General features: G+C 37.9%; 97 protein-coding genes, 1 other RNA gene and 1 pseudogene (1 of these 99 only partly in view). 49 read left to right on the forward strand and 50 right to left on the reverse strand.

Features of this window, described 5'->3' with window-relative positions:
• The 16 genes from O9A_RS08100 to O9A_RS02265 form a co-directional block, all read left to right on the forward strand.
• The coding region (locus tag O9A_RS08100) for a YadA-like family protein (protein ID WP_195890913.1) at positions 1 to 281 on the forward strand (281 nt) is incomplete at its 5' end.
• Between the two features lie 16 nt (positions 282 to 297).
• Complete coding sequence (locus O9A_RS02185; RefSeq protein WP_034458342.1) at positions 298 to 873, forward strand: invasion associated locus B family protein; 576 nt, start codon at positions 298 to 300, stop codon at positions 871 to 873.
• 862 nt (positions 874 to 1,735) lie between these two features.
• A complete protein-coding gene (locus tag O9A_RS02195) occupies positions 1,736 to 3,046 on the forward strand; it encodes a Ppx/GppA phosphatase family protein (protein ID WP_051665534.1) in 1,311 nt (436 codons plus the stop codon).
• Positions 3,047 to 3,079: 33 nt separating this feature from the next.
• Positions 3,080 to 3,805 (forward strand): RlmE family RNA methyltransferase, encoded by a 726-nt coding sequence (locus O9A_RS02200; RefSeq protein WP_034458346.1) that lies wholly within the window; start codon positions 3,080 to 3,082, stop codon positions 3,803 to 3,805.
• Positions 3,806 to 4,612: 807 nt separating this feature from the next.
• Positions 4,613 to 5,626, forward strand: coding sequence for a GTPase ObgE (gene obgE, locus O9A_RS02210; RefSeq protein WP_034458348.1), 1,014 nt, complete (start codon positions 4,613 to 4,615; stop codon positions 5,624 to 5,626).
• A 14-nt stretch (positions 5,627 to 5,640) separates the two neighbouring features.
• Positions 5,641 to 6,780, forward strand: coding sequence for a glutamate 5-kinase (gene proB / locus O9A_RS02215; RefSeq protein WP_034458350.1), 1,140 nt, complete (start codon positions 5,641 to 5,643; stop codon positions 6,778 to 6,780).
• Positions 6,781 to 6,827: 47 nt separating this feature from the next.
• Complete coding sequence (locus O9A_RS02220) at positions 6,828 to 8,084, forward strand: glutamate-5-semialdehyde dehydrogenase (protein WP_034458352.1); 1,257 nt, start codon at positions 6,828 to 6,830, stop codon at positions 8,082 to 8,084.
• A 29-nt stretch (positions 8,085 to 8,113) separates the two neighbouring features.
• Positions 8,114 to 8,707: a nicotinate-nucleotide adenylyltransferase gene (locus tag O9A_RS02225; protein WP_034458354.1), complete on the forward strand. Its 594-nt coding sequence runs from the start codon at positions 8,114 to 8,116 to the stop codon at positions 8,705 to 8,707.
• A gap of 331 nt (positions 8,708 to 9,038) precedes the next feature.
• Positions 9,039 to 9,482, forward strand: coding sequence for a ribosome silencing factor (gene rsfS, locus O9A_RS02230; RefSeq protein ID WP_034458356.1), 444 nt, complete (start codon positions 9,039 to 9,041; stop codon positions 9,480 to 9,482).
• Position 9,483: 1 nt separating this feature from the next.
• The gene (rlmH, locus tag O9A_RS02235; protein WP_034458359.1) at positions 9,484 to 9,966 is read left to right on the forward strand and encodes a 23S rRNA (pseudouridine(1915)-N(3))-methyltransferase RlmH; all 483 of its coding nucleotides are present in this window, start codon (positions 9,484 to 9,486) and stop codon (positions 9,964 to 9,966) included.
• Between the two features lie 96 nt (positions 9,967 to 10,062).
• Complete coding sequence (locus O9A_RS02240; protein WP_034458361.1) at positions 10,063 to 11,343, forward strand: murein hydrolase activator EnvC family protein; 1,281 nt, start codon at positions 10,063 to 10,065, stop codon at positions 11,341 to 11,343.
• A complete protein-coding gene (locus tag O9A_RS02245) occupies positions 11,333 to 12,643 on the forward strand; it encodes a S41 family peptidase (protein ID WP_034458363.1) in 1,311 nt (436 codons plus the stop codon). Before O9A_RS02240 ends, O9A_RS02245 begins: the two co-directional genes overlap by 11 nt.
• Before the next feature lie 42 nt (positions 12,644 to 12,685).
• Positions 12,686 to 13,207: an RNA pyrophosphohydrolase gene (locus tag O9A_RS02250; protein WP_034458365.1), complete on the forward strand. Its 522-nt coding sequence runs from the start codon at positions 12,686 to 12,688 to the stop codon at positions 13,205 to 13,207.
• Positions 13,208 to 13,317: 110 nt separating this feature from the next.
• The gene (locus O9A_RS02255; protein ID WP_034458367.1) at positions 13,318 to 13,878 is read left to right on the forward strand and encodes an invasion associated locus B family protein; all 561 of its coding nucleotides are present in this window, start codon (positions 13,318 to 13,320) and stop codon (positions 13,876 to 13,878) included.
• Between the two features lie 334 nt (positions 13,879 to 14,212).
• Complete coding sequence (locus tag O9A_RS02260; RefSeq protein ID WP_034458369.1) at positions 14,213 to 14,500, forward strand: YggT family protein; 288 nt, start codon at positions 14,213 to 14,215, stop codon at positions 14,498 to 14,500.
• A gap of 27 nt (positions 14,501 to 14,527) precedes the next feature.
• Positions 14,528 to 14,863 (forward strand): DUF167 domain-containing protein, encoded by a 336-nt coding sequence (locus tag O9A_RS02265; protein ID WP_034458371.1) that lies wholly within the window; start codon positions 14,528 to 14,530, stop codon positions 14,861 to 14,863.
• Between the two features lie 447 nt (positions 14,864 to 15,310).
• Here the strand turns inward: O9A_RS02265 and ppa are convergent, their stop codons facing one another.
• The 3 genes from ppa to mgtE all read right to left on the reverse strand — a co-directional run bounded on the left by ppa (position 15,311) and on the right by mgtE (position 20,666).
• Positions 15,311 to 15,841, reverse strand: coding sequence for an inorganic diphosphatase (gene ppa / locus O9A_RS02270; protein WP_034458373.1), 531 nt, complete (start codon positions 15,839 to 15,841; stop codon positions 15,311 to 15,313).
• A gap of 66 nt (positions 15,842 to 15,907) precedes the next feature.
• The gene (gene typA / locus O9A_RS02275; protein WP_034458375.1) at positions 15,908 to 17,734 is read right to left on the reverse strand and encodes a translational GTPase TypA; all 1,827 of its coding nucleotides are present in this window, start codon (positions 17,732 to 17,734) and stop codon (positions 15,908 to 15,910) included.
• Positions 17,735 to 19,289: 1,555 nt separating this feature from the next.
• The gene (gene mgtE / locus O9A_RS02280; RefSeq protein ID WP_034458377.1) at positions 19,290 to 20,666 is read right to left on the reverse strand and encodes a magnesium transporter; all 1,377 of its coding nucleotides are present in this window, start codon (positions 20,664 to 20,666) and stop codon (positions 19,290 to 19,292) included.
• Positions 20,667 to 21,016: 350 nt separating this feature from the next.
• Between mgtE and O9A_RS02285 the strand changes: the two genes are divergently transcribed.
• A complete protein-coding gene (locus O9A_RS02285; RefSeq protein WP_034458379.1) occupies positions 21,017 to 23,041 on the forward strand; it encodes a M3 family metallopeptidase in 2,025 nt (674 codons plus the stop codon).
• 157 nt (positions 23,042 to 23,198) lie between these two features.
• Here O9A_RS02285 and O9A_RS02290 read toward each other — a convergent pair whose 3' ends face one another.
• Positions 23,199 to 24,236, reverse strand: coding sequence for an SGNH/GDSL hydrolase family protein (locus O9A_RS02290; protein WP_034458381.1), 1,038 nt, complete (start codon positions 24,234 to 24,236; stop codon positions 23,199 to 23,201).
• Between the two features lie 15 nt (positions 24,237 to 24,251).
• The gene (locus O9A_RS02295; protein ID WP_034458384.1) at positions 24,252 to 25,508 is read right to left on the reverse strand and encodes a lytic murein transglycosylase; all 1,257 of its coding nucleotides are present in this window, start codon (positions 25,506 to 25,508) and stop codon (positions 24,252 to 24,254) included.
• Between the two features lie 269 nt (positions 25,509 to 25,777).
• Here O9A_RS02295 and galU point away from each other — a divergent pair, with 269 nt between their 5' ends.
• Both galU and O9A_RS02305 read left to right on the forward strand, forming a co-directional pair.
• Entirely contained in the window at positions 25,778 to 26,668 is an 891-nt protein-coding gene (galU, locus tag O9A_RS02300; RefSeq protein ID WP_034458386.1) for a UTP--glucose-1-phosphate uridylyltransferase GalU, read from the forward strand.
• A 38-nt stretch (positions 26,669 to 26,706) separates the two neighbouring features.
• Positions 26,707 to 27,702 (forward strand): KpsF/GutQ family sugar-phosphate isomerase, encoded by a 996-nt coding sequence (locus O9A_RS02305; RefSeq protein ID WP_034458388.1) that lies wholly within the window; start codon positions 26,707 to 26,709, stop codon positions 27,700 to 27,702.
• Between the two features lie 218 nt (positions 27,703 to 27,920).
• On the opposite strand, the gene omp10 is transcribed toward O9A_RS02305, so the two are convergent.
• Positions 27,921 to 28,280 carry an outer membrane lipoprotein Omp10 gene (omp10, locus tag O9A_RS02315; protein ID WP_034458392.1) on the reverse strand — a complete coding sequence of 120 codons (360 nt, stop codon included), beginning with the start codon at positions 28,278 to 28,280 and terminating at the stop codon, positions 27,921 to 27,923.
• A gap of 254 nt (positions 28,281 to 28,534) precedes the next feature.
• Here omp10 and O9A_RS02320 point away from each other — a divergent pair, with 254 nt between their 5' ends.
• From O9A_RS02320 to O9A_RS02345, 6 genes are all read left to right on the forward strand, one after another.
• Complete coding sequence (locus O9A_RS02320; RefSeq protein WP_034458394.1) at positions 28,535 to 29,917, forward strand: sigma-54-dependent transcriptional regulator; 1,383 nt, start codon at positions 28,535 to 28,537, stop codon at positions 29,915 to 29,917.
• A 428-nt stretch (positions 29,918 to 30,345) separates the two neighbouring features.
• Positions 30,346 to 31,917 carry a phospholipase D family protein gene (locus O9A_RS02325; protein ID WP_034458396.1) on the forward strand — a complete coding sequence of 524 codons (1,572 nt, stop codon included), beginning with the start codon at positions 30,346 to 30,348 and terminating at the stop codon, positions 31,915 to 31,917.
• A 141-nt stretch (positions 31,918 to 32,058) separates the two neighbouring features.
• A complete protein-coding gene (gene guaB / locus O9A_RS02330; protein WP_034458398.1) occupies positions 32,059 to 33,558 on the forward strand; it encodes an IMP dehydrogenase in 1,500 nt (499 codons plus the stop codon).
• A gap of 852 nt (positions 33,559 to 34,410) precedes the next feature.
• Positions 34,411 to 35,697 carry an RsmB/NOP family class I SAM-dependent RNA methyltransferase gene (locus tag O9A_RS02335; RefSeq protein WP_034458400.1) on the forward strand — a complete coding sequence of 429 codons (1,287 nt, stop codon included), beginning with the start codon at positions 34,411 to 34,413 and terminating at the stop codon, positions 35,695 to 35,697.
• 131 nt (positions 35,698 to 35,828) lie between these two features.
• On the forward strand, positions 35,829 to 37,385 hold the full coding sequence (gene guaA / locus O9A_RS02340) for a glutamine-hydrolyzing GMP synthase (protein ID WP_034460168.1): 1,557 nt from the start codon (positions 35,829 to 35,831) through the stop codon (positions 37,383 to 37,385).
• Between the two features lie 182 nt (positions 37,386 to 37,567).
• Positions 37,568 to 38,290, forward strand: a complete 723-nt coding sequence (locus O9A_RS02345; protein WP_034458402.1) for a glycerophosphodiester phosphodiesterase — start codon at positions 37,568 to 37,570, stop codon at positions 38,288 to 38,290.
• Positions 38,291 to 38,400: 110 nt separating this feature from the next.
• Here O9A_RS02345 and O9A_RS02350 read toward each other — a convergent pair whose 3' ends face one another.
• From O9A_RS02350 to O9A_RS02380, 7 genes and pseudogenes are all read right to left on the reverse strand, one after another.
• Positions 38,401 to 39,447, reverse strand: coding sequence for a sn-glycerol-3-phosphate import ATP-binding protein UgpC (locus O9A_RS02350; protein WP_034458404.1), 1,047 nt, complete (start codon positions 39,445 to 39,447; stop codon positions 38,401 to 38,403).
• Positions 39,448 to 39,449: 2 nt separating this feature from the next.
• Positions 39,450 to 40,301, reverse strand: a complete 852-nt coding sequence (gene ugpE, locus O9A_RS02355; protein WP_034458406.1) for a sn-glycerol-3-phosphate ABC transporter permease UgpE — start codon at positions 40,299 to 40,301, stop codon at positions 39,450 to 39,452.
• A gap of 10 nt (positions 40,302 to 40,311) precedes the next feature.
• Positions 40,312 to 41,196, reverse strand: coding sequence for a sn-glycerol-3-phosphate ABC transporter permease UgpA (gene ugpA / locus O9A_RS02360; RefSeq protein ID WP_034458409.1), 885 nt, complete (start codon positions 41,194 to 41,196; stop codon positions 40,312 to 40,314).
• 107 nt (positions 41,197 to 41,303) lie between these two features.
• Positions 41,304 to 42,629, reverse strand: coding sequence for a sn-glycerol-3-phosphate ABC transporter substrate-binding protein UgpB (gene ugpB, locus O9A_RS02365; protein ID WP_034458414.1), 1,326 nt, complete (start codon positions 42,627 to 42,629; stop codon positions 41,304 to 41,306).
• A 1,174-nt stretch (positions 42,630 to 43,803) separates the two neighbouring features.
• Positions 43,804 to 44,724, reverse strand: coding sequence for a metal ABC transporter substrate-binding protein (locus tag O9A_RS02370; RefSeq protein ID WP_034458423.1), 921 nt, complete (start codon positions 44,722 to 44,724; stop codon positions 43,804 to 43,806).
• A gap of 1 nt (position 44,725) precedes the next feature.
• Entirely contained in the window at positions 44,726 to 45,607 is an 882-nt protein-coding gene (locus tag O9A_RS02375; RefSeq protein ID WP_034458425.1) for a metal ABC transporter permease, read from the reverse strand.
• Between the two features lie 5 nt (positions 45,608 to 45,612).
• Positions 45,613 to 46,363, reverse strand: a pseudogene (locus O9A_RS02380) (ABC transporter ATP-binding protein); the annotation flags it as partial.
• 712 nt (positions 46,364 to 47,075) lie between these two features.
• On the opposite strand from O9A_RS02380, the gene nrdH reads away from it, so the two are divergent.
• From nrdH to nrdF, 4 genes are read left to right on the forward strand one after another with little or no spacing between them, the layout of a single operon-like run.
• Positions 47,076 to 47,300 (forward strand): glutaredoxin-like protein NrdH, encoded by a 225-nt coding sequence (nrdH, locus tag O9A_RS02385; RefSeq protein WP_011180143.1) that lies wholly within the window; start codon positions 47,076 to 47,078, stop codon positions 47,298 to 47,300.
• On the forward strand, positions 47,300 to 47,698 hold the full coding sequence (gene nrdI / locus O9A_RS02390; protein ID WP_034458429.1) for a class Ib ribonucleoside-diphosphate reductase assembly flavoprotein NrdI: 399 nt from the start codon (positions 47,300 to 47,302) through the stop codon (positions 47,696 to 47,698). Before nrdH ends, nrdI begins: the two co-directional genes overlap by 1 nt.
• Complete coding sequence (gene nrdE / locus O9A_RS02395; RefSeq protein WP_034458432.1) at positions 47,680 to 49,830, forward strand: class 1b ribonucleoside-diphosphate reductase subunit alpha; 2,151 nt, start codon at positions 47,680 to 47,682, stop codon at positions 49,828 to 49,830. Before nrdI ends, nrdE begins: the two co-directional genes overlap by 19 nt.
• Before the next feature lie 11 nt (positions 49,831 to 49,841).
• A complete protein-coding gene (gene nrdF / locus O9A_RS02400; protein WP_034458434.1) occupies positions 49,842 to 50,816 on the forward strand; it encodes a class 1b ribonucleoside-diphosphate reductase subunit beta in 975 nt (324 codons plus the stop codon).
• On the opposite strand, the gene prmC is transcribed toward nrdF, so the two are convergent.
• The 4 genes from prmC to secA all read right to left on the reverse strand — a co-directional run bounded on the left by prmC (position 50,813) and on the right by secA (position 56,100).
• Positions 50,813 to 51,679: a peptide chain release factor N(5)-glutamine methyltransferase gene (gene prmC / locus O9A_RS02405; protein WP_034458436.1), complete on the reverse strand. Its 867-nt coding sequence runs from the start codon at positions 51,677 to 51,679 to the stop codon at positions 50,813 to 50,815. The two genes, nrdF and prmC, sit on opposite strands and share 4 nt — an antisense overlap.
• Positions 51,676 to 52,755: a peptide chain release factor 1 gene (gene prfA, locus O9A_RS02410; RefSeq protein WP_034458438.1), complete on the reverse strand. Its 1,080-nt coding sequence runs from the start codon at positions 52,753 to 52,755 to the stop codon at positions 51,676 to 51,678. Before prfA ends, prmC begins: the two co-directional genes overlap by 4 nt.
• A gap of 193 nt (positions 52,756 to 52,948) precedes the next feature.
• Complete coding sequence (locus tag O9A_RS02415; RefSeq protein ID WP_034458440.1) at positions 52,949 to 53,365, reverse strand: Fur family transcriptional regulator; 417 nt, start codon at positions 53,363 to 53,365, stop codon at positions 52,949 to 52,951.
• Between the two features lie 17 nt (positions 53,366 to 53,382).
• Entirely contained in the window at positions 53,383 to 56,100 is a 2,718-nt protein-coding gene (gene secA, locus O9A_RS02420; RefSeq protein ID WP_034458442.1) for a preprotein translocase subunit SecA, read from the reverse strand.
• Between the two features lie 411 nt (positions 56,101 to 56,511).
• Between secA and O9A_RS02425 the strand changes: the two genes are divergently transcribed.
• From O9A_RS02425 to mutT, 3 genes are all read left to right on the forward strand, one after another.
• Positions 56,512 to 57,465, forward strand: coding sequence for a peptidylprolyl isomerase (locus O9A_RS02425; RefSeq protein ID WP_034458443.1), 954 nt, complete (start codon positions 56,512 to 56,514; stop codon positions 57,463 to 57,465).
• 113 nt (positions 57,466 to 57,578) lie between these two features.
• Complete coding sequence (gene argJ, locus O9A_RS02430) at positions 57,579 to 58,817, forward strand: bifunctional glutamate N-acetyltransferase/amino-acid acetyltransferase ArgJ (RefSeq protein ID WP_034458445.1); 1,239 nt, start codon at positions 57,579 to 57,581, stop codon at positions 58,815 to 58,817.
• A 135-nt stretch (positions 58,818 to 58,952) separates the two neighbouring features.
• Complete coding sequence (gene mutT, locus O9A_RS02435) at positions 58,953 to 59,366, forward strand: 8-oxo-dGTP diphosphatase MutT (protein WP_034458446.1); 414 nt, start codon at positions 58,953 to 58,955, stop codon at positions 59,364 to 59,366.
• Between the two features lie 1,194 nt (positions 59,367 to 60,560).
• Here the strand turns inward: mutT and O9A_RS02440 are convergent.
• The 4 genes from O9A_RS02440 to O9A_RS02455 form a co-directional block, all read right to left on the reverse strand.
• Positions 60,561 to 61,424: a C40 family peptidase gene (locus O9A_RS02440; protein ID WP_034458448.1), complete on the reverse strand. Its 864-nt coding sequence runs from the start codon at positions 61,422 to 61,424 to the stop codon at positions 60,561 to 60,563.
• 143 nt (positions 61,425 to 61,567) lie between these two features.
• A complete protein-coding gene (locus O9A_RS02445; RefSeq protein WP_034458450.1) occupies positions 61,568 to 62,935 on the reverse strand; it encodes a leucyl aminopeptidase family protein in 1,368 nt (455 codons plus the stop codon).
• 12 nt (positions 62,936 to 62,947) lie between these two features.
• The gene (coaA, locus tag O9A_RS02450) at positions 62,948 to 63,892 is read right to left on the reverse strand and encodes a type I pantothenate kinase (protein WP_245262489.1); all 945 of its coding nucleotides are present in this window, start codon (positions 63,890 to 63,892) and stop codon (positions 62,948 to 62,950) included.
• Between the two features lie 168 nt (positions 63,893 to 64,060).
• On the reverse strand, positions 64,061 to 65,050 hold the full coding sequence (locus O9A_RS02455) for an asparaginase (RefSeq protein ID WP_034458454.1): 990 nt from the start codon (positions 65,048 to 65,050) through the stop codon (positions 64,061 to 64,063).
• Between the two features lie 203 nt (positions 65,051 to 65,253).
• Here O9A_RS02455 and hslV point away from each other — a divergent pair, with 203 nt between their 5' ends.
• Positions 65,254 to 65,835, forward strand: a complete 582-nt coding sequence (gene hslV / locus O9A_RS02460) for an ATP-dependent protease subunit HslV (protein WP_034458456.1) — start codon at positions 65,254 to 65,256, stop codon at positions 65,833 to 65,835.
• Complete coding sequence (gene hslU / locus O9A_RS02465; protein WP_034458458.1) at positions 65,836 to 67,146, forward strand: ATP-dependent protease ATPase subunit HslU; 1,311 nt, start codon at positions 65,836 to 65,838, stop codon at positions 67,144 to 67,146.
• A 19-nt stretch (positions 67,147 to 67,165) separates the two neighbouring features.
• On the opposite strand, the gene O9A_RS02470 is transcribed toward hslU, so the two are convergent.
• From O9A_RS02470 to rpsO, 3 genes are all read right to left on the reverse strand, one after another.
• A complete protein-coding gene (locus O9A_RS02470; RefSeq protein WP_034458461.1) occupies positions 67,166 to 68,164 on the reverse strand; it encodes a class I SAM-dependent methyltransferase in 999 nt (332 codons plus the stop codon).
• Positions 68,165 to 68,236: 72 nt separating this feature from the next.
• Positions 68,237 to 70,438 carry a polyribonucleotide nucleotidyltransferase gene (gene pnp, locus O9A_RS02475; RefSeq protein WP_034458463.1) on the reverse strand — a complete coding sequence of 734 codons (2,202 nt, stop codon included), beginning with the start codon at positions 70,436 to 70,438 and terminating at the stop codon, positions 68,237 to 68,239.
• Positions 70,439 to 70,700: 262 nt separating this feature from the next.
• On the reverse strand, positions 70,701 to 70,970 hold the full coding sequence (rpsO, locus tag O9A_RS02480) for a 30S ribosomal protein S15 (protein ID WP_034458465.1): 270 nt from the start codon (positions 70,968 to 70,970) through the stop codon (positions 70,701 to 70,703).
• A 319-nt stretch (positions 70,971 to 71,289) separates the two neighbouring features.
• On the opposite strand from rpsO, the gene O9A_RS02485 reads away from it, so the two are divergent.
• Positions 71,290 to 72,918, forward strand: a complete 1,629-nt coding sequence (locus O9A_RS02485; RefSeq protein ID WP_034458467.1) for an MFS transporter — start codon at positions 71,290 to 71,292, stop codon at positions 72,916 to 72,918.
• Positions 72,919 to 73,374: 456 nt separating this feature from the next.
• Here O9A_RS02485 and truB read toward each other — a convergent pair whose 3' ends face one another.
• The 24 genes from truB to O9A_RS02610 form a co-directional block, all read right to left on the reverse strand.
• Complete coding sequence (truB, locus tag O9A_RS02490) at positions 73,375 to 74,334, reverse strand: tRNA pseudouridine(55) synthase TruB (protein WP_034458469.1); 960 nt, start codon at positions 74,332 to 74,334, stop codon at positions 73,375 to 73,377.
• A 4-nt stretch (positions 74,335 to 74,338) separates the two neighbouring features.
• A complete protein-coding gene (gene rbfA / locus O9A_RS02495; protein ID WP_034458470.1) occupies positions 74,339 to 74,746 on the reverse strand; it encodes a 30S ribosome-binding factor RbfA in 408 nt (135 codons plus the stop codon).
• Positions 74,747 to 74,872: 126 nt separating this feature from the next.
• The gene (gene infB / locus O9A_RS02500) at positions 74,873 to 77,410 is read right to left on the reverse strand and encodes a translation initiation factor IF-2 (protein WP_034458472.1); all 2,538 of its coding nucleotides are present in this window, start codon (positions 77,408 to 77,410) and stop codon (positions 74,873 to 74,875) included.
• Positions 77,407 to 78,042 carry an RNA-binding protein gene (locus O9A_RS02505; RefSeq protein ID WP_034458475.1) on the reverse strand — a complete coding sequence of 212 codons (636 nt, stop codon included), beginning with the start codon at positions 78,040 to 78,042 and terminating at the stop codon, positions 77,407 to 77,409. The genes infB and O9A_RS02505 overlap by 4 nt, the downstream gene beginning before the upstream one ends.
• A gap of 22 nt (positions 78,043 to 78,064) precedes the next feature.
• Positions 78,065 to 79,654, reverse strand: coding sequence for a transcription termination factor NusA (nusA, locus tag O9A_RS02510; protein WP_051665538.1), 1,590 nt, complete (start codon positions 79,652 to 79,654; stop codon positions 78,065 to 78,067).
• A 49-nt stretch (positions 79,655 to 79,703) separates the two neighbouring features.
• Complete coding sequence (rimP, locus tag O9A_RS02515; RefSeq protein ID WP_034460169.1) at positions 79,704 to 80,354, reverse strand: ribosome maturation factor RimP; 651 nt, start codon at positions 80,352 to 80,354, stop codon at positions 79,704 to 79,706.
• A 118-nt stretch (positions 80,355 to 80,472) separates the two neighbouring features.
• Positions 80,473 to 81,174, reverse strand: a complete 702-nt coding sequence (locus O9A_RS02520) for a tRNA (guanine(46)-N(7))-methyltransferase TrmB (protein WP_034458477.1) — start codon at positions 81,172 to 81,174, stop codon at positions 80,473 to 80,475.
• Positions 81,171 to 82,439 (reverse strand): methionine adenosyltransferase, encoded by a 1,269-nt coding sequence (metK, locus tag O9A_RS02525; RefSeq protein ID WP_034458479.1) that lies wholly within the window; start codon positions 82,437 to 82,439, stop codon positions 81,171 to 81,173. The genes O9A_RS02520 and metK overlap by 4 nt, the downstream gene beginning before the upstream one ends.
• 119 nt (positions 82,440 to 82,558) lie before the next feature.
• Positions 82,559 to 82,975: a helix-turn-helix domain-containing protein gene (locus O9A_RS02530; protein ID WP_034458481.1), complete on the reverse strand. Its 417-nt coding sequence runs from the start codon at positions 82,973 to 82,975 to the stop codon at positions 82,559 to 82,561.
• A gap of 148 nt (positions 82,976 to 83,123) precedes the next feature.
• The gene (lnt, locus tag O9A_RS02535; protein WP_034458484.1) at positions 83,124 to 84,758 is read right to left on the reverse strand and encodes an apolipoprotein N-acyltransferase; all 1,635 of its coding nucleotides are present in this window, start codon (positions 84,756 to 84,758) and stop codon (positions 83,124 to 83,126) included.
• The gene (locus tag O9A_RS02540; RefSeq protein ID WP_034458486.1) at positions 84,721 to 85,740 is read right to left on the reverse strand and encodes a hemolysin family protein; all 1,020 of its coding nucleotides are present in this window, start codon (positions 85,738 to 85,740) and stop codon (positions 84,721 to 84,723) included. Before O9A_RS02540 ends, lnt begins: the two co-directional genes overlap by 38 nt.
• 102 nt (positions 85,741 to 85,842) lie before the next feature.
• Positions 85,843 to 86,319 (reverse strand): rRNA maturation RNase YbeY, encoded by a 477-nt coding sequence (ybeY, locus tag O9A_RS02545; RefSeq protein ID WP_034458488.1) that lies wholly within the window; start codon positions 86,317 to 86,319, stop codon positions 85,843 to 85,845.
• A gap of 54 nt (positions 86,320 to 86,373) precedes the next feature.
• Complete coding sequence (locus tag O9A_RS02550) at positions 86,374 to 87,441, reverse strand: PhoH family protein (protein WP_034458490.1); 1,068 nt, start codon at positions 87,439 to 87,441, stop codon at positions 86,374 to 86,376.
• Between the two features lie 160 nt (positions 87,442 to 87,601).
• On the reverse strand, positions 87,602 to 88,978 hold the full coding sequence (gene miaB, locus O9A_RS02555) for a tRNA (N6-isopentenyl adenosine(37)-C2)-methylthiotransferase MiaB (protein ID WP_034458492.1): 1,377 nt from the start codon (positions 88,976 to 88,978) through the stop codon (positions 87,602 to 87,604).
• A 44-nt stretch (positions 88,979 to 89,022) separates the two neighbouring features.
• On the reverse strand, positions 89,023 to 89,502 hold the full coding sequence (rimI, locus tag O9A_RS02560) for a ribosomal protein S18-alanine N-acetyltransferase (protein ID WP_034458494.1): 480 nt from the start codon (positions 89,500 to 89,502) through the stop codon (positions 89,023 to 89,025).
• Positions 89,502 to 90,185 carry a tRNA (adenosine(37)-N6)-threonylcarbamoyltransferase complex dimerization subunit type 1 TsaB gene (gene tsaB, locus O9A_RS02565; RefSeq protein ID WP_034458496.1) on the reverse strand — a complete coding sequence of 228 codons (684 nt, stop codon included), beginning with the start codon at positions 90,183 to 90,185 and terminating at the stop codon, positions 89,502 to 89,504. The genes rimI and tsaB overlap by 1 nt, the downstream gene beginning before the upstream one ends.
• 579 nt (positions 90,186 to 90,764) lie before the next feature.
• A complete protein-coding gene (locus O9A_RS02570; RefSeq protein WP_034458498.1) occupies positions 90,765 to 91,793 on the reverse strand; it encodes a YeiH family protein in 1,029 nt (342 codons plus the stop codon).
• 73 nt (positions 91,794 to 91,866) lie between these two features.
• Positions 91,867 to 92,472: a recombination mediator RecR gene (recR, locus tag O9A_RS02575; protein ID WP_034458500.1), complete on the reverse strand. Its 606-nt coding sequence runs from the start codon at positions 92,470 to 92,472 to the stop codon at positions 91,867 to 91,869.
• A 33-nt stretch (positions 92,473 to 92,505) separates the two neighbouring features.
• On the reverse strand, positions 92,506 to 92,832 hold the full coding sequence (locus O9A_RS02580) for a YbaB/EbfC family nucleoid-associated protein (RefSeq protein WP_034458502.1): 327 nt from the start codon (positions 92,830 to 92,832) through the stop codon (positions 92,506 to 92,508).
• Between the two features lie 14 nt (positions 92,833 to 92,846).
• A complete protein-coding gene (locus tag O9A_RS02585; protein ID WP_034458505.1) occupies positions 92,847 to 94,787 on the reverse strand; it encodes a DNA polymerase III subunit gamma/tau in 1,941 nt (646 codons plus the stop codon).
• 225 nt (positions 94,788 to 95,012) lie between these two features.
• An RNA gene (gene ffs, locus O9A_RS07640) (signal recognition particle sRNA small type) lies at positions 95,013 to 95,110 on the reverse strand.
• A 979-nt stretch (positions 95,111 to 96,089) separates the two neighbouring features.
• Complete coding sequence (locus O9A_RS02595; RefSeq protein WP_034458509.1) at positions 96,090 to 96,497, reverse strand: hypothetical protein; 408 nt, start codon at positions 96,495 to 96,497, stop codon at positions 96,090 to 96,092.
• A gap of 472 nt (positions 96,498 to 96,969) precedes the next feature.
• Complete coding sequence (locus tag O9A_RS02605; protein WP_034458513.1) at positions 96,970 to 97,833, reverse strand: prephenate dehydratase; 864 nt, start codon at positions 97,831 to 97,833, stop codon at positions 96,970 to 96,972.
• On the reverse strand, positions 97,830 to 98,561 hold the full coding sequence (locus O9A_RS02610; protein WP_034458515.1) for a 3-deoxy-manno-octulosonate cytidylyltransferase: 732 nt from the start codon (positions 98,559 to 98,561) through the stop codon (positions 97,830 to 97,832). Before O9A_RS02610 ends, O9A_RS02605 begins: the two co-directional genes overlap by 4 nt.
• A 106-nt stretch (positions 98,562 to 98,667) precedes the next feature.
• Between O9A_RS02610 and O9A_RS02615 the strand changes: the two genes are divergently transcribed.
• The 4 genes from O9A_RS02615 (at position 98,668) to O9A_RS02630 (ending at position 103,227) form a co-directional block, all read left to right on the forward strand.
• Positions 98,668 to 99,225 carry a c-type cytochrome gene (locus tag O9A_RS02615; protein ID WP_034458517.1) on the forward strand — a complete coding sequence of 186 codons (558 nt, stop codon included), beginning with the start codon at positions 98,668 to 98,670 and terminating at the stop codon, positions 99,223 to 99,225.
• A gap of 131 nt (positions 99,226 to 99,356) precedes the next feature.
• The gene (locus O9A_RS02620) at positions 99,357 to 100,478 is read left to right on the forward strand and encodes a microcin C ABC transporter permease YejB (RefSeq protein WP_034458519.1); all 1,122 of its coding nucleotides are present in this window, start codon (positions 99,357 to 99,359) and stop codon (positions 100,476 to 100,478) included.
• Positions 100,478 to 101,620 (forward strand): ABC transporter permease, encoded by a 1,143-nt coding sequence (locus O9A_RS02625; RefSeq protein WP_034458521.1) that lies wholly within the window; start codon positions 100,478 to 100,480, stop codon positions 101,618 to 101,620. Before O9A_RS02620 ends, O9A_RS02625 begins: the two co-directional genes overlap by 1 nt.
• Positions 101,617 to 103,227: an ABC transporter ATP-binding protein gene (locus tag O9A_RS02630; RefSeq protein WP_034458523.1), complete on the forward strand. Its 1,611-nt coding sequence runs from the start codon at positions 101,617 to 101,619 to the stop codon at positions 103,225 to 103,227. Before O9A_RS02625 ends, O9A_RS02630 begins: the two co-directional genes overlap by 4 nt.
• Here the strand turns inward: O9A_RS02630 and O9A_RS02635 are convergent.
• The gene (locus O9A_RS02635; RefSeq protein WP_034458525.1) at positions 103,173 to 103,961 is read right to left on the reverse strand and encodes a molybdopterin-synthase adenylyltransferase MoeB; all 789 of its coding nucleotides are present in this window, start codon (positions 103,959 to 103,961) and stop codon (positions 103,173 to 103,175) included. The genes O9A_RS02630 and O9A_RS02635 overlap by 55 nt on opposite strands.
• Before the next feature lie 87 nt (positions 103,962 to 104,048).
• Between O9A_RS02635 and gshB the strand changes: the two genes are divergently transcribed.
• From gshB to phoU, 6 genes are all read left to right on the forward strand, one after another.
• A complete protein-coding gene (gene gshB, locus O9A_RS02640; protein WP_034458527.1) occupies positions 104,049 to 104,987 on the forward strand; it encodes a glutathione synthase in 939 nt (312 codons plus the stop codon).
• A gap of 150 nt (positions 104,988 to 105,137) precedes the next feature.
• Entirely contained in the window at positions 105,138 to 106,184 is a 1,047-nt protein-coding gene (locus tag O9A_RS02645; RefSeq protein ID WP_034458529.1) for a substrate-binding domain-containing protein, read from the forward strand.
• Positions 106,185 to 106,250: 66 nt separating this feature from the next.
• Positions 106,251 to 107,714, forward strand: coding sequence for a phosphate ABC transporter permease subunit PstC (gene pstC / locus O9A_RS02650; RefSeq protein ID WP_034458531.1), 1,464 nt, complete (start codon positions 106,251 to 106,253; stop codon positions 107,712 to 107,714).
• Positions 107,711 to 109,003, forward strand: coding sequence for a phosphate ABC transporter permease PstA (pstA, locus tag O9A_RS02655; protein WP_034458533.1), 1,293 nt, complete (start codon positions 107,711 to 107,713; stop codon positions 109,001 to 109,003). The genes pstC and pstA overlap by 4 nt, the downstream gene beginning before the upstream one ends.
• A gap of 58 nt (positions 109,004 to 109,061) precedes the next feature.
• Positions 109,062 to 109,820, forward strand: coding sequence for a phosphate ABC transporter ATP-binding protein PstB (pstB, locus tag O9A_RS02660; protein ID WP_034458535.1), 759 nt, complete (start codon positions 109,062 to 109,064; stop codon positions 109,818 to 109,820).
• A 21-nt stretch (positions 109,821 to 109,841) separates the two neighbouring features.
• Positions 109,842 to 110,564, forward strand: coding sequence for a phosphate signaling complex protein PhoU (gene phoU, locus O9A_RS02665; RefSeq protein WP_034458537.1), 723 nt, complete (start codon positions 109,842 to 109,844; stop codon positions 110,562 to 110,564).
• 146 nt (positions 110,565 to 110,710) lie between these two features.
• Here phoU and O9A_RS08255 read toward each other — a convergent pair whose 3' ends face one another.
• The gene (locus O9A_RS08255) at positions 110,711 to 111,142 is read right to left on the reverse strand and encodes a site-specific integrase (RefSeq protein ID WP_245262468.1); all 432 of its coding nucleotides are present in this window, start codon (positions 111,140 to 111,142) and stop codon (positions 110,711 to 110,713) included.
• An 864-nt stretch (positions 111,143 to 112,006) separates the two neighbouring features.
• Between O9A_RS08255 and O9A_RS02675 the strand changes: the two genes are divergently transcribed.
• The 4 genes from O9A_RS02675 to O9A_RS02690 form a co-directional block, all read left to right on the forward strand.
• Entirely contained in the window at positions 112,007 to 112,858 is an 852-nt protein-coding gene (locus O9A_RS02675) for a cell wall hydrolase (RefSeq protein WP_034458539.1), read from the forward strand.
• 31 nt (positions 112,859 to 112,889) lie between these two features.
• A complete protein-coding gene (locus O9A_RS02680; protein WP_034458541.1) occupies positions 112,890 to 114,137 on the forward strand; it encodes an aminopeptidase in 1,248 nt (415 codons plus the stop codon).
• Between the two features lie 57 nt (positions 114,138 to 114,194).
• Positions 114,195 to 115,070: a bifunctional DNA-formamidopyrimidine glycosylase/DNA-(apurinic or apyrimidinic site) lyase gene (gene mutM, locus O9A_RS02685; protein WP_034458543.1), complete on the forward strand. Its 876-nt coding sequence runs from the start codon at positions 114,195 to 114,197 to the stop codon at positions 115,068 to 115,070.
• A gap of 82 nt (positions 115,071 to 115,152) precedes the next feature.
• Positions 115,153 to 115,343: the start of a M20/M25/M40 family metallo-hydrolase gene (locus O9A_RS02690; protein WP_034458545.1), read on the forward strand. Its footprint extends 1,198 nt past the window's final position; the window shows 191 of its 1,389 coding nt (coding positions 1-191); it begins with the start codon at positions 115,153 to 115,155; its stop codon lies beyond the right edge, outside the window.

Below are 115,343 nucleotides of genomic sequence, written 5' to 3' on the forward strand. Positions count from 1 at the left end.
CAGATATGAAGTTTGAGACTTTAAGTTATGCTGTTGAGGATGTTCGGAAAGAGGCAAGACAGGCTGCAGCTATTGGTTTAGCAGTTTCTAACTTACGTTACTATGATATACCGGGATCTTTAAGTCTTTCATTTGGTACGGGTATATGGCGTAGTCAGTCTGCCTTTGCTGTTGGAGCTGGTTATACATCTGAAGATGGGAAGATTCGTTCTAATATATCTATCACGAGTGCTGGTGGTCACTGGGGAGTTGGTGCGGGGATTACTTTGAGGCTGAAATGATAAAAAAACTGATGCTATGATAGAAAAACGAAATATTTTGATAAATGTTCTGTTCTTCCTTACCTTATTAGGAAAGGGAGAAAGCTTTGCTGAAGAAAACAATAGTATTTATTATACGGTGCATCCACCACACTTATCTATTCCTAATGGAGCACCAGGTGAAACACGCCGAATTATTATGCAGTTTTATTATTGGACTTTAATTTGTGATGAAAAACAAAAGCTTAAGCAAGGCGTATGTAATGTGACGCAAACTGTCCATGATAAGGAAGGGAATACTATTTTCAGTTGGTCTCTTGTTTCTACGAAAAATGGTCAAGCAGTAATGCTGTTTCGAACATTGCCAAATGCTGACACAAATGTTCCTATTCGCGTGTTTTTGGAGAGCGTAAAAAAGCCTGTTCTCATTCGTTATACGCAATGTAATGAAAAAATCTGTTTGGCGCAGTCGCCTGTAGGACCAGTTTTGAGTAAACAAATAGAGCAGAACAAAGAAGTACGTATTTCCTATAAGGTTAAAGAGGGAAATATATTTTCTTTTACTGTGCCATTTAAAGGGTTAAGTGCAGCACTTTATTCTCTACAACGATAGACTGCTTAGACAGCTTTTAGCAGGATTATTTTGTCATAATTGTTGCATTGTATTTTCAGATCTAAATGAAAAATGCCATAAATAAGTAAATCAATGCGGTAGAGAGATAAGTGATTCAAACGAGAGCATATTTTACAAATGTAGAGTTAAGCATAAGCTGTTTTTCTGCAATAAAAAATCCCTTAGAGTTTTTTCACAGAGCTTATAGAGTGAATGACATTAGTCATTACAAGTAAAATCGTACTGAGAATGATTAATTTAAAACTAAGCACAATAAGAATAATATTGGATTTTTTGAATAAGAAAGAGTTTAACTTTTTGTAAAATCTCGTATGTATTTTTGATGATGATATCATAATTCATAGCAATACTCTTATAATGCTTTTGTGATACTAATATAAAAGATAATAATGGTTCAAAAAATCCTTAGAGTATAAATTCGTTTTTTTTTAAATGAGAGCGATTTCAAAGAAAATACTCTAAAATCTTTTTTCTTATTACCTCATTTGAATATATTCTCAATCCTTTTTTACACGAGAGTTTCTTAGAAACACACTTAATACGAATTATACAAAGGGAGATGGCAGACTACAAAATCGATATCAGCATAAACAATTAATTGAGAATTCCAAATTTATAAAAAAAATATGCTGTTGTGGAAATTTTTTATTTTTTCAATAATCAATGTGTTTTTTAGAAGTCTAAGTGATGCTACCATAGAAAATCTTGATGATAGAAATAATAATATTTTCTTAGAGAGTGGTAATTTGATGCCGCATTGTTACTTTAACTCTAGTAATGAGCAACGGGAGAGTTTTCGCGTTTGTTTAGTTGGAGGAACGCGCTTAAAGGATAAGAAAAAATGACTTCGTTAGATTATGGTTTAAAAGAGTCAAAGCAAGAAAGAATGTGCGATACCAAAACAGAGCAATTGTGTGGTCACTATGCTAGCAAGCAAAATAATCGCTCTATATTTTTACAAACAGGGGCACGTCCTATTTCTATTGATATAAAGAGAAAACAGAGGAAAAGACGTTGGAAACAAAAACAATCACTTATTCGATCAGATACAACTTGTGAATTCTCAGGTCAAGTAATTAGAGGTGTCAAAAAAACAAAAAGTCAAAAAACCTCTTTTTTTCCATGTTTTTCTCAATCAAAATCCTTACCTCTTTATGCGGCTCTTGATTTGGGAACAAATAATTGTCGTCTTCTTATCGCGTCTCCTAGTAATCCTGGGTATTTTCGAGTTGTTGATGCTTTTTCACGTATTGTACGATTGGGAGAAGGTTTGGTAAATAATGGCTTTCTTAATACACAAGCTATGGATCGTGCGATTAAAGCATTAAAAATTTGTCATTTAAAGTTAAAACAAAGGCATATTAAGCGTTATCGATTGGTTGCGACAGAAGCTTGTCGTTCGGCAAAAAATGGTAAACATTTTATTCAACGCGTTTTGGATGAGACTGGTCTTAAATTGGAAATTGTTGATCGAAAAACAGAAGCACGTTTTGCTGTTTCAGGGTGTGGTACGCTCATTGAGCCGAATACTGATGCAATTGTACTTTTTGATATTGGAGGAGGATCATCGGAAATTGTGCTCCTTGATATTTCCCAAAAGCGTTCTTTGCGTTTAGCTGAACAGATTACAGCTTGGACTTCTCTTCCTGTTGGTGTTGTCACACTTTCTGAACGTTTTGGAGGTAATGATATTAGTTTAAATGATTTTGAAAAGATGAAAAGCTATGTGCGGGGTTTTTTAAATAATTTTTCAGATCGTTATAAATTAGGAACTTTAGCGCAGGGCTCGAAGTTTCATCTTTTAGGAACTTCAGGAACGATTACGACTTTAGCAGGAATGCACCTTAATTTAGAGCGTTATGATCGGAAGAAAATTGATGGCATTTGGATGAATGATGCTGACATTACTATTATGATGCAGCGCTTATTGTCATGGGACATAAAAAAACGCGGAACCAATCCTTGCATTGGGCGAGAGAGAGCAGATTTAATTTTAGCTGGTTGTGCAATTTTAGACGTTATTCGAGAAGTTTGGCCCAGTCAACGTTTAAGAGTTGCAGATCGTGGGTTGAGAGAAGGGATTTTGATAGAGCTTATGTTAAGCGATGGTGTATGGTGTCGTCATAAGAAGAGGAGAAGCTTCAAACGTTAGCAAGTTATCAGAATATAGAGACAAAGAAAAGTTATGAAAAAAACGACCAAAACACCAACCGGCGGATATGGCGGCTCAGGGTCGCATGAATTATATCAACGTGTCAAGAAGAAAGCAGGGACCATTAAAGCTTCGTCGCGGCGCTGGTTAGAGAGGCACCTGAATGATCCTTATGTTCATCAATCAAAAGTGGATGGTTATCGTTCACGTGCGGCTTATAAACTAATCGAAATTAATGAACGCTATAAGTTTCTCAAAAAAGGTCAAAAGATTATTGATCTGGGAGCGGCGCCGGGGGGGTGGTGTCAGGTGTCTGGGCGTATTGTAGAGACGAGTGAGGAAAAGCCCAGTGTGGTTGGTATTGATTATTTGCATGTTGATCCATTGCCCGGGGTTGTTATGCTGGAAATGGATTTTGTGCATTCAGATGCACCGCAGAAATTAATTGATGCTTTAGGGACAAAGCCGGATGTAGTGCTTTCTGATATGGCCGCACCAACAACAGGCCATCGTAAGACGGATCATTTAAGGACGGTTTATTTATGTGAAGTTGCTGCTGATTTTGCTCTTTCAGTTCTAAAGCCTGGTGGACATTTTTTAGTAAAGGCCTTTCAAGGAGGGACAGAAAATTCCCTTCTCATGACATTAAAACAGAACTTTAAGACAGTCCATCATGTTAAACCACCTGCGAGCCGGTCAGAATCAGTGGAGCTTTATCTTCTAGCACTGGAATTTAAAGCAAAAACAGAAAGAAAATAACAACTTCTTCTTTTTAGAAGGTTGAAGTTTACTAAAATATTTAAGTGGCCGAACGTTGTTCGACAATTTTAAACAATTCTAAGTGAAGTAAACTCTAAAAGGGCACATCAATTCACTCTCAAGACATTTGCGTCTCTTATGGTAGTAAGAGCATAATAAAACATCCTTGCATGCCTTATTAATTGAATACAAGCTATATCTTATTATAAATTTTACTTTTTCAAAAAATCAACAATTTAATATTTTTCCTTTCCCCTTTAAGCTGCTACGACAACGTTTTTCTGGGTATTTTATTTAAGTCATTATATTTCCTAAAAATGCTTACTAAAGCAGACTTTTTGATTTATTGAAAAACTATTTGCAAAGGCTAATTTATGATTTTGCATTGCCTTTTTTAAGCAAAATAGTATTAAGATAATGAGATTTATTAATACTAATATGGGGAACTTTTCGCAAAACGTTTATAGCAATTAGCTTTTTCATACTTCGATTGAAGTGATGCTGAGCTATGCCGCTTTTTTGCTCATTCCATTTAAATTCCTTGCCGATGATATTGTATCGCATTGTGAGTTATTGCAATCTATTGCTTTCTAAAACTATTATGCTTCTTCAAAATGCGATAGAGGCAACGAATCCATCCATGACTTGGCTTATTTTTTTTAATTATCTTTTTTTAATGTGAGGATTTTTTCAAACAGTTGTCAGTGATATTTTTTATAGTTTTTCTTTCGTAAATAATGAAAAACTGGTAAAATAGATGTATTCCCTGTACAGGTAGAGGTGTTGATTCCTCGGTGAGCATTTCCAATGAAATTTCTTGATCAAGCTAAAGTTTATATTCGTTCTGGTAATGGAGGAGCAGGGGCGGTATCATTTCGTCGTGAAAAATTTATAGAATTTGGCGGGCCAGATGGGGGCGATGGAGGGCGTGGGGGTGATGTTTGGGCATTTGTTGTTGATGGGCTGAACACGCTGATTGATTATCGCTACCAGCAGCATTTTAGAGCAAAAACAGGGGGGCATGGCAAGGGACGTAATATGACCGGTCAAAAGGGTGATGATATTATCCTTAGAGTACCGGTGGGAACACAAATTTTTGAAGAAGATAATACGACATTAATCTGTGATTTAACGGAAGTTGGACAACGTTACTGTCTTGCAAAAGGAGGAAATGGCGGTTTTGGAAATCTTCATTTTACGACATCTACGAATCGGGCGCCTCGTCGTGCTAATCCAGGGTTGTCTGGAGAAGAGCGTACATTGTGGCTTCGTTTGAAGTTAATCGCTGATGCGGGGATTATTGGTTTGCCGAATGCTGGAAAGTCAACCTTTCTAGCTTCCGTGACAGCAGCAAAGCCAAAAGTTGCGGATTATCCTTTTACTACTCTCTATCCCCATCTTGGTGTTGCGCGTATTGATGCTCGTGAATTTGTATTGGCCGATATTCCTGGCCTTATTGAAGGGGCACATGAAGGTGTAGGAATTGGAGATCGTTTTTTAGGACATGTAGAGCGTTGTCGTGTTTTATTTCATTTGATTTCTGCTCAAGAAGAAGATGTGGGAAAAGCATACCAGATTGTACGTAATGAATTGAAGGCATATGGGAACAGTCTGAATGATAAGACTGAAATTGTAGCTTTAAGTCAAATAGATACTCTCACTATTGAGAAGTGTAAAGCCAAACAAGAGCTTTTGCAAAGAGTAACGGGTAAATCTGTGATGATATTTTCTGCGGTTAGTCGCGAAGGTTTAGAAAACGTGCTGCGTATTGGTGCCCATATTATTGAAATGGCGCGCAAAGAGGATGTAGATGGGAAATAGTAGGATTGATTAAGATGGCAATTGGATTGCAAAAGCTTGTACATTATAAACGCATTGTGATCAAAGTTGGATCTGCGCTTTTGGTTGATCCTCAGACAGGTTTACGCGCTGAATGGCTTAAAAGTTTAATAAGTGATGTTGTCAACTTGCGTCAAAAAGGCGTTGAGATTTTATTGGTTTCTTCAGGGGCTATTGCTTTAGGGAGAACATTGCTCCACTTTCCTAAAGGAGCTTTAAAATTGGAAGAGAGTCAGGCTTGTGCTGCGTTGGGGCAAATTGAGTTGGCTAAAACCTATGGTGATGCGCTTGCGCAATATGGATTAAAAACTGGTCAGATTTTGCTCACTCTATTCGATACTGAAGAACGACGGCGTTATCTCAATGCACGTGCTACGATTAATGTGCTTTTACGTTTTGGAGCGGTACCCGTTATTAATGAAAATGATACTGTTGCAACAAGTGAAATTCGCTATGGTGATAATGATCGTTTGGCAGCACGTGTGGCAACGATGATGGGGGCAGATCTTTTGATACTTTTATCAGATATTGATGGTCTTTATACTAAGTCTCCTCATCGTGATCCAACGGCCAAATTTATTCCTTTTATTGCATCAATCACGAGTGATATCGAAAAAATGGCAGATGTTGCTACTTCAGAGCTGTCTCGTGGGGGAATGAAGACCAAGCTTGATGCTGGAAAAATAGCAAATTCTGCTGGAACGGCTATGATTATTACTTCAGGTAAGCGTATGAATCCTCTTGCAGCGATTGACAGAGGGGAACGCAGAAGTTTTTTTGCAGCCGGTGAAAAGCCTGTTAATGCTTGGAAAACTTGGATTTCTGGTCATTTAGATCCATCTGGTATTTTAACGATTGATCAAGGAGCGGTTAAGGCCCTTGAATCTGGAAAATCCTTATTAGCTGCAGGAGTTGTAGCGATTGAGGGAGGATTCAATCGTGGAGATACGGTTGCGATTGTTGATACAAATGGCGTTGAGATTGCTCGTGGACTTGTGAGTTATGGAAAAGATGAAGCTGTACGCATTATGGGGTGTAAAAGCGAAGAAATTGAATCTATCCTAGGGTATGAAGCGCGTTCTGCTATGGTACATCGTAATGATATGGTTTTACGTTACTTGGCCGATTCTGCTTAAAAAAGTTATCTCTTACCTTGGTTGGTTTTTTCAGAGTGGATAATACTATGACTTTAGAAGAACAGATGAAAGACATGGGGCGAAAAGCGTGCCGTGCTGCTGCAGTGTTGGCAGTTATGTCTTCTGAACAAAAGAATAAAGCGTTAGAAATGATAGCTTTGAGTATAGAGGCTCATTTAGATGAAATTTTACGAGCTAATCGTCAAGATTTATTGAACGCTACTCAGAGTAATTTGACGGCAGCGATGGTTGATCGGCTTAAGTTAGATGAAGTGCGTTTGTGTACAATTATAGACAGTGTTCGCCAAGTTGCTTGTTTACCTGATCCTGTTGGACAAGTGATCCATGAATGGACGCGTCCAAATGGACTTCATATCAGCCGTATTCGTACGCCCCTTGGTGTGATTGGTATTATTTATGAGAGTCGGCCAAATGTTACAATCGATGCGAGTACTTTGTGCTTAAAAGCTGGAAATGCTGCAATTTTACGTGGTGGTTCAGATAGTTTTCACTCTGCACATGCACTTCATGGTGCGTTGATGAAAGGATTGGAGAAAGCGGGTCTTCCTAAAGATGCTATTCAAATGGTTTCAACTAAAGATCGTGGTGCTGTTGGAGAAATGCTTAAGGGATTAGATGGAGCCATTGATGTAATTGTGCCTCGTGGTGGAAAAAGTCTTATTGCGCGTGTTCAGACTGAAGCCCGTGTTCCGATTTTTGCGCATTTAGAGGGGCTCTGTCATATTTATATTGATCAGTCGGCAGATTTAAAGATGGCATGTGATATTGTTTTGAATGCAAAGTTGCGGCGCACAGGTATATGTGGTGCTGTTGAGACAGTTCTCATTGATCGCCAGGCATTAGAAAAGTTTCTTCCTGTTTTAACTGCTCTACAGGAGAAAGGGTGTGAAATTCGTGCAACAGAAGATATCATTTTTCTTATGCCAGACGCCAAATTGGCCTGCGAAGAAGATTGGTCGCATGAATATCTTGATGCAATTGTGTCTGTTAAAACAGTTGAAGGTGTTGAGGGAGCTATTGCTCATATCAAACGTTATTCATCAGGACATACTGAATCGATTATTGCTGAGGATATGGAAATGGTAGAGAAATTTTTTAATCATTTGGATTCAGCCATTTTATTGCATAATGCATCCACACAATTTGCTGATGGAGGTGAATTTGGTTTTGGGTCAGAAATTGGTATTGCAACAGGAAAAATGCATGCACGTGGTCCCATAGGTGTTGAACAGCTGACATCATTTCAGTATCATATTAAAGGAAATGGACAGGTTAGACCTTGAAACAACCATTTCTTCTATGGAAAAATCGTATGCCATATGTTGAAAGATCCAATGTTGTTGGTCTTTTTGGTGGGTCCTTTAATCCACCGCATGAAGGGCATCTTCTCGTTGCAAAAACTGCAATTCGACGTTTGCGTCTTAATCAATTGTGGTGGATGGTAACTCCGGGAAACCCCTTAAAAGATTGTACACATTTACTATCTTTAGAAAAGAGAATGCGTTTAAGTCTTGAGTTCATTGACGATCCAAAGATTCGTGTAACAGGTTTTGAACAGGCCATAGGCAGCAAAGTATCAATAGAGACGATTTCTCATATTCTTGCGCATTACCGCAGGGTACATTTTGTATGGATTATGGGTGCAGATAGTTTGGCAACGATTCATCATTGGTGTCGGTGGTATGATATCATATCTATGCTTCCGATTGCGATTATTGATCGTCCTTTGGTACGCATGTCAGCTCTCTCTTCTTCTATGGCGCACATTTATCGTTCTTTTCGTTTAGATGAAAGGGAAAGTATACGATTACCTTTTATGAAACCACCAGCTTGGACTTATTTGCATGGAGCTTTATCTTTTCAATCTTCAACGAATCTTCGTTTAAAGAGGAATGATTTTTTTTGAATACTTTATCTGTATTGCCATAAAATGCTGTTTTTCAAGGCGATAATATAAGGTATATTGACGTATGCAAAAATCCAATGGACTTCATGTCTGATTTCAATTTTCTTTTGCATCAATTAAGTGTAGAATAATAAAGTAAAGTATTCAAGGCAGAATTCTTTGGGTAGACCTGTGATCTGAAATATGCAAGAGGTTAGGTGGTGAAGCAAATCTGAGAGAAACCGATATAATGACAGATTGAGAGGGTAAGAGTGTTATCCCTAAAGAACAAAGAAAAGGTTCAAAAGATTCTGCTTTTCTTTTGAAAATATTCTCTTTTTTTATACTCTAAATGATAAGAAAGGATATAAGTCTGGGAAATATTTCACAAAAATACTCTTGCAATATTGTTTCGCTGGTAGAAAAAAAAATCTTTTCTGTCAGTGATGGTCTCAAGGTTATTCTCAAGAGTTTAGAAGATACAAAGGCAGAGGATGTTGTCTCTATTGATATTCAAGGGAAGTCATTCTTAGCTGATTACATAGTTATAGCTTCAGCACAGTCACAACGTCATGTATCTGCTGTTGCTGACCATTTGTTACGGACTTGGAAGGACACTGGCTATGGTCGAATAAGTGTAGAAGGGCTTAGTGAAGGGAGTTGGGTATTGATTGATACAGGTGATATTATCATTCATCTTTTTCGTCCAGAAATTCGGCTTTTTTATAATTTAGAAAAGATGTGGCTTACTCCAGATTTAAACAATACAAAGCCGGTTTTCTTCGAAGATTATTGATATGCACGTTTCTATTTTTGCTGTTGGTCGCATGAGAAAGGGGGCGGAACAAGCATTGGTTCACCATTATTTGGATCGTTTTTCTAAGAGTTGTGGCGCTGTGGGATTTCATTTTAAAATACTCCAGGAGACATCAGAAAGTCGTGCTCAGACAGCCTTTCAGCGTATGGAAGAAGAGGGGAGAAGACTTATTGAATTTTTACCTGAAAAATGTCGATTAATCGTATTAGATGAACGGGGAAAGACAGTTTCATCATTTGCTTTTGCTGAAAAGTTAGGGCTTTATCGTGATGAAGGTGTCCGTGATATCATCATTGCTTTGGGGGGGCCTGATGGGCATAATGAACAGATAAGGAATCGCGCTGACTTTCTGTTGTCTTTTGGTTCTATGACGTGGCCACATCAAATTGCGCGTATACTTCTTACAGAACAGCTTTATCGTGCTGTAACAATTGCAAGCAATCATCCGTATCATCGTTTTTAAAATTTTTGTGCAATTTTTAGCACTTTTTACGTATTTATTAATATTGTTTTAGCTGACACCATTTAAAGCGTCTCTAATTTATGCTGATGAGGCTGAATGGTTAAGCAAATGAAGAAGCTTCTTCATAGAAAGATGCAATGTTTATATAAGGAATGCTCAATATTTGTTGTGCTGTTCTTGAGTATGTTTTTTTTCTTGTCTGTATTGCATGCCGAAGATACAGTGAGAAGTACAGAAATACATAAAACGCTGGGAGAAATTCGCCGAAGTATTTCCATTTCGCGTGAACGTGTTACTTTTCTTTCTCAGCAAGTTGAGCGTTTGAAAAAAGACCAGCGTGCTTTGAGCGATGCACTCATAAAGGCCGCTAAAGAAGAACGTTCAATAGCAAATGATATTGCTGAAAGGGAAGAGAAGCTTAAAAAAATGCTAGAGAAGCGAGCACAAGTTCATCAAAGTTTAAAAAATCGTCGCGCTGAATTTGCAGAAGTTCTTTCCATCCTAGAACGTATGGGGTTGAAGCCACCTCCTGCTCTTATGGTACGGCCTGAGGATGTATTAGCTTCTGTGCGAAGTTCTGTTTTATTAGGGGCTATTGCACCTCAGATGCAAGAGAAGACACAGGCTTTAACAGAGAGCCTTAGGGAGTTGACGAATTTGAGCAATACAATTACTATGGGATATGCGGCTCTAAAGACTAAAATGCAAAATCAAGCAGAGCAGCGAAAGCATCTGGAGTTTTTATTAAACAAAAAAGCCAAATTACAAAAAAGATCGGAAGAAGAACTTACAGAGCAGCAACAAAAAAATAGTGCTCTTGTTAAAAAAGCGCAGTCTTTGGAAGAATTGATTTTAGAGCTTGACTGTCGCTCAAAACTTAATTCTGATGTATCAGTACAGGTGCAAAATAAATTACAATTGTTAGAGAAATCGAATTTTGAAAGCCAAAAAGGCTCTTTACTTTTTCCTGTTTTAGGAAAAAGAATTCAGCAGGTTAAGAATAGTTCGCAGATTATGCGCTTTGGGGAAATGATTGAAACAGAAGCAGAAGCTGTTATTGTAGCGCCTGCTGATGCTCTTGTTGCTTTTGCTGGACCATTTCGTTCTTACGGACAGTTAATTATTCTTAATGTTGGAAACGGTTACCATATCGTTCTTACTGGGATGTCGAAAATTAATGTAACGCAAGGACAATTTGTTCTTTCAGGTGAACCTCTCGGTACTATGGGGATGCAATTTATTGCAAACAGTGTTGCATTGGATATAGGAAAAACTGCTCCAATGCTTTACATTGAGTTTAGAAAACATGGGAAACCTGTGAATCCAACTCCTTGGTGGCGGACTGAAAAAACAAAAAGGAACCAAAATGATTCGTAAAGTTATTCTTTTGGTCGCTGGGGTATTGCTCGGCGCCTGTTCAATGATTATGGTGCAGTCTGTTGCTGCGAATAATGAGGGTGATGTTTATAAACAGCTTGCCATATTTGGTGATGTTTTAGAACGAGTCCGTATGCAATACGTGACGGTTCCGGATGATAAAAAGCTTATTGAAAATGCTATAAATGGTATGCTCACATCGCTTGACCCCCATTCATCTTATATGAATGCTCAAGAAGCCAAGGAAATGCGGGACTCTACAAAAGGAGAATTCGGAGGACTTGGTATTGAGGTGACCATGGAGAAAAACTTAATTAAAGTTGTTTCTCCGATGGATGATACGCCCGCTTCAAAAGCAGGTATTTTGGCAGGGGATCTCATTTCAAAAATTGATGGTGTACAGACAAATGGTCAAACATTGAACGAAGCTGTGAATAAGATGCGGGGTGCTCCTGGAACACCAATTACGTTGACAATTATTCGTTCTGGTGTTGATAAACCGCTTGAAATTAAGGTTGTTCGTGATATCATCAGAGTGAAGGCGGTGAAATATCGTATTGAGGGCGACATTGGATATTTAAGACTCATCCAATTTTCTGAGCAGACTTTCGGTAACCTTCAAGCGGCAATTAAAGATATTCAATCTAAAATTCCTCAAGATAAGCTGAAAGGGTATGTTCTTGATTTGCGACTTAATCCTGGTGGACTATTAGATCAGGCGGTTAGTGTTTCGGGTGCTTTTCTCAATAAAGGTGAAATTGTATCGACCCGTGGGCGCAGAAAGAATGATGTGACGAGATTTGATGCTAAGCCAGGGGATATCATCAATGGAAAGCCTCTGATTGTACTCATTAATGGTGGTTCGGCAAGTGCTTCTGAAATTGTTGCAGGTGCCTTACAAGATCATCGTCGTGCTACAATTTTAGGTACGCAATCTTTTGGTAAGGGATCTGTTCAAACGATTATTCCCTTGGGTGGAAATGATGCTTTACGCTTGACAACAGCACTTTATTACACGCCAGCTGGTACTTCAATTCAAGGAACGGGAATCACACCTGATATTATTGTAGAGCAACCACTTCCTGAAAAATATAAAGGTTATGATGTAAAACTTGGTGAATCTGAGTTAAAGGGACATATTAAAGGGAAACGAGAGAACAATAAAGGATCTGGTTCAGCTGCTTTTGTCCCACAAGATCCTAAGGATGATGTTCAGTTGAATGAAGCTTATAAGTTGTTGCGGGGTGAAATGGCAAATGCAGCATTTCCACCAGATCCCAGTAAAGATATTTTAAAGTGAGAAAGGATATGTACAGTTTATACTTTTTGAGGGGATAATTAAATGGATGCAGTTGTTGATTTAATGGCTCTCCCTTATAGGAGATCTGTCGGAATCCTCGTCTTTAATCATGAAGGTAAAGTTTGGGTTGGGCGCCGTTTAATGGTGTGTACTTACGAAGATACCGAGATATCTCATCGTTGGCAGCTTCCTCAAGGAGGAATCGATGAAAATGAAGAGCCACTAGATGCAGCGCGTCGTGAACTCTACGAAGAAACGGGTATCCGGTCTGTAGAGTTGATCAAGGAAGCAAAGGGTTGGTTCCATTATGATTTTCCACAAAAACTTATTGGAAGCGTATTAAACAGTAAATATCGTGGACAAATACAAAAATGGTTTGCTTTTCAATTTACGGGAGAGCTTTCTGAAATTGCGACTAATCCGCCACCAAATGGTCATAAAGCAGAATTTGATCAGTGGCAATGGGTCGATCTGGAAACTCTCCCTTCGATTGTTATTCCTTTTAAAAAGCGTGTTTATATGAGAATTGTTAATGAATTTCGAGGTAGCCTTAGAGGATTATAAAAGCTATATACTCACAGAAAGCTTTTTTTTATTAAGATGCTTTATATTATGCATAACGTTCAGAAAATGGTAAATGTAATTTTCTTGTATGTAAAGAACTGGAATATAAAATGAAAAAGTTATTTAATTTATTTATAGTTTTTACTCTCTTGAGCATTTCTTCTGTAGCATTTGCATCAGATTCAAAGTCTGCTGCTACGAAAGATACAGCCGCTACGTTGCCAAATGGTGCTTCTTCTTTGACCGAAACCTATGGTTTGTGGAGCATTAACTGCGGTATACAAGAGGGAAAAAAAGTTTGTTTTATGCACCGTCAAGAGGTGAATGATCAGAATCGTGTTGTTGTAGCTATGAGCGTTGTCCTTAATGCTGATGGTGTTGTATCTGGTAATTTAACGGTTCCTTTTGGTATTTTGGTTTCTAAGCCTGTTCGTTTACAAGTCGATGAGGGAAAGGCTATTATCGAGACTGGTGTTCGGACTTGTGTGCCAGCAGGTTGTATTGTTCCAATAGTTTTTGACAAAAATTATGTAGCAGCTTTACGTGCTGGGAAACATTTGAAGTTAGCGATGACAATTGCTGCTCCAGGGGAGCCTCCTTTAAATGATTTGTTTGTTCAGTTGAATGGGTTTAGCAATGCACTTAATCGTCTGATTGCTTTGCAGAAATAATCTCAAAAATAAACTAAAAACAGCCTTTAAAGGCCGTTTTTAGTTTAAGTGTTTTTTTTTTACAATAGGCTTATAATTAAAGCGGCAAGGTTGTGTGAAAGAGATGTTCAAAGTTTTTTGCTGATTCTTAAATTATTCGCTTTTGTTTTGGTCAGCTGTTTTTGAGGTTTTATCATCATTATAATAGAGAAATAAAAGTTGGAATGCTTGATTTTCTGTTCATGGAAAAAGAAGCATTGGAGTATAAAAACATTGTCCTATAAATAGGTTTGTTTTAGTAGATATTCTAATATGTAAAATCTTTCTGTTTCTTTGATTGAAAGAGAGATAAAGGATGGTTTATGCATTGCTTCAGGTGATTGATCTGATTTTCAATGTTTATGTTGATATTTTAATAGCAAATGTAATTTTTTCTTGGCTTTGTGCATTTAACGTTGTGAATATGCGCAATCGATTTGTTTTTTTTGTAGGGAGATTTTTATATCACGTTACAGAGCCGGTTCTGAGGCCTATCCGGCATTTTTTACCAAATTTGGGAGCAGTTGATATTTCGCCTATTGTAGTATTCTTGATTATTTATTTTATTCGTAACTTTATGTGGTACGTTTATGCGGGTATGTAATTCTAATATTACATTAGGTGAATTAAAATGTTTCATCAAATTGACACAAATAATATCATTCTATTTGTATATCTAATTCCCAAGGCTTCAGTTGACAAAATAATGGGGATTAAATGCAAGGATGATGGAAAGCGGCATTTGGTTATACGTCTTCGTGCTATTCCTGAAAATGGAAAAGCAAATAAAGCACTCATTAAGTTTTTGGCAAAACAATGGGAAATTCCATCTTCTTATATTTCTCTTAAAAGTGGTGGAACATCACGCTACAAACAGATTTATTTTTCAGGATATTTGAAAAAATTGAAAGAGATATTACAATCTTTAGAAGACTATACTGTTACGAAAAAAAAAGCATCTTATTAATTTATAAAGACAATTTGTCTTTTTTAATTTGAATGAGAGCTTCGAATACTGTAAGATTTTCTCATTTTGAACCCTTTTATAGTAAATCAATCAAAATTATTCGCTTGCATATCATATAAATGGGATTAGTGTACGGATGAAAACTATTTAACAAATGAGTAAAACACTTTTTATAAACCATCTTAACATTTTAAGTTGGCAAAAAAATGATGGTGCGTGTTTGCACCTTCATAAACGTAAAAATGGTTGTGTTCAATGATTTTACTACTATATCCTTCACGGGCGTCGTCGTGAAATGGACTGTGGAAAGCATTAAGAGAGGGTCTCTTGAAAACAGGCGCGTGAATGTGCAACACAATAGCGTTTTGTTTTGCGTGAGTGGTATGACTCCATTAAGAAAAAGACGGAATCCTGTTCAAAAAACAGGCTTAGATTTTCTTGAAAAAGTTATATTTCTTTATTGCGCTCAATCGCTTGCTTAATCAATTCATGTGCAAAACTTTTATCACGCCAACCTTCAATTTTTGCCCATTTTCCAGGTTCCAGATCCTTATAATGTTCGAAGAAATGCTCAATTTGCTTGAGTGTAATTTCAGGAAGATCTGTATAATCATGAATGTTTTTATATCGTTGTGTTAATTTGGGAGTAGGGATGGCAATAATTTTTTCATCTTTACCACTGTCATCTTTCATAATCAGAGCACCGATCGGGCAAACATTAATAACACAGCCAGGAAGAAGTGGGCGGGTATTACAGATCAAAACATCAATAGGATCACCATCTTCTGAAAGGGTATGTGGGACAAAACCATAATTTCCTGGATAAACCATTGAGGTATGAAGAAAACGATCAACGAATAACGCACCCGATTTTTTGTTCATTTCATATTTTATTGGTTGTCCACCAAGAGAGACTTCAACGATGACATTAACATCTTCTGGTGGGTTTTTACCAACAGCTATTTCCTTAATATTCATGTAAATATCCTTTCCGGAGTAATGAAATTAGATACAATAAAACGTTTAATCGACGAAGTTTTGAAATTAGTTTGAAGTTGATGAACGTGTTTTTTCAAAACGTTTACGTTCATTGGGATCTAGATAGAGTTTGCGTAGACGAATATTTTTAGGGGTTACTTCTACAAGTTCATCATCTTGTATCCACGATAGAGCACGTTCTAATGTCATTTTAATAGGAGGCGTTAATTTTACGGCTTCATCTTTTCCAGAAGCACGCATATTAGTTAGTTTTTTTGCTTTTAAAACATTGACTTCTAGGTCGTTATCACGTGAATGTATACCAATAATCATGCCTTGATAGACTTTAACGCCCGCATCGATTATCATAGGCCCACGATCTTCAAGGTTAAAAAGAGCATAAGCGACGGATTCACCATTATCATTTGAAATCATAACACCATTGATACGACCACCAATGTCTCCTTTATAAGGTTCATAGGCATGGAAGAGGCGATTCATAATTGCTGTACCACGTGTGTCAGTTAAAAGTTCAGATTGGTAACCGATTAGACCGCGCGTTGGTGCATAAAAGACCAAACGCACACGATTGCCTCCAGAGGGACGCAGTTCAACCATTTCACCTTTCCGTTCGGACATTTTTTGAACGACAGTTCCAGAATATTCCTCATCAACATCGATGACAACTTCTTCAATTGGTTCAAGAGTTGTTCCATTTTCATCTTTTTGCATAACAACGCGTGGACGTGAAACGCTAAGCTCAAATCCTTCACGACGCATATTTTCGATGAGGACTGCAAGTTGCAATTCTCCTCGTCCTGAAACATAGAAAGAATCTTTATCAGCTGATTCTTCAATTTTAAGGGCTACATTACCTTCTGCTTCTTTTAACAAACGGTCACGGATGACGCGGCTTGTTACTTTATCTCCTTCAGTTCCAGCAAGAGGGCTATCATTAACGAGAAAGCTCATAGTCACAGTGGGAGGATCAATTGGTTGAGCGGTGAGAGGTTCATTGATCGCAGGATCACAGAAAGTATCGGCAACAGTACCTTTTTGGAGTCCAGCAATTGCTACAATATCACCGGCAATACTTTCTTCAATGGTTTGCCGTTCCAACCCACGAAATGCCAAAATTTTTGAAATGCGTCCAGTCTCTAAAACTTTTCCATCTTGCCCAAGAACCTTGACACTTTGATTGGGTTTTATAGAACCAGAATGAATGCGTCCTGTAATAATTCGCCCCAAAAATGGGTCTGCTTCAAGAATAGTTCCAATCATACGGAATGGTCCTTCTGCTACAGTAGGAGAAGGAACATGGCGCGTTACAAGATCAAACAAAGGACTCAAACCTTGCTTTTTTGGTCGTTCTGGGGTTTCAGCCATCCATCCATCACGTCCTGATCCATAGAGAATGGGAAAATCAAGTTGTTCATCATTTGCATCAAGAGCGGCGAAAAGATCAAAAACTTCATTGATGACTTCATCCGCACGCGCATCAGCACGGTCAATTTTATTAATAGCAACAATAGGGCGCAATCCTACTTTCAGTGCTTTACCAACGACAAATTTTGTTTGCGGCATTGGACCTTCAGCGGCATCAACAAGCACAATTGCTCCATCTACCATGTTTAGGATACGTTCAACTTCTCCACCAAAGTCAGCATGTCCCGGTGTATCCACAATGTTAATTCGGGTATCTTTCCAAACAACAGATGTTACTTTTGCTAGAATTGTGATTCCACGCTCTTTTTCAATATCGTTTGAATCCATCATACGTTCGTTGGTACGCTGATTATCACGGAAATTTCCTGATTGCTTGAGGAGTTCGTCTACGAGCGTTGTTTTTCCATGGTCAACGTGGGCAATAATGGCAATGTTACGCAATTGCATAAATCTTCCTCTTTTCGTTTAATGAAATTTCATTTGAGGCAAAGCTTTTGCGTCTTTTACCTTACTATTATAAAGCGTTGTACATGTTTTTTGATAATTTTGGAAGAGGAGGAAATATTTTTATAAAAAAGTGTTGGCAAAATTTTTTGATGCTTTATTAACTTGGATAAGTTTTTCCAAAAACTTTTGCATGTATGATGGTTTCATGGGAGGGATGTGCGCAGAAAAATAATACACTTTGCTCTTTTATAATAAAGCGTGTGCTTTAGTTTTGCATGTCAATTAACATCAAAAATCACTGCACATCTGTGTTGGTAAGACATTGATTTATAAATGAGATAATCATCGTTTTCTATTTTGTGTTAGAGTAGCTCAGCACAGTAATATTTTTTACTTACACCTCTCTTAATCTTATTATGAAGAAAAAAATCATTTATGTGCATGTCACAAGAGGAGTAACGTGTGGATAAAAATCTGTTTGAGAACGAATTTGATAGTCTATTCCTTTACTGATTTGTTGTTGACCATTTTTTGCTTATTGATGAATAAAAGTTCAGGATACTGATTGCAAAAAATTAAGTTAAATTTTTTAAATACAGATGACTTCAATAAAATACATGCGTATTTTAAACTTTAAAATAGGTTTACTTTTGTGAAATTAAGCAAAGTTGAATTTTTCGTAAAAAAAAATAAATCAAGCTATTCACTTAATCAAGCTTTAGAAGCATACATACAAAAAAGAAGGATTTAACAACAAAAATCTGGGTTATAAATTTGCAAAACATCAATGAATTTACGAAACTAAAAGGACTGGTAAAAAAATAACGGATTTTGTAATTCCTTATATCTCTGTCAAGAAAAAGTTATTGTTTGTACATTTCTGTAAAAGCTGTATTTTTTTGAAAATGTGCAATACACCTTCTTAAAACAAATGTTTTACAGTTATTTCCCGATTCGAAAGTGAGAAAAGAATAGGATGCATTGTTGAATGAATTGGTATTGGAAGTCTTGTAAACAATGGTTAATAAAAAAAAGGAAGACACTTAATTATTATGTTCCTTCATACATAATCGTTAAAATTATCAATTAAGTAGGTATCAAATAATCTTAATTGAAAACTTGGCAATCTCTCTGAGAAAAATAACCACCCAATTTAAAAATCTAATCAAGCGTATAAATTATACTAACAAACATCTACAAACGCTTAACTATCAAAAAAGCAAATCCATTGATACTCTCTGCCACAGTTACACAAAAAACTATTTATAAAAAGAACAAAGGACTAAAGGAAAAACACGAGAAAAAAAACTGCAACTTAGAGAAAATTTCCTTCTGCAATCTAAAAATATTCACTATAGATTGTGACATTCACAATGAGTATTTAATGCACGCATTGAAAATAGAAAATTAAGAAGAGCATACGTAATAACGCAATGACGGTACAAAAATACCCACTTTAAGATATGTGTAAGGCTATTTTATGTTGTTACAAAATCAATTTTTGCTCAACAGGAGAGATTTTAATTTGCATGAAATGCATCTTTTGCTTCTCGTATTAGAGGAGAGTTCCAGATAAAATGACAGAAGCAACAGAAAAATAAATTATAATCCCCATAACATCGACTAAAGTTGCAACAAGAGGAGCTGAAGCACTTGCTGGATCAAATCCCAAGCGTTTAAGAATAAAAGGGAGCATGGATCCAGATAAGGAACCGAATGTAACGATCCCCACCAAAGCTGCTCCTACTGTTACACAAACAGCCACCCAGTGTTTTCCGTAGTCATAGATACCAAGCTGTTGCCAGAGAAAAATGCGCATAACTCCGATAATTCCCAGTAAAATACCAAGAGATAGTCCTGCTGGAATTTCACGAATAATAACTTTCCACCAGTCCTTAAGCGTAAGTTCACGCAGAGCTAATGCACGAATAATAAGGGATGTTGCCTGTGAGCCAGAGTTGCCTCCTGAACTCATAATGAGAGGAATGAAAAGTGTAAGGATAATAGCTTTTTCAAGTTCTGCTTCGAAATATTGCATAGCGCTAGCTGTCAACATTTCGCTAACAAAAAGTAAAGCAAGCCAGCCGCCACGTTTTTTCATCATCCCTAAAAAATTTATCTGCATATAGGGTTTATCGAGAGCTTCCATACCTCCAAATTTGTAAGCATCTTCACTCATTTCATCAACCATTGTATCTAGTACGTCGTCAACTGTTACAATACCAATGACATGGTTTCCATCATCAATAACCGGTACGGAAAGAAGATCATGGCGTTGAAAAAGACGCGCGATATCTTCATGATGTGTGAAGGGAGATATTGTGATGGGTGTGTCGTGTGTAGAGACGTTTAGAATTTGATCATCAGGTGAAGCAAGAATAAGGTTACGCAGTGAAACAGCCTTGAGAAGAGCACCTGTTTTAGGGTCGATAACATAACTTGTATAAACTGTTTCACGTGTTCGTTCAACATCACGAATGTGATTCAGAGTTTTTTTTACGGTCCAGTTTGCAGGGACAGCTATAAACTCTGTTGTCATCAATGCACCCGCTGTATGATCAGGGTAACTGGTAAGTTTTTTGAGTTCAGCGCGTGTTAGAGGTTTAAGCAATGCATAAAGCCGCGTGCGAGTTCCTGTATCCATTTCTTGAAAGACATCGGCAGCGGCATCGGCAGACATGCCATCAAGAATTTCAACAGAGCGGTTTATAGGAAGAAGTTCCAGAATAGCTGCTGGTTGTTCAAGTTCTGGTTTGTCAAAGAGTTCAATGGTATAATCAAGAGGTAAAAGGCTAAGAATAGCTACACGTTCCATGATATCAAGATCATTGATGATATCAATCGAGTCAGCGAAATGATAATTTTTTAATTCTTCGGCGAGAACTTCAGGAGAAGAATTTTTGAAGTCGAAGGTCGTTTTAATTTCAGTCATAATAAAATACCTTCCGAAGGATTGGAGAATTATAAACTCAGGTCATAGTAGGATAAAACAAAAGTTATGGAAGATTTCAGCAAAAGCCCCTACCAATTGTATTTCCAATTGTTAATAATTGAAATAAAGTCAAGGATAGATTGCGATTATAAACAATTTTATAAATCAAGTATGTGGGGATTTTTATTTTTGTTTATCTCCTCATGATAAAAACATTCTTATTTCTTTTCTTATAATATAGAGTCTTGAAGGACACTTTCTAAGTACATTAAATAATTTTATAGTATTATCAATATGTGTCGTAAAGATAATTGTCATCCCCCATCAAGTTATAATGGAGAGAGAATATTATGACAAAAGCAGCAGTGTTGGACTGGAAGGGATTTTCAGGGCTTCCTGATTTTTTTTCAATAAGTGATGAAGATTTTAAGCCCGCTTTTGAACAGGCACTTAAAGAAGCAGAAGAAGAAATCAAGACAATTGCAATGGTGCAAGAGCCACCAACGCTTAAGAATTTTTTGCAACCTTTTGAACTTTCTGGAAAAGCGCTTGATCGTGTATGTTCAATATTTTTCTTGCGTTCAGATGCTCATAGTAATGCGTTGATTCAAAAGTTAGAACAAGAATTTGTTGTAAAACTTTCTCGTTATTTTTCGCAAATTATGATGGATACACGGATATTTGCGAAAATAGACGTGCTTTATAAACAGTCGCAGCAAGGCATGTATGATAATGAAACAACGCGTGTTCTTAAATTATGGTGGAAAAAGTTTGTTTGTAATGGTGCAAAACTTGATGAAAAAGGGAAGGAAAGGCTTGTTGAAATTAATGAAAAGCTTGCTTTTTTAAATGCTACTTTTGGTCAACATGTTTTGAAAGATGAAGCTGAGTGGATTTTATTTTTAGAACAAAAAGATTTGTCTGGTTTGCCGGAAGATCTCATTGCTTCAATGAAGGAAATTGCGTGTGAAATGGGGCATGAGGGCGCTTATGCCTTAACATTAGCACGCTCAATTGTTGAACCCTTTTTAAAATGTTCTCATCGTCGTGATTTGCGTGAAAAAGCATTTCAAGCTTGGTCTAAACGGGGTGAAAATAATAACGATAATGATAATCGCGCAATTCTTTTAGAGATTATTGCACTACGAGATAAGAAGGCAAAATTATTAGGATATAAATCTTTCGCAGATTTAAAACTTGATAATACTATGGCCAAAAGTGTTGATGCAGTTATGGATTTTCTCACCCCTTTATGGGAACGTGCAAAAGCTAAAGCTGCTAGCGAGCAAATTGAATTACAAAATTTTGCAATTAATCAGGGTAACAATGAATCTTTAGCGGCTTGGGATTGGCGTTATTATGCTGAAAAACTTCGTGCTGAAAAATTTTCTTTCGATGAGACAGAAATTAAATATTATTTTCAGCTTGATCGCATGATTGAAGCGGCTTTTGCTGTAGCAAAAAAACTTTTTGGGCTTTCGTTTGAAGAAAAAAATGCTGTTGAGCTTTGGCATCCTGATGCACGTTTGTGGGAAGTAAAGAAATCTGATGGAAGCTTGCTAGGGCATTTTATTGGTGATTATTTTGCACGTTCTTCAAAGCGATCTGGAGCATGGATGAATAGTTTACAATCGCAGCATAAATTAGATGGCGGACAAAAGCCTATTATCTACAATATTTGTAATTTTGCGAAGCCCCCTAAAGGGGAAATTGCTCTTTTATCACTTGAGGATGCGCACACACTTTTCCACGAATTTGGGCATGCATTGCATGGTTTGCTTTCTGATGTAATGTGGCCATCTGTAGCGGGTACATCGGTGTCGCGGGATTTTGTTGAACTTCCTTCTCAACTTTACGAACATTGGTTAACCGTATCAGAGATCTTAAAATCTTATGCTACGCATGCAAAAACAGGGCTTCCTATGCCGCAAGCATTGATGGATAAAATTGTATCAGCACAGACATTTAATGCTGGTTTTAATGCGGTAGAATTTATTTCATCGGCTTTAATGGATATGGCTTTTCATCAGAGAGAAACGATTACTGATCCAAGAATGTTTGAGCATCAGGAATTAGAAAAGTTGCAAATGCCACATACAATTATTATGCGTCATCGTCCTCCACATTTTACGCATATATTTTCAGGTGATGGTTATGCAGCTGGTTATTATTCGTATCTGTGGTCAGAAGTGCTAGATGCTGATGCTTTTCAGGCTTTTGAAGAAACAGGTGATGTTTTTAATTCGCAGCTCGCTGATCGGTTAAAATGTTTTATCTATTCTGCTGGAGGAAGCCGCGATCCAGAGGAGCTCTATAAAGCTTTTCGGGGACAATTGCCTTCACCAGAGGCGATGATTAGAAAACGTGGACTATAAAAATGGAACGGTATAGTGCCAGCCATACCGTTATATTCTTGTCTTCAGTTAAGATTCACGTGAATCTTTATTTTATCATGACCATATAAAATAGACTGTTTATGATATCAAGATCTTGGTTTGTTAAGAAAATAAGATTCTCCGTTTTTTAAAGACTTCAGGGGAAAGAAAAATTATCAGCGCGATCTTTTTGGTGTCCATTTAGAAATGACCATAATTTTTTTATGAAGTTTTGATTTATTTTGTTAAATAAGCTGGTATTTTGTTGTGCTATGTCATCGAGGCTCATTGGCGGTTTGCGCCCAATATTATTGGGCTTTTGTATAATAAATTGTGGATTACTCGTATTAGTAAGATATCTATTTTTATGAGAGGATGGATCAAAATTTAAAATATTTTTCAATGGTTTTTCTAAATAAAAAGCAAGTTTTTTCTTTCCCTCAAAGGTGAAATTAATGCCGTTATTGGTGCGTAATTTGGCTACTCTTCCATTAACATCATAGCCGGAAAAAGAAAATTGACCTTTCTCATCAGTAAATCCACTCCAAATATCGAGGAAATATCCTCCTGCTACTTCTGTTTTTTTCCTGTATAACTCATTAAAAATATTCATTTTTTGTGTCAAATTATCATTTTCAAAAGCAGGTTGCCCCATCCATATCCAGGGTTTCCCCGAAGAGTGAAGGCTTTCAGCAATTTCGATAATCCTTTGCTTGTAGATGTTTAGCCATTCTGGCTTAAGCGTACTGAATATGCCGTAAGACGTTATGATTGGTTGATTATCATTTGCACCGATTACCATGATAATAACGTCAGGTTTATTTTTATCAATGAGTTCAGAAAGATTGCTTTTCCAAGAAATGTGATCAGTTCTGACCAAACCAGAATCCGGTATTGTATTATTTATGATAATGATATCGTCATTATTAGTAAAAAGATTTTTGAGTGCATTAGCAACAGCAGAAGCTACAAAGTCCCCTATGACGAGAATGCGCTTTGCATTCTCTTTTTTTAGCTTATGTCTGTTTTTTTGTATTATAGTCTTTTTTGGTTTGTATATTTTTTGTTCTTGTTTGTTATGTTCCAACAACCATTTAAAGAAATTTGTCGCTTTACTTGGAGATGGTTGTGTGACACTCACGACAAAGAGAGAGAAAAGCAGAAAAATCAGGAGTATCGGGCGGGAATGGAACAAACACTTTACTCCAGATTATTGTTTTCGAAGAAGGGAGAGAACTTCAGGGGTTGGATATCCATTTGCTGTTAAGCCGTAGCGCAGCTGAAAAGCTTTAAGTGCTTTTCGAGAGGCTGTACCAATTATGCCATCCATTTCTCCTTTATAATAGCCAAGTGCTGCTAAGCGAGATTGTAGTTCTTTACGTTCGTGGAAAGTAAGAGGCGGAAATGGTCGCTGCCAATCTTGAACCAATCCAGAATGTCCAGCAATGCGGTTAGCAAGAAGTGCAACAGCGAAAGCATAGCGATCTGCATTATTATAACGTTTAAGAACAAAGAAATTTTTTGTTACTAAAAATATAGGTCCTTCTGGTCCATCTGGGTATTTCAATATTGCTTGTTCAGATAATGAAGGCAAAGGTTTCCCATTCGCCTGTTTTATACCTAGCTTTGTCCATTGTTCAAATGAATGCCAATCCTCGGGAAAATTTTTCCCTTGCGGCAATTTAACTTCTACTCCCCAAGGGAGTTTAGACTGCCAACCATTCATGTAGAGAAGATTAGCAGCGGTTGCGAGGGCATCTGGAACAGAGGTCCATATATCACGCCGTCCATCCCCGTCTATGTCAATGGCATAAGCGAGATAACTACTTGGAATAAATTGTGTATGTCCCATTGCGCCAGCCCAAGAGCCAGTAAGTTGTGCACGTGTAATTTCACCGCTTTGGAGAATTGTCATAGCAGCAATCAGTTGTGCATGTGCGTATTTTGCACGTTTTTGATCAGCAAAGGCCAGGGTTGCCAGTGAGCGAATGGTATCACGCATAACCCCTTTATTTGCTAAAACTTTTCCATAATTGCTTTCCATTGACCAAATCGCCAAGAGGATATTGCGATCAACACCAAAACGTTTCTCAATTTGAGAAAGCCACTTTTGCCATTTTTGAGTTTGGCTCTGTCCTTCCATAATTGCTATCTCGTGAATACGATTATCGAAATAATTCCATGAAGGATCAACAAATTCTGGTTGGTATGCGGCTTTTTCTAAAACCTCTGGATCAATTGCGTTGATGCCTTTAAAAGCCATATCAAATGTAGAGGATAAAATATTATTGGCAAGAGCTACTTTTTTAAATTCTTTAATCCACCGTTGAAAACCATCATGCGCGTATGCAAGTGGTGCAAAAAACATTAAGAAAGTAAAGAAAAGAGCTGCTAAACCAATGATAAGAGTTTTCAGATTTATTGATTTCACTGAAGAAAAGAAAGTTTTAGATTCTGTTTTTTGCATTTTTAAATTCCCCTCAATATTCGATTATTTTGATGTGCAAGGACTTCATTTATGTATTTGGTTTTTATTGATCATGTTATAAAGCAAATAAAAAGGCTGAAATGGATTATTTGTTTTGAAGGAACACTCTCAATAAAATATCATACTCTTGCATCTTTTTTTTGTCCATTATAATGGCAATTAAAACAATAAGATATCTTTTTTACCATTTAGTAAAAACATATGTTAAATGAAATCAGAAAGTTATAAGATGAATTAGGAGGATGAGAGTGCGTAAAATTCGGAAAGCAGTATTTCCCGTGGCTGGTCTTGGTACGCGTTTTCTTCCTGCAACAAAAACAATTCCTAAAGAAATGCTGACTGTTGTTGATAAGCCCGTTATTCAATATGTACTAGATGAAGCACGTGAAGCAGGTATTGAGCATTTTATTTTTGTAACTGGACGCAATAAAGCAGTCATTGAGGATTATTTTGATGCGCAAGTTGAATTATATACAACGCTTGCCGAACGTGGTAAGAGAGAAGAACTTGATCATTTACAAGCTTTACAACCTCCACCAGGTACCACTTCTTTCACTCGGCAACAGCAGCCTTTGGGACTAGGACATGCTCTTTGGTGCGCACGTGAGTTAGTTGGGGAGGAGCCTTTTGCTTTATTGTTACCCGATATGCTTATACAAGCTAAAAAGAGTTGCCTTTCTGAGATGATCAATCTTTATGAGAAAACTGCTGGAGGCAATATTATCGCAGTTCAAGAATGCGATCCTGGAGAAGCACATAAATATGGTATTGTTGGAAAAGGCAAACAGATTGCAAATGGTTTTGAAATCACAACAATGGTAGAAAAACCAATAAAAGGAACAGCTCCGTCGAATTTATACATCAATGGGCGTTATATCTTACAACCAGAAATTTTTAATATTCTCTCCCATCAAGAACGAGGAACAGGAAACGAAATTCAGTTAACAGATGCGATGGTGCGGCTTTCAAATGAGCAGGATTTTTTTGGTTTTCAGTTAGAGGGACGCACTTTTGATTGTGGTTCTAAAGCTGGTTTTATTGAAGCCAACGTTGCATTTTCTTTAGTCCGTGCTGATATGCACAGCCAAGTTTCTGCTTCATTGAAAAATTTACTAGAAATCATTAAAATGGAAAAATAATATAGATCTCTCATTAAATTCATTTATCAAATTTAATTATGGCAATACAGTCTTCCCATATGTCGGTTTTACAAAGCGCTGTTACATCGGCACTTAAAACAATTGCGAGTGAAAAACAGGGGCTTGAAGCCCTTGAGGCAGCTTTGCTTGAAAATCTTTCTTCCGCTTTTCAAGCTGCTGTTCAAACCATTAGAGATGCTAATGGTCATGTAGTAATTACTGGACTTGGCAAGAGTGGTCATATAGGTGCAAAAATTGCTGCAACTTTAGCTTCGACAGGGACGCCTGCCTTTTTTGTACATGCTGCAGAAGCCAATCATGGTGATCTTGGTATGATTGGATCTGATGATGTTATTCTTGCCTTGTCATGGTCAGGTGAAACTTTGGAATTAAGTGGCATTATAAACCATGCTGCGCGGTTTCGCACGCCACTTATTGCCATGACATCGGGGGAGTGTTCTATATTAGGACGGCAAGCGGATATTGTACTATTATTGCCAAAGATAGAAGAGGCGTGTCCCCACGGGCTTGCTCCTACAACTTCAACAATTATACAATTGGCGATGGGAGATGCGTTAGCTGTTGCTCTTTTAGAAATGCGTGGTTTTACCGCAACGGATTTTAAAATTTATCATCCTGGTGGTTCTCTTGGTGCAAGTCTTAAATACGTGCGTGATATTATGCATCGGGGTGAGAGTATTCCTTTGGTCGCGCAAGGTACAACTATGGCTAAAGCTATGAATATTTTGGTTGAAAAACATTTTGGTTGTGTCGGCGTTGTGAATCAAAAAGGTGAATTAATCGGAATTGTGACGGATGGTGATCTTGCACGCAACATTCACTTTAACTTATCAAAATTTAATGTTGATGAGGTAATGACCAAAGATCCCAAAATTGTCGAGCCGGATACACTGGTTGGTGCTGCAATAGCTTTTATTAATGATCACCATATAGGAGCTTTTTTCGTGGTTGAAGATAAGAAACCGATAGGAATAGTTCATTTTCACGATCTTTTACGCATTGGTGCTGCTTAAGTAAAAAATACCCACATCCGATAAAATTTTGTTTTGTGCAGGATTCAAAAATAACGGAATCTTTTCTGCGCAACAGCTTTATTGCAATACTTTTTGGAAACAGAAAAGTGTTTTTGGTATTTTAAAGGATATTTTGCTCAGGCAGGAAAATTTGTTTTCCCCTGTTATAAGAATGCTTTTTATGTTTCTAATAGAAGCTTTGACTTTATTTGTTTTATTTAAAATGTTCGCTTAAGAAAAAATCGTGTTCCTGTCTGTGATGTACAGAGAAGTTGTGTTGCGTTATGCGATATCATACAACTGACTTTAGATATCATTCCACGGAGAATGGAGCGTATTTCAATTTCTATATGTTGAGCACTGACATAATTATAGGTACCTTCTGATAGTTTTTCTTCTGTATCTGCTGCTCGCGTTTCAAAAACGCCATTATGAAAAGAAGAAATAATACCGTTTTCATCAAGCCATTTTCCATCAATTCCAGTTGGCATATTTGGACCGTAATATTGTGAAAAGCCACAGGCACCTAATCCCAAAGCGGTGATTATAAGACATAAAATACGGCAAGTATGCTTCATTTTTTTCACTCTAATTTATGTGATTCTGCTCTTTTGCTTCTATAAGATTGTTAAATTACTCCATGAGTCAATATGAAAAATTTGATGAAAATCAATGAAAAAGCAAAAAAATGGAAAAAAATGCCTTAATGTTGTATTTAAGTAACCGCTTGGTGAAATTCACATGTGAAACACAAGAGGTGAAATATTTCTTATGGTTTACGACGATTCTTACATTAAGCGGCTTAGTAGTCTCAAAGGAGATTATTAAAGTTATGGTTGGTCCCATTCTTGTTGCGAGTGAAGATTATGGGAGGCGTGTGGAGCTTTCTGCTATGCTACGCGGTTTTGGTTACCGTGTTATTGAAGCAGAAAATGGTCTTCGTACAATCGATCTTTTACACAGACGTAAAAATATTATGCTTGCACTTCTTGATGTTATCATGAGCGATTTGAGTGTGGGTGATTTGATTAAAATGATTAGAGTTGCTGGTGTTGCTGTTCCTATTGTTGTGATAGCACAACAAGAAAATCAAGAATTACTCCAGAAAGCTTTAACAGCTGGAGCTATTGATTATTGGATTCATCCAGTCACATTACTACGGTTGAGAGTCACGTTAGATACTCTTGCCCTCATCTCTGCATTGGAGCGTGAGGTTCATTATATTCGGAGAAAAAATGAAAATCATTTGCGATTTTCTGATCTTTATATAAAAAGTAGGGCAATGCAGATAGTTTTAGAGCAATCGAAGAGAGCAGCATCTTCTTTACAGAATCTTTTGATAGAAGGTGAAGTGGGAACTGGCCGTGAAACATTAGCCCGTATTATTCATCATGAGGGTTTGTTGTCAGAGGGAGATTTTATTCGCTTCCAATGTTTAGCTATCGTTGATCCAGAAGAAGAAAATCGCCAGTGGTTTGAGGAATTTTTACCGCTGGTTTCTTCTCTTGAAAAGGGAACGTTGTGCCTTTGTGATGTTGATCGACTCGAGCCCATACAGCAAAAGCGTTTTACGCATTACCTTAGAGAAAGGGAAAAGACTACAAAAGATAAAGCTTTTCCTTTTCGGATCATTGCGATTTCAACGTCTCGGCTTTCTGATCTCGTTAAAGAAGGCTTTTTTTTGCATAGTTTGTTTGAACAGTTTTCCCAATTATCTATAAGTGTTCCTGCTTTACGAGAATTAAGGGATGATTTTCCAGATCTTACACAACGTTTGATTGATCGCATTATTACGGAAACAGGGCGGTCACATGTACATGGTTTAGCAGGTTCGGCTCTTTCATTACTTATGCAATATGATTGGCCTGGTAATCGGAATGAACTTGAGAATTTTTTATTTCGTGCGATTTTACTCAGTGAAGGGCCATTGTTAACTGTTCGAGATTTCCCACAATTAATGGGAAATTCATTAATGAGTGCTCCAAAAATTATTGAAAGTAATATGCAAGAGGATCATGAGCAAGAATCGGTAAAATTTTTGGATGTTGACGGGCATGTTCGTACTTTTGCTGAGATGGAACGTGATATTATTGAGAAAGCATTTAAACATTATAAGGGACATATGAGTGAGATTGCACGCCGTCTTCGTATAGGGCGCTCTACCCTTTATCGAAAAATAGAGGGGTTGAGAGCAAATAGTCAAGAACAGAAGTAAAATCCACAACAAATTTCTATTCATGAGAAGTATGATTTAAAAAAGTGTAAAAGTTTTTGATGAAGACAACCGAGGAATTTAAGCGTTAAAAAAAATGTTATTTATTATAGAGCTTAGAATTGAAAATAATTTTGTAAATACGATGAGTGTAGATTTTATTGGGTCAATTGTTTTCAGCTTTTTTCTTATTTCAATTTTCATGACTTTAGCGCAATGTGATTTAAGATGATAAGAATAGCTTTAATACTTTTTGGCATTGAAGCTAAAATTTTGGAATCATTGATGTTGAATTTATATTCTCTTAAGCAAGAAGTGGCATTCTGTACCTTTTGCACGATTAAGATAGAATCACTAATCTGGTTGATTTGAGTTGTTTTGGTTTTTATCTAGAGTAGTGTGATGGCTTAAAAATAGAAAGTTGATCCTCTTTGACTCTGTTACAGATTGTTATCAGTTTTATCATATTCTTTTTTATTGCGTCTATGTTAGCAATTTACACTTATGGGCGTTTTGTTAAAAATGCTCGGGGGGAGCCTTCTTATGCGCTGACTGTTCAGAAAGATGAAACCGAGTTTGACCGTATAATAAGTCAATTAGCGGAGGAAACTGATGGATTGGGGGTTGATAAAGATGCTCTTTCACTTATTATCAGCAACTTGGATGCGTTTTGTATCCGTGCGGTAGGAGCAGCAAAGGCTGGGCGTAGTCTTGATCTCATGTACTATATTTGGGACGATGATTTAACGGGACGCTTATTATTAAGTGAAATAGTGGAGGCTGCTGATCGTGGTGTTCGTGTACGTCTTCTTTTAGATGATATTAATGCTCAGGCACGTGATCCAGCTTATATGGCGCTAGATAAACATCCTCATATTGAAGTGAGAATGTTTAATCCAGGGCGATCACGTAAGGGTGGTTTACGCCGTGGTTTAGAGATTATATTGCGGGCAATTACTGTAACACGCAGAATGCATAATAAAGCTTTTATTGTTGATGGTCGTGTGGCTTTTGTAGGGGGACGTAATCTTGCAGATTCTTATTTTGACGCTGGTAAAGAATCACATTTTCGAGATTTAGATCTGATGTTAATAGGTCCTTCAGTTAAAAAGGTGGAAAACATCTTTGATGACTTTTGGAATAGCGCTGTGGTTTTACCAATTCACACTTTGGTTGTTCCTAAAAGTGCAAATGACCTTGCTTCTTGGAAGCAGAAATTACGACAATTTCGTGATTCCAAGGCTGCAAAAGTTTATTTGGATTATGTCAAAAAGCATATTAGTTTTGACTATTTTATTCAGACAGGGAAGCGATTATTTTTAGCAGATAAAGTTGTTGTTCTTTCTGATCCTCCGGAAAAAGTATTGCGCAAAAAAGCAGAAAATTGGCTTATGAAAGCACTCTCACAGGTTATTGAAGATGCCCAAAAAACAGTTCAGATTACATCACCTTATTTTGTTCCTGGTAAAGTGGGTACGCAGAATTTTAGCAATTTGGTTTCAAAAGGTGTTGATGTCAAAATTCTTACGAATTCTTTAGCAGCCACTGATGTGGCACTCGTGCATGGTGGTTATGTACCTTATCGTAAGACGTTATTGAAAAGTGGTGTTAAGCTCTATGAGTTAAAACCAGGTGGAAATATGCACGGATTGCGACTGTTTCGATCAAGTAAGGCTAGTTTACATACCAAAGCTTTTTTAGTTGATCGTAAAACTGCATTTATTGGATCTTTAAACTTTGATCCTCGGTCAGCTGCGCTGAATACAGAAATGGGTATTCTTTTTGAATGTGCCCCAATTACAACGCGATTGGATTTGCTTTTTGCTGAAGAAACGACGGGTGAAATGAGTTATCATCTCCGTCTTAATGACAAAAACTGCATTTATTGGGATTTTATTGAAAACGAAAAACAATATAGCATTGATTATGAGCCAGAAAGCAATTTTTGGCGTCGTGCGTTTGCAAAAATAATAAGCTTGTTACCAATTGAATCACAATTGTAAATTTTATAAACTATAATCAAAGGATTATTTTAATTTTTCTTTCATTTTTTTTTTAGCATGGCATAATTTTGTGTCAATCCACAATTATGGGAACCGCAGTTGTATAAACTGAGAGTGTTTTTTATATAAAGGAATTTGGCTATGGCAAAGATTGTTGAAACGGGAACAGGTGCACTGGCATTGACTTTTGATGATGTTCTTTTACAGCCGGGTCATTCTCTTGTAATGCCTAGTCAAGTAGATCTTAGTACGCGTATTGCAGCTGATATTAAACTAAATTTGCCATTGCTTTCTGCTGCAATGGATACTGTGACGGAATCGCGTTTGGCAATTGCTATGGCTCAAGCTGGTGGTCTTGGCGTTATCCATCGTAATATGTCTTCTACAGAGCAGGCTGAAGAAGTCCGTCAAGTAAAAAAGTTTGAATCTGGTATGGTTGTTAATCCCGTAACAATTGGTCCTGATGCAACACTTGAAGAGGCAAAAGCTTTAATGCGCTTTCATGGTATCTCCGGTATTCCTGTTGTTGAAAATGGCACTAAAGGTGAGACTGCTGGACGGCTTGTTGGTATCTTGACGAATAGAGATGTGCGTTTTGCATCAGACCTAAAACAAAAGATTTATGAATTAATGACGCATGAAAATCTGATCACAGTGCGTGAAAATGTTCAACTCAATGAAGCGAAGTATCTTTTACATCATCACCGTATTGAAAAATTATTAGTTGTGGATGAACAAAATCGCTGTGTTGGCTTGATAACAGTGAAGGATATTGAAAAAGCACAATTAAATCCAAATGCTGCCAAAGATTTGCAAGGCCGCTTGCGTGTTGCCGCTGCAATGAGTGTAGGTAATGATGGTATTGAGCGGGCTGAACGATTAATTGATGCAGGGGTAGATGTGCTGGTAATTGATACGGCTCATGGACATTCTCAGCGTGTGCTAGAAACAGTTGAACGTGTTAAAAAAATGGCGTTTTCTCCGGCTCTTATTGCTGGTAATGTAGCAACTCCACAAGCAACACAAGCTTTGATTGATAGTGGTGCAGATGCTGTAAAAGTTGGTATTGGTCCTGGTTCTATTTGTACAACGCGCATTGTTGCAGGGGTTGGTGTTCCGCAACTTGCGGCCATTATGAGTGCTGCAGAAGTTGCTGACAAAGCAGGTATTCCTGTGATTGCTGATGGTGGGATCAAAGCTTCGGGGGATTTTGCTAAAGCTTTGGCCGGCGGGGCTTGTTCTGCTATGATTGGTTCCCTTTTGGCGGGTACAGAAGAAAGTCCTGGTGAGGTTTATCTTTATCAAGGACGATCTTTTAAAGCTTATCGTGGTATGGGATCTGTTGGTGCTATGGTGGGAGGGTCGGCAGATCGTTATTTTCAAGATGAAGTTCGTGATGAGCTTAAATTGGTGCCTGAGGGTGTTGAGGGTCAAGTTGCTTATAAGGGGCCGATAGCGTCGGTTTTGCATCAGCTGGCTGGTGGATTGCGTGCTTCGATGGGGTATGTTGGGGCAAAAAATCTAGCGGAGTTTCGCGAAAAAGCGACATTTGTTCGTATTACAAATGCTGGACTCCATGAAAGTCATACACATGATGTTGCTATTACACGGGAAAGTCCAAATTATCGCAGACCTGTTTAATGTATAAAAGCTTAGAATCATTTTGCAAAAACCTCAAAGACTTTTTAGCAAACAATACGAAAAATACGAAAATGGTCGTTTTTTCTCTTGTGATTTGATACAATAATCTCAAAAACATAAAGGGGAAAGAATTAGAGGCTAACATTCCAATTCTTTCCGTGGGTTATGTGAAATTAAGGGAATTAACTTTTTGTCGTCTTCCGCTCTGATTTTGACGCGCGTTGGCGAGTGTTAGTCTGATCACTTTGGATGGATTTCTTTCCGTTGTTTGAGGGCATTGTATTGTGACAGCTTTTAGATGAAGTTGTTTTCCCATTATTGTAAGTGTTCATTATTTTCTCCTTTTAAATTATCTGGCTTAAGGCCAGTACAGTAAAAACGGTCATGCCAAATAGTGGTTCCAAGCATTTTCTAAAAAGTTAATATTTTATTAGGAATAAGATAACTGTGCTGGTTTTGATAAAAATGCTTTTCTCCATTTTCAGAAAGATAGCATTTTCAAGATGTAGATATTGGATGTTATGTACTGTTTATAGAGAGCTATAAAAATTTAATTTGTGAAAGAATAAAAGTGGTAATGATTTTTGCGTACCCCTATTGGAAGAGGTATTTTAAGGATACATGCTGTTTTGTAGTATCAAGCTAGAATATATGTATTTTAAGATGAGAGGAATGTGAACGGATAGCATATGAGGGAAAAAGTTTTGCTGCTATCAACAAGCATGATCAGAATCATGTGATATTCAATGCAAATTTGAGATAGTTTTGAGAAGATTCCATTGGTAGTAGGAGAGATAATGTTGTTCTTTTCTTAAATTTTTTAGGTTTTTTAAAATTCAATGGGAGAGATGAATGCGCTTAGGTGGGCGTTTGCAGGCAGCAATAGATATTCTAAAAGAGATAGAAATTTGGCATCGCCCAATAGGTGAAGCTTTAAAAGATTGGGGATTTTGTCATCGCTTTGCAGGAGCAAGTGATCGTGCAACAATCGGTACAATTGTTTATGATGTCTTAAGACGACGTTATTCTTTACAATGGCGTATGGAGAGTGATGATATTCGGGATAGCGTTTTTGGAACCTTATTAGATACTGGTAAAATGACCATTGAACAAATTGACGGTGAATTAGAAGGAGATCGATTTGCACCGCAGTTACTAGGGGTGAGGCAGCGTCAATCGTGGCAAAGGCGGCAATTAGTTGATGCGCCAGACTATATTCGTGGTGATATTCCTCAATGGTGTCAAGCGCATTTGCGTCCTTTATTTGCTGACAATTGGGTCATTGAAGCTGCTGCATTAGCAACACGCCCCTCTTTAGATTTACGCGTGAATAGTTTGAAGGCAACGCCAGAAAGGGTTTTTCAGGAATTAGCAAAAACCAAAGCTCAATCGTTTTCATGGTTTCGACAAGCTTTAAGAATTGCGCCGATTGAAAAATTTGAACGTCATCCCAATGTTCAAGTTGAGCCAGCTTTTCAAAAGGGGTATTTTGAAATACAGGATTTGGGGTCTCAGATTGTTGCTCACCTTGTAGAAGCGAAAGAAAGTATGCAAGTATTGGACTATTGTGCTGGTGCTGGTGGGAAAACTTTGGCTTTAGCTGCCAGTATGAAGAATCAAGGGCAAATTTATGCTTATGATTCCGATAAAGTCCGTTTAGCTCCTATTTTTGATCGTCTTCGACGCGCTGGTGTTCGTAATGTACAATCGCGGGTGCAAAGAGAAGAATTGCAGTCCTTAGTAGGTCGGATGGATAGAGTTTTGCTAGATGCGCCATGTAGTGGTACAGGAACATGGCGGCGGCGTCCAGATACGAAATGGCGTCTAACGTTGGAACAGGTACGACGGCGCCAAATGGAACAAAGAGCTATTTTGAATGAGGCTATAGACTATCTTAAATTGAATGGGTGCTTAGTCTATATTACGTGCTCTCTTTTTGTGGATGAAAATGAAGAGCAAATTTCTCATTTTCTTCAACAGCATTGTAATTTTTATCCAATAAATATGCGGGCACTTTGGCAGCAATATTTTAGTTCTTCACCTGTGCAACCAGTCTTTTCAAATTATGGACTCACTTTATCGCCGGCAACAACAAAAACAGATGGTTTCTTTTTATCTGTGTTGCAAAAAAAACATTGAGGTATCTTATCGCATTTTTTATCTTAAATTTTATGAGAATAACCTTTTTCTTAAGCAAATAGGCTTGTAAAAGAGAAAAATTGAAGAGTAAATTTCACGAGTTATCTTTTACAATTATTGATTGGTTTTCTATGAACATATCACATCCAGACACTGTTCTTATTATTGATTTTGGTTCACAAGTTACACAACTTATTGCACGACGGGTAAGAGAAATGGGTGTCTATTGTGAAATTGTTCCTTTTCAATTAGCGTTAGAAGGCATGCAAAGGATAGAACCGAAAGCTGTTATTTTATCAGGCAGTTCTTATTCTGTTATTGATGACAGTTCACCGCGTGCTCCTATGGAAATTTTTGAAATGGGTGTTCCAGTTCTCGGTATTTGTTATGGTGAACAAGTCATGTGTGTTCAGCTTGGGGGAAAAGTTGCATCAGGACAGGAACGTGAATTTGGACGGGCTTTTTTGGAGATACAAGAAAACAGTGCACTTTTTGAGGGTATTTGGGAAAAAGGCTCTTGTTATCAAGTCTGGATGAGTCATGGTGATCGTGTGACTGCTTTACCAGAGGGGTTTCGTGTCATAGGAACATCAAAAGGTGCTCCCTATGCTGCTATTGCTGATGAGAAAAGGCGCCTTTACGCAGTGCAGTTTCATCCTGAAGTTGTCCATACGCCAGACGGTGCAAAACTTTTGCAAAATTTTGTTCTTAAAATTTCTTGTCTTAAAGGCCATTGGTCAATGGCTTCTTATCGTGAGCAGGCAATTACTAAGATACGGCAAAAAGTAGGGAAAAGTCGTGTTATTTGTGGTCTTTCAGGCGGTGTGGATTCATCAGTTGTTGCAGTACTCCTCCATGAAGCAATAGGAGATCAACTGACATGTATTTTGGTAGACCATGGGTTGATGCGCAAAAATGAGGCTCAAGAAGTTCTTACATTATTCCGAGATCATTATAATATAGAGCTTATTCATGTTAATGCCGCAAATATGTTTTTTAATGCTTTAGAAGGTGTCACAGATCCAGAAAAAAAGCGCAAAACGATAGGCCGTCTTTTCATTGAAGTTTTTGAAGAAGAAACTAAAAAAATAGGTGGTGCAGAATTTTTAGCGCAGGGCACGCTTTATCCAGATGTCATTGAAAGTGTATCAACTATTGGTAAATCGGTAACAATTAAAAGCCATCATAATGTAGGGGGATTACCGGAGCTGATGAACATAAAACTTGTAGAGCCTTTACGTGAGCTATTTAAGGATGAAGTTCGCTCGCTAGGGCGAGAGTTAGGATTGCCAGAGCAGTTTATTGGCCGTCATCCTTTTCCAGGACCTGGTCTTGCAATTCGATGTCCAGGTGTAGTGACACGTGAAAAATTAGAAATTCTACGTGAAGCGGATGCTATTTACCTTGATGAAATCCGTAAAGCCGGTCTTTATGATGAAATTTGGCAGGCGTTTGCTGTTCTTCTTCCTGTTCAGACTGTTGGTGTTATGGGGGATGGACGCACTTATGAATTTGTTTGTGCTCTTCGTGCAGTCACCTCTGTGGACGGAATGACTGCTGATTTTTATCCCTATGATATGGAGTTTTTGAGCAAAACAGCAGCACGTATTATTAACGAAGTGAGAGGTATTAATCGTGTTGTTTATGATGTAACGTCAAAACCTCCTGGCACTATTGAGTGGGAATGATTGAAATTCAATATAAGCATTTAGTAAGAAAGTACTGTTTAGATTTTAATATTCGCAAGAGTGAACAGAAATGAACAAGTTTCTTAAAAAGTTGTTGTTTATCGGGAGTTTGTTTTTCAAAGATCATAATCTCGTTGTATATGAGCCAGGAACGTTTAAATTTGAGAAGTGTGAAGTTTTGCATGTCTGAGAAAAAAATTGTTGCGCATCGTGGAGGAGCTAATCTTTATCCCGAAAATACACTTTCAGCATTTTATAACGCTATTGCGTTAGGAGTCGATGAGATTGAATGCGACATTCATCTTCTGAAAAGTGGTGAAGTAGTTGTCTTTCATGATTTTTATCTAGAACAACTGGTTGGAAAAAAAGAATATATTCATAATATTGATAATGAAACACGTAAACAACTTCATGTGAAAGGAAGTACTGAGGCTCCTCCTTTATTAGAAGAGGTGCTTGATCTTTTAAAACCAACTAATGTTGCGCTTCATCTTGAAGTCAAAACATGTGGTGAAGTTGAGCGTGAGACGCTTTTATCTCAAAAAGCACTTGCGTTGATAAAAAATCGAAATTTAACAGAACGGGTTTCTGCAATCAGTTTTGATCCTATAAGCCTTCGTCCCTTTATTGAAGCAGGAATAACATCCGGCCCATGTATTGATCGTTTTGAAGATGATATGTGCTATAATTTTGCTGAATGGAAAAAATTGGGTTATTCTGATTTGAGTTTAGATGGCTCTCTTGTTTCACAGAACTTTATTGAATCTGCGCTTGAAACGGGTTTTACTGTGGGGGTATGGACAATTAACGGAAGGCCTCGACTATCGCATTGGCTTGATATGCCTGTAAATTATATCACAACAGATCAACCTGATCTTGCTCTACAATTACGTGCACAAAAATAAATTTATAATACAAAACAAACAACATTACCCTAACAAAAATGAGGTTGATAGACAAAGAGAGCGCGAATTATTTACTGGTGGTGCTTATAAGATCAAAATTTTTACTTTATTTAATTATTAGATGTGCGTTTTCCAGTGCTTTTGTTAAAACTATGAAAATTCTGATGAGGAACAGTAAAGCTTAGTTTTTGACCATATTCGCTTGTAAGGCGCTCTTTTATTTCAATGGTAAAAATATTGCTATTCCAGTGTGTTAAAACATGACATCCTGTTCCGACAGGTTTGATAAGTTCAATTTGTGTTTGAAAGACAGGTCCTTGATCTGGATATTCACCTAACAAGATTACTTCGGGTCTGAATGCTAAAAGATCAGTTTCTTGACTATAAGACAATGAATAACCTAAATGCTGTTCTAAAATTTTGCGATCAAGAAAATTCATAGGGGGAGAGCCAATAAAATCAGCAACAAATATCGTTTCTGGATAATCATAAATTTCCATTGGCGTTCCAATTTGTTCAATAGCTCCTTTATTCATGACGACTATTCTATCAGCCAGTGTCATCGCTTCTAATTGATCATGAGTCACGTAGAGGCTGGTTGTTCCCAATGAACGCTGGAGTGTTTTAATCTCGATACACATTTGTGCACGCAGTTTCGCATCAAGGTTTGAAAGTGGTTCATCAAAGAGAAAAACACGTGGTTGACGAACAATGACACGCCCCATTGCAACACGTTGTCGTTGTCCTCCTGATAATTGCCGTGGTTTACGATCCAGAAATGGCTCTATTTGCAACAGCTTTGCAGCATGTGTGATGCGCTTATTTATTTCATCTTTAGGTGTTTTACGATTTTTAAGACCATATTCTAAATTTCCACGAACTGTCATATGGGGATAGAGTGCGTAATTTTGAAAAACCATAGCGATGTCACGGTCAGCTGGTTCACGATTATTGATACGCTCATTGTCAATATGCAGTTCGCCTGAAGTAACTTGCTCGAGTCCTGCAATAATGCGTAATAGGGTTGATTTTCCGCATCCTGAAGGACCTACAAGGACAAGAAGTTCTCTATCGGCAACAGTTAAACTTAAATCATCAATAACTAGAATACCGTTTTCATATTGTTTTTTTATATTTGATAACTGGATTATGGCCACAGTTATTTCTCCGTTTCAATAAGTCCTTTAATAAAAAGTCGCTGCATGAAAATAACGACCAGAACAGGCGGCACCATAGCTACAACCGATACTGCCATGAGTATGTTCCATTGAGGGTCATGTTGAAGTGATTCTACGATGAGCTGTTTGAGAATGATAAGAATAGTTTGATGATTTTGATCAGTTGTGACTATAAGAGGCCAAAGATATTGTATCCATCCATAAATGAACATAATGATAAATAAAGCGGCAATATTACTTTTGCTAAGAGGAAGAAGAATATCTTTAAAAAATTTAAATGGTCCTGCACCATCAACGCGAGCAGCTTCTAAGAGTTCGTCAGGAACAGTCAAAAAAAACTGGCGAAATAAAAATGTGGCAGTTGCAGATGCAATGAGTGGAATGATCATTCCGCCATAGGTATTGATCATGCCTAATTGTGCGACTACTGCATATGTTGGGATAATACGAACTTCGACAGGTAGCATCAGTGTAATGAAGATAAGCGCAAATGCAGTCTTGCGAAAAGGAAAACGCATGTAGACAATTGCATAAGCAGAAAAGAGTGAAATAATAATCTTTCCAATACTAATACCAACTGCCATAATGAGGGAGTTCATTAAGAGTGGCCAGAGGTTGGGCAAACCAAGCTGCATAAGTCCATCACCAAAAATTGTTTTATAATTTTCCAGGGCATATTTTCCTGGTAAAAGAGGAAGTGTCCCTGAACTAAATGCCGCTGAGCTATGGGTTGAGGCAATGATAGCAACATAAACTGGAAAACAAATAATGAAAATACCAGTAATAAGGGTGATATGAGTTAGAAATTTCAAAACAGGATGATTTTCAACCATGATTTTCTTCCTAATATTGTACGCGGCGTTCAATCCAGCGAAACTGAATAAACATTAAGACAATAACCATCAACATTAATATCGTCGATTGTGCTGCTGATGCACCAATTATTTGGTTTTTAAAACCATCATCATATACTTTGTAGACGAGAGTGCTTGTTGCACGCGCAGGACCTCCAGAGGTTATGTTATCAATAATGCCAAATGTATCAAACATAACATATTGGATATTAACGATAAGAAGAAAAAAGGTCGTTGGTGAAATTTGCGGAAAAACCACGGTCCAAAATCGTTTAAAAGGGCCAGCACCATCAATTGCTGCTGCTTCTATTTGGGAACGTGGAACAGATTGAAGACCGGCAAGAAAAAAGAGAAAATTATAGGAGATTTGTTTCCAACTGGCTGCAGTCACAATAATAATCATTGCTTGAGTGCTATTAATACGATAATTCCATACAATACCTATTTTCTGGAGAAGAAAAGGGACAATTCCGATGGTTGGATGAAAGATAAACAACCATAATATACCTGCCAATACCGGAGCAACAGCATAAGGCCAGAGCAAAAGTGTTGTATAAGCCTTTTTTGCGCGGATGACACGATCAACACAGACAGCTAAAAGAAGGGATATCGTCATTGAAGTGGCAGTTACCGAAATGGAAAATATCGCGGTTATGAGAAGCGATTTGAGATAAGCAAGATCAGAAAGAATGGTAACGTAATTTTCAAAACCAATAAAAGTTGTGGTAAAGCCGAAAGGATCTTCGCGCTCAAAAGACGATTTTATTGCTTGGATAGCAGGCCAAAGGAAAAATAAAAAAGTCACAAGAAGCTGAGGAAAAAGCAACCAGTAAGGAAGTAGACTATTTTTGAAATATGCATGCTTTTCTTGCATTCGTAGAGCTCTTTAAAGAGAGAGACTTTAGAAAGGTGAACAAAAAAGAATTAAAAAAACCCAACTGTTTTGTTGAGTTTCTGATCTTTAACAACAATAACGAAATCTTACTGATTGGCTTTCTCAAATTCACGGAGAAGTTTATTTCCACGTTTAACAGCTTCATCCAATCCATCTTTTGGTGTTTTTGAGCCACTGAGCACAGCTTCTAATTCTTGATCAAGTATGGAACGGATTTGCGGTAAATTACCAAATCTGATGCCCTTTGAGTTAACGGTTGGTGGGTTGAGAGTAATCTGTTTAATAGCAATATCTGCTCCAACGTTTTTGTTGTAATAATCCTGTTTTTTACTTAGTTCATAAGCAGCCTTTGTAGTTGGAAGATAACCTGTTATCTGGTGCCACTTAGCTTGATTATTGGCTTTTGAGAGAAATTTAAGAAAAGTGGCTGCACCTGCGTATTCTTTAGGGGTATGACCTTTCAAAGCCCAAATCGAAGCTCCTCCAATAATTGAATTTTGTGGTGCACCTTCTACATCACCATAGTAGGGAAGCATACCAAATCCAATATTAAATTGCGCTTCAGAAAGGATTCCCGCGCGAGATCCTGAAGATTGCATAAAAATTGCGCAATTTTGTGTCATAAACATTGGTATTGCGTCTAATGCGCCAGCAGGACCACCATAACGGAAAATGCCTTGATCAGACCATTTTTTAAGGTCGGTCCACATACGCAGTTGTAACGTTCCATTAAAGGTAAGCTCTGAATCAAGTCCGTTAAAGCCATTTTCTTTCGTCCCAAAAGGAATATTGTGTAATGCTGAAAAATTTTCTATGCCAATCCATTGAGATGCATAAGACATTGTAAAACCACAACTTGCTGCTTTAGTTTCAAGAATTTTTTTGGAGAAATTTTCGACATCTTGCCATGTTTTAGGTGGCTTTTCTGGATCAAGTCCTGCTTTTTTAAAGATGTCTTTATTATAATAAAGGATTGGTGTTGAAGCGTTGAAAGGCATAGACAGCATTTGTCCCTGAACATCAGAGTAATAGCTACTTATAGCAGGTAAATAATCTGTAGGATCGAATTCTTGTTTTGTGTCTTTCATTAGTTGATAAATAGGATAAATTGCATTTTTTGCAGCCATCATAGTTCCAGTGCCAACTTCATAGATTTGGGCGAGAACCGGCTGTTGTTTTCCGCGGAATGCCGAAATGAGCGAGATCATACCTTCTTCATATTCACCACGAAATGAAGGAACAACTTTATACTCAGACTGACTGGCATTAAAGTCATTAATAAGGTTTTCAGTTTGTTTTCCTAGCTCGCCACTCATAGAATGCCAAAAGCTGATTTTTATTTGCGCAAAACCCGCTGTTGTCACGCTGATAGCAACAGTAAATGCCGCTACAGAAAGATAAAAACGATTCATGGTTCACCCTTTCTGAAGAAGTGATGGAATACGGATTCCCCAAAATTTATAGTATCACACGTGAACATGCAGTGACAGTTTTATTCCAGAAATATTTTGTCTCATTTAAACAGGAACCATAAAAAGGTCAAACGAATTTGTTTAAACTTGTCAGTTTTTCCTTTGCGATAGCTATTGTGTTTTGAACAGGTCATTGTAAACATCTGGTAAAAAATTGAAATGATTCAAATGAGAAGAGTAAGAAAGGAAGCTCAACTATACAAAAAGTAATGATCATTTAGCAGGAGAAATTCTGATATTATGGTTTACGGTTTTTAGGAGAGTGTTGTTTAATTTTTATGTTGTTATTTTGTAACTTTAAAACGCTAGTCTCGAGGAAAGTTGTTTGCATACCACATGAACAAAGCGCATGCTTTTACCTTTGCGTGTAAATCAACATCCAATCCTAATGCGATCGCATGTTTAAAGCAAATATATAAGGCGTTTCAGAGTTTTACGTACAGTTCCCGCGTTCCTATGCTAGACTAGTGCAAGGGTATTGGGTATTTCTGTTTCGGTAATCTCTGAAACAGGTAAACAGCCTCATTGGGGAAGAATATAAAGCTGTAAAGGTAAAAAAACAATTCCCATCTTTCCCATCATATTTGAATTTAGCTTTACGGCTTTCAACAGCTTCCATAATAATATCTTTTAAGTAATAGAAATTACGCAATCCCTCATTCTTTTTCTTGTTGCATTCTTGATGGGGCTAGTCTCCTCAAGCAGAACAGAACGCTATCATGTTGCTCACTCACGCGCTTTCTTAAAAAATCTCTCATTGATTTTAAGCCCATCTCACAGTGAGTGTGAAGAGTATAACGTAAGATCTATTGAATACCCCATCTTTACATTTATGAAGGGTTAAGTCGGCTCCATTATTCTTATTTACCAGCTCTCAATGTTGCAAAGGTTTGTGCATTGAGGTTGTCCATAAGAGGTACTTGTACTCTTTTCTTATAGTTTTTACTCACACATCCACCCCGCTTGTGAAGTGCAGGTGAATGTTTTTTTTTGATGCTGAATGCAAAAATTTGAAATGGGAAAGTCTTACGATGTTCAGGCTCGCATTCAATCTGCGAAATAGTGAATTATCCTTATCAATCAATATCTTGTGCGTATAATGTAATGATGAGCCTTAATACTTTGTTATTGCGTCGATGATAGTTTTTACATTATGTTCCATCATATCGAGATAGGTTGCAGCGGGGCCATTTTTGTTCGATAATGCATCGGAATACAGTGTTCCACCGATTTTTAAACCTGTTTCTTTTGCAATCTGTTTTATGAGACGAGGATTAGAGATATTTTCAACAAACAGTGCAGCTGCTTTATTGGCTTTAATCTGCTTAATAAGTTTGGCCACATCAGCTGCCGTCGCTTCAGCTTCTTTAGAAGCTCCTTGGGGAGCAAGGATAGTGAAGCCATATTCTTGGGCAAAATAACCAAAGGCGTCATGAGATGTGATAATAATACGCTTATCTTTTGGGATGGTAGCAATCTTTGTTTTGAGTGTTTTTTGTTTTTCTTTAAGTTTTTGGATGTAAGAATTGGCGTTTTTGCTGTAGCTTGTACAGGATTGTGGATCGATTTTACAAAAAGCAGTGGAAATATTTTTAATATAAATTTCAACATTTGGGATAGTTTGCCAAGCATGTGGATCAATATCACTGTGGTGGTGTTTGGCACTATGTTCTTGGTTTTTAATTTTGAGAGGGGAGATGTTAGCACTCACTTCAACAAGCAGTGCTTTTGTACCGCTTGCTGTGATGAGACGGTCAATGAAACCTTCTAAATGAAGTCCATTGATGAAAACAATATTAGCATTTCTAAGTGCTTTGGCATCACGGGGGGTAGGTTCATAAGTGTGGGTATTTGCGTTGGGACCAACGAAAGTGGTCATAGAAATATGATCACCTCCTACATTTTTTACTAAATCTGCAAGAATAGAAAAGCTCGCGATAACTCTAATTTTATTATACGCAGAAGTAGAACACGGAAAAAGCATAAGCAATAAAAAGGATCCAAACAGAACAAATTTTTGAATAAGTTTAAGCACATTATTTCCTTAAAGTGGGGAAGGATGTATAAAAGAAATGGGAAAACCATAATACAATAAAGCCGCGTGGACTTATGAAGCATGAAAAAAGATAGATAAATCCTGCGACAATGATGATAGCGGGACCGGAAGGAAGTGAGAGATGAAAAGAAAGCAGTAGACCACATATACTAGCAATAATTCCGAAAAGGATGGAAAGTATACAGATAGGGCCCAGACGTGAAAGCCAAAAATGGGCCGTGATAGCTGGAATCATCATAATGCCGACAGAAAGCAATGTTCCTAGTGATTGGAAGCCACCAACAAGATTCAATACGACAAGTCCGAGCAATAATACATGAACATATTTACTCAATGGAGAGAGTGATTTAAAAAAGAGAGGATCAAAGCTTTCTACTACGAGTGCACGCCAGAAAATGCAGAGGTTGCACACTGTGATCAACATGATAGTGGTAATTAGTAAAAGAGCTTGTGTATCAATTGCGAGCACTGAGCCAAATAAGAAATGAAGCAGATTAATTGTTGAGTCTTTAAGTGAAACAATAATGACACCAGCTGCAAGTGCAATAAGATAAAAAACAGTCATTGATGCGTCTTCTTTCTGAAAGCTATTGCGTGAAATCAAGGCGGCTGCTAAAGCAACGATGATACCTGCTAGGATACTGCCAAGAGTCATAGATATGAGTGAGAATCCACAAAAAAGAAAAGCAGTTGCAACACCAGGAAGAATGGCGTGAGATACAGCATCTCCTACTAAACTCATTCCGCGTAGCATCAAAAATACACCAACAGGACATGCGCTGATGGACAGGAGGATTGAACCGATAAGAGCACTTTGCATAAAGTGGAAATCAACGAAAGGGGCAAGAAAAAACGTATACACGTATATAATCCAATAGAGCGAGAATCATTCAAAGAGAAGATGGTATTTTAGCGCGCTGATACGAAAAGAGTTGGATATAACAGGCGATATAGCGTGATGAATGGTGTCAGAGAAAAACTGTGTTGTTTCTCCATAAAAAGCGTTTTGTTTATTAATTTGAATCATTTGTGGAAAATATTCTTGCACAATGAATGGATCATGGAGTGCTGTAAGAACTGTTCGTCCTTGTTTTTGCCAGTGTGCGATCAAAGCAAGAAGGTCTTTTTGGGTTTTACAATCTACACTATTGAAAGGTTCATCGAGCAAGATAAGATCGGCATCTTGTATAATAATACGTGCAAAAAGTGCACGTTGTAATTGACCACTTGAGAGCGTATCAAGTGAACGGGTAGCTACAGCTGTAAGTCCAACCATTTCAAGTGCATCCTGAATTTTTGAGTAATAAGAGCGTTGGCTTTTCCATAACCCACAAAAAGGCCATAGTCCCGTTTTTACAAGTGTTTTCACATCAATAGGAAATGTTTGATCTATATTACATTGCTGAGCAAGATAAGCAATTCGGTTTTCCTTTGGATTTGTAATTTTGCCTTTGAGAGGTTTAATCAATCCGGCGATAGTTTTTAGTAGTGTAGATTTTCCCGCACCATTATCACCCATTATTGCTACTAACGATCCAGCATTTAACTTTGCTGAAAAATTTTTTATTACTACCTTGTTTCCATATCCTAATGATACACTATTAAAATGCAGATTCATAATTCATACCATTTCTATTATCTTTCTTAGGATAGATATGTAATAATATAACATTTGTCAATAAAATGTTATATTATTACATATGTTTTGAGAGCTAATCATTTTAGTGGGAAGATCGTGGAAAATTTAAAATAATGATTGAATTTTCCTTGACGAAAGAGAGTGTGTGTATACTATATATAGTATTAAAAATGATTGGTGATTCTAAATAGGCACAAGTGAGGGTACAGTGTGTTTCGTTTGGCATCTAAGTTATTTCCATAATGTGATAGCAAAAAGTTTATTGACCAAGAGGGAAGTAGCATTTCTGCTGAAGTATCTCTTGAGGGGTAATTTCATTTCGCGTTTATGAATTGATTTTGTCATAAACAGAGTAAAATTAAAGTGTTGAGGAGCGACTGCTGGAGACGTTTTAGGGGTCGTTGGTTTTTTTAGGCAGCAGGAGGGTATTGTAATGCAAGCAGAAGGTTGTCTTATAACTGAGCGATTTTATTGTTTGGATTGTAAGATAATAATTTATTCTCGTTATAATTTTAAAATTATTTGATGAAGATTTCTGTTACGTTCAGAAAGCTATGTATTGTTTGAACGAGGGTGTAGCTGCACATATTTGTGTATGATTGCTGTTTTTTGTTATTCTTGAGTATCTATAAAATCGTCAAAATTAACTCTTTTAGAGTTAATTTTTTTGGAATTTTGAAAGTTGAAAAAAATGCCGGTCACTATTTATAGCAAACCATCTTGCGTCCAATGTGACGCTACACGCCGCGCTTTCGATGCTAAAGGCATTAATTATCGTGTTGTGGACATTTCCCGGGATGAACAAGCATATAGTTTTGTTCAGTCCTTAGGGTATCGTCAGGTTCCTGTAGTCGTTTGTGGTGAAAATCATTGGTCTGGTTTTAGACCAGATATGATCAGTGGTCTTTGTGTTTAATGGGACTTATCGTTTATTATTCGAGTGCAACGGGTAATACTGAGTATTTTGTTTCTCAGCTTGGTCAACGATTCTTCAAAATTGATAAAAAAAAGCCATCGGTGTTAGTTGATGAGCCTTATGTATTGGTTGTCCCTACGTATGCAGACGGTGAAGGAAAAATGGCTGTGCCGAAAGCAGTTATTTATTTTCTCAATGAAGTTGAGAACCGCAATTTGATTCGGGGGGTTATTGGTGGTGGGAATCGTAATTTTGGTCGCTATTATAGTTTAGCGAGCAAGATCATTGCTGAAAAGTGTTTTGTGCCTTGTCTGTATCGTTTTGAACTGCGTGGAACTGATGAAGATGTTATTTGTGTAAAGAAGGGATTGGAAAGATTTTGGAAACAGTTGGTATAGAACAGTCGCAGAAATCGGATCAGATTACGGATTATCATGCGCTGAATGCAATGCTTAATCTTTATGATGAAAATGGTCATATCCAATTTGATATGGATCGACTTGCTGCGCGACAGTATTTTCTTCAGCATGTTAATCAAAACACGGTTTTTTTTCATAATCTTAAGGAAAAAATAGACTACTTGATAGAAGAAGGTTATTATGAAAAAGCTTTGTTTGAGCTTTATGATTTTTCTTTTATCAAAAAGCTTTTTAAGCGTGCTTACGCGTTTAAGTTTCGCTTTCCTACTTTTTTGGGCGCATTTAAGTATTATACCAGCTATACACTGAAGACTTTTGATGGGAAGCGCTATCTTGAGCGTTATGAAGATCGTATCTGCTTGGTAGCTTTATATTTAGCGCAAGGGAATAAGGCTCTTGCTGAGAACTTTGTGGATGAAATTATTACAGGACGGTTTCAACCTGCAACACCGACGTTTTTGAATGCGGGGAAAAAACAACGGGGTGAATTGGTATCGTGTTTTTTGTTGCGGGTTGAAGACAATATGGAATCGATAGGACGTTCGGTTAATTCAGCTTTACAACTTTCAAAGCGCGGTGGGGGGGTAGCGCTTTGTTTGACAAATTTGCGGGAAGCAGGAGCACCGATCAAGCAAATAGAAAATCAATCTTCAGGTGTTTTACCGGTGATGAAACTTTTGGAAGATTCTTTTTCTTATGCCAATCAACTTGGTGCAAGGCAGGGTGCTGGTGCTGTTTATTTGCATGCCCATCATTTAGATATTATGAAATTTTTGGATACAAAGCGTGAAAATGCTGATGAAAAGGTCAGAATTAAAACTCTTTCGCTTGGTGTGATTATTCCTGATATTACTTTTGAGCTTGCGCGTAATAATGAGGATATGTATCTGTTCTCGTCTTATGATATTGAGCGTGTTACAGGCAAACCCTTTAGCGATATTTCTTTGACGGAGCATTATCGATCCTTTGTTGATAATGCAAAAATTCGTAAAAAGAAAATAAGTGCACGTGTCTTTTTTCAGACTTTAGCAGAAATACAATTCGAATCAGGTTATCCTTATATCTTATTTGAGGATACTGCCAACCGAGCCAATCCGATAGCTGGACGTATAAATATGAGCAATTTATGTTCAGAGATTTTGCAGGTGAATGAGGCAAGTGAACTAGAAGCGGATTTAACTTATCGCACAGTTGGGAGTGATATATCTTGTAATCTTGGTTCTATGAATATTGCAAAAGCAATGGAAAGTAATGATTTTGGGCGGACGGTGGAAGCTGCTGTTCGTGCTCTTACTGCCGTTTCGGATATGAGCGATATCGCTTGTGTCCCTTCCATTGCGAAAGGCAATACTGAGAGTCATGCAATTGGTTTAGGGCAAATGAATTTGCATGGTTTTTTAGCACGTGAACAGATCTATTATGGGTCTCCGGAAGCGATTGATTTTACAAATATCTATTTTTATACCGTAGCATATCACGCAATACGTGTTTCCAATTTAATTGCGTGTGAACGTAAAAAAATGTTTGTAGGGTTTGAAAAGTCAGCTTACGCAGATGGCAGTTTTTTTGCTAAATATATTGAGAAGGAATGGAAACCACAATTCCCGATTGTACAAGAGCTTTTTGCACGGAATAATATTATAATACCAGATCAAAAAGATTGGCAGGAGCTAAAGAAATTAGTTATTGAGTACGGCCTTTATAATCGCAATCTTCAGGCCGTGCCGCCAACGGGGTCTATTTCCTATATTAATCATGCGACCTCTTCTATTCATCCGATTGCTTCAAAGATTGAGATTCGTAAAGAAGGAAAAATTGGACGCGTTTATTATCCCGCTCCTTATATGGATAATACGAATTTGGGTTTCTACCAGGATGCTTATGAGATTGGTCCTGAGAAAATTATTGATACTTATGCTGCTGCTACACAGCATGTTGACCAAGGTCTTTCGTTAACGTTGTTTTTTCCTGATACGGCCACTACGCGTGATATTAACCGCGCACAAATTTATGCCTGGAAAAAGGGTATAAAGAGTATTTATTATGTACGGTTGCGACAAGTAGCGTTAAATGGAACAGAAGTGGATGGCTGCGTTTCATGTAGTCTATAGGAGATAATCATATGACGAAGATTACAACTAAAAATCCTGTTGTTTGCGCTGTCAATTGGAATAGATTGCATGATGAGAAAGATCTTGAAGTTTGGAATCGTTTAACTGGGAATTTTTGGTTGCCTGAGAAGGTGCCGCTTTCCAATGATATTCCTTCATGGGCAAGTCTAACGGAAGAAGAACGCAAGTTAACCATTCGTGTTTTTACAGGGTTAACACTTCTGGATACGATTCAAAATACTGTAGGAGCCATTTCTCTTATGGCTGATGCAATAACAGAGCATGAGGAGGCAGTGTTAACGAACATTGCATTCATGGAAGCGGTTCATGCACGTTCTTATTCTTCTATTTTTTCCACTTTATGTTCGACGGTAGAAGTCGATGATGCTTTTAGATGGTCAGAGGAGAATACTCATTTACAAAAAAAAGCTAGATTAGTACTTGAGCGTTATGAAGGAAAGGATCCACTAAAGAAGAAAATTGCTTCGACTTTACTTGAAAGTTTTTTATTTTATTCGGGTTTTTATTTACCCATGTATTGGGCTAGTCGTGCTAAGTTGAGCAATACAGCTGATCTCATTCGGCTTATTATTCGTGATGAAGCTGTCCATGGTTACTATATAGGCTATAAATTTCAATTAGGGTTTGCAAAACTTGATGAAGTTAAAAAGCAAGAAATTAAAGATTTTACTTTTAACTTGATCTTCGACCTTTATAATATTGAATGCAAATATACTGAAGATCTTTATGACGCGCTTGGATTGACAGAAGATGTTAAAATTTTTCTTCATTATAATGCAAACAAGGCTTTAATGAATTTAGGTTTTGAAGCTCTTTTCCCGTCTGAGGTTTGTCGTGTTAATCCCGCTATTTTAGCCGCTTTATCACCAAACTCTGATGAGAATCATGACTTTTTTTCAGGGAGTGGTTCTTCCTATGTTATTGGCAAAGCGGTTGCTACTACGGATGATGATTGGGAATTTTAAGGATTGCGGCCAAAGAGAAGGGCGCGGGGTATGCCGCTAAGATCTTTGCGCATTTCTAAACATTTGAAGCCGTTTTTTTCAAATAAGTCACAGACTTTTTTTTCTTGAGAATAGCCGATTTCGACAGCGATAGAACCTTTTTCTTTTAAATAGTTTGCTGCTTTATCAGAAAGCTTTCGATAAAAATCAAGACCATCTTTTCCACCAATCAATGCGCGCAAAGGATCATGCAGACGCACTTCCTTTGCGAGCTTTGTGATATCTGTTTCTGAAATATAAGGTGGATTAGAAATAATGAGATCGAATCGACCTGTGACAGAATCAAACCAATCGCTCAGAAGAGGTGTAAAGCGATTTATAACTTTCGCACTTTTTGCATTTTTTGTGGCTGTTTTAAGAGCATTTTCAGAAATATCGACAGCCACTGCATAGGATTGGGGAATTTGTTTAAGAATCGCAATGGCAATAGCGCCACTTCCTGTTCCCATATCAAGCAGTGTTATTTTTTCTGATTTTTCATCATATTTTTTGAGGATTGGTAAAACAAGATCCACCAGCGTTTCTGTATCAGAACGTGGTTCTAATGTTTCTTGAGAGAGTGTAAAGGATATGCCATAAAACTCTCGTTTTCTGATAATACGGTAGACAGGTTCACCAGCAATACGCCGTTGAAGGGCTTTTTCTAATTGTGCTATTTGTTCAAAAGACAGGCAGAGATCTGGTTGGAGAATTCTATCAGATATATTTGTACCTGTTATCCATTCGATCAGTATTTTTGCGTCAAGACTAGCTTCAGAAACTCCTTGAGAGTGCAATTTCTCTTGAGTTTGTCTGATGATATTGTTGAGAGAGTGCTTGTTCATCTATGATTATCCATTTCCATAAGGAGAGCTGTTTGATGGTTAGATATGAGTGCATGAATAAGCTCATCAAGATCTCCTTCTAAAACGCGGTCAAGCTTATAAAGAGTGAGATTAATACGATGATCTGTGACACGTCCTTGTGGGAAATTATAGGTACGAATACGTTCTGAGCGATCACCAGATCCAACTTGGTTTTTACGGGATGCTGAGCGTTCATTTTCCGCTTTTTGTCGTTCGATATCAAATAAGCGTGCGCGTAAAATTTGGAGTGCCCGTGCTCGATTTTGGTGCTGTGATTTTTCTGCTTGTACAACCATAATCCCAGTTGGAATATGTGTGATACGAACAGCGGAATCAGTTGTATTGACATGCTGTCCTCCTGCTCCAGATGCACGCATTGTATCAATGCGAATATCTTCTGGACGAATTTCAATATCAATTTCTTCAGCTTCTGGAAGTACTGCAACGGTAGCAGCAGATGTATGGATGCGTCCACCGGTCTCTGTTTCAGGGATGCGTTGCACACGATGAACCCCTGATTCAAACTTTAGTTTAGAAAAGACACCTCTCCCTGAAATGGTAGCAATAATTTCTTTACATCCACCAACTTCTCCTTCATTAAGCGAAACAACTTCTACTTTCCAGTTGTGAGAAGCAGCATATCGTTCATACATGCGAAAAAGATCACCGGCAAAAAGCGCTGCTTCTGATCCACCTGTCCCGGCTCGAATCTCAACAATGGCGCTTTTTTCATCAGCAACGTCTTTAGGCAAAAGAAGAATCTGAAGTTCTTGCTCAAATTGTTCCATTTTCTGACATAATAATGGGAGCTCTTCTTGGGCAAGGCTACGCATCTCTATATCTGTGAGTTTATCATTGATAATAGTTTTTAGATCTGCGATCTCTTTGTAAAGAGCATTTAATGTGCGTATTGAATTAACAATTGGTCGCAATTCAGCATATTCAGAAGCTAATTTTACATAAATTTCAGCATTTTGGCTTTTAGCCATTTGTTTTTCAATTATTTCAAAGCGCTTTTCAAGTTGTCTCATACGGTCTTGTGGCAAAGAAACCATGATAATGTTGGCCTCATTATTATAATACTTTTATTGTAATATTAGCGATAGAGTGCTTTGTAGCATCCTATAAAAGGGGGTAATAAAACAGAAAATCTTTCTTGCCAATGGAAACTACAGGCTTTTAAAGAGAACTTATGCAAAATCTTGTTTGCAGGAAGAGCTTTTTGATGAGACGTGAGAAACTATAACTTTAAAAATTGCGTTTTTTCCCGTAAAGTTCGAGACGGTGATGAATAATATCATAGCCAAGGGACTTGGCAATTTCTTCTTGCAATTTTTCAATAATATCGGAATGAAATTCGATAACTTGCCCTGTTTCTACATCAATGAGATGATCGTGATGGTGTCCATCTGCTTGTTCAAAACGAGAGGGGCCACCATTAAAGCTATGGCGATGAACTGTCCTATTTCCTTCTAATATCTTCATGGTTCGGTAAACAGTTGAGAGCGAAATATTAGAATCTATTTTGTTAGCACGCTGAAAAATTTCAAATGCATTAGGATGGTCTTTTGTGTCGACCAAAATATCAAGGATAATACGTCGTTGACGTGTAACTCTTAAACCTGCAGTGCGTAATTCTGTCTCATAATTTCGCTTTTTATGCATCTTAATTATTATATTTTTCAGACGAAGGCGCCGTGACAATGTTTGTATTTTTTTTCTGAACCACAAGGACAACGTTCATTCCGTCCCACTTTCCCCCATGTGGTTGAATCCTTAGGATTACGATTTTTCGGATTAATGAATTTATTTTCTTGTGATTGCATCCACAAGGGAGAGTTATTTTTTTTATCTTGATAGTTCAAAATAGGGCCATCAAAATCCGTTTGTTCAGATTTGAGCGGTTCTATGGGTTGCTGAATAATCTCGAAACGCATGAGTTTAGAAGTAACGATTCTGCGTAAATTTCTAAGCATGGCTTGAAAGAGTTCAAATGACTCTGTCTTATACTCGTTGAGAGGGTCGCGTTGTGCATAACCGCGAAAACCGACAACGGAACGTAAATGGTCTAAATGCACCAGATGTTCACGCCATAATATGTCAATGGTTTCAAGTAATACGGCCTTGCGGAAATAAGCCATAACCTCTGGAGAGTAGCGTTCAATACGTTCGTTTTCAAGTTTGGTAACAGCATCTGATATACGCTCTAAGATTTGTTCTTCAGCAATTCCATCTTCTTTTGCCCATTCTTCTACTGGCAGTTCAAGATTAAATAGCTGATGAAGCCCCTCTTGTAGAGCTTTAACATCCCATTTTTCGCAATACGTTCCAGATGGAATGTAGGTTTCGACGAGATTTTCAACCACTTCGTTACGCATTTCGAGAATCATTTCAGTTAAATCCTCTGCGTTCATGATCTCCATACGCTGTTCAAAAATAACTTTGCGCTGATCATTCATCACATCGTCATATTTTAATAAATTTTTGCGAATTTCGAAATTTCTTGCTTCAACTTTTTTTTGCGCTTTTTCAATGGCTTTATTAATCCATGGATGAATAATGGCTTCGTTTTCTTTTAATCCAAGTTTTTGCAACATGCTATCCATACGGTTGGAACCGAAGATTCGCATAAGATCATCTTGAAGAGAGAGAAAGAATTTTGAGCGACCAGGATCGCCTTGACGACCAGAACGTCCACGCAGCTGGTTATCAATACGGCGACTTTCGTGGCGTTCAGTAGCAATAACATAAAGACCACCAGCAGCTAATGCTTTTTCTTTAAGTTGCTTGACATCTTTTTTAATTTCTTCAATTTTTGCAGTTCGTTCTAGTCCTTCAGGCATATCCTGTAATTCTTGTCGAATGCGCATTTCAACATTACCACCAAGCTGTATATCAGTACCGCGACCAGCCATGTTGGTCGCGATAGTTAATGCTCCAGGAACTCCTGCCTGTGCAATAATGTACGCTTCTTGTTCATGATAGCGGGCATTGAGAACTCTAAAATCGGTAATACCTTCTTTTCGCAAACGTTCTGCCAATTGTTCTGATTTTTCAATAGAAGTTGTTCCAACAAGAATAGGCTGCCCTTTTTCATGCGCTTGATGAATATTACGCACAATAGCACGATATTTCTCTTCTACTGTTCGATAGATTTCATCATCTTCATCACGACGCTGTATTGGTAAATTTGTAGGAACTTCGACAACTTCAAGACCATAAATATTACTAAATTCTTCTGCTTCTGTTATGGCAGTACCTGTCATGCCAGACAGTTTCTTATACATACGGAAATAATTTTGAAAAGTAATGGAAGCAAGAGTCTGATTTTCTGGTTGAATAGCAACGTGCTCTTTGGCTTCTAATGCTTGATGAAGTCCTTCAGAATAACGCCGTCCCGGCATCATACGACCTGTAAATTCGTCAATGATAACAATTTCACCATTGCGGACAATGTAATCCTTGTCACGGACAAAGAGCTTATGGGCTTTTAGGGCATTATTGATGTGATGGACGATAGCGACATTTTCTATATCATAGAGACTTTCACCTTTGAGATGCTCTGCTTGTTGAAGCATTTTCTCAATTTTTTCAGTACCAACTTCGGTAAAGGTTGTTGTTTTTTGTTTTTCGTCTATTTCGTAGTCTTCTGGAGTTAAAACAGGAATAAATGTATCAATAAGGTTATAAAAGTCAGTTCGATCTTCTAAAGGACCAGAAATAATAAGAGGAGTACGTGCTTCATCAATGAGGATCGAATCAACTTCATCGACGATTGCATAATGATGCCCACGTTGGACCATTTGACTACGATCGAAAGCCATATTATCGCGCAGATAATCAAAACCCAATTCATTATTTGTGGCATAGGTGATATCACATGCATAGGCTATTCGGCGGGCATCACTATCAAGATCATGCAAAATTACGCCCGTTGTGAGTCCTAGGAAACTGAAGATTTTTCCCATTGTTTCAGCATCACGATTGGCAAGATAATCGTTTACTGTCACGACATGAACACCTTTTCCTTCCAATGCATTGAGATAAATTGGCAGAGTTGCCATTAACGTTTTACCTTCACCGGTGCGCATTTCAGCAATGCCACAATCATGAAGCACCATTCCACCAATGAGCTGTACATCAAAAGGACGCATATCATAAACACGTTTTGCTGCTTCGCGGACAGTTGCAAAAGCTTCTGGTAAGAGCAAATCAACGGTTTCACCTTCCACGAGACGTTTACGAAATTCATCGGTTTTTTGAGAGAGCTGTATATCATTTAATCTTTGGAATTGTTTTTCCAAAGCATTGATTTGTTCGGCTTTTTGGCGAAGAACCTTGAGGCGTCGTTCATGAGCTGAACCAAAAAATTTACGCGTAAAGACACCTAAACCGATCATCCCAGGCCCTTTCTTTTATTATTGCCACTATTGCTGGGTATTTCATATATTATCCCCATACTCTAAATCTCGTAAGGTATTTATAACAAACGCATATAATACCATTATACTTGTTGGTGCGCAATTTTCCACTTCGATTATTTGAAGCAGAGATAAGGGGATAAGTGCACCGTGTCAACTTTAGTAATGCTGTTTAATTGACATGCTACAGAGTAATTTAGGGTATAATATGACATTTTCTATATGATTTTTAATATTATGAGCTAGAGAAGAATAGGCTGAGAAAAGAAAAAATTTTTATGTTTTTTTGAACAAAATTATTAGTTTATTTATCTATGTTTAGAGATTAAAATGCTATAGATTAAGAAAAATTGGCATCTTGAAATGCTTTCATTCTTAAGGAGTATATTTATGAAATTTAATTTTATCACGCTGTTTTTGACATCAACTTTATTGACAAGCACGAGTTTAGGGGTGATGGCCCAAGAAAGCGTGAAGTCTGCGTCGAATGACTTAAAGACTTTGGAGAAAGCTTCTGAAAAAATAGTTGCTCCCTCTCATGTTATGGCAGTTATTGATGGAAAGGAAGTTACTGCAGGACAATTAGATGAGTTAGCGCTCGAAATAAATCCTGGGTTAGCACGTTTTTCTGATGAACAACGCCGTATAACAGTCTTAAAAGCTTACTTGGATATGCAGGCACTTGCTAAAGCGGCAATTAAAGAAGGTATCGATAAAAGTGAAGCTTACAATAAACGTATGGTAGTTATGCGTGACAATGTTCTTCAGCAGCTTTATTTTAAACAGACGGTTGTTGATCAGATTTCAGATGCTGATTTGGAAACACTTTACAAAAAGGAAGTTGCTGCTTTACCCAAAGAGGATGAGGTTAAAGCACGTCATATTTTGGTTAAAACGAAAAAAGAAGCAGAAGCTATCATTAAACGTTTAAATAAGGGGGAAAGTTTTGAAGAGATTGCAAAAAAGAATTCAACAGATGGTTCAGCAGCTGTTGGGGGAGATCTTGGTTATTTCAGTCATGGTCAAATGGTAAAGCCTTTCGAAGATGCCGCGTTTGGTTTGAAAGTTGGTGAATACACAAAAAAGCCTGTTGAAAGTCCGTTTGGTTGGCATGTTATTAAGATAGAAGATCGCCGTGTGAAACAACCTCCTGTATTTGATGATGTGAAAGAGATGTTGCGTACACAACTGATAAAAGAGCGCTACCAAAAACTAATTGCTGATTTGCGTAAAAAGATAGATGTGAAATATCCTGATCCTAATGTTATAAAACTCATGCAATCGCTTAACAAAAATGAAGCGCCGCTTTCGGATGAGACATCCGATGAAGAAGAGACAGAATAGCATTTTTGAAAGCTGGGTGATTTGATAGATTGGTTTTATTCAAAAAGCCTAGCAGTTGTTTGCTACAGGACATTTATCGGCAGTCATTTAATTTATATTGTGGAAAGCATAGTGTGGCTTTAGAAATATTTCCTTTATCTCCTCAAAATATACAGGAGCTTCCACCATTATCTGGTGTGCGGATAGCAATAGCTGAAGCTGGGATTAAATATAAAGATCGTACGGATCTTCTTTTTATCATATTTGATGAGCCAGCAAGTGTGGCGGGTGTTTTTACACGCTCAAAATGTCCATCTTCTCCTGTAGAGCATTGTCGTGTATCACTTCCTCATGGAGTTGCTCGAGGTGTTGTCGTTAATTCTGGCAATGCAAATGCTTTTACGGGACGTAAAGGAAAACAAACAGTAGATACAATAATATGTGCTGCTGCGAATGCTTTGAAGGTTAAAGAAAATGAGATTTTTATAGCTTCTACAGGTGTTATTGGTGAGCCGATGGAGGCATCGGGTATTGTAAATCTTTTACCAAGTATGGCTAAGACAGCAAGAGAAGAAAATTGGTTGGAAGCTGCAAAAGCCATTATGACGACAGATACATTTCCAAAGCTTGCTACGCGCAGATTTGATTGTGGAGGAGAAATTATTACCATTAACGGCATTGCAAAAGGTGCTGGTATGATCGCACCAGATATGGCAACAATGCTCTCGTTTGTGGTGAGTGATGCATCCATTTCTTCGCAGATACTCCAATCTATGCTATCAAAGGCGGTTCAGGAATCTTTTAATTCGATCACTGTGGATAGTGACACCTCAACATCAGATACCCTTATGATGTTTGCGACAGGAAAAGCAAAGGGAAATTTCCCAAGCCTCACAAGTAAAACTGATCCACGTTATGAGGTGTTCTCAAAACAATTGTGTGCGCTTTTACATGAGCTTGCATTACAAGTTGTTTGTGATGGTGAAGGGGCGCGTCATTTAATTGAAGTTCGTGTGATTGGTGCGACAACAGACAATGCTGCGAAGACAATTGCTCTATCAATTGCAAATTCACCACTTGTAAAAACGTCCATTGCCGGTGAAGATGCTAACTGGGGACGGGTGGTTATGGCAGTTGGTAAGGCAGGTGTTGAAGTAGACCGTGATTTGTTGACGATTTGGTTTGGTGAACATCGTTTGGCGATCAATGGCGAACGAGATCCTGAATATTGTGAAGAGAAAATAGGTGCTTATATGCAAGGTAAACACATTACAATTCGTGTTGATATTGGCTTGGGCAATGGTAAAGCCACTGTTTGGTCTTGCGATTTAACGACGGAATACGTTATGATCAACGGCGATTACAGAAGTTAATTTGTGCACCATAAATTTGACATTGGGTATCTGTATATTTTTCAGTGTAGCGCTAAGTATTTGAACTGTTTCATTTTGAAGTAGGGGGAATGAGAGAAGAAACAGTTATCTTTATTATCCCGAGTGGAGAGCGGTATGCCTATAAAAAGTTCACTTCTTATTGTTGTTGCATGCGCATTGTTAGATCAAGATAATCGTGTTTTGTTGACACAACGTCCTCAAGGAAAATCACTGGCTGGTTTATGGGAGTTTCCTGGTGGAAAGGTTGAGCAAGGTGAAACTCCAGAAGCATCATTGATTCGTGAACTAGAAGAAGAACTTGGTGTTCACGTTCAGGTAGATAATTTATTTCCCTTAACATTTGTGAGCCATGGCTACGAAACATTTCATCTCTTAATGCCATTGTATTTTTGCTCTCATTATAAGGGTGTTGTACAAGGACGAGAAGGGCAAAATTTAAAATGGATTTTTATTGATGAGCTTGGTAAATACCCTATGCCTGAAGCTGATAAACCATTGGTTCAAGTATTAAAAAATTTCCTTCTTTAATGAGTTTATGAGAAGGTAATACTGCTTCTAAATAAGGGGAATGATATGAAAGATGCGAGAGGACTTTCTCGAAGAAAAAGCTGTATGGTTGTCATTGGAGAGTTTTCTTTTTTTTGCATGATCAACTTTTTAATTATCATCGTATTGCATTTCTGCGACAAGAAATCGGTTTATAACATAAATTATTAGTATACATATTAAATCAGGTTTTTAGTGTCATATTTCATTGTTTCAAACATTCTGACTCTGAATCAGAAAAAACTGTTCAATGAGCGATCAATAAAATGGTTGGGATATGTTTATAAAGTGGGGAGCCTGTAAACTTAAAAAGCAGAGTTTTAGAATGAGTGAAACATACGATTCATCAACTATTTAAATGTAAGAGAAAGAGCAACATTAAGGGTAAATTAAAAATGATCAGGGTTTGATAACTTCACGAACATAAAAATGGTAGCATAATAGACTGTGAGTGATACATTCATAGACAGCACTCAGATAGCAGATTAGGTGAAAGTCAAAATATTTAAACAACTGTGTGAATACATAATGCAATGACGTGAAAATATACATGCAGATCATTGATTCCATTAAAGAACGTGAGAAACAAAAATGTAAAATACTGCGGAATTTCCATTATTTAAAAGATATTACTCTAAATACTTTTGAGAGCTGTAAAGCTGAGTGTTAATTTTTATCTTTATAATTCATCTTCTTCCCAAATGAATATACTATCCTTCCGTATAAACATATCCCAACCATTTTATTGATCGCTCATTGAACAGTTTTTTCTGATTCAGAGTCAGAATGTTTGAAACAATGAAATATGACACTAAAAACCTGATTTAATATGTGTAATGATGATTGATTTTTAAAATCAATATTTTGCATATAACATGCGGTGTTTTCATTAAAGCTTTTCAGTAGTTGAATTAACTCTTTTTCACAATATGTAAAAAATGTGTGAATATTAATAAAAGTTTTTTGAATAAATGATGAATATGAGGTTTAAGAAGGGATCAAGTAACAAGCCCCCTATTGACAATAAATAACTTTGTGAAAGGAGTTTTTTCATCCATATGGAGTCAAAAATGAGCTGTGGACCGCATTATTATTTTAAAGAGTTCACACTGTATTCATGAAAAAATCTAACAGCAAAGGGTATTTATCCATCATGCTTATAGAAAAGATCACATATTACATTTCTTGAATTGGTCGACGTTTTTCTATGGGATATTGGTGTTTTTTAGCGATACGTGTCATTGCTTCTTCTAATGGTTCAATTATAACATCCATAGAGTAGCCGTTTGCGTGGATGATATTTTCATGATCAATCATAATGGCAACATGGCCGTTCCAAAAAATCAAATCACCTCGTTGAAGTTTATCACTGTCTGTAAGTGGTCTTCCGATGGTTTTTTGTTGCATATCGGTATCACGCAAAACCATTTTGCCAGTCATCATCATGGAAAGCTGAACGAGACCTGAGCAATCGATTCCAAAACCGCTGACACCTCCCCACAGGTAAGGTGTATGGATAAGAGTTTCGGCAACTGTAACATAATCTTCGTATACGCGTCCAATGGGACTAAGATGGCGTGTAATGATTGCTTTACCATTTTCAAGGATAGCATACATTGTGCCACGCACTTCAGTTTCATCTACAACACTGACTTTGCTTCCCATGGATAAGGGGTATTCCATTGGTCCACGTAAGTCAGCTTGTAAATATTGAAAAGTACGTGGTACTGAAACGATATGTGTCTGTTTTATCGTTGATGTACAAAGAACTTTTGTATCAATATAACCAACATAACCATCTTTGAGGGATTGTCCCCATGACATAGTCTTCCCTTGTTCAAAGATGAGAAATTCTTCACCTAATAAGCATTCTGTTTGTCTTTCACTTTTTTTGTTATTTTCTTTAAACAGTCCAGCGACAGCTGTATTAACACACTTTTTTTTGCCTTGAATAAAGCGTTGAGTCGTAATTTCTATTTCAAAATGTTTATCTGCTAGAGCATCTCTGAATGCATATAATCTTGGATCTTTAGAGAGCATTTTTAAACCTTTAAACAGACTTATGAAAACTGTATCTATACGATTTCTCATTTTGAAAGAAAACACAGAGCAAATTCAAAGTGATAAGCAATCACTCTTGAAGCTTTAGGATTGTCCATTTTTGTGGACATTTTGCGTCAAGCTTAATTTTTAAAGAGGTTATAAAGAGCACGAATAGCTTGTGCCGAACCACCAACAGGAAAGCCTGGTTTTTCTTTTGGAACCCATCCATAAAGATCAAAATGCGCAAAATGTTTTGTGTTTTCAATAAAAGAGTTCAGAAATAAAGCAGCAACTATGGAGCCAGCAAAGTTATTTCCAGTTATATTATTAAGATCAGCGATTGGTGATGATAACATTTCCTCATAAGGTTTCCAAAGTGGCATTTGCCAAAGAGGATCGGAAACAGAATGTGCAGATTGAGAGATTTGTTGTGCCCATACTGAATCACTACAATAAAATGCGGGCAGCTCTGGTCCTAACGCTATACGCGCTGCTCCTGTTAAAGTTGCCATGCAAAGTATGAATTGTGGACTTTCTTCATCACCATAAGCGAGTGCATCGGCAAGGACAAGTCGCCCTTCCGCATCTGTATTGCCAACTTCAACATTTAAACCTTTACGACTTTTGAGAATATCGCCTGGTTTGTAAGCATTGGCAGAAATTGCATTTTCAACAGCTGGGATTAAAACACGTAGACGAAAGGGTAATTTGGCATCCATGATAAGTTTAGCCAATCCCAAAACATGTGCACCTCCTCCCATATCTTTTTTCATGAGCAACATATTATTGGCTGATTTAATATCGAGTCCTCCAGTATCGAAAGTTACGCCTTTGCCAACCAACGTTATTTTAGGGTGATTTTCTTGTCCCCAATGTAGCTCAATGAGTCGTGGTGCAGTATTGCTAGCTCGTCCTACGGCATGAATCATTGGAAAATTATGTGTTAAGAGTTTATCTCCACAAATGCTTTGGACATAAGCACCGTAGGTTTTTCCCAGTTGGCGTGTTTCTTTCTCGAGGATATCAGGGTTCATATCATTGGCGGGAATATTGATGAGATCACGAACAAAAAAGACAGTTTCATAAATTCGTTGAAGTTCATTGAGATCAACCATATCGTTAACGTAAAACGATAAGAGCTTTGAGGAAGAATTTTGACGGTAACGGTTAAATTGATAACTTCCGAATGCCAATCCAAGATAGCTATTTATTTCATGAGAGGCAGTTCCTTCTAAATGCCAATGTCCAGCAGGAAGGTTTTTAGCGAGAAGCCCTGTGATAAAAGGTTCATCACCATTACCAAGTCCAAAGAGAACCTTTTTTAAATGCCCTGTTTCGCTAGGAATGAAGAGTATTTGCCCCGCTTTACCAGTGAAATCATTAACTTTTATCCATGCTGTTGTTGATGCATCAAATGATAAATCAACCAGACTTTTCTGGTTTACCAAAAATATGGGACAACTATTATCGATACGTGTTGAGGTAAAGTGAATGTGATGTAAATGCATATTTAGAAACCTTTATAGTCGTCGAAGTGCCACATATTCAACCAAATGTTTTTTTCCCTTGCGTAGAATGAGATTAGATCGTGGTCGTGTTGGCAATATATTTTCTTGTAAATTTTTCAAATTAATTGTTTGCCAGATATTTTCAGCTATTTTTAAGGATTCTTCTTCATGCATGAATGCATAACGATGAAAATAAGACTTAGGATTTTGAAAAGCTGTTTTACGCAAACGTTTAAAACGTTCCAAATACCATTGTCGAATGACTTCTGTTTCAGCATCTACATAGATTGAAAAATCAAAAAAGTCTGAAACAAAAGGAATGATTTTGCCATCTTTAGGAAGGTCATTGACTTGTAATACATTAATCCCTTCAACAATTAAGATATCGGGATGATCAATGGTAATTGTCTGGTTTTCTAGAACATCATAAATCATATGCGAATAAAGTGGGGCACGTACATTACCAATACCGGCTTTTATGGCAGAAAGAAAGCAAAGTAATTTTTTAATATCGTAGGAATCTGGAAATCCTTTACGATTCATACGATTTTTTTGCTGTAAAACAGCATTAGGATAGAGAAAACCATCCGTTGTAATCAAATCAACTTTAAGATTGGAAGTCCAACGTTTCAAAAGTTCTTGAAGAATACGAGCAGTAGTTGATTTTCCTACCGCGACAGAGCCAGCAATTCCAATGATAAAAGGAGTTTTTCTCGTTCCTTCTTGATATAAAAATTGTTGACGCTTGTAAAAAAGTTCCTGTACAGTTTCAACATGGCATGATAACAGACGTGATAAAGAAAGATAAATGCGTTGTACCTCTTCAAGATCAATTGGATCACCAATTGAGCGTAAGCGTTTGATTTCATCAAAGGTCAAAGTGAGCGGTGTATCCGCACGAAACTGAGACCACTCTTGTGCAGTAAAGACACGATAGGGTGAGTATCGATCAGAAATCGGTTTGACCAAATTATCTTCCTGATTAATTTTTGAGAGAATCTTATCAACCATCTGTATCAGTCGAGATTTTTTTTCTGAAGTAATTGATTAAGGATATACAGGCAGACTGTTTTGTATTCAAATGAATTTTATTTTGCATGTTCTCTTCTTTTAAATAGATAATCCTTAGCTTATAGTCCAGTCATTCCAATATGCATTAATTTGTTCTAACGAGAGCCCTTGTGCCAAAAAAGCCCATAAAAGTAAACGTGCTTTTACTGCTGATAAATAACCGGACATGAGAGCGCCAGAAGCAATCATATCGACTTCTGAACCTTTATAGCCATAAGTTTTGCGGGTTGTAGGGCCAGTGTAGGTACGGCTAGCGATAATGATTGGCATTTTTTGTGTATATTGTCGCACGATATCCGCTTCTTCAAAACTGCAGTGTCCTGATCCAAAACCTGCAATAACAACTCCAGCATAATGGCCACTTTCAAAGCAGAATTTCATTAAATGTGTATCAGAGGATAAAGAAGAGTATAGGAGTGCAACTTGGTGACCATAGTTTTTGGGAAGATCAAATGTTGTTGGGAAAAAATTTCGATCAGTAAAATAAATCAGTTTTCCTTCCAAAATAATGCCTAGAACACCTGCCAAACTTGACTGAAATGTCTCAATTTTGACGGTATGGCTTTTCTGGATCCAATAAGGTGAATGAATTGTATCGTTGATTACAACTAAAACGCCTCTATTTCGACTTTGTGGATGAACAGCGACGCGGGTTGCTGCCAAAATATTAGCCGGTCCATCAGCTCCTGCTTCACAGGGGAGTCGCATAGCACCAGTTACAATAAGTGGTTCGGCTTTATTCCAGTAGAGGGAAAGAAAAAAAGCTGTTTCTTCTACTGTATCAGTACCTTGGGTTAAAACAATACCTTCTGCACCCGCTTTTATTTGTTGTGTTGCCCACTTTATAATTTCAAAAAGACTTTTGAAAGATAAAGATCCACTTGGTATTTGCATTAATGTTTGAGCATGAATATCAGCGATACTATCTAAGTCAGGAACACTTTTGATGAGTATATCTGAAGTTAAAATCGGTTGCATTTGGCCAAAATTATCAGCAGCCATTGCAATTGTTCCGCCCAATGTCCCTATGGCTATTTTTTTCATGATTTTTCCTCTAAAAGGCGTAAACTTTTTACATAAAGTTGTTTAGCAACAATTTGCATTGACAACAATGATATCTTTTTTTTATTCCAATAAATTGAGTTTTGCTTAATCATTGAGTTTTGCTTTATATGTTCTTAAATAAAAGACAAAAATGATTAGATTTTACATTTAATGAAAAGAAGTCAATGTTAAGGAGTTTCCTTATGGCAGAACATAAGCCAGATATAATGTATGGTACAACTATTATTACTGTACGAAAAGATGGCAAAGTAGTAATGGCCGGTGATGGTCAAGTATCTCTTGGGCAGACAATTATGAAAGGCAATGTGCGCAAAGTGCGTCGTCTTGGGAAGAGTAGAGCGGTTATTGCTGGTTTTGCAGGTGCTACAGCGGATGCTTTCACGTTGCTGGAAAGATTAGAAACGAAGCTTGAGCAATATCCTGACCAGCTCATGCGTGCCTGTGTAGAACTTGCAAAAGACTGGCGAACAGACCGCTATTTACGTCGTCTTGAAGCAATGATGCTCGTTGCTGATAAGAAAATAACGTTAGCTTTAACAGGGCTTGGTGATGTTTTAGAACCAGAAGACGGTATTATGGCTATTGGTTCTGGAGGAAATTTTGCTCTTTCGGCTGCACGGGCACTCATAGATATGGACTTGGATGCAGAAACCATTGCCCGTAAAGCTATGGATATTGCTGCTAAAATTTGTGTTTACACCAATGATCATTTCACAATTGAAACATTGGATGCAGAATTATCTTCTTTAGAGAAAGCTATTTGAATGTGTGTTGTATTTTCCCCTCGAGAGACTGTTTCTGAACTTGATCGTTTTATTATTGGCCAAAATGATGCCAAACGTTCTGTGGCTATTGCGCTGCGTAATCGATGGCGTCGACAACAGCTTGATGGTCCGATGCGTGATGAAGTTATGCCCAAAAATATTTTGATGATAGGACCGACAGGTGTTGGTAAAACGGGTATAGCACGTCGATTAGCAAAACTTGCTGGAGCGCCTTTCGTTAAAGTAGAGGCAACTAAATTCACTGAAGTTGGTTACGTGGGGCGTGATGTTGAGCAAATTATTCGTGATCTTGTTGAGATTGCTATTTCTCTTGTGCGTGAAAAAAAACGGGATGAAGTAAAAGTAAAGGCTCACATTAATGCTGAAGAGCGTGTTTTAGATACTCTTGTTGGCAAGACAGCCAGTCCCACTACCCGTGAAAGTTTTCGTAAAAAATTGCGTGATGGTGAATTGGATGAGAAAGAGATTGAAATTGAAATAGCTGACAATAACAGTAATAGTGCTTCGATCTTTGATATTCCTGGTATGCCTGGTGCACAAATGGGAATTATGAATTTGTCAGAGATTTTTGGCAAAATGGGGAGTCGTACAAAGGTTCGCAAAACGACAGTAAAGGACGCTTTTAAGCCACTTATTGACGATGAATCTGAAAAACTCCTTAATCAGGATCAAATTATTCAAGAAGCACTTCGTGTTGCTGAGAATGACGGAATTGTTTTTATCGATGAGATTGATAAAATTGCAACCAGAGATGGGGGAGCAAGTGCTGCTGTTTCACGTGAGGGCGTTCAACGGGATCTTTTGCCTTTGGTTGAAGGAACAACAATTGCCACAAAATATGGGCAAATCAAAACAGATCATATCCTTTTTATTGCATCAGGTGCGTTTCATGTTTCTAAGCCATCTGATTTATTGCCAGAACTTCAAGGTCGTTTGCCCATCCGTGTGGAACTAAATCCTTTAACAAGGGAAGATTTACGACGTATTCTAACCGAACCTGAGGCTAGTCTGATTAAGCAATATATTGCTTTAATGGCAACGGAAGAGGTTCATTTAGAAATTACCGATGATGCGATTGACGCTTTAGCAGATATTGCTGTGGATTTAAATGCAAGGATTGAAAACATAGGGGCACGGCGTTTGCAAACGGTAATGGAGCGCGTTTTGGATGAGATTTCTTTTACTGCACCTGATAAAGCTGGAACCTCGTTTAAAGTTGATGCTGCTTATGTCAAAAAGTCTATAGGTGATCTTGCTGCGGATGTCGATCTTTCCCGTTTCATTCTTTAGGGTAAATGCTCGTTTTCATCTACCGGCGTGCTTCGATAACTTTAAAGCCATGGGCTTTTTCATGTATCAATACCATACGAAAGAGTTTTTTTAACAATATTTCATAAGGCAAATGGCGGTTAGCAACAAGAAGTAGATTACCACCGGGCTTTAGATATTTTGCAGCATTAATAATAAAATGCTGCCCTAATGAGATATCTGTAGTTTGTTGTGTATGAAACGGCGGGTTTGAAATGATTGTATCATACAGATTTGTGATTGGCTCATGTACAAGATCATGCCAATAGAAATCGATTGGAAGAGAAGCTGTTATGTTTTTTAGATGCTGTTTGGCTGCTTTCAAAGCATTGTAGTCCGCTTCATAGAGATCGAGAGCAGTAAGTTTTTCACTTCTTTCAAGTGCAGTGTGAGAAAGGAAACCCCAACCAGCACCAAAATCCGCAGTTTTTCCAGAAATAACTTTACGCATATACGATGCAAGAATAAAAGACCCTGGATCAATACGACCGTGCGAGAACATGCCAGAAGTGGTTTGAAACTTATTTTCAAAAATGAGTGGTGGTGAACGAAACTGTGCAGTATTTTGTCTCTCTATTTGTTGTGGAACTTGAATCCAGAATACAAGACCATGATTTTTGGACAATTTATTGGTGATGGGTACAATTTTTTTGACCCATTTCATCATTGAGTCAGCACCACTCGTTTTATTTCCACCAATAATGATCCACCCACCAGGTTTAACACGTTCTAATAAATCAAGAAAACAATTTTGGTTGAAACCACGATATTTGCTTAATTGCAAAAGTGCACCATCATGGGTAAAAGTTTGATTGATTTGAGGAGAACAGCGAAATTGAGCATTGGAAAATTTTAAAAAATCTGGTCGCCAAGGTGTTATAACTTCTAAGTTTTTTGTCCATTCTGGAGTGGGGATTTCCGTTAAACCAAAACTCAGCCAAGATTGGCTTGGACCAGGGTATGGAAGCATATGTTTTTCAAAAGGCAAGAATAATAACACATATGGTTCTTTCACAGAAAAACGCCATTCCAATTTGGGATGGTATTTAATTTCATAAAAAAAAGGGGAAGATTACCCTCCTTTTTTCTTATGACGACGTTTGTTTTCGGATTTATTTGTTTCTTCTGCACATTTTTCTTGTTTTGCTTTTATCGAATCATCACCAATAATTTCTTTACCGGTTTTTTGGTCGACAATTTTCATTGATAAGCGAACTTTACCACGTTCATCAAAACCCATTAATTTAACCCACACTTTATCGCCTTCTTTAACAACATCTGTTGTTTTTGTGACGCGTTCTGTTGTAAGTTGAGAGATATGCACGAGCCCATCACGTGAGCCAAAGAAGTTTACAAATGCACCGAATTCTGCAGTTTTTACAACTGTTCCTTGATAAATAACGCCAACTTCAGGTTCATCAACAATCGAATGGATCCAGCGTTTTGCTGCTTCAATAGTTTTTGCATCGGTAGAAGCAATTCTAATGGTTCCATCATCTTCAATATTGATTTTTGCCCCAGTTTGTTCAACGATTTCTCTAATAACTTTACCACCAGAACCGATAACATCACGAATTTTATCAATAGCGATGTTCATAACTTCGATGCGTGGAGAAAATTCACTGAGTTCAGCACGTGCACTGGTTAAAGCTCTAGCCATTTCTTTAAGGATATGGATTCGACCACCTTTGGCTTGTTCAAGCGCGATTTTCATAATCTCTTCGGTAATACCATCAATTTTGATATCCATTTGCAAGGCGGTAATACCATTTTCTGTTCCAGCTACTTTAAAATCCATGTCTCCAAGATGATCTTCATCTCCTAAAATATCAGATAGTACAGCAAAGCGTTCACCTTCTTTAATCAAACCCATGGCAATCCCTGCGACGGGGCGTGCCAGAGGAACGCCGGCATCCATGAGAGCAAGTGAAGTTCCACAAACTGTTGCCATGGAAGAGGATCCATTGGATTCAGTGATTTCTGAAACAGCACGAATAGTGTAAGGAAAGGCTTCCTTAGTTGGCAACATAGGATGAATGGCACGCCACGCCAGTTTACCATGCCCGATCTCGCGACGACCAGGAGAGCCAAGACGTCCTATTTCACCCACTGAAAATGGTGGAAAATTATAATGGAGGAGGAATGTTTCTTTATACATACCCGTTAAAGAATCGATATACTGTTCATCTTCACCGGTTCCTAATGTTGCAACGACAATCGCTTGTGTTTCTCCACGGGTAAAGAGTGCCGATCCATGTGTTCGGGGTAAAATACCAACTTCCGATTGGATGGGACGTACTGTTGAAAGGTCGCGTCCATCGATACGCTTTTTCGTATCAAGAATGTTTGAGCGAACAATTTTTGCTTGCAATTGTTTGAAAACAATTGCAATTTGATCTGCACTAAATTTACAGTCTTCTTCTGTTTCTGACATAAATTTATTGATGATTTCTGTTTTAAGAGCATCGATTCCAGCATAACGTTCCTGTTTATCGGTAATTGTATAAGCTTTTCGTATATCCTGTTCGGCCATTTCCAGTACAGCTGTTTCGAGATCAGAGAGATCTTCGAGAACAAAATCACGTGGATCTTTTGCGGCAACTTCGGCAAGTTGTATGATGGCATCAAGAACAGGTTGAAGACCTTTGTGCCCAAACATGACAGCACCCAACATGATGTCTTCAGGCAATTCTTGTGCTTCTGATTCAACCATCAATACAGCACTTTCTGTTCCGGCAACAACGAGATCAAGTTTTGATTCGGGCATTTCATCGATATGGGGATTGAGAATGTATTGTCCGTTACAGTAGCCAACACGAGCTCCAGCAATGGGGCCCATAAAAGGAACACCTGATAGAGTTAATGCGGCAGAAGATGCAATCATCGCGAGAATATCGGGATTATTTTCGAGATCATGCTGTATAACGGAAACGATGACTTGCGTATCATTTTTATAACCATCAGCGAAGAGGGGACGAATCGGACGATCAATTAAACGCGAAATCAAAGTTTCATTTTCACTTGGTCGGCTCTCACGTTTTAAATAGCCACCAGGGATTCTACCAACGGCATAGGACTTTTCTTGATAATTAACAGTGAGTGGAAAAAAGTCTTGGTCTGGTTTTGGGCTTTTTGCTGATACAACAGTTGCTAAGACAATAGTTTCACCGTAGGTAGCAATAACTGCACCATCAGCTTGACGCGCTATTTTCCCTGTCTCAAGGGTTAGTGGCCGACCGGCCCATTCAATTTCTATCTTGTGTGTTTTGAACATTTTTTATCCTTAACGACCAGCGTTCACATCTTTAAGTGGTCACATTCTGGTTTTGAGTAGCATATTTTGAAGCTATGGGCAGGATAACAAGACACTTCTGTCTTTTCGCGAGAAGAGAGGAATAAATCGCAATTTAAAACGCGAAGCAACTAGCAATCCTGCCCCATGATAGTTATTCATCAGTTTTTAAAGTTTTTAACTAAAAACAGCAAGCTGAAAAATAGGCGGATTTTTGTAGAAAAACCACCCACCCATTTTTCTTTTAGCGGCGCAAACCTAATTTCTTGATAAGTGCCTGATAACGATTTTGGTCAATTCCTTTAAGGTAATCAAGTAGGCGACGGCGTTGAGATACCATTTTCAAAAGACCACGACGAGAATGGTTATCCTTTTTGTGAGACTTAAAATGATTAGTCAAATTAGCAATACGTTCAGAAAGTACAGCAACTTGCACTTCTGGTGATCCCGTGTCACCGACTTTATTTGCGTATTCTGCGACAATAGCTTTTTTACGTTCAGCCGTAATCGACATCGTATTATCCTTTCAAAAAACGAATAAACAAAAACCACCCATAGCCGAGATGTCGTTCAGCAAGGGTCTATGAGAAAACAAGAAGAGTCAAAGACTTCTTATTTACTGTGATGTTTATATAGGAAAGAAGGTCGAAATACTAGTCCTTCAAAGCATCTTGAAGATTTTTTTATAAAGGCTTTTGTTGTGAAAGACTGATTTTAATACTGTTTTATGAAAAATTTTTAAAGAATTATGCATCCTTTTAAGACAAAGATTTCTGCTTAACAGAGTGTATATTGTAAAAAAAAGCGATAGAATACCGATTTGGAGGAAAAAGATGCAGAGCATTTCAACATTCGAACTTTTTCGTAATTCGGTATTTCGAAATTTGTGGTCGTCCACTCTCATTTCTAATTTAGGAGGGCTCATACAGGCGATAGGAGCAGGGTGGTTAATGGCATTGATTAGTTCTTCGCACTCAATGGTTGGGCTTGTTCAAAGTGCTACAACATTACCCATTGTTATGTTTTCTTTGATGGCAGGCGCATTAGCGGACAATTTTAATCGTCGTCAAATTATGTTGTACGCACAGATTATGATGATGGTTATATCAATGATTTTAGCTGTTTTATCCTTTATGGGCTTTCTAACACCTGGGTTTTTATTATGTTTTACATTTTTGATTGGGTGTGGAACTGCCTTTTATAATCCCTCTTGGCAAGCAACAATAGGAGACATTGTAAGCAGGGAAAGTATTTCTGCTGCTGTGAGCTTAAACAGTGTCGGCTTTAATTTGATGCGTAGTGTAGCTCCTGCTATTGGGGGTGTTATCATTGCAATGTCAGGTGTAGCTGCAGCTTTTTTGTTCAATGCAATAAGTTACATTCCTTTAATTGGTGCTTTGTTTTCTTGGAAACCGATCTATGAAAACAACACGTTACCACGAGAAAGACTTTTGGGAGCTGTCTCAGATGGTTTGCGTTATGTCGCAATGTCACCTAATCTTCTCAGTATTATGGTCAGAGCGTTTCTTTTTGGTATTGGAGCGATTTCGATTTTTGCACTTTTGCCAATTTTTGTGCATAAAATTCTCGGAGGAAACGCATTTCTTTATGGGACATTACTCGGTTGTTTTGGTCTTGGAGCTATGACAGCTGGTATTATTAATTCATCTGTGCGGAATTATTTTCGTTTAGAAACAATTATTGCAAGTGCGTTTATTGGTTTTGCTTTTTCCTGCTTTTTTTTAGCAATGAGCTGTTCATTGATTATAAGCCATATTGCTTTATTTCCTGCAGGCTTATGTTGGGTTTTGATGTTATCACTATTTAATACATCGATACAGCTTTCTACACCTCGTTGGGTTGTTGCACGTGTTTTAGCACTTTATCAAACAGCGTCTTATGGTGGGATGGCTATTGGAAGCGCAATTTGGGGCGTTTTGGCTGATGGTTTTTCTCCAACAATTTCTTTAAGTATTTGTTCTCTCTTCTTGATTTTTGGAGCGCTTGTGGGGATCAAGTTTAGAATTCAGGAAATTTCTCAGATGGATCTAGATCCGCTTGATCATTTTAGAGAACCAGAGCTTTTACTTGATCTAAAAGCGCAAAGTGGTCCAATCATGATTATGATCGATTATCAAATTCATGAAAATGATCTCGAAGAATTTCTCAAAGTGATGACACTTCGTCGCCATATTCGTTTACGTGATGGTGCTCGCCAATGGGTTCTCTTACGCGATCTTGAAAGACCTGAATACTGGAAAGAAGCATACCATATGCCAACATGGGTAGATTATTTGCGTCATAATCACCGTCGCATAAAAGCAGATGCAGAGGTAAATAAACTCTTGAATCACTTAAATCGTACTCCTGACGGTATAAGAGTACACCGCATGATTGAGCGGCAAACGATACCGCATGCCAGTGAAATGCATTTAAAGTCCTCTATTGACCAGTTACCTTGATGCTAAGAGAGCTAGAACAGTTTTTTTAAACTTATTTTTATAGATGAATTTGTTGGAATGAACAAAACAGCAGAAATTTTAGATGTTTTAATGAGCACTTTATGCTGTTAGTAATTTTGAGGACAGCTTTTTATTGAACAAACAGTTGGAGAGGTCATCAGCATTACGATTTTTCTAAAGCTAAAACCTGAATTTTCGTTCTACAAAATCTTTTTAACAAGATAGCATATGCATGTGTATATCCAAATGGTCAAAGGGACGATTTAAAACAACAAAGACAGATTCTTGTGCTTTATTTTACAAGCAAGGGTTGGAATTGTGAACACATCACAGATTTTAGATTCTGATATGAATTATCGTGAAAAGGCAAGTTCAGAACAATGAAAAGAGCTTTCTTCTCTTTTTATTGATATGAAAAATATTTTTCCATAAGAAATTATTCTGAGAAAGAGCAGATTAAATTGTAAAAAGGCGCTTTGGCTTGAATTGGCTTTTTTCAAGAGCACCTATAGCAAGAAGTTGATCTTTATACAGGACACAAACCTCATCTTCATCAAGAGGTACATCGTGATGACATAGGAGCACTGGATTGCCCCCCATAACTTGCTGTGCTTGAGTTTGGCTAAGGGTATAATGAGAGAGATATTCGAGTGCAGCAATTTTTTCAATTAAGAGTTCGTCAAGTTTTATGAAATCTCTTTCAAAAGGAGCATCCTTTTCATTTGTTGCACTTTTATCTAGTGCAACCGTCTTTAGTTCATCCCATGTAATGAGGTCATCTTCACAAAAAGGTGCGACTGCGATACGTCTTAAATCAGCAATATACGCATAACAACCGAGATCACGTCCCATATCGCGTGCTAAGGAGCGCACATAGGTTCCTTTTCCACAGGTGATTTCAAAGATAGAATGCTCTTTGGTTGCCATTTCTATTAATTTGAAAGTTTCTATTTCCACTTGACGTGGTGGGATTTCAACGATTTCACCTTCACGTGCTAGATCATAGGCCCGATTACCGGCAATTTTAATTGCCGAAAATTGTGGGGGTTTTTGTAAAATAATACCTGTATATTGAGGAAGAAGAGCAAGTATCTCTTCTTGTGTTGGACGTTTAGAAGATATGTGCGTTATTTCACCTTCTAAATCATCTGTTGAACGCTCTGCTCCCCACATGATATGAAAACGGTAGGTTTTTGTACCTTGCATAACGTAGGGAACGGTTTTGGTTGCATCCCCCAATGCAATTGGCAGGAGACCAGAAGCAAGGGGATCAAGTATACCCGCGTGCCCGGCTTTTTGCGCATGAAAGAGCCATTTAATTTGTGAGACAGCTTCTGTTGATCTCATTCCTTTTGGTTTATCGAATATGATCCAGCCAGAAACAGGACGACCTTTTCTTTTGCGTTGCCGTGCCATATCTTTAATCCTCAATTTCGTCATTATGGTGAAGATCGCGCGCTACTTCAGGTGAGCGCAGGAGAGCATCTATTTTTGAAAAATTATCAAAACTGTTATCAAGTCGAAAACGCAATTCAGGCATGTATTTCATTTGTCGCAACGAATGACTTATTTCTCTACGGATAAAACGGCTATGCTTATTGAGAGCATTCACAACATCAGCACGAGAAGCGTTATGAACAGTACCGAGTGGAGAGACAAAGCAGATGGCAATTTTTAAATCTGGCGACATACGTACTTCAACGACAGAAATCACCATATTTTTCAAGAGATTGTCAAGTAAAATACCTTGCTGCAGTATATGAGCTACCGCGTGGCGTACTTGTTCTCCTACTCTTAGTTGCCGTTGTGATGGCTCTGCATTTTTCATTGAAGTTTTACCTCGTTAAAATTCCTCTTTCCTTGATCCACTTAAAGCATAAGGAAGAATAGAGGCATTGAACGTAAACCGGATAACTTTTTCCATTTTATCAGAGAGTAAAGCCGTTGGATTATTTTATAATGTGCGATTAATATGTTCGATACGGAAGGTTTCAATGATGTCTCCAGCGCGTATGTCTTCATAGTTTTCGAAGGCTATTCCACATTCTTGACCACTTTGCACTTCATTAACCTCATCCTTAAAGCGCTTGAGTGTTTTAAGTTTTCCTTCATGAATGACAATATTATCGCGGATAAGACGTACACCCGCTCCTCGTTCTATTTTACCTTCTGTAACGAGGCATCCAGCAACTTTTCCGATTTTTGTAATACTAAAGACTTCCAGAATTTCAGCATTACCAAGGAAAGTTTCACGCTGCTCTGGTGAAAGCAACCCTGACATGGCAGCTTTAATATCATCAACAAGATCGTAGATGATATTATAATAGCGAATTTCAATTCCTTGTGTTTTGGCACAATCACGCGCTTGTTTATTGGCTCGAACATTAAAACCAATCACAACCGAATGAGAAGCTTCAGCAAGAGAAATATCACTTTCAGTAATTCCTCCAGCACCAGAATGCACAATGCGTGCACGCACTTCTTCATTTCCTAGTTTTTCTAGTGCTGAAGCGATTGCTTCAATTGACCCTTGCACATCTCCTTTAATAATAAGGGGAAATTCTTTGACACCAGTGGTTTGCAATTTGCTCATCATCTGTTCAAGAGAACCGCGAGAACCAGTTTGGCGAGCAACAGCTTTATCACGCGCTAATCGTTGACGGTATTCAGCAATTTCGCGTGCTTTTGCTTCATGAGTGACAACAGCAAAACGGTCACCAGCTTGTGGTGTTCCTTGCATGCCCAAAATTTCGATGGGTGTAGAGGGAACAGCTTCTTTGACATAACGACCATGGTCGTCAATTAAAGCACGTACACGCCCCCATTCATTGCCGGCAACAATAATATCAGAAGGATGCAATGTTCCTTTTTGAACAAGCACTGTTGCAACAGATCCACGTCCTCGATCCAGTTTGGCTTCAATGACAACGCCTTCAGCGGTTCGTTGAGGATCAGCCTTCAAATCAAGAATTTCAGCTTGAAGAAGAATAGCTTCAAGAAGTTTATCGAGATTTTGACCAGTTTTAGCAGAAACTTCAACTTCCAAAGTTTCTCCGCCCATTGTTTCAACAAATACTTCGTGTTGCAGAAGCTCTGTACGCACTTTTTGCGCATTCACAGCTGGTTTATCAATTTTGTTAATAGCAACAATAATGGGCACTCCAGCAGCTTTTGCATGATTGATTGATTCAATTGTTTGCGGCATGACACTATCATCAGCGGCAACAACTAGAACGGCAATATCGGTAACACGAGCTCCACGAGCACGCATAGCTGTGAAGGCGGCGTGTCCAGGTGTATCAATAAAGGTAATTTTTTGCCCATTTTTCTCCACTTGGTAAGCACCAATATGCTGTGTAATACCCCCTGCTTCACCAGAAACAACATTTGCTTTTCGAATAGCATCAAGAAGAGAAGTTTTCCCGTGGTCGACATGGCCCATAATTGTTACAACAGGTGGACGTGGCAGCATTTTTTGAGGGTTATCAGCTATATTAAAGATACCTTCTTCTACGTCAGATTCTAAAACACGTTTAACAGTGTGGCCGAATTCAACAGCGATAAGCTCGGCAACATCTGCATCAATTACGTCGCCAGGTTTCATCATTTGTCCCTGTTTCATCAGAAACTTAATCACATCAACGGAGCGTTCAGTCATACGTTGTGCGAGTTCTTGAATGGTAATGGTTTCAGGAAGAATAACCTCGCGAGAAATTTTTTCTTTTGGTTCTTGGTTTTGTGCACGTTTAAATTTTTCCTGCCTGCGGCGCATTGCAGCCATGGAGCGCCCACGTGCACTTCCTTCTTCGTCCAATGCACTATGAAGAGTAAGTTTTCCACGACGTTTTTCATCGGCTCCTTTTACAACTTTTGGTGCACGCACTTCTGATTTAGCAGGGCTAGTGCGTCGACTATTTCGATCATCTTCTTTGATTTCATCTGCTTTGCGTTTTTCAATTACAGCTGTATTTTTAGGCGCGACAGGGACATCTATCGGTTCTATTTGGGATTGAGCAGGGGAAAGAGATGGAATTTTTTTCTGTACTGTAGATTCTTTCTTTTCTTGAAGTATTTCATTTATTTGGGTTTCTTGAATAGTCTGCCGCAAATTTTCTTCAAGCTCTTGGGCACGTCTTACTTCTTCTACGGCTTGTTTACGTATTATTTTTTCTTGAATATGTGCTTCTTCTAATGCGCGAAGTCTTGCTTCTATTTCAGCTGATGAAAGATTACTTTTAGCCGTAAATTCATTAGGTTTAGCATCTTCGAATCGTGGTTTAGAGCGTTGGGGGGCTACATGTGGTTTCGTAATTGGCTGTGGTGTTTCAGTTTTTTCGTCAGTCCGCGTAATTTTTCGCCGCTTGGTTTCGACGACGACAGCCTTTGTACGGCCATGACTAAAATTTTGTTTGACCGTACTTGTTTCCAGGACGGACCTCTTTAGGGTCAGTGTCCTCTTGACTGTTATTTTGTCGTTATTATTTTCGCTCATTGTATTTCCTTTACGGCTTGTGCCGTTATCTCACCAGGCTTATTGTGCTTGTCATCACGATAGGCGATTAGTTTGTGTATCGTTTTAAGAAATCCTTCTGCAACTTTCATATTCAATAAAGCCGCATGCATTACAGGATTAGCTCCAAAAACCACCCCCATTTCATCACTTGTAAATAAAGATGTAATTTTTATGTCCTGATTTGTTTTTTGCTGTATTGCATGGATGGCTTGTAAAATTTTCTGTTTCCCGTTTTCTGTAGCTTCTCTGGCATGAAGGACGAAAATGACTTGACCAGAACGAATAGCTGCATCAACTTTAGTTGCCCCCATAACAACACCGCCTGCTTTTCGCGCTATGGAAAGACTTCCAAGAGCAGCTTTTAGTAAAAGCGTATCTACAATATGGGCAAGATTTGAGGCAACCTCGACATCTGTTTTAAAACTTTTGTTAAAAGCTTTTTGTCTGATTGCTTCTTCAATGGCAGAGCGACGTGAAGAGACCCAGACACCACGACCAGGTAAATTTGATTTAAGATCAGGGACAATTTGATTATTGGGACCAATAACAAAACGGATCAGCGCTTTTGCTGAAGCATTTTTTCTTGTCACAATACAGGTCCGTTCATTCATTTAAAGTGTATCCACATTTAAATTATTTATTTTCACTTTCTGCAGAATTTTCTGTAACAAGATCAGCTTGATTTATCCAGCCTGCTTGCACACGTGCAGCTAAAACCATAGCTTCGGCATCAGCCCGTGTAATATCGAATGGGGTCAGGATACCAGAAAAACTCTGTGTTTGACCTTCTTTACGCTCTCTCCAGCCAGCCAAATCATCGACTGCATAGCCTGCGAAATCTTCTATTGTTTTGACACCATCTTCACCAATAGCAACCAGCATAGCACTTGTCATTCCAGGAAGCATTCGTAGTTCATCACAAACACCGAGCTTTTTGCGTTTTTCATCAAGTTCTTTTTCTTTGCGTTCTAGATATTCCTGTGCACGGTTCTGGATTTCAGCAGCAGTTTCATGATCAAAACCATTAATAGAAGTGATTTCTTCAAGATCAATATAAGCGATTTCCTCAATAGAAGAAAAACCTTCTGATGCCATAACCTGCCCGATCATTTCGTCGACATCTAAAGATTCCATAAACAACTTGCTACGTTCGGTAAATTCTTTTTGACGGTTTTTAGATTCTTCTTGCTCCGTTAAGATATCAATATTCCATCCTGTTAATTGTGAAGCTAAACGGACATTTTGTCCACGTCTACCAATAGCAAGGCTGAGCTGGTCATCAGGCACAATAACTTCAATACGTTCGACATCTTCATCGAGGACGACTTTAGAAACTTCGGCGGGTTGCAGTGCATTGACGATAAATGTTGCAGCGTCAGGTGACCAAGGAATAATATCAATTTTTTCTCCTTGTAATTCTGCAACAACAGATTGTACACGACTCCCTCGCATTCCAACGCATGCTCCAACGGGATCAATCGAACCGTCGCGTGAGACAACCGCAATTTTAGCACGTGAACCTGGATCACGGGCAACGGATTTAATTTCTATAATACCATCATAAATTTCTGGCACTTCCATGGTAAAAAGTTTTACCATAAACTGAGGATGTGTGCGTGAAAGGAAAATTTGTGGACCGCGTGGTTCGCGATGTACATCATGAACAAAAGCGCGAATACGATCTCCATAGCGGAAAGATTCACGTGGAATTAATTCATCACGACGCACAATAGCTTCACCGCGTCCTAGATCGACGATAACATTGCCATATTCGACACGTTTTACCGTACCAGAAATAATTTCACCAATTTTATTTTTGAATTCTTCGTATTGTTGTTCACGCTCTGCATCGCGTACTTTTTGTACAATAACTTGTTTAGCAGATTGCGCGGCGATGCGTCCAAAATCCATAGGAGGCAAAAGGTCAGCGAAAAAATCACCAACTTTAGCATCTGCTTGATGTTTGAGTGCATCAGATAAACTAATTTCACTCGTATAGTCTTCAACGATATCAACAATTTTAAGGAGACGCTGTAATTTAATTTCACCAGTTTTTGAATTGATTTCAGCACGAATGTTGGTTTCTTGACCATAACGAGAACGCGCCGCTTTCTGAATAGCATCAGCCATCGCAGAAATGACAATTTCACGATCAATCGACTTTTCACGTGCAACAGAATCTGCAATTTGCAGAATTTCAAGCCTGTTAGCGCTTGTAGCCATCGACTTTCTCCTTTTTTGTACCACACGATGGGCATTGATCCCAGTGATATTAATTCTCGTAATTTCGTTCCTGTTTTGAGAAGTTTTGATTATCTTTTGAGATAAATTGTTGGTTTAAATCTTTATTTTTTTTCAATGTATCGCGGATAAGTTCATCAGTAAGCACCAAATGTGCATCAATGATGTCATCAAAAGAAATAGAAATATACATGGATTCTCCATAAGCGGCTTTATCGGTGTTTAGAGTAAATCCATCTTGGGTAATATTTGTAAGTGTTCCACGAAATTTTCGACGCCCATCAAGTGTTATTTTGGTTTCAATTTTCGCAATATGCCCTTGCCAATGAAAAAAATCAGATTTTCTTACCAGTGGACGATCAATTCCAGGAGATGAAATTTCTAAATGATATTTGCGCTCAATAATATTTTGTACATCAAGAAGGGGTGAAACAGTTCGACTAACAGTTTCACAATCTTCTACGGTCATGGATCCATCAGCACATTCTATCATAATCTGAAGCGTTAAACCATTTAGTCCAAGAAGTTTTACGCGAACCAAACGAAAACCTAAAGGTTTAAGCAATGGTATAACAAGAGCAGCAACATGTGCTTCCACACCATTTTCTTCAAATAGACGTGGTTCATCAATATCGCTTATTCTTTCAATTTTGCTCATACACTTTATCCAAATCAGTTTCATGACATAAAAAAAAGCGGGTCCAAATGGCCCACTCTTCATCATAAGACCAAGAATTTAGTCATTGATACTATTAAATTAAAACTTTTTCAAGTTGTTTATAAGAAAAGCGTTTCATCATTTATTTCTTGATAAAAGTAAGATAGGTAGGTGTTCGTCCTTCGCGTAAAGCTTTTGTTTCATAACGAGTGCCTGACCATAGCGGATAAGGCGTTTTCCAATCCTTAGGATTTTTTGCTTCCCATTCAAAACTGTGATGGTGTGAACAATGGTAGAGGGTCCAGTTTACATAACTTTCTATATCGCTGGCAAAGCGGAATTTTTTTCCTGTTTTAAGAACGCGAGCAAAACGATTAAGATTTTTTATGTTGATAAAGCGTCGTTTCCAATGTTTTTTTTTAGGCCATGGATCAGGATAGAAAAGGTCTATTCCATCAAGTGATGCATTTGGAAGCCAATCAAGGAGGCATGTGGCGTCATCATTATAAAGGCGAAGTTGATTTTGATACTGTTGATGCTGTTCAAGAGACATTAACACTTTTACCATGCCATTGATAAAAGGTTCTACGCCAATAAAACCGGTTTGTGGAAAATATTCCATTTCATGGAGCAAATGTTCACCTCCACCAAAGCCAATTTCAAGCCGAACTTCTTTTACTGTTCTGGAAAATAAGGACGTTAAGTTTAGGGGTACAGAGTTATTTAAATCAATGTTAAGAATTGGGAAAAGCTTTTTCATAAGAACAAGCTGATTGTTTCGTAGCCGTTTTCCTTTTCGACGACCAAAAAAGGCCTTACATGTACGTATATCATGATCAATCATGGTACTTTAATCATTGTTTGAAGCGTTTTAATGAGATCGGTTTTTTCCCATGAAAATGAACCATCACGTTTTGGTTTGCGTCCAAAATGACCATAAGCAGCTGTTTTTTTATAAATCGGTTTATTGAGATCTAAATGTTTCCGGATGCCTGTCGGTGAAAGATCCATTATTTTCCGAATTGCTGCTTCGATAATACTTTCATCGACTTTTCCTGTTCCGTGGAAATTAATATAAATAGATAAGGGTTGTGCAACGCCAATTGCATAGGAGAGTTGAATAGTGCATCGTTCTGCCAAATCAGCTGCAACAATATTTTTAGCTAGATAGCGTGCAGCATAAGCTGCAGAACGATCAACTTTTGTTGTATCTTTGCCTGAAAAAGCTCCTCCACCATGGGGGGCTGCGCCTCCATAAGTGTCAACGATAATTTTACGGCCTGTCAGTCCAGCATCACATTGGGGGCCACCGATAACAAATTTTCCTGTTGGGTTAATATACCAACTGCATTGATCGGAAATAGGAATATCATGCAAAGCTTGATGGATATAAGGCTCAACCACTGTGCGAACTTTATGGGAATCCCAACTTTCATCTAAATGCTGTGTAGAAAGGACGATTGATGTTACTTCTGTAGGCTTTCCATTCTTATACCGTATTGTTATTTGACTTTTTGCATCTGGCCCTAATTTTCCAGTTTCTCCTTCTTTTTTATGACGTGCTTTGGCAAGAAGTTTGAGAATCTTATGTGCATAATAAATGGGTGCTGGCATGAGATCTGGTGTTTCACGGCAAGCATATCCGAACATAATGCCCTGATCACCTGCTCCTTCTTCATTATGCCGATCTTTAGCATTATCAACTCCCCGTGCAATATCAACTGATTGTGGGCGCAAAAGAACATCAATTTTAACGGTTTTCCAATGAAAGCCTATTTGTTCATAACCAATTGCACGAATAGCACGACGTGCTGCTGAACGAAAACGCGCGGGATTAATGCGTGGTAAACCAGTTTCATCATAAATGAATTCCCTATTTTTATCTCTTTTTAAGAGTGTATCAGGAACACGTACTTCACCAGCAATAACAACACGGTTGATACTTACTAAGGTTTCGCAAGCGATGCGTACTAACCATGGATCAGTACCAGTTTTTTGAGCTTCTTTATAGATCATATCAACGATCTCATCGGAAATACGATCGCAAACTTTGTCAGGATGTCCCTCCGATACTGATTCACTTGTAAAAAGGTAATCTTGATGCAGCATAGGAACTCCTTAAAAAAGAAAAACAACTCTATATTAAAATTGCCTTTATTTGCCAATCTCATGACAAATCGTCAATGCTGATTGATAAAGTGAGTGAGAGAAAGGATATAATTTTTATTTTATAGTTTGTTTGTTAGATCTTCTTCTTCAGAAAGTGCTTTTGCCAAATCAATAATTTTCCGACGTACCTTAGCATCGGATATATTCGTGAAAGCACGCATGAGTTGGATTCCTTCATTGCTAGAACAAAAGTCCATAAAATTGTTATCACTTTCAGCAAAACCTTCTATTTGTTGTGTACCAACACCTTTATCAAAAAAGTAAGAAACAGGGACATCCATAATTTCCGCAATCGCTTGAAGACGGCTTGCACCAATACGATTTGTCCCTTTTTCATATTTCTGGATTTGTTGGAAAGTGATGCCTAGTTTTTCACCCAATTTTTCTTGGGTAAGTCCTAAAATATTACGACGTAAACGAATACGGGTTCCGACATAGACATCTATAGGATCGGGTTTTTTTCTAGTCTCGGTCATAATGCAACTCTTTAAATTTCCAGCATTTCACTTTCAAATCAACATCAGATTTACGTGAAGTTGATTTATCATACAATAAAACAATATATAATAGTTTTTCCCAACTTTAATGGTACACATGAAACGGTACCGGAATGTGGGCATTCGATCATTTAAGCTGTTTTGTAGAACCAAAACCAAGCACGCACAATAGCATAAGAATGAATAAGATGAAAGTAGAGAATATCCTGTATTCATTGCTTCCTATGGGGGTAATGGGTGATGGAATTGGCGAATCAACAATGCCAACAGCATTTTGCTGAAGAGCTACAACGATTCGTCCATAAGAATCAATGACAGCTGATATTCCATTATTAGCTGCTCTTATAAGCGGGATTCCCAGTTCAACTGCACGAAGCTGCGCTTGTTGAAGATGTTGGTATGGGCCGGGTGTTACGCCAAACCATGCATCATTTGTAACATTAATGATTGCTTGAGGAGGAGAACCTTTAAAAGCCATTTCATTGGGAAATATTGCTTCATAACAAATTAGAGGAAGATAAGAAAATCCATTTGGCATCATAACAGTTTTGCGTACACTCGCAGCACTATATCCACCAATAGTATCAGCAAGGGCATGCAATCCAATTTTTTTCAATAAATTCTGATAAGGCAGATATTCACCAAAAGGAACCAGATGAAGTTTATCAGAAGTGGTTAAAATATTTCCTGTAGCGTTAATGACTGCAATTGTATTAAAATATTTCGTTTTTGCATTGAGAGGATCATTACTGGCACGTATAGCACCAATAATAGCCCATTGTTTGGGCTTGAGAAGAGAGGCAATGCGCATTGTGATAGTAGAGTTATCATAGAGAATATAAGGAATGGATGCTTCGGGCCATACGATAAAGTCGGGTGCTGGGTGTTGTTCTGCTGTTGATGTTGCACTCAGATTCACATGAGCTGCAAATATAGCTTCTCGCTCAGTATTACTCAATTTTATGTTTTGATCTATAGAAGGCTGAACAATGCGCACCCAATAACTACTTTTTTGATAATCAGTCATGTTAGGGGCGGTATTAAGGCGATAAAATCCAAAACCACTGTGGGCTAATATCAGCACTAAGCAAAGAGAAAGTGCGGTTTTCTTTTTTTCATCTGTTAATAAAACAGCGGGTAAACTGTAGATGAAGACTGCAAGAATATTCATTCCATAAAGTCCGAAGATTGCATTGGATTGCATAAGCATAGGGGTTGGCATAGCTGTATAACCAAGAGCATTCCACGGAAAGCCTGTGAACAAGATAGAACGCAACCATTCTGCTAGTCCCAGCGCAAAAGCCAGAACAAAAAAACGTGCTATTCCTTTTGTCCATAAAAAACCGACAATAAAACCAGCAAAAAACCAATAAAGAGAAAGGTAAAGGGGAGGGCAGAGAATAGCAAATGGCACAGCCCATCCAAAAGTAATCGGGTCCGTCAATAAAGCATTGCACAGCCACCAAAATCCAAAAATAAAATAACCAAAGCCAAAAGTTCCGCAGCTTAAAGCGTAGGGCAGAAGGCATTTTTTATTGTTTTGAAGAGCACTGATTTTATCAAGTAAAACAATTAAGACGGGAAAAGTTAAAAAACAGAGAGGTGTTAAATAAAAGGGCGGAAGTGCAAAGGATGTCAATGCACCACATAAAAACAACACTCCTTGTCGTTTCCAACCAGTGATGGCAAACAAAGACACCTTGACACTGTTTGAAAACATGAAGTTACTTTTCGGAGATGACATTTTGTTTAAAACTTTCATTCTCCGAAATACGAAAAATACGCAAGCGCTTAATCCGACGTTTATCAGCTTCTAGAATACGGAATCGATAACCTGGCACCGCTTCAATGACTTCACCTTTTGCAGGAATACGATCAAGAATAGAAACAATCAACCCCCCAATGGTGTCGACTTCATCACCATATTCCCCTACAATAAAATCAGGACCAAGAGCTTTCTCCACATCTTCTAGTTCGGTTCTTGCATCAACAAGCCATTTATTATTGGGTTCGCGCACGATAGCATTGTCAACATGATCATGTTCATCTTCGATATCACCAACGACTAATTCAACAATATCTTCCATAGAAACTAACCCATCTGTACCACCATGTTCATCAATTACCAAAGCCATTTGTGTTCGCGTGGTTTGCATACGGGTCAGTAATGTGCTTGCAAGCATGGAGCCAGGAACGAAGAGAACTGTTCGAATAAGATCGAGTTCGCCGATAGGGGTGTGCAAATCCGTATAGTTTAACTGTAATAAATCGGATGTTTGTTCTGTTTGAGCTGATTTGGTAATAAAGCGCGTTATATAATTAAGAATATCACGGATATGAATCATTCCCCGCGGATCATCTAAGGTTTCAGCATAAACGGGTATGCGTGAATGTCCAATTTTTGCAAAACATTTGAGTGCTTCTCCAAGGGAGGTATTTATGTCCAGTGCCTCGATTTCAGAACGTGGAATCATAACATCATCAACGCGCGCTTCGCGCAAGCGTAAAATATTGTGCAACATAGTACGTTCTTCAGGTGAGAAGAGAGCAATATCCTTTTCATTGTTAGCAGTGAGTGCAATGGTAAGATCTTTGCGCAGTGACTTAGAATTGCGGCCGCGTAAGAACGAAAACAAATGATTCATCAGGGAGTATTTTTCTGTATGATTTGCTGGTTGAGATGGGGGTTCTTCAATATGAGAAGGCGTTTGACTGTTATTTGGTGCATTCACTTTGTTTGCCATGGTTTTGAGATCTTTTAAACTTTTTTGTGTAAGAGAGGCATAGGACGTTTTAAGTTGTATGATGGTGATATTAATTTTTAAAATTAGTTTTTATCATTTTTATTAAGATAATTCAGCATAGGGATCCTTAATGGAAAGCTTTTGAAGAATTTTTCTTTCGAGTTCTTCCATGTGATGGGCTTCTTCATTTGTTTCATGATTATAACCAAGCAGATGAAGAATACCGTGGACAATCATATGCGTTAAGTGATCCTGAAATGATTTTGCTTCGTTTTTCGCTTCAAGAATAACAGTTTCCCGTGCAATAATGATATCACCAAGCATGGGTCCAGGAGGATCTCCAACTTTAAGGGGAAAGGCAGGAAAGGATAACACATTGGTAGATTTGTTTTTACCACGCCATTGTGCATTGATTTGTGCCATATGTTTGTCATCCGTAAAAAGCAAGCTGATTTCGCTGACAATATTTTCCAATGAAAAATGATGCATTGTCGTTTTTAATGCTTTTTCAGTGATATTATAAAGCATTTTTTCGTCATTCCACCCAGCGCTCTCAACAATTATATCAATTGTAATCATAACAAATCAAATTCATTTCTTTGATGAGGAGTATGAGATGGGCATTTCTTTGTTTTATGCTCGAGAATCGTGATCATAAGCACGAACGATAGCGGCAACAAGGGGATGGCGTACAACATCTTTTTCACCAAAACGAATAATTGTAATATTTTCTACATTTGAAAGAATACGTATTGCTTCAATTAAACCTGATTTTTGTCCTGTCGGCAAATCAATTTGGCTTACATCACCGGTAACGACCATGCGTGCGCCCTCTCCAAAACGCGTGAGGAACATTTTCATTTGCATGGGCGTGGTATTTTGCGCTTCATCAAGAATGATAGCGGCATGAGTAAGTGTTCGTCCGCGCATGAAAGCAAGAGGAGCAATTTCTATAACACCAGAATTTAGAATTCGTTCTACTTTTTCGACGGGTATCATATCATAGAGGGCGTCATAAAGTGGACGTAAATATGGGTCAACTTTTTCTTTAAGATCACCAGGCAGAAAGCCGAGATGTTCTCCAGCTTCAACGGCAGGACGTGAGAGGATAATGCGTTCAATGATACCACGCTCTAAAAGCATTGCAGCATGAGCGACAGCAAGATATGTTTTGCCTGTTCCTGCTGGTCCTATCCCAAAAACAAGTTCTTTAGTTTCCATTGCGTGTATGTAAGCATTTTGTGTTGGAGTTCTAGCGTGGATTGTCTTTTTATGGGTACTTAACCGTGCGGGTATAAGTTTTGTTACAGGTTGTATTTTTGTTGGCGATTCTTGCTGATTATGTGGAAAATTCGCCATGGCAATTGCTCCTTCTACATCCGATAAAGTGAGCTCTTGATGTGTTTTAACGCGTTCATAAAGCTGCTGTAATATATATTGTGCGCACTTCGTGGCTGTCGTTTTTCCATGGATTAAAATTTCATTGCCGCGCGGATAAAGACTAAGTCCAAGCTGTTGTTCGATATAAGTTAGATTTTCGTTGAATTTACCAAATACTGCTTTTGCATATCGGTTATTTTCAAAAATTAAAACAACATGATGAACAGTCGATGCGTTTTCTTTTTCCAAGATAACAGTATTTTCAAGATAAGTACTTATTTTCTCTTTAACGAACTTTACTTTTTTGGTTGAAGATTTCAACCTATTCTCCCATATCTAGCAAATATTGCACTCTTTTGGGGTAAACTGTATAAAATACAGACTCTTTTTCATAGAGTGCAAACTTTAAATGTAATCATTTTCTTCAAAAATAAAAGAGCCTTCTAAAATCTCTGTTGTGAAAAAGGCATGAGAGCTATGCTTATACATTTGCAATTTCACCAACAAAACTGTTTGAGCTTGTACTTTTAATATGAATTGGGACTACGCTGCCCGTAGAGGCTTGTGTATCCACGACAACAGGTAAAAGCCAAGGTGACCGGCCTACCATTTGCCCAGAGTGACGTCCAGCTTTTTCGATAAGAACGTCTGTTGTTTGACCAATTTTAGAACGCAAAAATGCATTTTGTTGCTCCAAGAGAAGGATTTGTAAATGTTGAAGCCGGGCATCTTTTACAGCTTCCTCAACATAATTTTTCATTGTTGCACCAACTGTTCCAGGTCGAGGTGAATATTTAAAAGAGTATGCTGAACTGTATTCCACTTGTTTAATAAGTTTAATGGTTTCTTCAAAGTCTTCATCTGTTTCTCCTGGAAATCCTACAATAAAATCTCCTGAAAAAGCAATATCTGGTCGTGCATTACGAATTTTTTCGATAAGTTGAAGATAATGAACACTTTTGTGTTGGCGGTTCATTGCTTTTAAGATGCGATCTGAACCCGATTGAACAGGCAAATGCAGATAAGGCATCAATATGTCAAGATCTCGGTGTGCAGCAATAAGACTGTCATCCATATCTCGTGGATGACTGGTTGTATAACGCAAACGCTTTAAACCATCCAATTTGGCAAGGTGATAAAGAAGATCACCAAGACGCCAAGTTTTACCATTCACATTTTGTCCATGCCAGCCATTCACATTTTGTCCAAGCAGGGTAATTTCCTTGACACCAGCTTCAATGAGTTGACGGGCTTCCTCGGTAATTTGCTCGACAGATCGGGATATTTCGGCACCGCGTGTGTAGGGAACAACACAGAAAGTACAAAATTTATCACAGCCTTCCTGTACTGTTAAAAATGCACTAACACCTCGTTTTCTTACAGCATGTTTATTATGAGGCGGTAAATGGGCAAATTTATCCTCAACAGCATAGTCTGTTGCAACAATTTTTTTCCCCTGTTTGGTTTGTTCTAACAAGTTCGGCAAGCGATGATACATTTGCGGTCCAATAACGAGATCTACCGTTGGTGCACGGCGCAAAATTTCACTTCCCTCTGCTTGTGCAACACAACCAGTTACACCAACCATCAAGGGCTTGTCAGGTGTACGTTCTTGACGCATAACCCGCAAGCGACCAAGATCTGAATAGAGTTTTTCTGCTGCTTTTTCACGGATATGACAGGTATTAACAAGAATAAGGTCAGCGTCATTTGGTGTTTGTGTAGTGACATAACCCTGTGAACTGAGACTATCAGTCATCCGTTGGCTGTCATAAACATTCATTTGGCACCCATAGGTTTTGATAAAAACCTTTTTAGGAGCAACAGGAGGAATATTTTTAGGATTTGCTTTATTCATAGCGCATTTGTAAATGTTTTTTACGCAAATCTCAATCTATTTGCTTAAAAGTTTTTTTGCATAATGATTGCATCTGTGCGGCTATTTTTTGATTGGTAGTAGGCAAAGCGTTTAGCAATTTTTTGAAATTTAAAACCTTGATAAAGGCTCAAAGCAGAAAGATTGGTTTCTTCTACTTCTAAGAAGAGTTTTAGAGCGCGTTCGTGGTGGAGATGGCGAAGTGTACTATCAATAAGCAAGGTGCCAATTCCTTGTCGACGACAATGAGGGTGGACAGCAATTGTGATAATTTCGGCTTCATCAAGAATGAGACGGCAGAGGCAAAAGCCTAAAATTTTATCAGGGCGTCCAATAAGAGAGGCTTTGTACCCGAAGATAGATTGATCTGTTAAGAAATGGTCAAAGGTTTGTTTTTTCCAAGCAGGGACAAAACAATGCTGATGAATTTGATGAAGGAGAGCACTATCATCAGTTTGTAGTGGAGCAATCCAAAAATGTTTTTTTTTCAATAAAAGCTTAGACATTATTTTTTTCGTGGTAGAGCAAAATCAGTTTGTTGCTTTGCGTCAGCACTCTGTAAATAGAGTGGACGGGGACGATCTTGTAGTTGTTTGTTTGCTGCAAGATGAGCATAGCTTACAATGTCAGCTGTCTCGCAGAGGGTTTGATCTCGTACGATTTTTTTGTTTACCTTATTGTTTTTAATATGCAGAGCAATAACATTAGCTGCTGGACCGATGAGTCTTGTTTTCTGCGGTAAATCTTCGATAATATTTTCGATTGTTTTTAAGCCTGGGGCCCCTAAAGGGGAAAGATCTTCGTTGAAGTTTTGATGGTAGAACATATCTTTACCGGCTTCAATGACAACGGTGATTGCTAATCCAGTATTTTTATTGCTTGCCTGCACTGCTAATGCTTCAAGTGCGCTTACTCCAACAGCTGGTATTTCGAGCGCTAATGACAAAGCGCGTGCTGTTGCAACACCTACACGCACACCGGTAAATGATCCAGGCCCAATATTGACAGCAATGCGATCAACTTGATCAAGAGTTATATTCGCTTGGTTGATTACTTGTGCGATATATCCAATAAGTTTTTCGGCATGTCCTTTGTTTATACGCTCGTTGACACGAGCAATGACAGATTTCTGACGAATAAGCGCAACGGCACAATAAATTGAAGCAGTGTCTAGAGCAAGGATAAGCATAAAAATATTTTAGTTGAATAATATAATAAACAAAAGACCTACAGTATTTTTTAGTCTTTTTTTTGTGTGTGTTTTGCAATATTTAAAGAAGGTTGTTAGGATCAATAAGCAACAATATATTTTTTATTGAATGCGGTGGGTGTTGATTTTTTCTCATGCTATCCTGTTGTAATACAGAGTGAATAAAAGCAATTTAAGAGAAAGAAGCCATGAAATCCCATTTGTTTATTTTCTAAGTAAGAGCATATTCCGTAGGCTTTTTGTAAAAACATTATTTTGTGAGAGAAAATGCAATAAAAAAAGCGGCATTGTTTTGTGATGAATGATGTATTTTTGTGTTATGCTGTTTAGTTGCAAGAAACTGTCTGCTGAAAAGCCGATTGAATAAGTAGTTTTATAGCTTGCTACTCTTTCTACTAAGTTTAAAGTAATTTGATTGTTTATATAAGTTGTAAAAATGATAAAGAAAGTCTTGGAATTTTAACCCATTTTGATAAAAAAGCTGCTTCAAGAGTGGCATGTCTTTGGAATGATTGTATGCTGAATTGAAAAAAGCAAAAATATTTAAAAACCAATATTTCAGAATGTTATAGGGTTTAAATCATTCAATTGGATCATGATAAGACTGCAAACACCGAGGATAAGTATGGAGCAGGTTGAAGCTAGAATGACGCGCCATCCTGCTTTTTTAAAGGATCGGATATCAACGCCTAAACCTAATGCTGCCATTGAAATGACAGTGAATAAATGAGCAATAAATTTAATGGGGATGAGAGTCCTTTCAGGAATAAGACCACTTGAGCGGATGAGCATCATAATAATAAAACCAATGATAAACCATGGGACGAGAGTGTGTAGGCGCAATCGTGTTTGTGCTGATCGATGATAGAGGATTGACAGAGCAAAAATAAGAGGACCTAACATTAAAACGCGTACCAATTTAACAACTGTTGCAATTTGAACACTCACAAAAGAGACAGATGCTGTTGCTGCTAAAACTTGTGGTACAGCATAAACGACCATGCCGGAAAGCACGCCATATTGGCTAAATGACAAATTCAGAAATGGATGTAAAAAAGGGAGAAGTAAAATAATAAAAACTCCTAAAAGAGCAGTAAAAGCAATAGATGCTGCTACCTCTTCATGTTTTGCTTTAATGACAGGTGCAACGGCGACGATTGCTGAATTTCCACAAATAGCATTCCCGCAAGCGACGAGCATTGCTAAATGCGAAGAAAGTCTGAAAAGTCTGCCGATGGTAAAGCTGAGAATAAGCGTTACAAGTATAACAAATATAATACTAGCAAGTAAATTCCAACCGGCTGAAAGAACCGTATTAACGCTAATACTTGCTCCTAGAAGAACAATAGCAATTTCAAGAAGTGTTTTGGCACAAAAAATTATACCTTTTTGAAAATATTTTGGCAAAGTAAAACAACTACCGGTGATGGATCCTAAGAGAACTGCCAAAACAAGGCTTTCAAACCATGCTTGCGTGAAAAGCTGTTTTTCTAAGATTTCTAAACCATAAGCTAAGGTTGATATGAATAAACATGCTAGGACACCCGGAGCAAAGTCGTTTAAAAGTGTGATTTTTTTTTTAATCATTTTAATGTTTCTACCCATAAATCAAAGAAATGATAATAAATAATAAAAAGAGATAACGGGTAAGAGAAAAAAATTAAAGATTTGTTCTTGCCTGTAAGGCTGCTGCTAAAGTTCCATCATCAAGATAATCAAGTTCACCTCCTACAGGCACACCATGAGCAAGTTTAGTAACTTTCACTGAAAAATTGGAAAGTTTATCAGTGATATAATGTGCTGTTGTTTGTCCTTCAACAGTGGCGTTGACAGCTAGAATAATCTCTGTAATTGGGTTTTCTACAACACGCTGTATTAAGGGGGCGATGTTGAGTTCATCAGGACCTATCCCATCTAAAGGAGAAAGCCTGCCACCCAATACATGATAACGTGCGGCTAAAGTTTTTGCACGCTCTAGAGCCCACAGATCAGCAATATCTTCAACAACAATAATTGTTGCATCATCACGGCGTGGATCTTTACAAATCGAACAAGGATCAATTGTATCTACATTTCCACAAATAGAACAAATGCAGACTTTTTGTACTGCGGCTTGTATTGCTACTCCTAAAGGTTCCAGCAGTGTTTCCTTTTTTTTGATAAGATAAAGCACAGCACGACGTGCTGAACGCGGACCAAGACCTGGTATTCGCGCTAAAAGCTGAATGAGACGCTCAATCTCAGGTCCTCCAATGTGTTTAGACATACTCTGGTTCCAAAGGATTCGGTAAAATTTGGTTCATGAGAACGGGAGTTTGAAATTGGGTGGAAGTGGTAGCCCTGCTGTCATGCTTTTGGTTTTTTCTTGCATAGTTATTTCAATTTTTGTTTTGGCTTCATTATAAGCAGCCATAATCAGATCTTCAAGGATTTCAATTTCTTCAGGTTTAAGTAATGAAGGATCAATTTTGATTGCTGTTATAGTGTTTTTACCGTTTAAGGTGATGGTGACAAGTCCACCACCAGCAGTCCCCGTTATTTGCAGATTCGCCATTTCTTCTTGAATTTTCTGCATTTTTTCTTGCACTTCTTTGGCTTTTTTCATCATGTTTATCATATCACGCATAGGAATAGGTACCCTTATTCATCATTGATATCACTTTCATTTTTAAAGGTATCGGCATTTTTAAAGGTATTAAGGAGTAAATCAAGGTCATTTTCTTGTTTATTTAGACGAATATCGACAATTTTTGCTTCTGGAAAATGATCTAGAATTTTCGCGATATCAGGATCTGCTTTTGCATTGGAAAAAAGAGTCTTTTGGGTAGCCATACTTTCTTCTTGTAGGGTTGGTCCTCCTCCTTCATTAACAAAGGTTATAGTCCAACGTTTTTCAGTCCACTGATACAGCATTTTTTTTATATCACGCTTAAGTGAATGTGGAGCATTTTCAGAAATCCTCAAAATGATATGTCCTGGTTCAAAAGAAACAGGGTGAACAAATTCTGTAACAAGAAGTTTAAAAGGGATCTCATTATACTGTTCAGCTAATTTAACAATATCATGCAAGGAATCAATAACTATAGCTTTGGTTTCAGTGGTTTGTTTTGGTGTGTGCGTGGAAAGATACGGTAAATTTGCAATATTTTGAGGAGGAGCAACAGATTGAGAAGTTTCAAGAATTTCTGTGACTTTAGAGGGATGAGAGCTTTCGAGGTTTTGAACGCTGAGGGAACTTTCCGATTGTAATGAACAATCTAATTGGTTTTCTAAGGATGTTTTGCAATCTGGCTGGTGTGATGACGTGTTTGCAACTTGTGAAGAAGGACAAGCGTTTGTAGCTTCTATTTTTGTTGTATTATTTGCATTTGCGGACTCTTGATGGGCAGAATTGGAAACGATTGTGAGAGGTACTTTTTCTTGCGTGAGCTTTTTTAAAGCTTCATCAAGAGTTGGCAGATCTGTAACATGAGCAAGACGAATCAATAACATTTCAGCGGCTTGAAGTGGACGTGCGGTTTGATTCACTTCTCGTAAACCTTTCAGTAACATTTGCCAGTTTCGGGATAAAACAGGAACGGAAAGTTTTTTTGAAAAATCTAAGCTTCTCAAACGTTCATCTTCAGTAAGCGAAAGATCTTCTACTATCTCTGGTGTGAAATGTAAACGTGTGACCAGATGGTTGAAATCGGCTAATTCTGTCAATATGGCAAGGGGATCAGCGCCGGCATCATATTGGCTACGTAACTCATGGAGTGCATTGACAACGTTGCCCTTCATGATGAATTCGAAAAGATCAATAATACGAGTTTGATCAGCTAATCCTAACATTGCGCGTATTGCAACAGCGCTGATTTTGCCCTTGCTGTGAGCAATTGCTTGATCAAAAATAGAGAGTGCATCTCGTGCAGAGCCTTCTGCAGCGCGTGCGATCATGGAGAGCGCTTGATCCTCCACTTCCACATTTTCATGTTGAGCAATTTGGCGTAGATGCGCACTCAAAGCTGCCGATTCAATACGCCGTAGGTCAAAACGCTGGCAACGTGAAAGGATCGTAATAGGAACTTTATGAATCTCTGTTGTTGCAAAAATAAATTTTACATGCGGTGGTGGCTCTTCAAGTGTTTTCAATAAGCCGTTAAATGCCTGTGTTGAGAGCATGTGCACTTCATCAATAATATAAACCTTATAGCGTGCAGAAACAGGACGATAACATATTTGTTCAATAATTTCACGAATATCGTCAATACCTGTATGTGAAGCTGCATCCATTTCGATAACATCAATATGACGTCCTTCAATGATTTGCGTGCAGTGTTCCCCAAGTGTATTCAATAGGGTTGTTGGTTGGTCAATATCTTTTGTTTTATAGTTTAGTGCACGTGCTAAAATACGTGCTGTTGTGGTTTTTCCCACTCCGCGAATCCCCGTGAGCATCCATGCTTGTGCAATGTGTCCTGTTTCAAAGGCATTAGTAAGAGTACGCACCATCACTTCTTGACCAATGAGGTCGGAGAAATTTTGAGGTCGATATTTACGAGCAAGAACACGATAGGTTGTTTCTACCGGCATATCTTTCATCAATGATTCCAATTTTAAAGCGTTTGTAAGACACTTTTGATAACATGCGAGACAAAGTTAATACTTATACTCTAATATAAAAGGATTTTTTCTCAATCAATTTATTTTTTAAGGAGTAAAAATATTGGCGTAAAAACAACCAAATCTCTTTGCTATAATCGAAAGTTACTCTGAAAATTGAAGAAAGAAACTAAAAAGCAACAAAATATAACTTATCCGGTTAAAATAGGAGGCTGGTACGGTGACCCGTACCATAACTCGTTAGGGCTGCTTCTTTCCAGACCTGACCCGGTTGGCGAGCAGTGCGTCCACCACCAACCTCCCACATTGTATATTGTCGATTTAAAATGGAAAATCAAGCTAAGAAGCGAAGAATATGGAAAGAACGACCAAAAATTTCTTCTTTGAGCTTAATTTATGCATTACGCATTACAAATATGTTCGGGATTTATCAATGTTTATTGTGACAGCATTCTACAGTGATTTGTTATGAACAAAGCATACGCTTTTTTCACATAATGGGTTTGGAACAGATAGCTCGTTGGCTAGGATGAGGAATTGAGTGGCAGAAGGATGTATTTTATAAAGTTTCTAAACAAATTATGGGAAATTTGAAACAGTAAAAGAAGGGATAAAGCATAAAGTTCATTCAAGTGGTTGAAGTTAGAAAATAAAGGAGAGAAGATCATTTTTGAAGAGCGCAATTTAATCCGTATCGGTATTTTATCACTTTAAATAGTTGATGCATTCTTTAACAGTGAGAGAAAAGGGGTTAATCTTGCTGTGAGCAAGCTTTCATGACTGTAATCTGAAACGCACTTTAATTGTGAGTTTTTGCGTGACTAAAAAATGAAGCTAGGATCGCTCATGATTACTTTGGTATTCATTTTACTATTAGCATATAGGACATAGTTATCATTTTACATTTTTGCTCTGTTTTAGTCAGATGTGGAACAAAGTTACAGACTTTTAAATGGGGCTTTTGTTATTTATCTGTTTGTGTATATGATTTACATATGATGGAGTTTGTAAAAATTATGAGAAGAGCTAATTACAAAGTTGGATATAATGTTCTTATAAAGGAAATTGTCTTTATATGACAAAAATACAATGCAATTCAATTTTTTACAAAAGTCCTTTAATGTTTTATTTTAATGGATAATTTGACTTTTTTTGGCAAATATTAAAAATTCGAACTTATAGAATCCTGGGTTTTGAAAATTCAACACGCTTGAGTGTGAAAAAGGTCTACCTAAGCAATAGGATAGACCTTTTCGAACTTAAGAGCTCTTAGAAAAATTATTAATCATAATCCCCTGAATCACAATTTGTTCCAATAACTTTTCTCTTCGTAATATTTTTAAAAGTGTATTTTCCTGACGAAGGGAAGCTTAAATCAAGAGATTTTACACCGTTAAGCGTAAATACCTTATTTTCTTTATCATGCGTTATTTTCTTTTCATCGTCAGCTACAATTTTTAGTTTATCCAAATCAGAAGGAGTAGAGTACGATAAAGTAAATGACACTTTCTTTGGTTTGAATGCCTTGCAAGAATATTCAACGCCTTGATGTACTGTATCACCTGCTCTAATAGTAACACTTTCATTTAAATCAAAATTCCATTTTTTTTCACTAAATCCAGCAAACGCAACAGTGGAACACGCAAGAATATTTGCAGCAACTAATCCTTGAGTAAAAATTTTTTTCATTATATTTTCCCCTCTTATCCTAAAATATCAATTAATTATAAATCAGTTTTTATAAATATGAAAGATTGAATTTAACTCAGAAATGCAGAGCTAAATTGCTCTTTTAACTTTATAAAACCTCTTAAAATTATTCCATTTTGAGATAAACTATCCTAGAAACATCATTTGTATTCTAAAGGAATTATCTCTTATATGAGGGATATGAATAGTCACAGAAACTCTTGTTTTTGGTGCGTGCATTGTTTCTTTAGTATTGGTTTCGTTTTGGCTGAATTGATGTCCATTTTTTGCAAGAATATTATAGGGATAATTTGAACATTTTGATAGATGCTGCCACTTATTTTGTTCTTTAGTATCCATAACAAAAAGCTACCCCCGAAAAGAAGGACCTTTCTTCCTAGGATATTATATCATGAGAGATTTTTAGGATACTCTTCAATGTCCACGGGAAATTGTACAATTTAATTGATTTTTATATGCGTGATCTCCAATCATTTTTAGCAGGATAAATGCCAATAATGCGCAATTCAGCAGAAAAGAAAGACAGCTCATCTAGGGCGAGTTGCATCATGGGGTCTTCAGGATGCCCTTCAATGTCGACAAAAAATTGTGTTGCATTAAAATTGCCACCAATTTGGTAGCTTTCTAATTTTGTCATATTAATGCCGTTTGTGGCAAATCCTCCCATAGCTTTATAAAGTGCAGCTGGAACATTGCGGACTCGAAAAAGAAGGCTAGTGATAATTTTTTCGCCATTTTGGGGTTTGGGTACATGCCGTTGAGACCGTGAAAGGATGACAAAACGGGTAATATTATGAGGGCTATCTTCAACATTTTTTTCGAGAATATCAAGTCCATAGAGTTCTGCTGCGATCAGAGGTGCTAAGGCTGCTTGTGAACGCTTCCCGTTTTTTTTAATAAATTTTGCAGCTCCAGCTGTATCAACAGAAATGACAGGTTGCCAGCCATTATTACGGATGATTTTACGGCATTGTGCCAGGGCATGCGCGTGACTATGAACGGTTTCAATTTCTGTATGTGTAACACCGGGTAAAACCATTAATTGAAAATGAATAGGCAAAAAATATTCATCAATAATATAGAGAGATGATTGTGGTAAAAGGTGATGAATATCGGCAACGCGGCCAGCAAGAGTATTTTCAATAGGAATCATAGCAAGATCAGCTTGTCCACTTTCTACTAAGTTAAGCGCATCTTCAAAAGTTGTTGAGGGTAGAGCATCCATATTGGGAAACATATTAGAACAGGCGATATGGGAATTAGCGCCATATTCTCCTTGGAATGAGATTTTATTGGTTTTTTTAAGTGTCTTCATGCTAAAATCTTGCGTACCCTCTCGAGATCACGTTGTGTATCGACCCCTAAGGGAATTGTATCGACTATTTCCACATCGATACGCATATTATGCTCTAGTGCGCGTAATTGTTCAAGTTTTTCACGTTGCTCTAGTGGAGAGGGTTTAAGCGCTACAAATTTCTCGAGTGCTTCGCGTCGATAGGCATATATCCCAATATGATGGTACAGGGGACCATCTCCATAAGGCGCTGTCGCGCGGGTAAAATAAAGAGCACGAAAACGATTATGAGAAAGCGGTGTACCAATAATTTTGACAATATTCGGATCTGTTTTTTCATCTTCTTCAACGATTTTTGCACCCAAAGTTGCAATATCAGTTAAGCTATTTTCTAAAGGGCGTAAAGAACTAATGATGTCATGGGGCGTTATCGTTGGCAGGTCACCTTGTACATTCAAAATGGCATTGTAGCGTCGTTCAGGATCAATATGGATTAAAGCTTCATAAATACGATCAGATCCAGATTTATGATCACGACATGTTATGATACATTCATATCCATAAGCGGTAACGGTTGTGGCGATATCATTATGATCTGTTGCAACGATAATACGCTCGAATGCGGCTTTTTTTGCCTGTTCAGCAACATGAACAATCATTGGCTTTCCAGCAATCTCTGCCAGAGCTTTTTGAGGAAGGCGGGTTGAGCCTATACGAGCGGGAATGAGAATAATTGGTTCAAGAGCCATTGCAAAGTTCCAAATATTGTGTGTATGATGTGTTTATAATGTTGTGTATTATATGGAAAAAGCTTAAACTAAAAGCAGGAATGACGATATAAATGTCTGAGTTTTTATGAATCGCTCGAGAATTGTCTATTTTGTTTTTGCTTGCTTATTTTTGCTGATTGTCTTGGTGGGGATTTCCATACTAAGCAACACGATTTATGATAATTCTACATCGGTTCAACCTTCTAAGGTTACAAAAAATGATAGACTCAAAGAGAAACAGCAGATATCTGATACTCCTTTATCATTAAACGATCGTCTCCGACAAGCCAATCTTGAAAATGGGCGTAAGATTTTTCGTCAATGTGCTCTATGCCATACCTCGGGGCGTCATGAATCTAGTCGTGTTGGTCCAGCACTTTGGGGGATAGTTGACCGTCCTTTAGCAGCTAGGACAGATTTTGTTTATTCACGTATATTGCGTGCAAATTCTGATCAGAGATGGAATTTTGTGGCTTTGGATCGTTATTTGCAATCACCACGTGAAGCGTTTCCAGGAACAATTATGTCTTTTCCTGGGATCAAAAATGACCAAGATCGTGCTGATCTTTTGCTTTATTTACGGGGTTTATCTGCTGATCCTATTCCCTTACCAATGGATAAAAAAGAAGACAAGCCAGGCTGAACTATGTCAGAAGCGCCTATTTTATGAAGAGGTGCAATTGTTTGTAATTTGAGTTTCATAGATTTATCAAAAAAGATGTATCATTATTTTAAATTGACTCGATCGACTGTATCGGAAAGTGAAAATAAAAAATGGTGGTCTATATTCTCCGGCGTCTTTTTCTGCTTATACCGACACTGATTGGTATTTTAACAGTCACCTTTATTATTATTCAATTTACACCAGGAGGACCTATTGAAAATATTATTGCTCAGTTACAAGGAATAGGCGGTGATGCTGTAGGACGAGTGGGTGGTGGGAGTGATCTTGGTCTTTCTTCTGATGTTGTTTTGGATGGCGCAGCTGTTGAATTGTCTTCTTCTGGAGTTTTTAAGTATCGTGGTGCGCAAGGATTGGATCCAGAATTTATTGCCAAGCTCGAAAAGCAATTTGGATTTGATAAGCCGCCTTTGGAGCGTTATTTGACGATGCTGGGTCGTTATCTGCGTTTTGATTTTGGCAATTCTTATATACAAGGACGTTCAGTTATTGAATTGATTAAGAGTGCTTTACCCGTTTCTCTTTCGCTTGGGTTTTGGCAATTGTTGATTTCATACTCTATTTCTATACCGTTAGGAATTCAGAAAGCTCTTAAAGAAGGTGCGCCTTTTGATGTATGGACAAGTGCACTTATCATTATTGGCTATGCCATTCCGAGTTTTCTCTTTGGTATTTTTTTAATGGTTTTTTTTGCTGGAGGGTCTTTTTTAAATTGGTTTCCGTTAAGCCATTTAACGTCTGATAATTTTGACCAATTATCCTTTGGAGGTAAAATATTAGATTACCTTTATCATTTGGTTCTTCCGTTAACTGCAATGATCATTTCTTCTTTTGCTACAACGACCCTGCTAACAAAAAATTGCTTTCTAGAAGAAATTCGTCAACAATATGTTATTACAGCACGCGCTAAAGGTTTAAGTGAACGCTCAGTTCTTTATGGCCATGTTTTTCGTAATGCAATTTTAATTGTGGTTGCCAGTTTTCCTGCAACTTTTATGGCATCATTTTTTAGCGGATCTTTGTTGATTGAAATGCTCTATTCATTAAATGGTATGGGGCTTTTAAGTTATACGTCTATTGTCAATCGTGATTATTCTGTTGTATTTGCTTCTCTTTATATTTTTTCGCTCATTAGTCTGATTGTGAGTCTCATTTCTGATATCGTTTATATGTTCATTGATCCACGTATTGATTTTGATAAAAAGGATTTGTGATGCAAGAGACAAAAGGTAAATGTGCGCAAAGTTCTAAGTTGCAGAAAGAGTCTTTTTTTTCTCCCTTAAATGTACGTCGTTGGCACAATTTTAAGCAAAATCGCCGGGGTTGGTGGTCTTTATGGCTCTTTTTATTTTTGTGTTTTTGTTCTTTTTCGGCAGAGTTCATTGCTAATGATCGGCCAATTATTGCTTCTTATAAAAGGGAGCTGCTTTTTCCTATTTTTTTTGATTATCCTGATGAAAAGTTTGGTGGAAATTTAGCCGTAGCGGATTTTCGCGATCCTTTTATTCAAAATGAAATTGCTAAGCACGGTTGGGCGTTGTGGCCGCTAGTGCGTTATTCCTACAACACAGTTGTGGGGAATAGAACGGTAGCATTGGCTCCACCTTTTTGGCTTCAAAGTAAAGAGGAACGTTGTATCAATTATGCGCAGGGAAGTGCTGATCCAGAATGTACAATAAGCCGATGGAATTGGCTTGGAACAGACGATCTGACACGTGATATTTTCGCCCGCGTTTTATACGGTTTTAGAGTATCGATAGTCTTTAGTATTCTTTTAACGGTTGCTTCCACGATCATTGGTGTAACAGCAGGTGCTATTCAGGGATATTTTGGTGGTTGGATTGATTTAATCTTTCAGCGCTTGATTGAAATATGGTCTTCAGTACCGTCACTTTATCTAGTTATTATCATGGCTGCGGTTTTGGCACAGGGCTTTTGGGTATTATTGGGAGTTATGCTCCTGTTTCAATGGGTGATATTGGTTGGTGTGGTGCGGGCAGAGTTTTTGCGTGCCCGCAATTTTACCTATGTTAATGCCGCACGTGCTTTAGGAATTCCTAATAGCACTATTATGATGCGGCACTTATTACCTAATGCGATGGTTGCTGCCTTGACCTATATGCCCTTTTTGTTAACATCGGGTGTTTCATTACTTACATCACTTGATTATTTGGGATTTGGTCTTCCTCCTGGTTATGCTTCTTTAGGTGAATTGATGCGGCAGGCTACCACTAATTTGAACGCTCCTTGGATTGGTATTGCAGGGTTTATTGTTATTGCTGTTATGTTGTCGTTGTTGGCATTTATTGGTGAAGCAGCGCGCGATGCTTTTGATCCGCGGAAGACATTACAATGACGAATTTGCTTTCAGTTCGTGATCTTTCAATTGCATTGTACCAAGGGCAAGAACAAAGATACATTCTTGAACAAGTTGCTTTTGAAATTAAAGAAGGGGAGACAGTTGCTCTGGTGGGAGAATCCGGTTCTGGAAAATCGATAACAGCATTGTCTATTTTGCAATTATTACCTTTTTTTAAAACGCTTTATCAATCGGGAGAAATTCTCTTTAATAATAAGGATTTATTAAAACAGAAAGAAGAAGATTTGCGTAAAGTCCGTGGTAAAGATATTGCTATGATTTTTCAGGAGCCGATGACCGCTCTTAATCCTTTGCATAATGTAGAACGCCAAATCGGTGAAGTTATCAGAATGCATTCAGATATAACAAATCAATCACTGCGTGCGCATATTATTGATTTGCTAGCACAAGTAGGAATTCATGAACCGCAGAAACGTTTGGAGTCATTTCCTCACGAATTGTCAGGTGGGCAACGGCAACGTGTGATGATTGCAATGGCGCTTGCCAATAGTCCACGATTATTGATTGCTGATGAGCCAACAACGGCGCTTGATGTGACTGTTCAAGCACGCATTCTTGAGCTTTTGGTACACCTTAAAAAGCAAAACAATATGTCGATGCTTTTTATTACTCATAACTTAGCTATTGTGCGTCGTATTGCGGATCGCGTTTATGTGATGAGGAAGGGAAAAATTGTTGAAAGTAGTTCAACTAATCAATTGTTTGCAAATCCCCAACAGTTCTATACAAAACAATTGTTAGCAGCAGAACCTAAAGGCCATCCTCTTCAAGTGGACAAGAATGCGCCCATTTTGATGCAAGGTAAGAAAGTTCGTGTTTGGTTTCCGATTAAAAAGGGTCTATTGCGCCGCACAAAGGGTTATTTAAAAGCTGTTCAGGATATAAATGTTACAATTCGTGTTGGTCAAACACTTGGTGTTGTAGGAGAATCGGGTTCAGGAAAAACAACATTAGGGCTTGCACTGATACGGATGTTATCTTCCAAGGGACAAATTATTTTTGATGATATTGATATCAGCAATTTTACTTTTAAGAAAATGAGTTCTTTGCGCCGTTATATTCAGATTGTTTTTCAAGATCCTTTCGGTTCACTTTCTCCGCGTATGCCTGTGAGTGAAATTATTGCTGAAGGATTATCAGTTCATGAACCAAGGCTTTCTTATTCTGAACGCAATGACCGTGTGATTGAAGCTTTACATGAGGTTAATCTCGACCCTTCTACTCGTTATCGTTATCCTCATGAGTTTTCTGGTGGGCAAAGACAGCGAATTGCTCTTGCACGTGCAATCATCCTCAAACCTCGCTTTATTATGCTTGATGAACCAACGTCTTCTCTTGATGTAAATGTGCAGGCACAGATCATTAATCTTTTACTTCATCTGCAAAAAAAATATCATTTGGGTTATCTGTTTATTAGCCATGATTTAAAAGTTATCAGAGCGCTTGCACATGAAGTGATTGTTATGCGCAATGGAGAAATGGTTGAATATAGCTCTGCTGATCATATTTTTTCTCGTCCCCAAAAGTCTTACACACAAAGCTTGATGGCTGCTGCATTCGCATTGGAATCTGATCGGTTATAAGTAATGATTTTAAATTGCGCTGACAATCCATTATAAAGGAGAATTTTCCCTACTAAAGGTTCACCGATGTTTGTGATAAGTTTAATGGCTTCCATTGCTTGGAGTGTACCGATGACTCCGGGTAAAACGCCGATAATTCCAGTTTCAGCACATGTTGGGAGGGTGCCGGGAGCTGGTGGATTTGGGAATAAATCACGATAGTGAGGGTTATTGTCTTTATAAGGCATGAGCACCGTCAAGGAGCCATCAAAACGTTCTACAGAACCGCTTATTAAAGGTTTGGCACATTGGGCTGCATGATCAGCAAGCAGATAGCGTGTGGCAAAATTATCACTTCCATCAACGATGATGTGATAGGCGTTGAGCAGTTTATCCACATTACTTTTATCTAAGCGTAGATTGTATTTTTCAACCGTAACATGAGGGTTTATTGCGTTTATAGTAGCTTTAGCACTGTCAGTTTTACACTGGTTAATCGTATTTGTTTTATGAATCACTTGGCGTTGTAAATTGGAAAGCGAAACGATATCGTCGTCAACAATTCCAAGGGTGCCAACGCCAGCAGCCGCCAAATATGTAAGAACAGGGGCACCTAGACCGCCTGCACCAACAACCAGAACACGTGCAGTTTTGAGCTTTTGTTGTCCCACACCACCAATTTCGGGCAAAATGATGTGACGTGCGTAGCGTTTTATTTCTTCACTGCTTAATTTTGTATTAGCTTCTTGTATCATAGATTTTCTCTTGTCATAGTTTTTTATAGTTTACTAAGTTTATGGCGCATAGATTAGTCTGCTTTCAGTTATAGGGAGGTTTTATTCATGAAGATTGCCATTCAAATGGATCATATTTCAACACTTCAAATTCAAGGGGATACGACATTTGCACTTGCTTTAGCAGCACAGGAACGTGGACACTCACTCTTTCATTATACACCAGATCGTTTGTTTATGCGCGATGGTTGTGTGATTGTAAAATTAGAAGCATTGACAGTACATGATAAAGAAGGAAACCATTACCAATTGGGGAAACCTATCCGCATGCAGTTAATGGATATGGATGTGGTTCTTTTACGTCAAGATCCTCCCTTTGATCTCAATTATATCACCACGACTCATTTATTAGAACGTGTTCATCCTAAGACATTGGTTGTGAATGATCCGGCATGGGTGCGCAATAGTCCAGAAAAAATTTTTGTAACTGAATTTCCTGATTTAATGCCAGAAACATTAATTACGAAAGACATTGAAGAAATAATGGCTTTTAGAGCTACCTTTGGTGACATTATTATCAAACCACTTTACGGCAATGGGGGAGCGGGTGTTTTCCATTTAAAACAGGATGATCGCAATTTAGCATCACTGTTGGAAATTTTTGCACAAATTTATCGAGAACCTTTTATTATTCAGCAGTATTTGGATGCCGTGCGAAAAGGGGATAAACGAATTATTTTGCTTGATGGTAAACCTGTTGGAGCGATTAATCGAATTGCAGCACAAACAGATGCGCGCTCTAATATGCATGTTGGAGGGCGGGCGGAAAATATTGATTTAACAAAACGTGATTATGAAATTTGCCAACGCATTGGTCCAGCTTTAAAGGAACGTGGTCTTCTTCTTGTGGGGATTGATGTCATTGGAGATTATATCACAGAGATCAATGTAACATCTCCTACTGGCATTCGTGAAATTAAGAGTTTTGGTGGCACGGATATCGCGCATCTCTTTTGGGATATCATTGAGTTCAAGCATTCAAATTAATTTTTTTCATTAAGAGCTAAAAGATAATTTTATCAGAAAAATTATGAATATTATTTTTTTATGTTTGTTATGCTGCAAATGTGAATTAGAATTCAGATGATCATAGAGTACGAATAAAAGGTCTTGATTCACATGCGAGGGAGTTTATGGATGATCAGATTATTATCCGTTGGAGTAGGAGTGTTTTTTGCCGTTTTGTTTTCAGTGCATGTTGGAAATGCACGCGATCAAATTCAGATAACTGGTTCGTCTACCGTTTTACCGTATCAAAAAATTGTTGCTGAGATATTTGGAGAAATTTACCCCTATTTTAAGGTTCCAGTGATCGAATCAGGTGGAACGGGGGCTGGTATTAAAGAGTTTTGCCGTGGCATTGGGGAGAATGCAATTGATATTGTGAATGCTTCGCGGGCAATGAAGGTCAGTGAATTACAGTCTTGTTTTGGTGCTGGTGTAAAAGATATTGAAGAAATACGTATTGGATATGATGGTATTGTTTTTGCAACAGATATAAATGGTCCTGATTGGAAATTACAGCCAGTGGATGTTTATAGAGCGCTTGCTGCTCGGATTATGAGAGACGGAAAATTGCAACCCAATAACGTTTCAAAATGGAGTGCAGTTAATAGTGCTCTTCCTAGTTGGACGATAGCAGCTTATATTCCTGGGGAAAAGCATGGAACGCGTGAAGTTTTTGAAGAAAAATTGTTAGCTACGGGCTGTAAGGAGAGTGGAGCAGTGGATGCAATGAAGTCTTTGGGGATGGATGATAAGGCAATACACGCTGCTTGTATTGCTGTGCGTAAGGATGGTAAAGCCATAGATATTGAAGGTGATTATTCTGAAACATTTGCGCGTTTAACTTCTAATAAAACAGGGGTTGGTGTTTTTGGTTTGTCTTTTTATCAAAATAATGTTGATAGATTAAAGGTTGCAGATATTAGTGGTTTTACACCAACTGTTGAAACAATCTCTAGTGGCGAATATCCAGTTTCTCGTTCACTTTTCTTCTATGTTAAGAAAGCGCATTTAGGTATTGTTTCAGGTTTGCGGGAATATGTAGACTTTTTTCTTTCTGATCAAATGATTGGTCCCAATGGTCCGTTAGCTGAATATGGTTTGGTCGTTGCTTCTGAAAAAGAGCGCCAAGCGCAGCGTTCTGCTTTTTCTGCTGGTAGAGTGATGAGTTTAAAATAATTTTCTGGATTTACCGGTGTAGGAGTTTTTTTTTGTGCTGCTTTATTTATAAAATTGAAAGACAATATGCGCATTTCCTTCATTATTTTTCTATTATTAATTCTTGCTTGTATTGGCTTTTGTATTTCTTATATGCGAGCTCGTTATTTTGAATACAACACACAATACAAGATGCACTCTCGTACGTGTTATTACGGCTGGTGGACCTTTTTGATAACTATTTTTCCAGCTCTTATTTTTTTAATTTTTTGGGATTATGGCAGTGCAATTTATTTAGAGTATAGTGCTTCTCGAGAGGTTGAAGCATACAGTACAAATGTGACAGAACTTGTTAATCATGATCTTATTTTGGGGATTGTTAGAAGTCTAGTCAAAATATTTCATCACTTTGAGAGGGATCTCACCACTGCTTCGTATGAAGAAGTGCGGGCACAATTATTGGCAAGAGGATTTATTTTTCCTCATCACACATCAGATGATGTATTAAAGATAGCACAGTCATGGGTTAATTCTTCTGAAAAGTTACAGTTTATTGGTCATGGTGTTCTTTTTGTTATTGCATCTTGTGGTTTTATTTGTGGGATTATGCAAATTTCTCCACGTCAGCGTGCGCGCAATAAGGTTGAGTTTTTGATTGTTATTAGCTTGATTTGCGCATCTATCGTTGCGGTTTTGACGACAGTTGCCATTGCGCTCTCTATGTTCTTTCAAACGGTGAGTTTCTTTCAGTCTGTACCCTTTTCAAACTTCTTTTTGGGAACGGTTTGGGATCCACGTTTTTCAGCGAGCGGTGCGGAGGGTGAAGTGGGGCAATTTGGTTTAATACCGCTGCTTGCGGGCACACTTTATATTGCATTTGTAGCAATGCTTTTTGCTGTGCCAATAGGATTATTTTCAGCTCTTTATATGGCTGAATACGCTTCGGCTCGATTACGATCAATAGTAAAGCCATTATTGGAAGTTCTTGCGGGTATTCCAACTATTGTTTATGGCTTTTTTGCTTTGAAGGTTGTCGGACCATTCTTACGTGATCTCTCTGTTTCTCTCTCTGGTGGTGTTGGTTTTATTATGGCTCAAAGTGTTTTGACCGCTGGAGTTGTGATGGGAATTATGTTGATACCTTTTGTTTCTTCTTTGTCAGATGATATTATTACGGCTATTCCACGTATGTTACGTGAAGGATCTTATGGTTTAGGAGCAACGCAATCTGAAACGATTAAAAAAGTCGTTATACCAGCAGCGCTTCCGGGGATTATGGGAGCGATTTTACTGACAGCATCACGTGCAATTGGAGAGACGATGATTGTGGTTTTGGCGGCAGGTGTTGCAGCGAACTTAACATTTAATCCATTCGAAGCAATGACTACAATGACGGTTAAGATTGTTAATCAATTGACAGGTGATTTTGAGTTTAATTCTCCCCAAACGCTTGTTTCTTTTGCTTTAGGAATGACACTCTTTATTATGACTCTTTTGATGAATATTTTTGCTCTCTATATTGTACGTAAATATCGGGAACAATATGAATGAATGAAGATTTTTCTTTCTCTCGTCGCAATATTGGCCTCAAACGTCGATATTGGGCTGAGCGCCGTTTCCGTGCGTATGGTTTGATAGCCATTTTTATTGGTTTATTTTTTTTATTTGCACTTTTATGGTCTGTCATCAGTCAGGGTTATACAGCTTTTTTTCAAAGTGAGATGACATTATCGGTTTATTTAGATGAGAAGGTTATTGATCCAAGTGGTCAGCGTGCAACAAATCCACAGATACTCATAACAGCCAATTATCCTCTTCTTGTACGCAATGCTTTGGCAAGAAAGCTTGATATAGATCCAAATGATCGGGCATCATTGCGGGATATTAGCCGTATGTTTTCAAATAGTGTACGCGTTCAACTGCGTGAAATAGTAACAAAGAATCCACAACTGATTGGCACAACGCAAAAAATCAAAGTCTTGGCAGCAGCGGATATTGATTCTGCTTATAAAGAGCAGATTGATTTGCATGTAGCAGAAAAAAACCGCAAAATTTCTAATCGCCAAGTAGAATGGATGAAACGGTTAGCGCATGATGGTACACTTTATAAAAAATTTAATTTTGGTTTTTTTATATTTGGTGCTTCAAGTCGTCCTGAGACTGCTGGCTTAGGTGTTGCGATAATCGGTTCTCTTTATATGATAGCTATTGTTTTAGTGATTTCATTGCCAATAGGGATAGCAGCAGCTCTTTATTTGGAAGAATATGCACGCAAAAATAAATTTACAGATTTTATTGAGGTTAATATCAATAATCTTGCCGCTGTTCCTTCGATTATTTTTGGTCTTTTAGGACTTGCGGTTTTTGTTAATTTTTTTGGATTACCACGTTCAGCCTCTTTTGTTGGTGGCCTTGTGTTGGCTCTTATGACACTACCAACAATCATTATTGCAACACGTTCTGCTTTACGGGCTGTTCCTTTTTCTATTCGTGCAGCAGCTTTAGGATTGGGAGCATCGAAAACACAAGTGGTTTTTCATCATGTTCTTCCTTTAGCAGCTCCTGGTATTTTGACTGGCACGATTATTGGTGTAGCGCAAGCTTTGGGTGAAACTGCGCCTTTACTTTTGATAGGAATGGTTGCTTTTGTTGTAAATATTCCCGCTACACCCATGGATCCTGCTACAGCTCTACCTGTGCAAATTTTCATGTGGGCAGGTGAAGCAGAACGCGCTTTTGTTGAAAAAACGTCGGGTGCTATTATCGTATTAATGATTTTTCTTTTTATTATGAATATTTTTGCGGTTTTTTTACGTCGACGATTTGAACGTCGCCAGTAACTTTTATACAGTGAGAACTTCGATAACGTTTGTATTTTAAAGTAAGGTGAATTCTGTAATGAAGATTAAAATGCGTGGCCAAGATGTAAAGGTTTTTTATGGAAAAAAAGAAGCTCTCCATGGTATTACTCTTGATATTCCTGAACATCAGGTTACGGCTTTGATAGGTCCTTCAGGTTGCGGAAAGTCAACTTTTTTGCGTTGTTTTAATCGTATGAATGATACGATTGAAGGCGCTAAAATAACCGGATTTATTACCTTAGATGGGGAAAATATTTATGAATCGCGCATTGATGTTGTAGAGTTGCGTGCGCGTGTTGGAATGGTTTTTCAAAAACCTAGTCCTTTTCCAAAATCTATTTTTGAAAATGTTGCTTATGGTCCACGTATTCACGGTTTAGCCAAATCGCGTGCTGAATTGCACGATGTGGTTGAGAAGAGTTTAAGGCAGGCAGGTTTATTTGAAGAAGTGAAAGATCGTCTTCATGAGTCAGGGACCAGTTTATCAGGAGGGCAGCAACAGCGCTTGTGTATTGCGCGTGCTATTGCAGTTAGTCCTGAAGTTATTTTGATGGATGAGCCTTGTTCGGCTCTTGATCCAATTGCAACGGCTCGTATTGAAGAACTTATCGATGCTTTACGAAAGGATTATACAATCGTCATTGTGACACATTCGATGCAGCAGGCAGCACGTGTTTCTCAATACACAGCCATGTTTCATTTGGGGAATCTAGTAGAAGTTGGGGAAACTGAAATGATGTTCACTTCACCAAAAGAGCAGCGTACGCAGGATTATATTACGGGGCGTTTTGGATAGGTGAATTGAGGAGTACAGAATATGTCTATAAAACATACTGTTCGTGCTTATGATGCAGAACTAAAATATTTGGAAGAAAAGATCATAGGAATGGGTGGTCACGCGGAAAAAATGATTGAACGTTCTGTCGCGTCAATAGTGTGTAATGATCTTCAGCTTGCTGCTACAGTTATTGCAGATGACTTGTTTTTAGATGAAGCAGAACGCGATATTGATGAAAAAGCGATTACGATTATTTGCAAACGCCAACCGATGGCTGTTGATTTACGTGAAATTGTTGGTGCTATTCGCATTTCTTCTGATCTTGAACGGATTGGGGATATGGCTAAAAATATTGCTAAGCGAACAGTTGCACTTTCAGAAATACGTCAACCTAAGACCTTTTACTGTAGGTTTGAAACGATTACAACTTTGGCGCTCAATCAGTTAAAGGAAGTATTGAATGCTTACACGAGTCGCTTATTAGATCATGTTGGCGCAGTCCGCGAACGTGATGGTAAAATTGATGCTCTGTATACTTCTCTTTTTCGTGAACTTTTAACTTATATGATGGAAGATATGCGCAATATTACGGTTTGTACGCATTTACTTTTTTGTATAAAAAATATTGAAAGAATTGGAGATCATGTCACCAATATTGCTGAAACACTGCACTATATCATAACGGGTTACCATATGTCTTGCGATCGTCCTCGCGATGATCTTACCTATAAAGTTGGGATAGATGGGAAGGAAATAGACTAAAATTTTCTCTTACGGAACAAGTAACAATTAAGTCAAGAAGCTATTCTTAGAAGTAAAAGATTTATTGGTTATTGATTTCTGTTATATGTTTTTCCTCTATCCTTAACTTCTTTGGAGCTTTTTTAGTAATTCAAAGGCGAGTTTTTTTACGATCTGTGCTCTTTTAATAAGATGGCATAATATCGTCCTCCCATCTCAAAGGTGCTTTGAGTTTTAATACTGTTTGCTCCTGAGTTAGCAGTGCGTGTTGCTGCTAATTTTTTCAAACCGTGTGCTGACTTTTTTGTATCTGCTTGAATGCATGCCTTACAAAATAAAACCCCGAAGCTTGCTTCGGTTATCTTCTTACCTTTTTTACCAAAAATGAATGTTTTCTTGCCTATGGAAGAAATTTTAAAGATTTCTGCTAATTCCGGTAAAATAAGAAGAACATCTGTTTTGAATTTACTTTTCTCTGTCTTGAGGTGGATGATATTATCTTTGGTGTCTTGCCAGCCAATACAAACCGCGTCACTACGACGTAAGCCTTTGTAAAGCGGAGAATCAATCCAAACGCGTTCATGGTGCCATGTGACCAACGTTGATAATATTTCTCAATCTCTTCTTCTGTCCAAATAGGAAATCCACTCTTGTTTTTTAGAGGAGGTATTCTTAAAGCTGGGTTAACTGCTCAAAGATCTTATTCAATTGCCCATTGAACAAAGTCCTATAGAGTGTTTTCATAAATTCTTTAGCCATTGTTGATTTTTCTTTGCGCTTTTCAACCAATAGCTATGATATGTATTTTTTTGATTGGCCTATAGGGAATGTTTCCCATGGAATCGGAAGCGTTTATTTTTCTGTTTTTGTGGAATTTTAAAGAGGCAATGCCAATTGGTACTGTTAAATTACTGTTTAAGCAGCCATGCAAATGAATCTTCAACAATGATGCATAAAATGATTTTTTTAAGAAAATTGGGCATTTTCCTGAGAATAGCAGGAGCAGCGACATGATATACGTGTTATGGACAATGGCAAAAAAGCAAAGAGGTTTTTAATAGTGCGGATTTTTAATTCTTAATTTGACGGATTTTGATATGGGCTAGTACCCTTGTTTATAGTTTTGTAAGATAGGAAGCTTCTTTAGGATTGATATGGATAGTTTTAGTACTCCGATCTTTACTCGTATATAGAATTGTTTGGGAGTTTTCGAAGGTATATTATTTATTGCAATTCAAAGTGTAAAGAGTGATATTGTTTGGTTATCTTTATTCATTAATAATAACGATATTGATCTATAATTAAGGCTTTGTTTATTTTTTATTTTATAAATGCCTTTTAATTACTGATTGTATTAAAATTTTACTAAGTGGTAACAATTAGTCGTATACTTTCTTTGAAGATACATTTAAAACTCATTCAAATTTTGAAGATTTCAAATATATGGGGATGTGTTGTATAAAATGAAAAAAAATTTTTGGACTGTTTTTGTTAGCTGTTTTTTAGCACCAATTGTTATTGTGGGGTGTGCTTTAGATCATTTTTCTGCTGGAAAAGTGAGTGATAATAAGAAGGCAAAAACAGTAATATATCCATTGACCGAGCGCCAATGTCTTATGCGCGCAATGTATTTTGAATCAAATCGTACCAGCCGTGAAGGAATGATTGCTGTTGGCACTGTTGTTATGAATCGTGTTAATTCAAGTGCTTATCCAAAAACAATTTGCGGTGTTGTTGGTCAGTACAAACAGTTTGCTCCCGGTGTTTTAACGCGTCCTATGACAGAGCCGGCATCTGTTGCGCGTGTTAGAGAGGCAGCTGATGCTGTTTTACGCGGCGAACGGGATAAGAAAGTCAAAAACGCTAAGTTTTTTCATACTGCTGGTTTATCTTTTCCTTATAAAAATATGCACTATGTTCGTGTTGCGGGAGGGAATTCCTTTTATGAAAAGCGCTCACGTGATGGATCTCTTCAGGTTCCTCATAATGATCGTCCCTATGATGTCGCTTATGCTTTTGCTCAGGAACGTTTTAGTAATGCGCGAAGTTTCATGGATATGGGCTTAGCAAGCAAGGAAATAAAAGTAGAGGGAAGACAAAATGCATCTCCTTCGATAGAGGTAACACAGGTGGACAAAGCACATACTACGCCTTTTGTTGTGGTACAGCTTGATAAAGTTCCTATTCCTAATTATGCACCTAATCGTACAGATAAAAAAGAGGAAACAAAACCGGCTGTGGCTTATAATCTGCTCTCATCAGATCAGTTAAATGCAGTTGTTGCAATGTTAGAAGAACGGTACAGAATCCGGTAGTTTTTTCACAATCAAAGGAAGGATATTGGTAGTGTACTTTGATATTCATGAAACAATTTCGTCTGAAAAGCTTAATCGTCTTGCCGAAATTACGGTAAAAGTAGGATTGAATCTACAAGAGGGGCAAGATCTTCTTTTGACCGCACCAGTTTCGGCATTACCTTTTGTCCGGCGTATTGCATATCATGCTTATAAGGCTGGTGCTGGTGTGATTACACCGCTTTTTAGTGATGACATGTTATCGCTTACGCGTTTTGAAAATGCGCAGAATGCTAGTTTCGATTGTGCGCCTTCTTGGCTTTATGAGGGGATGGCGCAAGCCTTTAGAAATGGGGCTGCACGTTTAGCTATCGTTGGTGATGACCCTTCTCTACTTTCTAATCAGGATTTTAATAAGGTTGCGCGTTTGAGTAAAGCCACTTCAATGGCTTACCAGCCTGCTCTTAAAGAAATATCGAATTTTGCTATAAATTGGTCGATAGTTGCCTATCCAACAGCAGGTTGTGCTGCAACGATTTTTCCCGCGTTGCCAATAAATGAAGCAATTAGGAAATTAGCTGATGTAATTTTTGCTGCTTCACGTGTTACAGGAGAAGATCCGGTTCACGCATGGGGTGTCCATAATACAACTTTGAAGCAACGGTCATCATGGCTTAATGACCAGCGTTTCGCTGCTTTACATTTTAAAGGTCCAGGGACTGATTTAACAGTTGGTTTGGCCGATGATCATGAATGGCAGGGTGGTGCATCAGTTGCTCAAAATGGTGTTGTCTGTAATCCGAATATTCCGACAGAAGAAGTCTTCACAACTCCTCATGCACATAAGGTTGAAGGTTTTGTTCGTTCGACGAAGCCACTTTCTTACCAGGGAACACTGATCAATAATATAGAGGTACGTTTTGAAGCAGGGCGTATTGTTAAGGCATGTGCTTCGAAAGGACAGGAAGTTTTGCAACAGGTTTTACAAAGTGATGAGGGTGCGAGTCGGCTGGGTGAAGTTGCTCTTGTTCCGCATTCTTCACCGATTTCAAAGAGTAACCTTCTTTTTTATAATACGTTATTTGATGAAAATGCTGCATGTCATATTGCTTTGGGGCAATGTTATTCAAAGTGCTTTTTAAATGGAGCATCATTGTTGCCAGAGGAAATTGCAGCGCGTGGTGGTAATAAAAGTATGATTCATATTGATTGGATGATTGGATCAGGTGAAATTGATATAGACGGCATTACGAAAGATGGTATGAGAATTCCTGTATTTCGTAATGGTGAATGGGTTTAATAGTATTATTTTTTCAATGGTATTGTTGGAAAACGCATGATTATTTTAAGAAGATAGATGCCTGAACTTCCTGAAGTAGAGACGGTTCGTCGTGGACTTGAGCCTGTTATAACTGGTGCAAAGATACTATCTGTTATGCTTAATCGAAGAAATTTGCGATTTCCTTTTCCAGAGGCGTTTCCTGAGCGGCTTATGGGCAGAACGATTATAGAACTTGGCCGACGCGCGAAATATTTATTATTTCATCTTTCGCAGAACGAAACGATTTTAAGCCATTTAGGGATGTCAGGATCGTGGCGCATAGAGGGTGATTTTTTAAAAGAAAAATTTTCTACTATAAGTAAATTTGTTAATCATGATCACGTTGTTATAGATATTCAAGCAAAGGATGGTAAAGTTTATTGTCTTACTTATAATGATATTCGTCGTTTTGGGTTTATGCTTTTAGTAGATACAAGAAGGCTTTATGAACATCCACTTTTAAAGAAGCTAGGGCTCGAGCCTACGAGTAATGCGTTTTCTGGGAGTTATTTACAGGAAGCTTTTGTTAATAAAAAAATATCTCTCAAAGGAATTTTGCTTGATCAATCTATTGTTGCTGGTCTTGGGAATATTTATGTTTGCGAAGCACTTTGGCGTAGTCGTTTGTCTCCACAGCGTGGTGCATTCACATTAGCATTGAAAACTGAATGTGCACGCGAATTTGCAGATTCCTTAGCACGGAATATACGTAATGTGATTACTGAAGCGATTTCTTCTGGTGGTTCTACTTTACGTGATTATATTCGTACAGATGGCTCACTTGGTTATTTTCAACACTCTTTTTCAGTTTATGGACGAGAAGGCAAGGAATGTTTGCAATGTGGAATACCTATTGTACGTATTTTGCAATCTGGACGTTCAAGTTTTTACTGCTTACAGTGCCAAAAATGAATAAGATGTCTTGCAAAATCCTCCAAGAAGCTTAGAGTCGTGCGCTTATATCTATAGTTATACAAAGCTTGAAAGTTTTTTTATGTTGAATAAAGTGCTAACACATCTTGATGAGAATATAGAAAAGAGCCTTGAACGCCTTTTTTCTCTTTTACGTTTTCAATCAATTTCTACGGACTCTACTTATAAGGATGAGTGTTGTAAAGCTGCTGATTGGTTAGTGGAGGATTTGAAAAGCATAGGCTTTGAGGCTTCAAGGCGCGATACATCGGG

The sequence above is a fragment of the Bartonella koehlerae C-29 genome (genome assembly GCF_000706625.1).
Lineage (GTDB): Bacteria > Pseudomonadota > Alphaproteobacteria > Rhizobiales > Rhizobiaceae > Bartonella > Bartonella koehlerae.

Coding starts and splice junctions, on each gene's coding strand:
- O9A_RS02605 (WP_034458513.1), bottom strand. CDS start 97,833: ATGAAGACACTTAAAAAAACCAATAAAATCTCATTCCAAGGAGAATAT.
- O9A_RS02250 (WP_034458365.1), top strand. CDS start 12,686: ATGGATGCAGTTGTTGATTTAATGGCTCTCCCTTATAGGAGATCTGTC.
- O9A_RS02615 (WP_034458517.1), top strand. CDS start 98,668: ATGAATCGCTCGAGAATTGTCTATTTTGTTTTTGCTTGCTTATTTTTG.
- O9A_RS02220 (WP_034458352.1), top strand. CDS start 6,828: ATGACTTTAGAAGAACAGATGAAAGACATGGGGCGAAAAGCGTGCCGT.
- O9A_RS02445 (WP_034458450.1), bottom strand. CDS start 62,935: ATGCATTTACATCACATTCACTTTACCTCAACACGTATCGATAATAGT.
- O9A_RS02455 (WP_034458454.1), bottom strand. CDS start 65,050: ATGAAAAAAATAGCCATAGGGACATTGGGCGGAACAATTGCAATGGCT.
- ppa (WP_034458373.1), bottom strand. CDS start 15,841: ATGAATATTAAGGAAATAGCTGTTGGTAAAAACCCACCAGAAGATGTT.
- gshB (WP_034458527.1), top strand. CDS start 104,049: ATGAAGATTGCCATTCAAATGGATCATATTTCAACACTTCAAATTCAA.
- O9A_RS02195 (WP_051665534.1), top strand. CDS start 1,736: ATGACTTCGTTAGATTATGGTTTAAAAGAGTCAAAGCAAGAAAGAATG.
- O9A_RS02530 (WP_034458481.1), bottom strand. CDS start 82,975: ATGACCGAGACTAGAAAAAAACCCGATCCTATAGATGTCTATGTCGGA.
- miaB (WP_034458492.1), bottom strand. CDS start 88,978: ATGAATAAAGCAAATCCTAAAAATATTCCTCCTGTTGCTCCTAAAAAG.
- nusA (WP_051665538.1), bottom strand. CDS start 79,654: ATGGCTACAAGCGCTAACAGGCTTGAAATTCTGCAAATTGCAGATTCT.
- rimP (WP_034460169.1), bottom strand. CDS start 80,354: ATGAAACTGATTTGGATAAAGTGTATGAGCAAAATTGAAAGAATAAGC.
- nrdF (WP_034458434.1), top strand. CDS start 49,842: ATGACGAAGATTACAACTAAAAATCCTGTTGTTTGCGCTGTCAATTGG.
- O9A_RS02440 (WP_034458448.1), bottom strand. CDS start 61,424: ATGCTCTCTAAAGATCCAAGATTATATGCATTCAGAGATGCTCTAGCA.
- mgtE (WP_034458377.1), bottom strand. CDS start 20,666: ATGACTGAAATTAAAACGACCTTCGACTTCAAAAATTCTTCTCCTGAA.
- O9A_RS02285 (WP_034458379.1), top strand. CDS start 21,017: ATGACAAAAGCAGCAGTGTTGGACTGGAAGGGATTTTCAGGGCTTCCT.
- proB (WP_034458350.1), top strand. CDS start 5,641: ATGGCAATTGGATTGCAAAAGCTTGTACATTATAAACGCATTGTGATC.
- O9A_RS02425 (WP_034458443.1), top strand. CDS start 56,512: ATGAAATTTAATTTTATCACGCTGTTTTTGACATCAACTTTATTGACA.
- mutT (WP_034458446.1), top strand. CDS start 58,953: ATGCCTATAAAAAGTTCACTTCTTATTGTTGTTGCATGCGCATTGTTA.
- guaB (WP_034458398.1), top strand. CDS start 32,059: ATGGCAAAGATTGTTGAAACGGGAACAGGTGCACTGGCATTGACTTTT.
- O9A_RS02625 (WP_034458521.1), top strand. CDS start 100,478: ATGCAAGAGACAAAAGGTAAATGTGCGCAAAGTTCTAAGTTGCAGAAA.
- O9A_RS02345 (WP_034458402.1), top strand. CDS start 37,568: ATGTCTGAGAAAAAAATTGTTGCGCATCGTGGAGGAGCTAATCTTTAT.
- pstC (WP_034458531.1), top strand. CDS start 106,251: ATGCGCATTTCCTTCATTATTTTTCTATTATTAATTCTTGCTTGTATT.
- ugpB (WP_034458414.1), bottom strand. CDS start 42,629: ATGAATCGTTTTTATCTTTCTGTAGCGGCATTTACTGTTGCTATCAGC.
- rpsO (WP_034458465.1), bottom strand. CDS start 70,970: ATGTCGATTACGGCTGAACGTAAAAAAGCTATTGTCGCAGAATACGCA.
- ybeY (WP_034458488.1), bottom strand. CDS start 86,319: ATGATTACAATTGATATAATTGTTGAGAGCGCTGGGTGGAATGACGAA.
- pstA (WP_034458533.1), top strand. CDS start 107,711: ATGAATGAAGATTTTTCTTTCTCTCGTCGCAATATTGGCCTCAAACGT.
- rbfA (WP_034458470.1), bottom strand. CDS start 74,746: ATGAAAAATGCAGAGCCATCACAACGGCAACTAAGAGTAGGAGAACAA.
- O9A_RS02570 (WP_034458498.1), bottom strand. CDS start 91,793: ATGATTAAAAAAAAAATCACACTTTTAAACGACTTTGCTCCGGGTGTC.
- rlmH (WP_034458359.1), top strand. CDS start 9,484: ATGCACGTTTCTATTTTTGCTGTTGGTCGCATGAGAAAGGGGGCGGAA.
- O9A_RS02610 (WP_034458515.1), bottom strand. CDS start 98,561: ATGGCTCTTGAACCAATTATTCTCATTCCCGCTCGTATAGGCTCAACC.
- hslU (WP_034458458.1), top strand. CDS start 65,836: ATGTGTGTTGTATTTTCCCCTCGAGAGACTGTTTCTGAACTTGATCGT.
- O9A_RS02305 (WP_034458388.1), top strand. CDS start 26,707: ATGGCAATACAGTCTTCCCATATGTCGGTTTTACAAAGCGCTGTTACA.
- O9A_RS02580 (WP_034458502.1), bottom strand. CDS start 92,832: ATGCGTGATATGATAAACATGATGAAAAAAGCCAAAGAAGTGCAAGAA.
- O9A_RS02255 (WP_034458367.1), top strand. CDS start 13,318: ATGAAAAAGTTATTTAATTTATTTATAGTTTTTACTCTCTTGAGCATT.
- O9A_RS02635 (WP_034458525.1), bottom strand. CDS start 103,961: ATGATACAAGAAGCTAATACAAAATTAAGCAGTGAAGAAATAAAACGC.
- secA (WP_034458442.1), bottom strand. CDS start 56,100: ATGATCGGTTTAGGTGTCTTTACGCGTAAATTTTTTGGTTCAGCTCAT.
- prmC (WP_034458436.1), bottom strand. CDS start 51,679: ATGAACAAGCACTCTCTCAACAATATCATCAGACAAACTCAAGAGAAA.
- ugpA (WP_034458409.1), bottom strand. CDS start 41,196: ATGCAAGAAAAGCATGCATATTTCAAAAATAGTCTACTTCCTTACTGG.
- O9A_RS02585 (WP_034458505.1), bottom strand. CDS start 94,787: ATGAAAGATATGCCGGTAGAAACAACCTATCGTGTTCTTGCTCGTAAA.
- nrdI (WP_034458429.1), top strand. CDS start 47,300: ATGGGACTTATCGTTTATTATTCGAGTGCAACGGGTAATACTGAGTAT.
- O9A_RS02185 (WP_034458342.1), top strand. CDS start 298: ATGATAGAAAAACGAAATATTTTGATAAATGTTCTGTTCTTCCTTACC.
- lnt (WP_034458484.1), bottom strand. CDS start 84,758: ATGAAAGTTTTAAACAAAATGTCATCTCCGAAAAGTAACTTCATGTTT.
- pstB (WP_034458535.1), top strand. CDS start 109,062: ATGAAGATTAAAATGCGTGGCCAAGATGTAAAGGTTTTTTATGGAAAA.
- O9A_RS02295 (WP_034458384.1), bottom strand. CDS start 25,508: ATGCAAAAAACAGAATCTAAAACTTTCTTTTCTTCAGTGAAATCAATA.
- metK (WP_034458479.1), bottom strand. CDS start 82,439: ATGCTGCATCAAGATTACCTTTTTACAAGTGAATCAGTATCGGAGGGA.
- O9A_RS02260 (WP_034458369.1), top strand. CDS start 14,213: ATGGTTTATGCATTGCTTCAGGTGATTGATCTGATTTTCAATGTTTAT.
- O9A_RS02485 (WP_034458467.1), top strand. CDS start 71,290: ATGCAGAGCATTTCAACATTCGAACTTTTTCGTAATTCGGTATTTCGA.
- rsfS (WP_034458356.1), top strand. CDS start 9,039: ATGATAAGAAAGGATATAAGTCTGGGAAATATTTCACAAAAATACTCT.
- O9A_RS02520 (WP_034458477.1), bottom strand. CDS start 81,174: ATGATTGATCATGATATACGTACATGTAAGGCCTTTTTTGGTCGTCGA.
- O9A_RS02245 (WP_034458363.1), top strand. CDS start 11,333: ATGATTCGTAAAGTTATTCTTTTGGTCGCTGGGGTATTGCTCGGCGCC.
- infB (WP_034458472.1), bottom strand. CDS start 77,410: ATGAGCGAAAATAATAACGACAAAATAACAGTCAAGAGGACACTGACC.
- recR (WP_034458500.1), bottom strand. CDS start 92,472: ATGTCTAAACACATTGGAGGACCTGAGATTGAGCGTCTCATTCAGCTT.
- O9A_RS02335 (WP_034458400.1), top strand. CDS start 34,411: ATGCGCTTAGGTGGGCGTTTGCAGGCAGCAATAGATATTCTAAAAGAG.
- guaA (WP_034460168.1), top strand. CDS start 35,829: ATGAACATATCACATCCAGACACTGTTCTTATTATTGATTTTGGTTCA.
- phoU (WP_034458537.1), top strand. CDS start 109,842: ATGTCTATAAAACATACTGTTCGTGCTTATGATGCAGAACTAAAATAT.
- O9A_RS02540 (WP_034458486.1), bottom strand. CDS start 85,740: ATGGCAAACAAAGTGAATGCACCAAATAACAGTCAAACGCCTTCTCAT.
- O9A_RS02595 (WP_034458509.1), bottom strand. CDS start 96,497: ATGAAAAAAATTTTTACTCAAGGATTAGTTGCTGCAAATATTCTTGCG.
- hslV (WP_034458456.1), top strand. CDS start 65,254: ATGGCAGAACATAAGCCAGATATAATGTATGGTACAACTATTATTACT.
- truB (WP_034458469.1), bottom strand. CDS start 74,334: ATGGCACGGCAACGCAAAAGAAAAGGTCGTCCTGTTTCTGGCTGGATC.
- nrdH (WP_011180143.1), top strand. CDS start 47,076: ATGCCGGTCACTATTTATAGCAAACCATCTTGCGTCCAATGTGACGCT.
- O9A_RS02265 (WP_034458371.1), top strand. CDS start 14,528: ATGTTTCATCAAATTGACACAAATAATATCATTCTATTTGTATATCTA.
- O9A_RS02505 (WP_034458475.1), bottom strand. CDS start 78,042: ATGAATGAACGGACCTGTATTGTGACAAGAAAAAATGCTTCAGCAAAA.
- pnp (WP_034458463.1), bottom strand. CDS start 70,438: ATGTTCAAAACACACAAGATAGAAATTGAATGGGCCGGTCGGCCACTA.
- O9A_RS02200 (WP_034458346.1), top strand. CDS start 3,080: ATGAAAAAAACGACCAAAACACCAACCGGCGGATATGGCGGCTCAGGG.
- O9A_RS02630 (WP_034458523.1), top strand. CDS start 101,617: ATGACGAATTTGCTTTCAGTTCGTGATCTTTCAATTGCATTGTACCAA.
- O9A_RS02415 (WP_034458440.1), bottom strand. CDS start 53,365: ATGCATAAAAAGCGAAATTATGAGACAGAATTACGCACTGCAGGTTTA.
- obgE (WP_034458348.1), top strand. CDS start 4,613: ATGAAATTTCTTGATCAAGCTAAAGTTTATATTCGTTCTGGTAATGGA.
- omp10 (WP_034458392.1), bottom strand. CDS start 28,280: ATGAAGCATACTTGCCGTATTTTATGTCTTATAATCACCGCTTTGGGA.
- O9A_RS02645 (WP_034458529.1), top strand. CDS start 105,138: ATGATCAGATTATTATCCGTTGGAGTAGGAGTGTTTTTTGCCGTTTTG.
- tsaB (WP_034458496.1), bottom strand. CDS start 90,185: ATGCTTATCCTTGCTCTAGACACTGCTTCAATTTATTGTGCCGTTGCG.
- rimI (WP_034458494.1), bottom strand. CDS start 89,502: ATGTCTAAGCTTTTATTGAAAAAAAAACATTTTTGGATTGCTCCACTA.
- O9A_RS02240 (WP_034458361.1), top strand. CDS start 10,063: ATGGTTAAGCAAATGAAGAAGCTTCTTCATAGAAAGATGCAATGTTTA.
- prfA (WP_034458438.1), bottom strand. CDS start 52,755: ATGGTTTCTTTGCCACAAGACCGTATGAGACAACTTGAAAAGCGCTTT.
- O9A_RS02320 (WP_034458394.1), top strand. CDS start 28,535: ATGGTTGGTCCCATTCTTGTTGCGAGTGAAGATTATGGGAGGCGTGTG.
- O9A_RS02225 (WP_034458354.1), top strand. CDS start 8,114: ATGCCATATGTTGAAAGATCCAATGTTGTTGGTCTTTTTGGTGGGTCC.
- typA (WP_034458375.1), bottom strand. CDS start 17,734: ATGCAATTGCGTAACATTGCCATTATTGCCCACGTTGACCATGGAAAA.
- O9A_RS02675 (WP_034458539.1), top strand. CDS start 112,007: ATGAAAAAAAATTTTTGGACTGTTTTTGTTAGCTGTTTTTTAGCACCA.
- O9A_RS02620 (WP_034458519.1), top strand. CDS start 99,357: ATGGTGGTCTATATTCTCCGGCGTCTTTTTCTGCTTATACCGACACTG.
- mutM (WP_034458543.1), top strand. CDS start 114,195: ATGCCTGAACTTCCTGAAGTAGAGACGGTTCGTCGTGGACTTGAGCCT.
- ugpE (WP_034458406.1), bottom strand. CDS start 40,301: ATGGTTGAAAATCATCCTGTTTTGAAATTTCTAACTCATATCACCCTT.